105 protein-coding genes, 1 tRNA gene and 1 pseudogene (1 of these 107 only partly in view) are annotated in these 115,343 nt (G+C 56.5%); 44 read left to right on the forward strand and 63 right to left on the reverse strand.

The window, feature by feature from the left end; translation table 11 throughout:
• Positions 1–224, reverse strand: partial view of an efflux RND transporter periplasmic adaptor subunit gene (locus tag V6L81_RS19800; protein WP_095032092.1) — the 5' portion only. Its footprint begins 973 nt before the window's first position; 224 of the gene's 1,197 nt are visible here — the first part of the coding sequence; its start codon is at positions 222–224; its stop codon lies off the left edge, out of view.
• 138 nt (positions 225–362) lie between these two features.
• Between V6L81_RS19800 and V6L81_RS19805 the strand changes: the two genes are divergently transcribed.
• Positions 363–1,748 (forward strand): ATP-binding protein, encoded by a 1,386-nt coding sequence (locus V6L81_RS19805; protein WP_338660281.1) that lies wholly within the window; start codon positions 363–365, stop codon positions 1,746–1,748.
• A gap of 3 nt (positions 1,749–1,751) precedes the next feature.
• Positions 1,752–2,417: a response regulator gene (locus V6L81_RS19810; protein ID WP_095001750.1), complete on the forward strand. Its 666-nt coding sequence runs from the start codon at positions 1,752–1,754 to the stop codon at positions 2,415–2,417.
• Positions 2,418–2,449: 32 nt separating this feature from the next.
• Here the strand turns inward: V6L81_RS19810 and V6L81_RS19815 are convergent, their stop codons facing one another.
• The 3 genes from V6L81_RS19815 to V6L81_RS19825 all read right to left on the reverse strand — a co-directional run bounded on the left by V6L81_RS19815 (position 2,450) and on the right by V6L81_RS19825 (position 5,124).
• A complete protein-coding gene (locus tag V6L81_RS19815) occupies positions 2,450–2,599 on the reverse strand; it encodes a hypothetical protein (protein WP_296302722.1) in 150 nt (49 codons plus the stop codon).
• A gap of 264 nt (positions 2,600–2,863) precedes the next feature.
• Positions 2,864–4,183 carry an LLM class flavin-dependent oxidoreductase gene (locus tag V6L81_RS19820; protein ID WP_338660282.1) on the reverse strand — a complete coding sequence of 440 codons (1,320 nt, stop codon included), beginning with the start codon at positions 4,181–4,183 and terminating at the stop codon, positions 2,864–2,866.
• A gap of 17 nt (positions 4,184–4,200) precedes the next feature.
• Positions 4,201–5,124, reverse strand: a complete 924-nt coding sequence (locus V6L81_RS19825; RefSeq protein WP_218722837.1) for an ABC transporter substrate-binding protein — start codon at positions 5,122–5,124, stop codon at positions 4,201–4,203.
• A 313-nt stretch (positions 5,125–5,437) separates the two neighbouring features.
• On the opposite strand from V6L81_RS19825, the gene V6L81_RS19830 reads away from it, so the two are divergent.
• Entirely contained in the window at positions 5,438–6,676 is a 1,239-nt protein-coding gene (locus V6L81_RS19830) for an acyl-CoA dehydrogenase family protein (protein WP_138738467.1), read from the forward strand.
• 37 nt (positions 6,677–6,713) lie between these two features.
• Here the strand turns inward: V6L81_RS19830 and V6L81_RS19835 are convergent, their stop codons facing one another.
• Positions 6,714–6,893 carry a hypothetical protein gene (locus V6L81_RS19835; protein ID WP_143518471.1) on the reverse strand — a complete coding sequence of 60 codons (180 nt, stop codon included), beginning with the start codon at positions 6,891–6,893 and terminating at the stop codon, positions 6,714–6,716.
• 62 nt (positions 6,894–6,955) lie between these two features.
• On the opposite strand from V6L81_RS19835, the gene V6L81_RS19840 reads away from it, so the two are divergent.
• Both V6L81_RS19840 and V6L81_RS19845 read left to right on the forward strand, forming a co-directional pair.
• Positions 6,956–7,975, forward strand: a complete 1,020-nt coding sequence (locus tag V6L81_RS19840) for an alpha/beta hydrolase (RefSeq protein ID WP_095026557.1) — start codon at positions 6,956–6,958, stop codon at positions 7,973–7,975.
• Between the two features lie 176 nt (positions 7,976–8,151).
• Positions 8,152–8,667 (forward strand): cupin domain-containing protein, encoded by a 516-nt coding sequence (locus tag V6L81_RS19845; protein ID WP_338660283.1) that lies wholly within the window; start codon positions 8,152–8,154, stop codon positions 8,665–8,667.
• Between the two features lie 14 nt (positions 8,668–8,681).
• Here V6L81_RS19845 and V6L81_RS19850 read toward each other — a convergent pair whose 3' ends face one another.
• Entirely contained in the window at positions 8,682–9,503 is an 822-nt protein-coding gene (locus V6L81_RS19850) for a helix-turn-helix domain-containing protein (RefSeq protein ID WP_095001756.1), read from the reverse strand.
• A gap of 65 nt (positions 9,504–9,568) precedes the next feature.
• Here V6L81_RS19850 and V6L81_RS19855 point away from each other — a divergent pair, with 65 nt between their 5' ends.
• Positions 9,569–10,810: an MFS transporter gene (locus V6L81_RS19855; RefSeq protein ID WP_338660284.1), complete on the forward strand. Its 1,242-nt coding sequence runs from the start codon at positions 9,569–9,571 to the stop codon at positions 10,808–10,810.
• A gap of 360 nt (positions 10,811–11,170) precedes the next feature.
• Here V6L81_RS19855 and V6L81_RS19860 read toward each other — a convergent pair whose 3' ends face one another.
• The 4 genes from V6L81_RS19860 to V6L81_RS19875 form a co-directional block, all read right to left on the reverse strand.
• Positions 11,171–11,596, reverse strand: coding sequence for a hypothetical protein (locus tag V6L81_RS19860; RefSeq protein WP_143518580.1), 426 nt, complete (start codon positions 11,594–11,596; stop codon positions 11,171–11,173).
• Between the two features lie 8 nt (positions 11,597–11,604).
• Complete coding sequence (locus tag V6L81_RS19865; protein WP_338660285.1) at positions 11,605–21,780, reverse strand: DUF637 domain-containing protein; 10,176 nt, start codon at positions 21,778–21,780, stop codon at positions 11,605–11,607.
• A gap of 30 nt (positions 21,781–21,810) precedes the next feature.
• Positions 21,811–23,529, reverse strand: coding sequence for a ShlB/FhaC/HecB family hemolysin secretion/activation protein (locus tag V6L81_RS19870; RefSeq protein ID WP_338660286.1), 1,719 nt, complete (start codon positions 23,527–23,529; stop codon positions 21,811–21,813).
• Positions 23,530–24,087: 558 nt separating this feature from the next.
• A complete protein-coding gene (locus V6L81_RS19875) occupies positions 24,088–24,978 on the reverse strand; it encodes a LysR family transcriptional regulator (protein WP_095001759.1) in 891 nt (296 codons plus the stop codon).
• Between the two features lie 137 nt (positions 24,979–25,115).
• Here V6L81_RS19875 and V6L81_RS19880 point away from each other — a divergent pair, with 137 nt between their 5' ends.
• The 4 genes from V6L81_RS19880 (at position 25,116) to V6L81_RS19895 (ending at position 28,369) form a co-directional block, all read left to right on the forward strand.
• A complete protein-coding gene (locus tag V6L81_RS19880) occupies positions 25,116–25,856 on the forward strand; it encodes an SDR family oxidoreductase (protein ID WP_095001760.1) in 741 nt (246 codons plus the stop codon).
• A 118-nt stretch (positions 25,857–25,974) separates the two neighbouring features.
• Positions 25,975–26,871, forward strand: a complete 897-nt coding sequence (locus V6L81_RS19885) for an SDR family oxidoreductase (protein WP_153384143.1) — start codon at positions 25,975–25,977, stop codon at positions 26,869–26,871.
• 125 nt (positions 26,872–26,996) lie between these two features.
• Positions 26,997–27,608, forward strand: coding sequence for a hypothetical protein (locus V6L81_RS19890; RefSeq protein WP_232527640.1), 612 nt, complete (start codon positions 26,997–26,999; stop codon positions 27,606–27,608).
• 278 nt (positions 27,609–27,886) lie between these two features.
• Entirely contained in the window at positions 27,887–28,369 is a 483-nt protein-coding gene (locus V6L81_RS19895; protein WP_338660287.1) for a GNAT family N-acetyltransferase, read from the forward strand.
• Between the two features lie 154 nt (positions 28,370–28,523).
• On the opposite strand, the gene V6L81_RS19900 is transcribed toward V6L81_RS19895, so the two are convergent.
• Positions 28,524–28,781, reverse strand: coding sequence for a hypothetical protein (locus V6L81_RS19900; protein ID WP_271350592.1), 258 nt, complete (start codon positions 28,779–28,781; stop codon positions 28,524–28,526).
• A 162-nt stretch (positions 28,782–28,943) separates the two neighbouring features.
• On the opposite strand from V6L81_RS19900, the gene V6L81_RS19905 reads away from it, so the two are divergent.
• The 4 genes from V6L81_RS19905 (at position 28,944) to V6L81_RS19920 (ending at position 31,476) form a co-directional block, all read left to right on the forward strand.
• Entirely contained in the window at positions 28,944–29,270 is a 327-nt protein-coding gene (locus V6L81_RS19905) for an acyltransferase (protein ID WP_218722831.1), read from the forward strand.
• On the forward strand, positions 29,270–29,845 hold the full coding sequence (locus tag V6L81_RS19910; RefSeq protein ID WP_256937963.1) for an SGNH hydrolase domain-containing protein: 576 nt from the start codon (positions 29,270–29,272) through the stop codon (positions 29,843–29,845). Before V6L81_RS19905 ends, V6L81_RS19910 begins: the two co-directional genes overlap by 1 nt.
• 81 nt (positions 29,846–29,926) lie before the next feature.
• A complete protein-coding gene (locus V6L81_RS19915; protein WP_218722829.1) occupies positions 29,927–30,466 on the forward strand; it encodes a PBECR2 nuclease fold domain-containing protein in 540 nt (179 codons plus the stop codon).
• Between the two features lie 347 nt (positions 30,467–30,813).
• The gene (locus V6L81_RS19920) at positions 30,814–31,476 is read left to right on the forward strand and encodes a methyl-accepting chemotaxis protein (RefSeq protein WP_218722828.1); all 663 of its coding nucleotides are present in this window, start codon (positions 30,814–30,816) and stop codon (positions 31,474–31,476) included.
• Positions 31,477–31,881: 405 nt separating this feature from the next.
• Here the strand turns inward: V6L81_RS19920 and V6L81_RS19925 are convergent.
• From V6L81_RS19925 to V6L81_RS20005, 17 genes are all read right to left on the reverse strand, one after another.
• A tRNA-Lys gene (locus V6L81_RS19925) sits at positions 31,882–31,957 on the reverse strand.
• Positions 31,958–32,031: 74 nt separating this feature from the next.
• Positions 32,032–32,724: a 7-cyano-7-deazaguanine synthase QueC gene (gene queC / locus V6L81_RS19930; protein WP_095001772.1), complete on the reverse strand. Its 693-nt coding sequence runs from the start codon at positions 32,722–32,724 to the stop codon at positions 32,032–32,034.
• 1 nt (position 32,725) lies between these two features.
• Positions 32,726–33,373 (reverse strand): 7-carboxy-7-deazaguanine synthase QueE, encoded by a 648-nt coding sequence (gene queE / locus V6L81_RS19935; RefSeq protein ID WP_095001773.1) that lies wholly within the window; start codon positions 33,371–33,373, stop codon positions 32,726–32,728.
• 163 nt (positions 33,374–33,536) lie between these two features.
• Positions 33,537–34,355, reverse strand: coding sequence for a tol-pal system protein YbgF (gene ybgF / locus V6L81_RS19940; RefSeq protein ID WP_095001774.1), 819 nt, complete (start codon positions 34,353–34,355; stop codon positions 33,537–33,539).
• Positions 34,356–34,361: 6 nt separating this feature from the next.
• Entirely contained in the window at positions 34,362–34,862 is a 501-nt protein-coding gene (pal, locus tag V6L81_RS19945; protein ID WP_003441254.1) for a peptidoglycan-associated lipoprotein Pal, read from the reverse strand.
• A 55-nt stretch (positions 34,863–34,917) separates the two neighbouring features.
• Positions 34,918–36,168 carry a Tol-Pal system beta propeller repeat protein TolB gene (tolB, locus tag V6L81_RS19950; protein WP_016782234.1) on the reverse strand — a complete coding sequence of 417 codons (1,251 nt, stop codon included), beginning with the start codon at positions 36,166–36,168 and terminating at the stop codon, positions 34,918–34,920.
• A 47-nt stretch (positions 36,169–36,215) separates the two neighbouring features.
• Positions 36,216–37,310: a cell envelope integrity protein TolA gene (gene tolA / locus V6L81_RS19955; protein WP_095001775.1), complete on the reverse strand. Its 1,095-nt coding sequence runs from the start codon at positions 37,308–37,310 to the stop codon at positions 36,216–36,218.
• Positions 37,310–37,762: a protein TolR gene (gene tolR, locus V6L81_RS19960; RefSeq protein ID WP_162200692.1), complete on the reverse strand. Its 453-nt coding sequence runs from the start codon at positions 37,760–37,762 to the stop codon at positions 37,310–37,312. The genes tolA and tolR overlap by 1 nt, the downstream gene beginning before the upstream one ends.
• 23 nt (positions 37,763–37,785) lie before the next feature.
• Positions 37,786–38,481 carry a protein TolQ gene (tolQ, locus tag V6L81_RS19965; RefSeq protein ID WP_048363571.1) on the reverse strand — a complete coding sequence of 232 codons (696 nt, stop codon included), beginning with the start codon at positions 38,479–38,481 and terminating at the stop codon, positions 37,786–37,788.
• Positions 38,471–38,938, reverse strand: coding sequence for a tol-pal system-associated acyl-CoA thioesterase (gene ybgC, locus V6L81_RS19970; protein WP_016782230.1), 468 nt, complete (start codon positions 38,936–38,938; stop codon positions 38,471–38,473). Before ybgC ends, tolQ begins: the two co-directional genes overlap by 11 nt.
• Positions 38,939–39,075: 137 nt before the next feature.
• Positions 39,076–40,134: a Holliday junction branch migration DNA helicase RuvB gene (gene ruvB, locus V6L81_RS19975; RefSeq protein WP_095001776.1), complete on the reverse strand. Its 1,059-nt coding sequence runs from the start codon at positions 40,132–40,134 to the stop codon at positions 39,076–39,078.
• On the reverse strand, positions 40,135–40,743 hold the full coding sequence (ruvA, locus tag V6L81_RS19980) for a Holliday junction branch migration protein RuvA (RefSeq protein WP_095026565.1): 609 nt from the start codon (positions 40,741–40,743) through the stop codon (positions 40,135–40,137). It lies immediately after the preceding gene.
• A gap of 110 nt (positions 40,744–40,853) precedes the next feature.
• Positions 40,854–41,378 carry a crossover junction endodeoxyribonuclease RuvC gene (ruvC, locus tag V6L81_RS19985; protein WP_029611572.1) on the reverse strand — a complete coding sequence of 175 codons (525 nt, stop codon included), beginning with the start codon at positions 41,376–41,378 and terminating at the stop codon, positions 40,854–40,856.
• A gap of 128 nt (positions 41,379–41,506) precedes the next feature.
• Positions 41,507–42,253 (reverse strand): YebC/PmpR family DNA-binding transcriptional regulator, encoded by a 747-nt coding sequence (locus tag V6L81_RS19990; protein ID WP_016782226.1) that lies wholly within the window; start codon positions 42,251–42,253, stop codon positions 41,507–41,509.
• Between the two features lie 109 nt (positions 42,254–42,362).
• Entirely contained in the window at positions 42,363–44,138 is a 1,776-nt protein-coding gene (aspS, locus tag V6L81_RS19995; RefSeq protein WP_016782225.1) for an aspartate--tRNA ligase, read from the reverse strand.
• A gap of 109 nt (positions 44,139–44,247) precedes the next feature.
• On the reverse strand, positions 44,248–44,469 hold the full coding sequence (locus V6L81_RS20000) for an FmdB family zinc ribbon protein (RefSeq protein ID WP_029611571.1): 222 nt from the start codon (positions 44,467–44,469) through the stop codon (positions 44,248–44,250).
• 198 nt (positions 44,470–44,667) lie between these two features.
• Positions 44,668–45,012: a ribbon-helix-helix domain-containing protein gene (locus V6L81_RS20005; protein ID WP_095025871.1), complete on the reverse strand. Its 345-nt coding sequence runs from the start codon at positions 45,010–45,012 to the stop codon at positions 44,668–44,670.
• A gap of 473 nt (positions 45,013–45,485) precedes the next feature.
• Between V6L81_RS20005 and V6L81_RS20010 the strand changes: the two genes are divergently transcribed.
• On the forward strand, positions 45,486–46,088 hold the full coding sequence (locus tag V6L81_RS20010; protein WP_095001779.1) for a cold-shock protein: 603 nt from the start codon (positions 45,486–45,488) through the stop codon (positions 46,086–46,088).
• Positions 46,089–46,156: 68 nt separating this feature from the next.
• On the opposite strand, the gene V6L81_RS20015 is transcribed toward V6L81_RS20010, so the two are convergent.
• Positions 46,157–46,363: a SlyX family protein gene (locus V6L81_RS20015; protein WP_095019267.1), complete on the reverse strand. Its 207-nt coding sequence runs from the start codon at positions 46,361–46,363 to the stop codon at positions 46,157–46,159.
• Positions 46,364–46,365: 2 nt separating this feature from the next.
• A complete protein-coding gene (locus tag V6L81_RS20020; protein WP_095001781.1) occupies positions 46,366–46,791 on the reverse strand; it encodes an HIT domain-containing protein in 426 nt (141 codons plus the stop codon).
• Between the two features lie 781 nt (positions 46,792–47,572).
• Here V6L81_RS20020 and V6L81_RS20025 point away from each other — a divergent pair.
• A complete protein-coding gene (locus V6L81_RS20025) occupies positions 47,573–48,865 on the forward strand; it encodes an OprD family porin (protein ID WP_095019266.1) in 1,293 nt (430 codons plus the stop codon).
• Between the two features lie 268 nt (positions 48,866–49,133).
• On the opposite strand, the gene V6L81_RS20030 is transcribed toward V6L81_RS20025, so the two are convergent.
• Both V6L81_RS20030 and V6L81_RS20035 read right to left on the reverse strand, forming a co-directional pair.
• A complete protein-coding gene (locus tag V6L81_RS20030) occupies positions 49,134–49,976 on the reverse strand; it encodes a mechanosensitive ion channel family protein (protein ID WP_095019265.1) in 843 nt (280 codons plus the stop codon).
• A 136-nt stretch (positions 49,977–50,112) separates the two neighbouring features.
• Complete coding sequence (locus tag V6L81_RS20035; RefSeq protein ID WP_007906601.1) at positions 50,113–50,598, reverse strand: YajQ family cyclic di-GMP-binding protein; 486 nt, start codon at positions 50,596–50,598, stop codon at positions 50,113–50,115.
• Between the two features lie 205 nt (positions 50,599–50,803).
• Between V6L81_RS20035 and V6L81_RS20040 the strand changes: the two genes are divergently transcribed.
• From V6L81_RS20040 to V6L81_RS20050, 3 genes are read left to right on the forward strand one after another with little or no spacing between them, the layout of a single operon-like run.
• Positions 50,804–51,679 (forward strand): putative 2-dehydropantoate 2-reductase, encoded by an 876-nt coding sequence (locus V6L81_RS20040; RefSeq protein ID WP_404824677.1) that lies wholly within the window; start codon positions 50,804–50,806, stop codon positions 51,677–51,679.
• 47 nt (positions 51,680–51,726) lie between these two features.
• Positions 51,727–53,763, forward strand: a complete 2,037-nt coding sequence (locus V6L81_RS20045; RefSeq protein ID WP_095022949.1) for an ATP-binding protein — start codon at positions 51,727–51,729, stop codon at positions 53,761–53,763.
• Between the two features lie 2 nt (positions 53,764–53,765).
• Complete coding sequence (locus V6L81_RS20050; RefSeq protein WP_095001786.1) at positions 53,766–54,347, forward strand: cob(I)yrinic acid a,c-diamide adenosyltransferase; 582 nt, start codon at positions 53,766–53,768, stop codon at positions 54,345–54,347.
• Positions 54,348–54,506: 159 nt separating this feature from the next.
• Here the strand turns inward: V6L81_RS20050 and V6L81_RS20055 are convergent, their stop codons facing one another.
• The 4 genes from V6L81_RS20055 to secA form a co-directional block, all read right to left on the reverse strand.
• Positions 54,507–55,451 (reverse strand): Nudix family hydrolase, encoded by a 945-nt coding sequence (locus V6L81_RS20055; RefSeq protein WP_095019263.1) that lies wholly within the window; start codon positions 55,449–55,451, stop codon positions 54,507–54,509.
• A complete protein-coding gene (locus V6L81_RS20060; RefSeq protein ID WP_095001788.1) occupies positions 55,448–56,080 on the reverse strand; it encodes a glutathione S-transferase in 633 nt (210 codons plus the stop codon). The genes V6L81_RS20055 and V6L81_RS20060 overlap by 4 nt, the downstream gene beginning before the upstream one ends.
• Positions 56,081–56,181: 101 nt before the next feature.
• Positions 56,182–57,399, reverse strand: coding sequence for a bifunctional glutamate N-acetyltransferase/amino-acid acetyltransferase ArgJ (gene argJ, locus V6L81_RS20065; protein ID WP_095026570.1), 1,218 nt, complete (start codon positions 57,397–57,399; stop codon positions 56,182–56,184).
• Between the two features lie 115 nt (positions 57,400–57,514).
• Entirely contained in the window at positions 57,515–60,268 is a 2,754-nt protein-coding gene (gene secA, locus V6L81_RS20070) for a preprotein translocase subunit SecA (RefSeq protein WP_095001790.1), read from the reverse strand.
• A gap of 307 nt (positions 60,269–60,575) precedes the next feature.
• Here secA and V6L81_RS20075 point away from each other — a divergent pair, with 307 nt between their 5' ends.
• Positions 60,576–61,034 carry a DUF721 domain-containing protein gene (locus V6L81_RS20075; protein WP_095001791.1) on the forward strand — a complete coding sequence of 153 codons (459 nt, stop codon included), beginning with the start codon at positions 60,576–60,578 and terminating at the stop codon, positions 61,032–61,034.
• A gap of 64 nt (positions 61,035–61,098) precedes the next feature.
• Here the strand turns inward: V6L81_RS20075 and V6L81_RS20080 are convergent, their stop codons facing one another.
• On the reverse strand, positions 61,099–62,583 hold the full coding sequence (locus V6L81_RS20080; RefSeq protein ID WP_338660289.1) for a helicase HerA-like domain-containing protein: 1,485 nt from the start codon (positions 62,581–62,583) through the stop codon (positions 61,099–61,101).
• A 195-nt stretch (positions 62,584–62,778) separates the two neighbouring features.
• Here V6L81_RS20080 and V6L81_RS24265 point away from each other — a divergent pair.
• Together V6L81_RS24265 and V6L81_RS24270 are read left to right on the forward strand one after the other, a co-directional pair.
• Positions 62,779–63,813: pseudogene (locus V6L81_RS24265) on the forward strand (cache domain-containing protein); the annotation flags it as partial.
• Positions 63,814–63,903: 90 nt separating this feature from the next.
• Positions 63,904–64,668, forward strand: a complete 765-nt coding sequence (locus tag V6L81_RS24270) for a methyl-accepting chemotaxis protein (protein WP_370688598.1) — start codon at positions 63,904–63,906, stop codon at positions 64,666–64,668.
• On the opposite strand, the gene V6L81_RS20090 is transcribed toward V6L81_RS24270, so the two are convergent.
• Complete coding sequence (locus tag V6L81_RS20090) at positions 64,665–64,844, reverse strand: hypothetical protein (protein WP_095001794.1); 180 nt, start codon at positions 64,842–64,844, stop codon at positions 64,665–64,667. The genes V6L81_RS24270 and V6L81_RS20090 overlap by 4 nt on opposite strands.
• Before the next feature lie 63 nt (positions 64,845–64,907).
• Positions 64,908–65,756, reverse strand: coding sequence for a formyltetrahydrofolate deformylase (gene purU / locus V6L81_RS20095; RefSeq protein ID WP_095001795.1), 849 nt, complete (start codon positions 65,754–65,756; stop codon positions 64,908–64,910).
• Between the two features lie 349 nt (positions 65,757–66,105).
• On the opposite strand from purU, the gene mvaT reads away from it, so the two are divergent.
• Entirely contained in the window at positions 66,106–66,483 is a 378-nt protein-coding gene (gene mvaT / locus V6L81_RS20100) for a histone-like nucleoid-structuring protein MvaT (protein ID WP_048363549.1), read from the forward strand.
• Positions 66,484–66,559: 76 nt separating this feature from the next.
• On the opposite strand, the gene sbcB is transcribed toward mvaT, so the two are convergent.
• The 3 genes from sbcB to V6L81_RS20115 all read right to left on the reverse strand — a co-directional run bounded on the left by sbcB (position 66,560) and on the right by V6L81_RS20115 (position 69,058).
• The gene (gene sbcB / locus V6L81_RS20105) at positions 66,560–68,011 is read right to left on the reverse strand and encodes an exodeoxyribonuclease I (protein ID WP_095001796.1); all 1,452 of its coding nucleotides are present in this window, start codon (positions 68,009–68,011) and stop codon (positions 66,560–66,562) included.
• A 67-nt stretch (positions 68,012–68,078) separates the two neighbouring features.
• Positions 68,079–68,438, reverse strand: a complete 360-nt coding sequence (locus V6L81_RS20110; protein WP_095001797.1) for a PilZ domain-containing protein — start codon at positions 68,436–68,438, stop codon at positions 68,079–68,081.
• A gap of 239 nt (positions 68,439–68,677) precedes the next feature.
• Complete coding sequence (locus V6L81_RS20115) at positions 68,678–69,058, reverse strand: tol-pal system YbgF family protein (protein ID WP_095001798.1); 381 nt, start codon at positions 69,056–69,058, stop codon at positions 68,678–68,680.
• Positions 69,059–69,220: 162 nt separating this feature from the next.
• Here V6L81_RS20115 and pyk point away from each other — a divergent pair, with 162 nt between their 5' ends.
• Complete coding sequence (gene pyk, locus V6L81_RS20120) at positions 69,221–70,672, forward strand: pyruvate kinase (protein WP_088377893.1); 1,452 nt, start codon at positions 69,221–69,223, stop codon at positions 70,670–70,672.
• A 60-nt stretch (positions 70,673–70,732) separates the two neighbouring features.
• On the opposite strand, the gene V6L81_RS20125 is transcribed toward pyk, so the two are convergent.
• The gene (locus V6L81_RS20125; RefSeq protein WP_338660290.1) at positions 70,733–71,668 is read right to left on the reverse strand and encodes an iron-sulfur-binding ferredoxin reductase; all 936 of its coding nucleotides are present in this window, start codon (positions 71,666–71,668) and stop codon (positions 70,733–70,735) included.
• A gap of 350 nt (positions 71,669–72,018) precedes the next feature.
• Between V6L81_RS20125 and V6L81_RS20130 the strand changes: the two genes are divergently transcribed.
• Complete coding sequence (locus tag V6L81_RS20130) at positions 72,019–73,542, forward strand: fumarate hydratase (RefSeq protein WP_095001801.1); 1,524 nt, start codon at positions 72,019–72,021, stop codon at positions 73,540–73,542.
• Between the two features lie 173 nt (positions 73,543–73,715).
• Here the strand turns inward: V6L81_RS20130 and yiaY are convergent, their stop codons facing one another.
• Positions 73,716–74,864, reverse strand: a complete 1,149-nt coding sequence (gene yiaY, locus V6L81_RS20135; protein ID WP_095001802.1) for an L-threonine dehydrogenase — start codon at positions 74,862–74,864, stop codon at positions 73,716–73,718.
• A gap of 137 nt (positions 74,865–75,001) precedes the next feature.
• On the opposite strand from yiaY, the gene V6L81_RS20140 reads away from it, so the two are divergent.
• Positions 75,002–76,027, forward strand: a complete 1,026-nt coding sequence (locus tag V6L81_RS20140; RefSeq protein ID WP_095019258.1) for a DUF4917 family protein — start codon at positions 75,002–75,004, stop codon at positions 76,025–76,027.
• A gap of 154 nt (positions 76,028–76,181) precedes the next feature.
• Here the strand turns inward: V6L81_RS20140 and V6L81_RS20145 are convergent, their stop codons facing one another.
• The gene (locus tag V6L81_RS20145; protein ID WP_095001804.1) at positions 76,182–76,514 is read right to left on the reverse strand and encodes a YegP family protein; all 333 of its coding nucleotides are present in this window, start codon (positions 76,512–76,514) and stop codon (positions 76,182–76,184) included.
• Between the two features lie 172 nt (positions 76,515–76,686).
• On the opposite strand from V6L81_RS20145, the gene V6L81_RS20150 reads away from it, so the two are divergent.
• The 3 genes from V6L81_RS20150 to V6L81_RS20160 all read left to right on the forward strand — a co-directional run bounded on the left by V6L81_RS20150 (position 76,687) and on the right by V6L81_RS20160 (position 80,831).
• Complete coding sequence (locus tag V6L81_RS20150; protein ID WP_130872077.1) at positions 76,687–77,226, forward strand: RNA polymerase sigma factor; 540 nt, start codon at positions 76,687–76,689, stop codon at positions 77,224–77,226.
• Positions 77,223–78,164 (forward strand): FecR family protein, encoded by a 942-nt coding sequence (locus V6L81_RS20155; protein WP_240881765.1) that lies wholly within the window; start codon positions 77,223–77,225, stop codon positions 78,162–78,164. The genes V6L81_RS20150 and V6L81_RS20155 overlap by 4 nt, the downstream gene beginning before the upstream one ends.
• A 120-nt stretch (positions 78,165–78,284) precedes the next feature.
• Positions 78,285–80,831: a TonB-dependent hemoglobin/transferrin/lactoferrin family receptor gene (locus V6L81_RS20160; protein WP_338660291.1), complete on the forward strand. Its 2,547-nt coding sequence runs from the start codon at positions 78,285–78,287 to the stop codon at positions 80,829–80,831.
• 138 nt (positions 80,832–80,969) lie between these two features.
• Here V6L81_RS20160 and V6L81_RS20165 read toward each other — a convergent pair whose 3' ends face one another.
• From V6L81_RS20165 to V6L81_RS20210, 10 genes are all read right to left on the reverse strand, one after another.
• Positions 80,970–81,290 (reverse strand): ribbon-helix-helix domain-containing protein, encoded by a 321-nt coding sequence (locus V6L81_RS20165; RefSeq protein ID WP_095001808.1) that lies wholly within the window; start codon positions 81,288–81,290, stop codon positions 80,970–80,972.
• Between the two features lie 15 nt (positions 81,291–81,305).
• Positions 81,306–81,887: a DJ-1/PfpI family protein gene (locus V6L81_RS20170; RefSeq protein WP_095001809.1), complete on the reverse strand. Its 582-nt coding sequence runs from the start codon at positions 81,885–81,887 to the stop codon at positions 81,306–81,308.
• Positions 81,888–82,002: 115 nt separating this feature from the next.
• Positions 82,003–83,220: an SAM-dependent methyltransferase gene (locus V6L81_RS20175; protein ID WP_130872075.1), complete on the reverse strand. Its 1,218-nt coding sequence runs from the start codon at positions 83,218–83,220 to the stop codon at positions 82,003–82,005.
• A 295-nt stretch (positions 83,221–83,515) separates the two neighbouring features.
• Positions 83,516–84,340, reverse strand: a complete 825-nt coding sequence (locus V6L81_RS20180) for a hypothetical protein (protein ID WP_095019254.1) — start codon at positions 84,338–84,340, stop codon at positions 83,516–83,518.
• A 3-nt stretch (positions 84,341–84,343) separates the two neighbouring features.
• Entirely contained in the window at positions 84,344–84,928 is a 585-nt protein-coding gene (locus V6L81_RS20185) for a 2OG-Fe(II) oxygenase (protein ID WP_095019253.1), read from the reverse strand.
• Complete coding sequence (locus tag V6L81_RS20190; RefSeq protein ID WP_095019252.1) at positions 84,909–85,460, reverse strand: hypothetical protein; 552 nt, start codon at positions 85,458–85,460, stop codon at positions 84,909–84,911. Before V6L81_RS20190 ends, V6L81_RS20185 begins: the two co-directional genes overlap by 20 nt.
• A gap of 86 nt (positions 85,461–85,546) precedes the next feature.
• Positions 85,547–85,738, reverse strand: a complete 192-nt coding sequence (locus V6L81_RS20195; protein ID WP_095001812.1) for a LuxR C-terminal-related transcriptional regulator — start codon at positions 85,736–85,738, stop codon at positions 85,547–85,549.
• Between the two features lie 256 nt (positions 85,739–85,994).
• Complete coding sequence (locus tag V6L81_RS20200; RefSeq protein ID WP_095001813.1) at positions 85,995–86,609, reverse strand: TPM domain-containing protein; 615 nt, start codon at positions 86,607–86,609, stop codon at positions 85,995–85,997.
• A gap of 26 nt (positions 86,610–86,635) precedes the next feature.
• Positions 86,636–87,376, reverse strand: coding sequence for a TPM domain-containing protein (locus tag V6L81_RS20205; RefSeq protein ID WP_338660292.1), 741 nt, complete (start codon positions 87,374–87,376; stop codon positions 86,636–86,638).
• Between the two features lie 154 nt (positions 87,377–87,530).
• Positions 87,531–88,139 (reverse strand): LemA family protein, encoded by a 609-nt coding sequence (locus V6L81_RS20210; RefSeq protein WP_095001815.1) that lies wholly within the window; start codon positions 88,137–88,139, stop codon positions 87,531–87,533.
• Positions 88,140–88,382: 243 nt separating this feature from the next.
• Between V6L81_RS20210 and bglX the strand changes: the two genes are divergently transcribed.
• From bglX to V6L81_RS20225, 3 genes are all read left to right on the forward strand, one after another.
• Positions 88,383–90,674, forward strand: coding sequence for a beta-glucosidase BglX (gene bglX / locus V6L81_RS20215; RefSeq protein ID WP_338660293.1), 2,292 nt, complete (start codon positions 88,383–88,385; stop codon positions 90,672–90,674).
• A 694-nt stretch (positions 90,675–91,368) separates the two neighbouring features.
• Positions 91,369–94,242 carry a ribonucleoside-diphosphate reductase subunit alpha gene (locus V6L81_RS20220; protein ID WP_095001817.1) on the forward strand — a complete coding sequence of 958 codons (2,874 nt, stop codon included), beginning with the start codon at positions 91,369–91,371 and terminating at the stop codon, positions 94,240–94,242.
• A 330-nt stretch (positions 94,243–94,572) separates the two neighbouring features.
• Positions 94,573–95,277, forward strand: coding sequence for a LuxR C-terminal-related transcriptional regulator (locus tag V6L81_RS20225; protein WP_338660294.1), 705 nt, complete (start codon positions 94,573–94,575; stop codon positions 95,275–95,277).
• A 72-nt stretch (positions 95,278–95,349) separates the two neighbouring features.
• On the opposite strand, the gene V6L81_RS20230 is transcribed toward V6L81_RS20225, so the two are convergent.
• Positions 95,350–96,072 carry a polyphenol oxidase family protein gene (locus V6L81_RS20230; protein WP_095032399.1) on the reverse strand — a complete coding sequence of 241 codons (723 nt, stop codon included), beginning with the start codon at positions 96,070–96,072 and terminating at the stop codon, positions 95,350–95,352.
• 262 nt (positions 96,073–96,334) lie between these two features.
• Here V6L81_RS20230 and V6L81_RS20235 point away from each other — a divergent pair, with 262 nt between their 5' ends.
• From V6L81_RS20235 to V6L81_RS20250, 4 genes are read left to right on the forward strand one after another with little or no spacing between them, the layout of a single operon-like run.
• Positions 96,335–97,039 carry an alpha/beta hydrolase gene (locus V6L81_RS20235; protein ID WP_095021380.1) on the forward strand — a complete coding sequence of 235 codons (705 nt, stop codon included), beginning with the start codon at positions 96,335–96,337 and terminating at the stop codon, positions 97,037–97,039.
• Positions 97,040–97,059: 20 nt separating this feature from the next.
• On the forward strand, positions 97,060–97,779 hold the full coding sequence (locus V6L81_RS20240) for a methyltransferase domain-containing protein (protein ID WP_338660295.1): 720 nt from the start codon (positions 97,060–97,062) through the stop codon (positions 97,777–97,779).
• Between the two features lie 3 nt (positions 97,780–97,782).
• Positions 97,783–98,577, forward strand: a complete 795-nt coding sequence (locus V6L81_RS20245; RefSeq protein WP_095021379.1) for a hypothetical protein — start codon at positions 97,783–97,785, stop codon at positions 98,575–98,577.
• 21 nt (positions 98,578–98,598) lie between these two features.
• On the forward strand, positions 98,599–99,810 hold the full coding sequence (locus V6L81_RS20250; RefSeq protein WP_095019243.1) for an MFS transporter: 1,212 nt from the start codon (positions 98,599–98,601) through the stop codon (positions 99,808–99,810).
• 167 nt (positions 99,811–99,977) lie between these two features.
• Here V6L81_RS20250 and V6L81_RS20255 read toward each other — a convergent pair whose 3' ends face one another.
• Complete coding sequence (locus V6L81_RS20255) at positions 99,978–101,507, reverse strand: hypothetical protein (protein WP_095019242.1); 1,530 nt, start codon at positions 101,505–101,507, stop codon at positions 99,978–99,980.
• Between the two features lie 477 nt (positions 101,508–101,984).
• On the opposite strand from V6L81_RS20255, the gene V6L81_RS20260 reads away from it, so the two are divergent.
• From V6L81_RS20260 to codA, 4 genes are all read left to right on the forward strand, one after another.
• Positions 101,985–103,214 (forward strand): hypothetical protein, encoded by a 1,230-nt coding sequence (locus V6L81_RS20260; RefSeq protein ID WP_141232525.1) that lies wholly within the window; start codon positions 101,985–101,987, stop codon positions 103,212–103,214.
• A gap of 354 nt (positions 103,215–103,568) precedes the next feature.
• The gene (gene codB / locus V6L81_RS20265; RefSeq protein ID WP_130872060.1) at positions 103,569–104,834 is read left to right on the forward strand and encodes a cytosine permease; all 1,266 of its coding nucleotides are present in this window, start codon (positions 103,569–103,571) and stop codon (positions 104,832–104,834) included.
• The gene (locus V6L81_RS20270; protein WP_095001819.1) at positions 104,831–106,054 is read left to right on the forward strand and encodes a PucR family transcriptional regulator; all 1,224 of its coding nucleotides are present in this window, start codon (positions 104,831–104,833) and stop codon (positions 106,052–106,054) included. The genes codB and V6L81_RS20270 overlap by 4 nt, the downstream gene beginning before the upstream one ends.
• On the forward strand, positions 106,051–107,286 hold the full coding sequence (gene codA, locus V6L81_RS20275; RefSeq protein ID WP_095019237.1) for a cytosine deaminase: 1,236 nt from the start codon (positions 106,051–106,053) through the stop codon (positions 107,284–107,286). Before V6L81_RS20270 ends, codA begins: the two co-directional genes overlap by 4 nt.
• A gap of 156 nt (positions 107,287–107,442) precedes the next feature.
• Here codA and flgE read toward each other — a convergent pair whose 3' ends face one another.
• The 6 genes from flgE to V6L81_RS20305 all read right to left on the reverse strand — a co-directional run bounded on the left by flgE (position 107,443) and on the right by V6L81_RS20305 (position 112,651).
• A complete protein-coding gene (flgE, locus tag V6L81_RS20280; protein WP_095001821.1) occupies positions 107,443–108,771 on the reverse strand; it encodes a flagellar hook protein FlgE in 1,329 nt (442 codons plus the stop codon).
• Positions 108,772–108,800: 29 nt separating this feature from the next.
• On the reverse strand, positions 108,801–109,526 hold the full coding sequence (flgD, locus tag V6L81_RS20285) for a flagellar hook assembly protein FlgD (protein ID WP_095001822.1): 726 nt from the start codon (positions 109,524–109,526) through the stop codon (positions 108,801–108,803).
• Between the two features lie 15 nt (positions 109,527–109,541).
• Complete coding sequence (flgC, locus tag V6L81_RS20290; RefSeq protein WP_016782176.1) at positions 109,542–109,985, reverse strand: flagellar basal body rod protein FlgC; 444 nt, start codon at positions 109,983–109,985, stop codon at positions 109,542–109,544.
• Positions 109,986–109,988: 3 nt separating this feature from the next.
• On the reverse strand, positions 109,989–110,396 hold the full coding sequence (gene flgB, locus V6L81_RS20295; protein WP_016782175.1) for a flagellar basal body rod protein FlgB: 408 nt from the start codon (positions 110,394–110,396) through the stop codon (positions 109,989–109,991).
• A gap of 449 nt (positions 110,397–110,845) precedes the next feature.
• The gene (gene cheR / locus V6L81_RS20300) at positions 110,846–111,673 is read right to left on the reverse strand and encodes a protein-glutamate O-methyltransferase CheR (RefSeq protein ID WP_095001824.1); all 828 of its coding nucleotides are present in this window, start codon (positions 111,671–111,673) and stop codon (positions 110,846–110,848) included.
• Between the two features lie 45 nt (positions 111,674–111,718).
• Positions 111,719–112,651, reverse strand: coding sequence for a chemotaxis protein CheV (locus V6L81_RS20305; RefSeq protein ID WP_095001825.1), 933 nt, complete (start codon positions 112,649–112,651; stop codon positions 111,719–111,721).
• Between the two features lie 76 nt (positions 112,652–112,727).
• Here V6L81_RS20305 and flgA point away from each other — a divergent pair, with 76 nt between their 5' ends.
• The 4 genes from flgA to V6L81_RS20325 all read left to right on the forward strand — a co-directional run bounded on the left by flgA (position 112,728) and on the right by V6L81_RS20325 (position 115,330).
• Positions 112,728–113,498, forward strand: a complete 771-nt coding sequence (gene flgA / locus V6L81_RS20310) for a flagellar basal body P-ring formation chaperone FlgA (protein ID WP_095001826.1) — start codon at positions 112,728–112,730, stop codon at positions 113,496–113,498.
• Between the two features lie 151 nt (positions 113,499–113,649).
• On the forward strand, positions 113,650–113,976 hold the full coding sequence (gene flgM / locus V6L81_RS20315; protein WP_095026582.1) for a flagellar biosynthesis anti-sigma factor FlgM: 327 nt from the start codon (positions 113,650–113,652) through the stop codon (positions 113,974–113,976).
• Positions 113,977–114,025: 49 nt separating this feature from the next.
• On the forward strand, positions 114,026–114,493 hold the full coding sequence (locus V6L81_RS20320; RefSeq protein ID WP_095001828.1) for a flagella synthesis protein FlgN: 468 nt from the start codon (positions 114,026–114,028) through the stop codon (positions 114,491–114,493).
• A gap of 96 nt (positions 114,494–114,589) precedes the next feature.
• The gene (locus V6L81_RS20325) at positions 114,590–115,330 is read left to right on the forward strand and encodes a flagellar brake protein (protein WP_095001829.1); all 741 of its coding nucleotides are present in this window, start codon (positions 114,590–114,592) and stop codon (positions 115,328–115,330) included.
• Positions 115,331–115,343 lie beyond the last annotated feature (13 nt).

Raw genomic sequence — 115,343 nt, forward strand, 5'->3', positions numbered from 1 at the left:
CTGACCTGAGGACGGATCTGCGCAACCATAAATGCCTGGGTGCGACCGGCCAGCTCGGTGGTCAATGCCTGACGCTGCGGTTGCACAGTGAGCACCGAAACCTTGGGTTTTTCGGCAACGGGCGCGGAATCACCGGCCGAGCATCCGCTCAACACAACGAGAACCAGCAAAGACACAATAACAGCGGCGGTTACCAGGGATTTGGTAAACAGTTTGATCGACATGGCGGCCTCTACAAGACAGTTGGCTGATGTCATGGTGCGAGGCAAATGTGCAGGAAAATTGAAGATTGCCCGCAAGCCTTGAATCTTCCCCGGCGCAGGGCCTAAATGAGCAGGCCATTTCGCCAGTAAGCCGAGCCGATGAAACTGAGTATCTCCACCAAGCTGTTTATCGCCGTCCTGGCCAGCGTGCTGTTCGTGATTCTGAGCATGGGCCTGGCCACCAGCTGGAGTTTCACCCGGGGCTTTCTCGGCTACCTCAATGAACAGGCGCTGGAGCGCATGGAATCCGTGCAGCCGCGTATGGTTAGCGCCTGGCAGCGCGAAGGCAGTTGGGATTTTTTGCGACACAATCCAGAGCGCTGGTTTCAACTTATGCGGCCAGACGCAGGGGATGAACCCAAACGCGGCGACCTTAAAAACCCGTTGCCCTCGGACCTGACCGGCGCGCTGTTTCGCATTGCCCTGCTCGACCAGGATAAAAAGCGCGTCACCGGCTACCCCTCCATCGGCGACGATGCTCTGCTGCGGCCAATTGAAGTCAATGGCAAAACCGTCGGCTGGCTGGCCGTGACCCCGTTCCAGAGCGTGACCGAGGCCGGTGGCGAGCGTTTCCAGCAATACCAGTTGCAAACCAGTCTGGGCATGGGCGTGCTCTCGCTGCTGCTGGCCATGCTGATTGCCTGGTGGATCGTCCGCACCCTGCTCGACCCGGTCAAGCGCGTGGCTGCGGCCACCCACAAACTGGCCACCGGGGAATACAGCAACCGGGTAGCCGTATCGTCCAATGACGAAGTCGGCCAGTTGGCCCGCGACTTCAATCAACTGGCCTACACCCTTGAGCGCAACGAAAAAATGCGCCGCGAATTTATGGCCGATGTCTCCCACGAACTGCGCACGCCGCTGTCGATCCTGCGCGGCGAACTGGAGGCCATCGAGGACGGTGTGCGCACCCTTGATCACAGTTCGATGAAGTCACTGCAAGGCGAAGTCGGCATGCTCAGCAAACTGGTGGACGACCTGTATGAGCTGTCACTGGCCGATGTCGGTGCCCTGACCTACCGCAAAAGCCAATGCGACCTCAACGACCTGCTGCAGACCTCGGTGGCCATGTATCAGGAACGCTGCAAGGCGGCCGGCTTGCGGGTTGAGCTGCGCCTGCCATCCTGCGCCCTGCTGCTGGAAGCCGATGCCAAGCGCCTGCAACAGCTGTTTGGCAACCTGCTGGAAAACGCCGTGCGCTACACCGATGCCGGCGGCATGCTGCTGATCAGCGCCTCCATTGAAGATGAGCACATACTGGTCAGCTTTATGGACTCCGGCCCCGGCGTAGACCCGCAGCAACTGCCGCGGCTGTTCGAGCGCTTCTACCGCGGCGAAGCTTCGCGCAATCGCGCCAGTGGTGGCGCCGGCCTGGGACTGGCGATCTGTCACAGCATCGTACTGGCCCACGGCGGCAGCCTCACGGCCGACCACTCACCCCTGGGCGGCCTCTGGCTGAGCCTGCGCTTGCCACGCAAGGTGTAAAGCATGGACACGATTCTGATCGTTGAAGATGAGCCTAAACTGGCCGCATTGATGCATGACTACCTGACCCTCGCCGGGTACGCCGTGCATTGCCTGGACAACGGCCTGGACGTGGTGCCGTGGGTACGCAGCCATGCGCCACGGCTAATCCTGCTGGACCTGATGCTGCCCGGTCGCGACGGCCTGGAAATCTGCAAGGAGCTGCGGGATTTCAGCGCAATCCCGGTCATCATGATCACCGCTCGGGTAGAAGAAGTGGACCGCCTGCTGGGGCTGGATCTGGGCGCTGACGACTATATCTGCAAGCCGTTCAGCCCGCGTGAAGTGGTGGCCCGGGTCAAGGCCATCCTGCGCCGCAGCCCGCAGTTCGAGCAGGTGGCCCGGGCCCGCCTGCAGATCGACGAAGCGCAGTATCGCGCCTCGTTCGATGGCGTGGCGCTGGACCTGACCCCGGTTGAACTGCGCCTGCTCAACACCTTCGCCCGCGCCCCGGGGCGGGTATTTTCCCGCGACCAGTTGCTGGACAAACTCTACTCCGACCATCGCGTGGTCACTGACCGCACGGTGGACAGCCATATCCGCAACCTGCGGCGCAAACTGGCCCAGGCCAGCCCCGGGCAAGACCCGATCCAGTCGTTGTATGGCGTGGGCTACAAGCTGGAGTTGTAATGCCAGGGCCAACAATAAAGCGACTCAGCCGATCAGCGCTGACCACCGTGCTGACCACCGCCACCATGACCGCCACCACCGCCACCGCTACCGCCGCCTGGTGGCATAAACATCCAGCAGCCTGACAAGGCCGATACCGCCACCGCTACAACCATCGCTTTAACAACAGACTTCAATTTCATGACCGAACGCTCATTTTCAACAGGGAAAAAACGCCGCCCTTATACCAGTGCGAGCAAGGCTCGAAGCCAAGATTTACCCAACTTTACAGTCCTTGCACAACTGCCAAGCACCTGTAGCCGCTGATGAGCGGAGCGAGGCTGCGACGAGCATCGGGTGATTGTCAGCTACCCATTGAATATTCTGAAAAGGAACCGGCCTCAGGGGGCTATCGAGCAATCCGTCATTGCCGAGGGGTTCAGGAGTGAACCCTTCGCACTCCGGTTTCAATTGAAACTTTTCAACCCCAGATGCCCACGCAAGGTCGGATGCTCATAGGCGCTGCGCAGGTAACCGCGGCGTTGCAGGATCGGCACCACCGATTCGGTGAACTCGGTGAAAGTGCCGGGCAGGTAGGCAGGCGACACCACATAACCGTCGCAGGCACCCAACTCCAGCCAGTCGATCAATTGCTGCGCCACGCTCTCTGCGGTCCCCGCCAATTGCGGCACGCGGATACTGGCGGCCATGATCGCGCCGTATTCGCCCAGAGTAATGTCACGCTCCAGACGCAACTTTTGCGCGATCACGTCGGGGGTCGCCGAGTGCCGGGCGATATCCAGCAGGCGGGTGTCCAGCGGGAATTGGGTAAAGTCGAAATTGGACTGGGTCGACAGGGTGATAACCCCCAGTTCAGGGTTGGCCAATGCATTGTGCTCATCGCGCTTTTTGAGCGCTTCAGCTTCAGTGCCGCCAATAAATGGCATGACCGCCGTGAGGATTTTGCAATCAGCAGGATCACGGCCAATGGCGCGCATTTGCTGGTGGATATCCTGGCGGAATTCGAGCATGCGCTCTACCCGGCTGTTGATGCTGAAAATCACCTCGGCCCAGCGTGAACCAAACTGGCGACCCCGCCCCGAGGCTCCGGCCTGGATCAGCACCGGCTGGCCCTGTGGCACTCGCGGAATATTGAGCGGGCCTTCGCAGTCGAAGTAGGTGCCGCTGTGCTTGAAGGCATCGATCTTGCTCGGGTCGGCGAGGATGCCGCGCACCTTGTCCAGCACCAGCGCATCCGGCTGCCAGCTGTTCCACAGTTTGAGCACCAGTTCGACAAACTCATCGGCGCGGGCGTAGCGCTGATCGTGGGCCAGGTGCTGGGCATGGCCGAACAGACGCGCTTCGCTGTCGTTCATCGAGGTCACGATATTCCAGGCGCTGCGACCTCTGGAGATATGGTCCAGGGAGGCGATGGCCCGCGCCACATGGGGCGGTTGGTAGTAGGTGGTAGAGCGTGTCAGCCCCAGGCCAATATGCTTGGTGTGACCGGCCAGCAAGCTGAGAATCGGTAGCGGATCGAGCCGCGCCGCATCCTGCGCACCCAACTCGAAGGAACGCGCCCGGGATTGCCCGGCCTGATCGCCGACCGCCAGGCGATCAGCGAAAAACAACAGGTCAAAATAACCCTCTTCCAGGGTCTTGGCTATTTCGATGTAGTAGTCGGGGTCGAGAAAGTGGCTATGGGTTTGCGGGTGACGCCACACCGCGTGGCTATGTACCACGGGGCCCGAAAGCATAAACCCCGCCAGTGCCATTTGCTTGGCCATAAGATTTTCCTTGGTTGTCAGAGTGCGCGGTCAAACATGGGAGTGACGTCGTACGGCTTTTTCAGCAGTTTGGCGTCGTATAGAAAGTCAGAAGTGGCCTGGGCTTCGCTAACAATGGTGGGCGAGATCGGCAACACGATAATGGCGTCACGCTTGAACCAGGCCTTGGCGATTTCCGGGGAGGACTGGTTGGCCTTGGACCAGGCGGCAGCGTATTCATCAACATGGCTTTGGCTCCACTCCCGGGCGCGGGTCAGGCGCGCAACAAAGTCCTTGATGATCTCGCCCTTTTGCGCCAGCACCGGCTCATAGGCAACCACATAAGTCGGTGCGCTCATCAGCCCCTTGGCGTTGCGGATCAGGGTGCTGCCTTCTTTTTCCTGCAGCGACACATAGGGTTCCCACGTGCCGAAGGCATCGATATCGCCCTGGCTCAAGGCCATGCTGGCTTCCGCCGGCAACAGGAACTTGTAGTTCACGCTGTCACGTGGCACGCCTGCTTCATCCAGAGCCTTGAACATCATCTGCTGACTCCAGGAGCCGTTCCAGATCGCCACGGTCTTGCCTTTGAGGTCAGCCACCGAATGGATGCCCGGGCGGGCCACAATGCCGACACCGTTAAGGCTGGTCTGGGTGCTGGCCACGACTTTGACCGGGGCACCGTTGGCCGCCAGGCTGATCACCGGGGTATCGCCCACCACGCCAATATCCAGGGCGCCGCTGGCGACGGCCGAGGCTACCGGCGAACCGGTATTGAAGCGCTTGAAATCGATGGTATAGGGCAAATCTTTAAGCTCACCCGAGAGTTCGAGAACAATGCGGTTGGAGAAGAACTGATCGCCCACCACCAGGGTCTGCGGGGTAGCGGCGCAGGCGGGAGTGCCATGCAGCACCAGAGAGGCCAGACCCAACAGGCCGAGCAATTTTTGACGTGTTGTCATTAAGGATTCCTACAGAGTTAACAGCTGAATCAACCATCTGTAGGCATGCAGTCTGGCTTTGAGAAAAGAGGCTTTTTGAGTCGCCAAGCGTGGCGTTTTTAGAAGCTAGCGCAATAAAGACATAAGCAACCAATACTTTTAAGGCATATCCATAGAACCCTGTCCGGGTATTTGGTTAGCTGTTTTTGGTATTAAGCATTTGACCAATCTAGTATTAGGGTGGCTTCACCAGACCACTGGGCCTAACCGTATTTACTTCACTCATTTCAGCGCCAGCGCGCCTTTGAGCGCAGGCCCGGCAAGGTCAGACTGCATGCCTAATCCACAACTTGATATCTGGGGCAGCGCCCCAAGCGCCCGTTACGAACAACTGGCCGCTCCCTTTCGCCCGCTGTTTGCCCAAATCGGCGCACAAGCCGCCGAAGCTGATGGTTCGCGCAGCCACCTGGGCAAGGTGATCCAGCAACTGAACGCCCTGGGCTTGCCGCGCTGGCGTCTGCCGACCAGCTATGGCGGTCAGGACGCCACGCTGGTTGAGTTGCTCGCCCTGTTGACCGAATTGTCCGCAGCCGACTCCAACATCACCCAGGCCTTGCGCGGGCATTTTGGGTTCTGCGAAGAAGTGCTGGTGTCGAAAAATCTCGACTGGCAGGCCCGCTGGCTGGACACACTCAGCCAGGGCGTTTTACTGTCGCCGGGCAGTACCGAGGTGGGCACCCAGACCCGTGGCGAATTCGAAACCCGCATCCACCGGGCTGAAGACGGCTCGCTGCGTATCAGCGGGAAAAAGTTCTACACCACCGGCGCCCTTTACAGTGACCTGATCAACACCATCGGCACCGGTGACGATGGCACGTTGTACAGCGTAGTGGTCGATCTCAAGGCCCCCGGCGTACAAATCATTGATGACTGGAACGGCTTTGGTCAGCGCCTGACTGCCAGCGGCACCTGCATTTTCGACAACGTGCGAGTGAACGATGAACCCCGCGCCACCGACCAGCGTTTTGCCTATGGCCAATCGTTCTTCCAGATCTACCACCTGAGCACCCTGGCCGGCATCGCCCGCCGCGCCGCCTTGAGTGGTGCCGACGAACTGCACAGCCGCTCCAGAACCTTCTCTACGGGCAATGCCGACAGCGCCGCGCAGGACGTGCAATTGCTGCAAGTGATTGGCGAGGTGGCCAGCCAGGCCTATGCGGCACAGGCCATTGCCCGGTACGCGGCGCAGCGCCTGGAAAGCACCGCGCAATACACCATTGCCAGTGAGCAGCCGCTGACCCATGAAGACCCGCAGGTGGCACTGGCCGAACTGGAAGTGTGCCTGGCGGTCAACCCCGTGGTAGACGCCACCCTGGCCGCGACTACGGCGCTGTTCGATGCCCTGGGCGCCAGTGCCACCGCCAGCAACAAGGCACTGGACCGCCTGTGGCGCAACGCCCGCACCCTGGCCAACCACAATCCCCGGGTCTACAAGTCACGCATTGTCGGCAACTACCTGGTCAACGGCCTGGTGCCCCCTTCGCAGTGGCGGGTGGGGGTGGCCAAGGGCTGATTATTGCGCAGGCGCGGCTTTCAGCTCATTGCCACCCTTAACGGTAATGAGTTGGCTTGCGCTCGCCAGATAAAACCCGGGCAACTTGTAAACGCTCATCAAACAACTGTCGTGAAAAACAAATACAGAATGAGCCGCTGGTTTTTCCGACTACAAATCCTCTAACAGTCTGGAAGTTGACGCTTTCAGCCAGCTTGAGCATAACTTCGTCGCCCATTTAGGCAATTGCGATGTACACCCGTACGTGTACGCTCAACCCACTGCGATGAAGATAAAAACATGAGCACTCTTGTTAAAATCCTGGCGGGGTCAATCCTCGCTGTATCTATAGGCAGCGCGTTCGCAGCAACTGACACCGGTATTGAACACAACACCCGGAACTTCCTTAATGCATTGAATTCCAGTGGCGGCACACCCATCGAGAAGCTCTCGCCTGAAAATGCGCGTGCGGTGCTGGCGAGTGCCCAGTCGGGGGTAGAGCTGACTCTGCCCAAAGCCGATATCAGCCAAAAGACCATTTCCGTCGAGGGTCAGGATATCAACCTGACCATCGTGCGCCCGGCAGGCGTGAAAGGCATCTTGCCCGTGTTCATGTACTTCCACGGTGGCGGCTGGGTGCTGGGAGACTACCCGACCCACGAGCGCCTGATACGCGACCTGGTCGCGGGTTCCGGGGCAGTGGCGGTGTATGTTGACTACACCCCCTCCCCCGAAGCCAGGTACCCGACAGCCATCAACCAGGCCTACGCGGCAACCCAGTGGGTGGCCGAGCACGGCAGCGAAATCAATGTAGACGGCAAACGCCTGGCCGTTGCAGGCAACAGCGTGGGCGGCAATATGGCCGCTGTGGTCAGCCTGATGGCCAAAGACAAAGGCACACCGGCGATCAAATACCAGGTGCTGCTATGGCCAGTGACTGATGCCAACTTTGATACCGGATCCTACAAGCAATTTGCCGAGGGCCACTTTCTCACCCGCAACATGATGAAGTGGTTCTGGGACAACTACACCACCGACCCCAAGCAACGTGCCGACCTCTACGCCTCGCCACTTCGCGCATCGGTGGATCAGTTGAAGGGGCTGCCACCTGCACTGGTACAAACCGCCAGTGCCGATGTACTGCGTGACGAAGGCGAAGCCTACGCCCGCAAGCTGGATCAGGCAGGAGTACCGGTCACTGCGGTTCGCTATAACGGCATGATTCACGACTTTGGTCTTTTGAACGTGGTCAGCCAGGTACCTGCAGTACGCTCTGCCATGTTGCAAGCCTCGCAAGAACTCAAGGCACATTTGCAGTAACGCTGAATGCTGGCAATGGCATGAGCGGGCAACCAACCCCATCAGCGCTCACCAAAACTCCGTCTCGATCAGTCGGGCTTTTATAACCCATAAACAAATTGTTAATTGTCCAGAGCCGCTCCCCCGCAGAACATGACTGCCTGTCACGTCAATTCAGCACAAGGGAACCCTGCTCCATGCATAAGCACACTCGCGCACCGCAGCGCATTGCAATCCACCGCCTGGGCCTGCGCACGGCGGCGGCGGTAGCCATTACCCTGGCGACCCTGAGCGGTGCCCAGGCCGCCACCTCCACTACCGACACCATCAAGGCCTACAAATTGTGTACGGGTGCGGACAACGCCTCCCATGTTCTGCAAGGCCGTATCGACCAGAACATGCGCAACGACGTGACCGCCATCCATTTCAAGCAAAGCCCGGCGCATGCTTCCTATGACTGGCACAACGACCCGGAGCCGCAGTACGTCATCACGTTGTCGGGCACGCTGGCATTCGCGACCCGCAATGGCGAAAAATTCACCCTGCATCCGGGCGAAGTGCTGATCGCCGAAGACAACACCGGTACGGGGCATCGCTGGAGCATGGTCGATGACCAGCCTTGGCGCCGCGGCTACGTGGTGCTTAAACCCTCAGCCAAGGACTCGTTTATCCCCGACGACCCGGATGCTGCCAAGGTGTGTAGCGGTTCGTAGCAGCGAGCGAAAGGCTATTTGAAAAAATGGCTGGGGGTTTTGCCGAACTGCTTTTTGAACATGTTGGTGAACGCACTCGGACTTTCATACCCCAGTGAAAACGCCACATCGATAATCTTCTCCCCCACCGCCATGCGCTCAACCGCCAGCAGCAAACGCGCCTGCTGGCGCCACTGGCCGAAGGTCATGCCGGTCTCCTTGCGAAACAGGCGCTGGATGGTTTTTTCGTCGAGGCCCAGATGGGTACTCCAGTCAGCCAGCGTCGAACTGTCGGCGGGATTTTTTTGCAACCTGAGGCAAATATCGTTGATGCGATGATCGGCTGGCCGGGGCAGATGCAAGGGTAATGCGGGCAGTAGAGCCAACTCGTCCAGAATCAGCTGCATCACCCGACCTTCGCGGGTGTGCGCGGTATATGGCAGCTTCAGGCCCACGGCAACCTTGATCAACTCGCTCAACAGCGGCGAGATGCTCACGGCCCTTATCTCGGCAGGCAGGTCCACAAGTGCATCGGGTCGCACAAACACACTGCGCATTTTCAGCGGCCCCACACAGCGGATCGAATGAACCCTGCCGCTGGGCATCCACACCCCCCGATTGGAGGGAACGGTCCACTGGCTCGACTCGCTGTAAACCACCATGACACCTGCAATGGCATACAGCAGTTGATGCTTCTCATGAGTATGGGCCGGGATGATCCAGTCCTGAGGATAATCGGTCGCGCTGCCGATCACCGTCCAGTTGCTCCGATCGATCTCCAGCAAAAAATCATTGAGTGGTTTGATCGCGACGCCCCTTTTGCGATGGTTTGCTCCCTTATACAGCGAGACAGGCATGCAGGCGAATTCTAGGATAGCGTCGAGCATTGAGCTCGCACCCCTATCGCCCCGGAAGATTTGCCATGTCTACAACAACCGCATCCCCGGCCTCTGAGTCTGCGTCTGCGTCTGCGTCTGCGTCAGCCTCAGTTGCCCAACAAGCGAGCCCGCTGGTCATGAAGGTGATCGGCGCCTGCGCGCTGGCACATTTGATCAACGACCTGATCCAGGCCGTGCTTCCCTCGATCTATCCCATGCTCAAGGCCAACTATGGGCTCAGCTTTACCCAGGTGGGGCTGATTACCTTGACCTTCCAGCTGACAGCCTCCCTGCTGCAGCCCTGGGTGGGTTATCACACCGATCGCCACCCCAAACCCTGGCTGCTGCCGGCGGGCATGGTGTGCACCTTGATCGGCATCCTGCTGCTGGCCTTTGCCGCCAGCTTTGCGTCGATCCTGGTGGCCTCCGCCCTTGTCGGCATCGGCTCATCGACCTTCCACCCCGAGGCCTCCCGTGTAGCGCGACTGGCGTCAGGCGGGCGCTATGGCCTGGCCCAGTCAACCTTCCAGGTCGGCGGCAACGCCGGTAGCGCATTCGGCCCGCTGCTGGCTGCGGCCATCGTGATCCCTTATGGCCAGGGGCATGTCGCCTGGTTTGGCCTGTTTGCCGCCTTCGCCATCTTCGTGCTGTACGGCTTGAGCCGCTGGTATCGCAACCACCTGGCCCTGTTCAAGCTTAAACAGGGCAGCCAGGCGAGCCACGGCCTGTCCAAGGGACGAGTAACGTTTGCACTGGTAGTGCTCGCAATGCTGGTGTTCTCCAAATACTTCTACATGACCAGCTTTACCAGTTATTTCACGTTCTACCTTATCGAGAAATTTCACCTGTCAGTGGCCAGCTCTCAACTTTACCTGTTCTTGTTCCTCGGCTCAGTGGCAGCAGGTACCTTCTTTGGTGGCCCGATTGGCGACAGGATCGGGCGCAAAAAAGTCATCTGGTTCTCGATCCTGGGGGCAGCCCCTTTTACACTGGCCTTGCCTTATGTGGACCTGTTCTGGACAGGCGTATTGAGCATGGTTATTGGATTTATTCTGGCGTCGGCGTTCTCTGCCATCGTCGTCTATGCCCAGGAACTGGTACCCGGTAACGTCGGCATGATTGCCGGTGTGTTCTTCGGCTTGATGTTCGGTTTTGGCGGGATTGGCGCCGCGTTGCTGGGGCATCTGGCGGACATCCAGGGCATCGAGTATGTGTATGGACTCTGTTCCTACCTGCCGCTGCTGGGGGTATTGACCATCTTGCTGCCGAATACCAAAGGGGTTTAAGGGAGGGCCGCGCTGGGAAATCACTACCAGCCTGACGCAACGCATGCAATTAATGGGAGTCACGCAAGAGCTCGGGTTGGGCTCTTGGTGTTCCCTAAGTTAACTCTCAAAGGCTAAGAACCTGCCTTGGCTGAAAGCTTTGTGCTGGGTCTCGTAGTCAGCACTATTAAAATAGATAGTCTTGAATAGCTGTCGCACGAGAAAAAACGCCTTTCAATACCGCTCCGCTGAGGGCAGCACAAACGAAGTTAACAGTTATTAGATAGGCCCCAGTTACTTTCACACCATTTGAGTTTTAATCAGCACAAACTAGGAGGACATCTCCACCTCCCAAACCACCAATTATATGCTGACCATACCCTAACCCCATGGTTCTGCTATGCGCTCCACTTCTTCCAGGAATCGCAGTACTTCCACTGGGTCCCGTTCAACAACCCCTATATAATGCTCATACTCATTAACCAGTAGCGGATAGCCTATAACATGGCTAATTTTAAAAGCTTCAAAAAGACACTTATAATCAGGGCGCGTTTGCGTAATACAAAGCTGCCAGCCGGCTGGAATTCTAGCATCAACCAACTGAAACAGACTGCTCGGAGCCCAGAAAGGTGGTTGCTCAGGCACTCGAACTAAAAAATCCACTCGTTCAAAAACACACAGCAGACCATACACCACATAACTCCCACCAATACTTAAAGGGGAGTAGTCAGTTTGATCAACCTCACCCAAATAGCGCTCCTTGGCTGGAATAGCACTACCGAGATTAGCCTGACATAAGGCAAGCATAGTTTTACTCACTTAAATTTGAAATCATCAATGGCTCCAGTTATGGAGTTTCTTACATAGTGAATTTCGATTCCATTTATATTTTGGGCCGATTTCACCCAACCATCATTTGCCGGCCATCGGGGATCAGTCATTGGGACAGTCAGTGGGCGACCAGCAGCAGGGTTCGAAATAGCCTGCTCCATTGCAAGCTTTTCACTCAAGTTAGCAGGTGCAGACCTACCCGTCGAACCAAGACCTAAAGGTTTGTTCGCTAGCGTAGTTATTTCAGCGCCTTTTACCCCCCAAGACCCGAGGCGCCACAATATACCCGCGAGAGCCGCCCCTGTGAGCTCGCCGGCCATAAACATGCCCCAAGCCTCAACTAACTCACTAGCCGGTTGGACACCATCAAACCCTTGCCCTCGGGCCAACTCCAGTTGCGCCTGAGCTATTTCATCACCCGTAGCGCCCTTGCTTTGCATATCTGCTGCGAGGGTAGTTGCCGCTTGTCCATACTCAACCAAGCCAGGCGGCAGATGGTTAAGGAAGTTGTACTGCGTCAGGTTCTGCGCAATCCATTTGCCTTTCTCCAGCTTGCTGGCGTCCACATCATGTTGAGCGGCAGCCGCCAGCACACCAACGATCTGCGAACTCATGGTCAGCAGTTTTTCATCACCATTGACCAAGTCATTCAAGTGACCAACCAACACCTCGTTGGCACCTGCTGCCAAGGCACCGGTTTTAAAGTCTCCGCCCGTGGCTTCTGCCAGCAAACCTCCGACCATGGCCTGAATTGCGACCTTTGGCCCTGAGCCATCGGCAAACACACCCTGGGTGTAATCGCCAACAGCGTTGAAACTGGCCGCCGCCAAGGTGTTGAATAGCGCACTTTTCAAGGCATCGCTGACGTTGCCACCCTGCCCCAAGGCCTTGCTCAAGGCCAGGGAGGTGCCATTTTGCAGCGTCTGGTTGGCTGCAAATTGCCCAGCGCCTTTCCAGGTGTTGAGGGGGACATTGACCTTGCCTGTGCCCGTATTGGTTTTGCTTGCCGTCAAGTCGTCAAAATAGCCAGCCGTCACACCAGCGGTAACACCTGATATCGCATAGCCCTTCATCGCATCGGATGACGTGACGTCCTTGATCACCGCACCAAGATTTCCGCGATTATTGACGGTACTAACGGTGGCATTCGTTGCCGCGCCTGCGGTCACTGCTCCTGCAGCCGCTGACAGCCCAGCCGCGGTGCCCGCCGTCATTGTTCCGGCGGCAACCGCAGCCCCTGTCGCACCGGCCATGGCTCCCATCGCCATAGGCCCAATCACGGCCGCCATCACAATAGCGATAATGATCTGCGAAGCCGGACCCAGCCCCGAGTGGCTGTATTTGAAGCTGTCGTGGATTTCCTTGACCTGACGCCAATCCACATCGCCACGTTTTTCTGCATCCTTGAGCCAGGCCAGTTGAGGGTCAGCCTCGACCATCGCGTCGATGGACTGGCTGACCGATTGTTGGTCAACCTGTCTGATATCGATCTTCAGGCCATCAACAGCTTTGATCGCAATGCTGCCTTCGGCAATCATCTGGGTCTGACGTAAGGTTTCGTCGGTGTTGCCCTGGCCTTTGGATGAAACCCAAAATGCATTGTTGTTACTCTTTTCGTGACTCTCCTGATGCAAGTCTTTAACCGCCTCAAAAGTAACCGTCCCATCGCTATCGATCGCGATATCGTTACCGCTGTTGAGCCTGGCCCCTTGATAAAGCTGATCACCGCCACTGCTTAGGGTCAGGTCACCACCGGTCTTGATTTCGCTACCGATGTTTTTGATGTCGGTAACTTCATCTCGCTTGGTTTTCTTACTCCCCCAACCGCCCTTCTTTTTCATGTCATAAAACGAGTAGTTGCTGTCCTGCGCAGCCAACAGGCTCAACTCGTTATCAGCATGAAGATAGGCCTCGTTGCCTGCACTGATCTTGCTCGCCATCAGCGTCAGGTCTGTTCCCGCAATAGCTAGCAGGTCGCCACCGGCGCTCAGTTCGGCAGACTGCTGGGTCACCTGGTCCGACTGGGTGTTGGTCTTGGTTTTGCCTTTTTTCTCTTTGGCGTAATCATGGTTTTCGTTGGCAGCAGCGGCCAGGGTCAAGCTTTCCCCGGCTGTGACGCTCAAGTCTTTAGCAGCACTGACGGTGCTGGCGATTACGGCGATATCCCGCCGAGCATCGATGCTCAAGTCACCACCGATATCCACTGCCGAGGCGTGTTGTTGGATAGTTTGTTCGGTGCCGCTGCTGCGCCGGCGCTGGTAGTCGTAGCTGTCTTCTTCAGCCCTGCTGGCAATTACCACGTCGCGCCCGGCGACAATGGACGCATCGGCACCGGTTTTGAGGGTGCTGCCGATGCTCGCGATATCGCGCCCAGCGTTGAGTTTGAGGGTGTCCGTGGCTTCAAAGCGGGAGGCGTTGCTCACCACGTCATTGCGCAACTGATAGCCATCGCCTTCACGCTTGAAGGTGGTGACGGTGCGTTCGTTGAGAATGTCGCCGGTCAGCGCGGTTGCATCGATTTCGCGCCCCGCAATCACCCCGCCACGGCTGTTGCTGATGGAGTCGGTGGCGAGCATGTCCAGACGGTTGCCGGCCTGCATCAGGCCGCTGTTGTCGAGGGTGTTGGCCACCATGTTCAAGTTGTGCGTGGCCCGCAATGTGCCGCTGTTGTGCAGGTCAGTACCGGAGATCAGGCTGACATCCTGGCCCTGGATCAGCGCGCCGTTAGGGGCCAGGCGGTTGTTGGCCTGGGCCAGGTAAAGCACCGGGGTCAGGACTTTTTGGCCGTTAACCTGAGCCTCTTCCATCCACACAATATCGTGGGTCAGTGCCGCCACTTGTTCGGCGGTCAGGGAAACGCCAAGTTGAAGCTTCAGCGTGTCCTTGTATGAAATGGCGTTGTCCATCAGGTAGCGGAACAGCGCATCGTCGCTGGTAATCCCCTCGATGTAACGCTGACCGGTGCGGGCAACTACCGCTTCACGAATCAGCCGTTGCTCATAAAGCCCATCGCCCAGACGACGATGGGTTGCGTCCGGAGTCATACCCAGCTTGTCGAGCAGGTAGTCGGAACTCATGAACTGCTTGAGGTCGGTAAGTGCCGGGTTGGTTTCGATCAGATACTTGTGGCTATTATCCGCCGCAGGGGTTTCAGGCAGGCCTTGCACCCGAGTGACGCTGTGCGTATTGGTCTCCAGAACCAACGGCCCCTGACCATTCACCGTGGCTGTTACCGGCGGTGTATCGAGGGTAAAACCCCGTTCCTGGGCAGCGTTGTAGCCCAGTGTTTTTTCGCGGTCTTGCGCGGCAATTTGGCGGCCTGTGACGCTGAAATCGCCGCCACCTTTGGGAGCATTGTTCGCAGCGTCATCAGTGGCTTGCTGACCACTTAGCCGAAACAAGCCGTTTTGCCCGGTGGGGAGGCTAAATCCCGGCAAGGTCACCGGATTGACTTGCTGTTGTGCCAGATCGGGTGGCAGTTGCGCGGTGATCGCTGGCTTCACAGTCGAGGCAAATACATCGGAACTGGTGTTGTGGTTTCGCTCGGGATTGTTGATATCCGTGGCGTTCGGGCGGATGACGCTGTTGTTGAGTTGTTGCGCGGCATTGACCGCGACGGAGCCTGCCGCCTGGATAACCGCCTGGGCAATAACACTCCCCGAGGTCGGTACGACATAGGTGCTGGTCTCGATAAAGTTGCCGATACCGGCCATGACCTGAGCTACGGTCATGTCACCCGGGCGGTAGTTTGCCGAAGTTGGGTTGTTGTACTGGTTGAATTGGTCACGGCGGCTGATGAAGGTGTTGTAGAAACCACGATCACGGGTATACATCGCCGAATTCAGATGGCGTACCTCCCCTCCCGCAGCACCGGTGTTGTTCAGGACATCAGTGTTGATAAGGATGTTTTTTGCCGCCGATACCGAGCTGTAGAGGTTGTCGAAGGTTTGACTGCCCACTGTCAGATCCCCCCCTGCGTTAATAAACGCCGAGGCCGAACTGCCGGTTATCACATCTTCATAGCGCTCTACCGAGGTGAAACTGAGCGAGCAGCCTTTACCCTTGCAGAAATCGTTGGAGTAGACGTTGATGTTGCCCGATACCAGTTTCTTTTCTGTACTGAATTGATCGCGGCGGTTACTCAGGCTGCCCGCCAGCAGACGCATATCGCCGATGCTTTCCAGGGTGCCGGAAATATTTTCGATCAGGGCACTGCGGCCGTTCGCGTCATCACGTGCGATGTCCAGGCCACCCAGGCTGTAGACATCGCCGAAGCGGTTGCTGAAGTCATTGACCCGCACCGTCATGTCGTTGCCGCTGAAAATCAGGCCTTGGTCGTTGCCCAGGTGAACAGCGTTCAACCGCACCTTTTCGGCACCACCCAGGGTGCCGTAGTTGTTCAATTTACTGGCGTTGACCGTCAGGTCGCCTGCCGATGTCAGGCGGCCATGGTTGTTCAAGGTCGTGCTGTTGATGTGGGTAGTGGCGCCACTGGCAATGCGGGCGGTGTCGCCCAGGTTCATGCTGGAGCTGGCAAGGTGCATGTCGCCCAGACTGCTGATGCGACCGTTGCCGCTGTAGTCACCGGTAAGGGTCAGCTCAAGGCTACCGTCACTGGCCAGGAGACCTTCGTTGATCCAGGTGTCACCTTTGCCGCTCAAACGTTGCGAGCCCAGCAACTGACCGCTGGCTGTCTGAGTGAACTGACCGATATCAAGGTTCAGGCGACCGGCCTGGATGACACTGCTGTTGGTCCAGCTCGCCGCCTTGATATCCAGCTGGCCATTGGTCACGAAGCTGCCGCCCGCGCGGGTGACTTGATCTGAAGCCAGGTCAAATTTACCGCTGCCGCTGTGCAGGACGCGACCACCGTTGTTGTCCAGCGCTGATGCTTGCAGGTTGAGGTATGGGTTGGTGCTTTCGAGCACACCAAAACGATTATCCAGCTGGCCCGAAGCGCTGATGTACGAGGTGCCCGTGCGCCCCATGGCCCGCAAGGTGCCGTTTACGTTGCTGATATCACGCGCGGCTAGACGCAACGTTTCATCGCTTTCGATCAAGCCGAAACTATTGCTCAAAGATCCCGCAAGACTGAACTCGATGTCCTTCGCACCGACTTTTCCTCCGTTTCCTTCAGTTGTCCCTTGGTTGTCGAAGTGCTCAGCCGTGACTTTGAGCCGGGTATCGGCATAGATACCACCGCCCTGATTATTGAACGTACTGGTAACAATGCGGTTTTCGCCGCCCAGTGCAGATAAGTGCCCCATCTGATTGAGCAGTCCGCCTGTGGCGTCGATATCCAGGGATTGCGCCTGGGTGATCCCACCGCTGTTGTCGAACAAGCCGGTGACCAGTTTTATCCAGCCCTTGTTGCTGTTGAGCACACCGCCTGCATCGTTGGCGATACTGGCCGCTTCAAGGTTCACATTGGCGCTCAGGCTGTCGACCTTGCCGCCCTGGTTATTCAAGGCATCACCAAGGTGCAGACTATTATCGGCCTGGCTTTGCAGCGTGCCTTGCTGGTTGTTGAGGGCGCGGGCAGCCAGGTCGAGTCGACCTTTTTGACTGAAGATCAAACCGGCCTGCTGGTTGTGTACATCACCAGCCAACAGTTTGATAACCAGGTCTTTCTGGCTGGCCAGGGTGCCTTGGTCGCGGTTGTCCAGATCACCGTTGGTGAGAGTCAGATCAAGCTGATCCTGGCTGGCCAGTTGACCGCCACGGTTATCCAGACTGGCCGCATTGAGCAGCAGGGCCGCACCACTGGCCAAGCGCGCGTTATTGGCGTTGATCAATGCACCGCTCAAGGTGCCTTTGAGGGTTCCCTGGCTGATCAGTTGCCCAGCGCTGTTGTCCACGCTCCGACCTGTGAGGGTGATATTGGCAGCGTTGACTTTGCCGTTACGGTTGCTCAGTTCAGTCCGCACGTGGTTGAAATCCAGATCTCTTGCGGACGAAATCAAACCGTCATTACTGTTGTCCAGACCACCCGCGATGCTGAGCGTTAGGTCATCCTGGCCCGAAATAATGCCCTGGTTGATATTCAGGCTCGCGGCACTGACATGTTGCTTGCCCTGGCTGACCAGCGCGCCCGCGTCGTGGTTATCCAAAGCATCTGTGAGGACAACCTGCAGGGTGCCGTCCTTGCTCGACAGGGTGCCTTGGACGCTGTTGTCCAAGCTGTCGCCAATCACCTTCAGGCCATTCCAGCCGGAGATCAAGCCGTGGTCGGAGTTGACCACATGCCCAGCCTCAAGGCGCAATTGGTCGGTGCTGAGGATGACGCCGCGATCACCGTTATCGATGTGTTTGGCCCCCAGGGTGAATGCGTTCTGACTGGAGATTTCCCCGTGTTCACGGTTGGTCAGGGCGACCAGACGTGCAAAGGTCAGCGGGCCGTTGGCCCTGATCAAACCACCCCTGTTGTCCAGATCCCCGCCTTGCAGGTCAATGGCCACGGCACGCTCGCCGACCAGGCGACCCTGGCGCTGAATCAACTGTTGAACGGTGAGTTCCAGGTCGCCCTTGGCCGAGATTTCCCCGCCCTGGCTTGAGGTCACGTGTTGACCCGCTAAAGCAAGATCGCCTTGGCTGTTGATCAGGCCTGCGCTGTTTTCAAGGTCAGCGGTGGTCAGATTCAACGCCCGCTGGCTGCCGATTACCCCTTCACGGTTATCCACGTTGCCAGCCGTGACAATCATGGAGCCATCGCTGGCTAAACTGCCGCCCTGGCGATTGTCCAGCGCTCCCGTGTTGAGGGTCTGGTGGGCACCGGCGAAGAGTCGTCCCTTGTCGCTGTTGTTCAATGACCCGGAGGCCACTTCAAGTGTGGTCGCGGCCGTGATCAGGCCTTGGTTGCGATTGTCCAGAACCCCCTCAACCTTGAGGTTGAGGTCGCCATGACTGGCGAGCGCCCCACCGGACCGGTTGTCCAGGCTGGCGGTCGCCACTTGTAATACGTTCTGCGCCGACAGCACCCCTTTGACACTGTTATCCAGTACATGGGCCACGTGCAGTTGAAGGCTATCGGCACTGATGACCTTGCCGCCTCGGTTGTTCAGCGAATCTGCCGCCAGCACAAATGACTGCGTGCTGGAAATCTCGCCGCCCTGGCTGTTGTCGACCACGCCCAAGTTGCTTAGCAGCAACTGCCCTGGTGTCGCAATCAATCCTCGGTTGCGGTTGATCAAAACCCCATGATTGAGGTTCAGATTGATGCCCGTGTTGCTGACCAGTTCGCCCCGATCGTGTTGATCCAGTCCGGTCAGCGTTGCGTTAACCGTGGACTTGGCGAAGATCGAACCTTGCTGGCTGTTGTTCAGTTGACCGCCATCAAGGGTGATCCCGGCGTCACTTTTAATACTGCCTTGCTGACTGTTGTCCAGGTTCGCGCTGAGGATATCAATGCTGTTTCTGGCACTGATGACACCGCCCTGGCTGTTGTCAAGGTCGCCGCTGTACAGGCTGGCCGTACCATCCACCAGCAGTTTTCCGGCCTGATTATTCAGTAGGCCTTGAGTGGTGACCGATAACGCATTGGCGGCGGAGAGAATGCCGCCCTGGCTATTATCCAAATTGGCGGCGTTTACTGTCAGGGTTCCCTCACTAACAAGTTCGCCCTGGAAATGGTTAAGCAGATCCTCAGTCAAATTGACTTGAATATTTTTTTGGCTGGTGAGGCGTCCACCCGAGCTGTTATCCAGCTGGCCACCGTTCAATACCAGCCCTTCGCGACCTGCCAGCAGCCCTTTGTTCTGATTGAGAAGCCGTTGCACCGTCAGGTTCAGGCCGCTGTCGGCAATCACTTTACCGCCACTGTTATTCAGAAAATCAGCAGCCAGCAGTACCTTGGCCTGGCTGGAAATCTCGCCTCGCTGATTGAGCAGAGTTTGGCCGTGCAGGGCCACGCCTTTATCAGCGGCGATCAGGCCGCCGTTGCGGTTGTCCAGCGTGGTGGTTTTGAGTGCCAGTGCACCTTCGCTGACCAGCTCACCACCTTGTTGATTCAGGACACCAACCGTGAGCTGCAGACCGCCCTTGGCACTGATCCGCCCGGCGCCGTTTTCGATCTGGTTGGCATTGAGGGCCAAAAGACCCTCGCTGCTCAGTTTGCCGCCGGTGTTATCCAGACGGTCCAACTCAACACGGCCACCTGCCTTGCTGCTGATAACGCCTTTTTGGCTGTTATCAATGCGGCCACCCCTCAGGGTCAGTGCTCCATCAGCGATCACCAGGCCTGCGTGATTGACCAGGGCATCGCTGTGCAACGTCAGGCCTGTTTTGCTGGAGATCAGTCCTGCCTGGGAGTTGTACAACTGACCAGTCGTGATCTGTTGAGCCCCCTGACTGACCAGATTGCCTTTGTTGCGGTTGTCGAGCAGACCGGTGATGGATGCGGTCAAGCCGACCTGGCTGGACAAAGAACCTTGGCCACTGTTATCCAGGCTGGCGGCCTGAACTGTCAGCCAGTCAACAGCAGAAAAAATGCCGAGACGATTATCGATTGCGCCGCTGGCCGTCACGTTAAGGTTGCTGCCCAACAACGTGCCTGAGCGGTTGTCCAGGGTCGTGGTGGTGATACGGGTTTGGCTGGCCGATAGTTCACCCGACCGGTTGCTCAGGTGTCCGGCCGTCACGCTGGCCCGTCCGCTACTGGCGATCAGGCCCTTGTCGTTGGTCAGTTGACCAGCGTTGAGTTTCAAGTCGTTGAGGCCAATCACTCGGCCATTTTGGTTTTCCAGAGCCGTCAGTACCGTGACGTCTGCGCTGTTAGTGCTGTGCAGCAAGCCATCGGCTCGGTTGTCCAGGCGGGTAGCGTTGACGTTGAGTGTGTCAGTGCCGAGGATGCGGCCCCCACGGTTATCGAGGTGACCGGCAGTGACCGATGTTTTCGGGCCGCTTAACGTACCCGTTTGGTTGTCCAGCGTTTGTGTGGCGGCCACCGTCAAGGCACGACTGGCAACTATGCTATTGGTATTGCTTAGATTGGCTGCTGAAAGGCTGATATCACCTGTGGTATTGCGGGTGTTGTCTGCGTTGACCCCGGCTTCGATGATGCCGTTATTGGTCAACTGGCCACCACTGCTGAGGGTAATGCTGTCCCGTGCGGCGAGGCTTTTTTGGTTGTTCAGTGCCGTTGTGGTTTGTACATCAAGCCGAGTGCCAGCATCGACCGGGCCCTGGGCATCGAGGCTCGCCGCTTTGACATTGATAGCCCCACTTGCCGAGGCTTGGGCCATGCGCAAATGCCCATTGGCGTCGAGCACAATATCGCCACCACTGGCCGCCAGGGTGCCGTCCAGCTTCACGCCGACACCCGCTTGCGTACCTACCAGCTTGATAGCACCTGCATACATGCCGCCCAGTACAGATGAATCGATGGCCAATTCAGGTTTTGCACTGCCGTCGTCGACCCGAGCGGTGATGGCAAGAGTCTGGGCACTGACGTCATTACGCCCGGCAATGACGGTCAAATTGCGTGCATTGATCTGCGCATTGATTCTGGCTGTGCGGGTAATGATTTCGAAGCTGTCAACGTTGCTCGCGTTCAAGCCCTGACCGTCGATGGTCACGGCGCCGCCATCCACCTGATAACGATCCAGGTGGCCGTTATCCCGGACGGGCTTGCCGGTGCTCAGGGTGACGCTAGGGGTGTTGATAAAACCGCAGCCATTACAGGTAATGCCGTAGGGGTTGGCCACGATCACCTTGGCCGACTGCCCCGCCACTTCGGTATAGCCGCGCAGCTGGCTGGGGCTGCCGCCGCTGACTTCGTTGAGGATGATGTTGGCAGCATTGCCATGCAGGTTCGGGTTGCCGAGGATGATGCCGCCCAGTTGTGTCGACTGGGTGCGATCGGTGGCGTTGTTGAGGATCAGGCCATTGGCACCGACGTTGTAATCATTGAACTGGTTATGCGACAGCCCGCTGCCATTGGGTGCTGCAATATTGATGATCGGGACGCCATTACCCGCTGTTTGCAGACTGGTGCCTGGCCCGCTGACGACGATACCTTCGGCCTGCACCAGCAGTGGCTGCCAGAACATCGCGTTGGCCAGAATAAAGGCCAGGCCACGCTTGGGCATGCCCAGGAAGGATTCTCGGGGTTGCAGGGCCGCGGAGGGCTGGCGAGCCAAAAAGGCCAGGTGACGGTCGTCCATGTCAGTTTCTCGATACAACGAAGCGTTGAATTAAAGAAAGAAATCCATACGGAAGTAGATCGGCGCTTCACGCTCGGTGAGCACATCCGGTCGCTCCAGGGAATGAGCCAGGGTCACACTGGCGCTGAGGTTGCGGCCCCGGGCAAACAACTCCAGCGAATTGCTGGAGACCCGGCCATGTACCTCGCGGTTGTAACGCCCGTGGCGAATCACGCCCTGGTCGTAGCCAAGGCTGGTGCCGTAATCGGTGAAGACCGGGCGCAGCCAGCCCCACGTCACCGGACGCGACCAGCGCAGGTCATTGCGCCAATAACCGCCGCTGTCGCCGGCAAGTTGCTGGTCCTTGTAGCCCCGTACCGAGGCTGTACCGCCCAGGCTTAAGCGTTGTGGACTAAACAGCACATCCTCACTGCGTTGACCGGTGGCCATACTGGTAAAGCTGAAGGGCTCACCCCACAGCTTGAAAGGCTGTAAATAGCTGATGGTCGCGGTGTATTTGCGGTAGCGGGCCTCTGGCATGCCCCGCTCGGGGCTGTGCTCCCCCTGGGCATCGAAGGCGCCGATACCGTTTTGCATACCGACATCGAGGTTGACGAAGGAACTCGCGATACGTCGACCGTGGTTGATGCCAACCTGGAATTCGCTAAGACGGTGGCTGCTGTTGCGCAGTCGTGAATCGCTTACGTAGTTATTGGAACGCATATGCGCCAGACCGGTGTTGAGGGAGGTTTTACTCATCGCGTCGCGATGGACCACCCGCTCGGCACGCAGTTGATGGTTTGCACTGTCCCCGGTTTGTTTGAAATCAAACGTATTGGCCTGGCCGACCGAGCGATAATCGCTTTGGCTGTAGGTATAAGCGAAGTTCCACCAGCCCCACGGCAGGTTGTAGTAGAAGCTCGCATTTTTCGAAGTTTTCCGGTGGTCACTGATTGCATCGTGGCCCCCACGCAGCACCAATTGATCGGCCAGACCCAGCGGGCTGTCCCACTCAAGCCCCGTGCCCCACTGCTGTTCACCGGTACTTTTCTGACCGTCGTTAGTACGCGACAAGCCGACACGCCAGGGCTTTTGCGGCGCGTTTTTGACCACTACCGCACTCCCCCCCACCTCACTGCCCGGTGCCAGTTCCATTTGTGCCTGGTTGGATGGCAAGCGGTTGAGCTGATCAATCGCCTGCTCGATTTCCCGCAAATCCAGCTGATTACCAGGCTGACCGGGAAAGCTCATGGCCAATTCGCGGCTGGATAGCTTGCTGTTGTCGTCGCCCTTGAAACTTTCAAGCTTGCCTTCAACCACCAGGACTTGCAGATGCCCTTGGGAAAGGTCCTGCTGCGGCAAGTAAGCACGACTGGTCACCAAACCCCTGTCGATATATCGGTTGGTGATGACCTTGAGTAGTTCATTGAGCTGAGACACGCCCAGACACTGGCCGATATAGGACTGGAACACCGATTCGCGCTCACTGGCGGACAGGCTGTCGGCGCCCTTGAGCTCGATTTCTTCTATGGGGAAACAGCGACTGTCGGCTGGCTGAGCTGGAGCCGTAAGAGAAATCTGTTTGCCGGGAAGCTCCTGAAGCTCCTCAAGCCGGCGCCGTTGCTCTTCGAGCAGACGTTCTTGACGATCGCGAATCAGATCCTGATCACCCGGCGTCGGGCCCGATTCAGCCACAGCGGAACTCACCCCGGCCAAACCAACCAGCAGAGACGAAAAGTAAAACCTTACAGCGAGGTGACATGCCGACATGCTTGCTCCATCCGTGGTTCGCAAACCTTGCTGTGTGAGCCAAAGCCTTTTGACAGGGGCAACTCGTAGAAAAATGCCTAGGAGCGCCCGTGGATGGCGTAAGTTTTAAGTTTCTCAGAGGGAAATGATTTAGGACGTTTCCTATACCAACGACGAAACCTCTCGCTAGGGAACTAGATTTTTCGAAGCAGGTAGATCTGGTAGTTGAGGGGATCCGCTTGCCCCCATGTGCAAAGCCAGATTATCAGAGCGCCCAAGAGCAATGCGTTGGCCTTATCGATGAGTGCCGATCCGTGGTTGATATCAACGGCCAACGGGGTGAGCAGATTAAAAATCCGCCGCTCTTTGAATATTTACTGCCGATCGCATGCCGATAAACCACTCACGGACAGCATGATTAAAATCAGTCGTCCAATCATCTGCCGGATAAAAAAGAGACTGCCCCGCCTGACCTCTGTACTTGGTGAATGCTAAAAATGGGGGGGGTCACCCGCCCCTCTGAACGAACGTTGGTCGCTGATCCTGAAATAAGCACTCAGACGCGCCGTCGCAATGTCCTCACGATGCATCGGCGAATATCTCGCTCAACCAGTCGACAAATACCCGAACCCGTGGCGACATGTGCCGGTTCTGCGGGTAAAGCACAGAAACCGGCATCGGTGGCGGTGGCGTTTCGGCGAGAATTTTCTGCACCAGGCCTTGGGATATCTGCGTTTTCATCCGGTAATGCGGGCACTGGATGATGCCGAGCCCGGCAATTGCCGACGCCGCATAAATTTCTGCACCAAACACCGACAACGCCCCCTCAATGACCACTTCCTTGACTTGGCCATCGACCATGAACTCAAACGGAAACTGCCTGGCGGTGGTGCGCGAGACGTAATTCACGGCGCGGTGATGGCCCAGGTCGTCGAGGCTTTTCGGTACACCGTATTGGCGCAGATACCCCGGACTTGCACAGGTGATCTGTTCAAGGTTGGCCACACGCTTGCCAATCAATGCCGAATCACCAAGGGTTCCGGCACGCAGGACACAGTCCACACCTTCGGTAATCAGGTCGACAAAGCGATCGGCCTCGCTGATGGACAACTCTATCTCCGGATACCGGGCCATAAACTGCGGCAACGCCGGGATAACGAAGTGTTTGGCCAAAGTGCCATGCAAATCTACGCGCAACTGGCCTTTGGGGGCCACGCCGCGAAATGCCAGCTCGGCCTCCTCCAGTTCCGCCAATAACTGCACGCAACGCTGGTAGTACGCCTCGCCATCAAGCGTAGGGCGCACTTTTCGCGTACTGCGTTCCAGCAGACGCGTACCAAGCCAGGCCTCGAATTGATTCAGGGTATGGGTCAGCGTCGCCCGCGGCAGGTTCAAGTCATCGGCAGCTTTCGTGAAGCTGCTGCGCTCATAAATCCGCACAAAGGCTTTCATCGCCTTGACTTGATCCACGCTGAACGCCCTCTTTTTGATTGTTGGTATTTATTGAACAGTTAAGCCAACTTTCATGCATTTAACACCAAGAGTAAACATGTGAAATTAGCCTCGTCCCCAGCACACACCCCCCACTGACACAAGGAATGACAGCCATGACGACTCACAATTTGAAAGTTGCCATTATCACTGGCGCCTCCCGCGGCATCGGCGCTGTTATTGCCAAACAACTGGCCACCGAAGGTTTCGCAGTCGCAATCAATTATGCCAACAGCGCCAACGAAGCCACGGCTCTGGTTGCCCAATTGCGTCAGGCCGGACACCAGGCCATCGCGATAAAGGCAGATGTTGCCAGTGCCGAAGATGTACGCCGCCTGTTTGATGAAACCGAAGCGCAACTGGGTAAAGTCGACGTGCTGGTCAACAACGCGGGCATCCTCAAAGTCATGCCGCTGGCGCAACACAGCGACGAGCTGTTCGATCAGAATTTCAATATCCACGCCCGCGGCACCTTCAACACGCTGCGTGAAGCCGCTACCCGCCTGAACAATGGCGGCCGGATCATCAACTTTTCCAGCAGTACCGTCGGCATGAACCTGCCGGGTTACGCCGTGTACATCGCCAGCAAAGCAGCGGTGGAATCCCTGACCCAAGTGTTCGCCAAGGAAATGCGCGGTCGCAACATCACCGTCAACGCCGTGGCACCTGGCCCGGTCGCCACCGATCTGTTCTTGCATGGCAAGAGCGAAGAGCAAATCCAGACCTTCGCCAAAATGCCTCCGCTGGAGCGCCTGGCTCAGCCAGAAGATATCTCTCGCGTGGTGTCCTTCCTCGTCGGCCCTGATTCGGCCTGGGTGAACGGACAAATCCTGCGCGTCAACGGCGGCCTCGTCTGAACCGTCCTGCTTGAGACTCAGGGCAGGTGAACATGCTGCGAGCAATCGCAGCGGATGTTCACATTGCTCAGCGCAGTGACGGCAGGTTTTATCTGCTGATTTTGGAGAGGTCTTTATCTTGAAATCCGTCATTCTGATTACCGGTGCCTCCAGCGGGTTTGGCGCGCTCACCGCACGCGCCCTGGCCGACGCTGGCCATACCGTCTACGCCAGCATGCGTGAAACCCTGGGCCGCAACGCAGCGCAAGTACTCGAAGCACAGCGCTACGCGGACGAACACCGGGTTGACTTGCGCAGCGTTGAACTGGACGTCGCCTCAACCGAGTCGGTCCAGGCGGGCGTCGCGAAAATCATCGGCGATTGCGGCCAACTGGACGTGATCATCCACAATGCCGGGCACATGTCCTTTGGCCCCGCCGAAGCCTTTACGCCCGAGCAGTTCGCCCAGCTCTACGACATCAACGTATTGAGCACTCAACGCGTTAACCGAGCGGCCTTGCCGCAACTGCGCAAACAGGGACGGGGGCTGGTGCTGTGGGTTTCCTCCAGCAGTGCGCGCGGTGGCACCCCGCCGTATTTGGCTCCGTACTTTGCGGCCAAGGCGGCCATGGACTCGCTGGCAGTGTCCTACGCCAGCGAACTGACGCGTTGGGGGGTGGAGACGTCAATCATCGTGCCGGGTGCGTTCACCAAGGGCACCAACCACTTCACCCATTCCGGTTCCCCTGCAGATCAGGTTCGAGCCGCCGAATACAACGAAGGCCCTTACTCCGGTGTGCCGGATCAGGCACTCAAAGGTCTGGCAGCCCTGGAACCGGCTGACGCGGATGTCGGTGAAGTGGCCAAAGCCATCGTCGAAATCGTCGGAATGCCATTAGGTACCCGTCCATTTCGGTGTCATATCGATCCATCCCAGGACGGTGCCCAGGTCGTCAATGCCATGGCCGACCGGGTACGCGCTGAAATGTTTCGCCGCATAGGCCTGGAAGACCTGCTCAAGGTCGCTGCTCGCTGAGTCTGCCCTCGCGGCCCGAGGGGTACTTCGGCGACTAAGTGGAATACACACACTCCAGGTTTTACGCAAAGGCCAAAGCCCCCCGGCGACCTCCCACAAGACCGCCAATCACATAGGGCATGACAATGATGAACATCAACTTGAGCCACGGTACGGCGACCCTGCGCAGGCGCTTTCGAAATGCGGGCCTGACCGTTTTGACCACTATGGGGTTTGCAGCGTGCGGCGATCATCGTACGCCCGATGCAATGCAGGAAATGACCATGAAACCTTCAATCACGTATCTACATTTGCTACGCCACACGCCGTTTTTCACGTCGTTGACGACCGAACAACTGCGGTGGGTCATCGACCACTCAAACGAATGGGAAACCGAAGCCGGAGCGGTCATCGCCAAGAAGGACCAGGGGGGAGCATCGGCACCGGACACCTGGATTCTGCTCGATGGTGGATGGCAGGTTCATTACAACGGCCATACCTTCGCAAGCGGGCATGGTGATGCGGGCAAATGGTTCAATATGGGCGAAACACAAGGTGCGGACTGTGCGCTGATCACGACCGGGCACAGCTACATCATGCGCATTACCGAGGCCGACATGAACACAATGCTGGAACAAGGTTTTACGTTCGGGCCTCATCTTGAAGCCGGGCGAAGGTACTACCAGTCGATATTCACTACGACGCAAGGGCTGAACTGCCCCTGTGAAGTTGGGGATTTTGCAGCTGGTTTGGATTGAGGCTATGACTGAGGACGATGCTGGCAATCGAAGCTGCGGGTTGGCCCCACTCTTGAATGACCTGGGCTTTGAAAGATCTGGAATACGAACGTCATTTTGGCTGCATTAAATACCCGCTTAAAAGGCTAAAACTGCTGCCCACTTAAATCAAAGTGCACACCATGTCACAGCTTTGGGAGCTGGGTAGATGACGTGGATAGACGCACACGTTAAATTGAGTGTTGACGTATATTTTTACACCTTATATTCAGACTGATATATAAATCCGAACCAGTCATTTGAGCGTAGATCTTTTGAAGACTCCCCCCTTTATTTCGCTTGAATCCCCTGATCAACCGGAAGTGATTGCCCTCATTGAGGAGCTTGATGCTTACCAAGCCCCGCTTTACCCCGCAGAAAGTCATCACGGCATAAACATCGAAGCTCTTTCTTCGAAAAATGTGCTGTTCGCTGTTGGGCGTTCCAGTAACGGAGAGGCCGTGGCATGTGGAGCCTTGGTGGTGCACCCGACGCTCGGCGAGCTGAAGCGGATGTTTACAAAACCAACATTCCGGGGACAAGGGCTGGCCAGTCGGCTTCTTACAACCCTAGAAAACGAAGCTCGAAAGGAGGGCTGCTTTCATTTAATGCTTGAAACCGGCTATCGACAACTGGAAGCAATTTCATTTTATGAGCGCAACGGATATCAGCGTCGAGGGCCATTCGGCGGGTATGAATATGATCCCAATAGTATATTTTTGGAAAAGCATCTCGAATCATAGCGTCCATATGCAGCTGTGCTGGCCGGACGGATATTGCTCTAAGCGCAGCATTGAATTACTGCGATGAAACCCTCAGCAATCATCGCCTGGGTTCGCGGAGGTGTCTTTACACACTTTGTGCCGAAAGCAGACTCTCAAGCTATTTTTATTAGCTTCAACATGCACCTGGCGGCCCATTGGCCCTGGCGAACCAAACCACGGACAGACCGAGCAGCGCCAGTATCAGCCGTGTTGGGGAAAAAGAGCTCGGCCCCGCCTGTTCCAGCAACAAGTCACCAGCAATGCCACCTCCGGCCACTGCCCGATTGAAGATGGCGACCAGCATCGACTGCGCTACATCGGCCCCGTCACCGGCGGTATCGGCAATGGCCGTCTGTAGTAACGAGGGAGCGCCACCAAACGTCAGCCCCAAGATGCAACGCTGAGGAGCACAAGAACCAAACTACAGATTTTACTTAAAGTATTAACTGTTACATATACATACGAGCCTACCTCTTTGAAATAGGTTATTCCCTATAGTGCCCCGCGCAATGCGGTGCTCTCGCACTACTGACCTATTTCATGGATTACACAAATGCAGTTCCGAAAGAATATAAATTCGCTGCGAGCGCTCGCGGTCATTTCCGTTGTGTTGTTTCACTTCAAAATCGGAGGGTTCGGCGGGGGCTTTGCTGGAGTCGACATCTTCTTTGTTATCTCCGGTTTTCTGATGACCGGAATCATCGTCAACGGCCTCCACAATCAAAACTTCTCACTCTTGGGCTTTTACGCCTCCAGGGCACGGCGAATCATTCCGGCCTTGCTGACTCTGTGTGCAGCGTTGCTGATCTTCGGGTTTGTCTATTTTTCCCTCGATGACTACCGCGAGTTGATCAGGGCCATCAAGAGCAGCTTGTTGTAATGCATGACAAAGATCTGGAGAGCAAATGCCAAGGATTCAACAACGAAAAGTTTCTGGCATTGAAAAACTCACACCAGGGTGTACCCGTCGTTCTGTTCAGTAGAGCAGCCATGTACACCGATACGAGCAGAGGCAACAGCTACCGCGTGTACTTCCCGGGTAAGGAGCACCTCACGGGGCAGTCATTTGCCGATACATACGCCGCTGAGTACACCAAGGTTGTGTGTGCCATCGCAGAAAATCGTCCGGTGTATATCGTCAAACCGATCCCGGAAATGCTGTTCAACATCTACAAAGGTTTGAACCTGCATAAACGCATTTTCCAGTACTCATCGGACATCACCGTTTCACTGCAGGACTATGAGAGACGTACTCGCGTAGCCAACCACGCCATTGAAGTCGCGGCAAAGCAGTGCAATGCCAAGGTTATTGACCCAACCCCATACCTTTGCCCAAACGGACAATGCATGGGCTCAAGGGACGGTGTGCCGCTGTACTACGACGACAACCACCTGGTGGATGCTGGTAACGAGCAATTGAAAGGGTTGTTCAATGGAATCATTGAACAGATTTAACGCCCCCAATTCCATGGTTGCCCTACTGGTGGACAGCAACTCGCCTGGACGTTTCCGAGCATGCTTTTTTGGACATGGTAGATGCCCCCCATAAAAGAAATAAAAGGCCAGCCAACGTGGGTTGATTACGGGCTCCCTGATTTGAGAACCCTTGAGCGTGAGCTGCGGTCAGCTGCGGTAGATGAGGTGGAGGCAGCCGATAGCCATGAAGCAGCCATAGATCTGGTCGCTCAATATTTGGGTTTTGTTAACCCGGCCATTTTGTCCCTCACCATTGAGACACCCATGGGGTTAGTAATCGTCGACCGAAAAAGCTTCTATCACATAGTAGAAAAGCGTGCCGATGCTCGCGAACGCTATGTGAAAATGGCCATGGACACGCTTACTGGGCCTTTTGAGGTTTGGAAGGTCGAATACGATGATGGCTCGTACCGCTTGGCTTTTATAGGAGCCTACGAAGCAAAGCGCCAGATGCTGGTCATTGTCGCTGTGCGAGACGGGCTTTTGTTCTGGAATTTCATGCAAACGGACGCCAAGTCACTGAACAAGCATCGACATGGCGATCTGCAGCACCAGCGCTATAAGCCTTTAATCACGGACAAAGAAAAAGGGCAGTCCTGAGAACTGCCCTTTAGGGAGTGTGCTTGATATTCATATACACACCCTCAAGCAGGGGTGTGGAGGTCTCACCCTACGCTGATGTGCCAGCCATCGACGGGGTTCCTACGCCAGTTATAGCCGCTGGAGGCAACTGGTTTCGCGCTCCAAAACATTATTTATGATCCATCAAAAAAGATCAACCGCCTGCTCAGCATTAAGACCGCTGGCCTATAAGCCAAGGTGATATTGCTCGGTTGATGACCTCCACGACCTTTAAAACAACGGCGTGCGAAAAACCTATTTCCTGTTCCTGCTGCGCTCCACAAGCCGGATTGACAGGATGCCCTCGTTCACACGCGAGGCCGCCCATGAAACTTCCACGTCCCACCCGCACCACATTGATCTTCAGCCTCTGCCTGATCGCCCTGGCCAGTGTATTGGCCTACGAGAATCACCAGTTGTCCCTTGTGAGCAATAACTTGGCATCCACCGCTGACAAGGACTCGCTAAACGCGCTGCTAACACGACTGGCCAAGGTTGATGAGCGACTGGATGCCGTTGACGGCAAGCACCTGGTTACCAACGACGACTTCCGCTCGGGGCAACAGGCGCTTTCCAATCGCATCGATGCCATTCAGGCGTATGCCAAGCAAGCGTCTAAAAACACCCAAGACCTCTCCATGCGCGTAACAGCTGCCGAGGAGCAGGTGATGGTGCTCAAGGCCAGTATCGAGATGATCGATATCCGGCTGCAGGAACTGTGCAATCCTCAAGCTTCAGAGCCACCAATGGTTGCCCCTCCCCCAAAACCGGTTATTCGCAAGAAACCTCCACCTGCGCCCCAACCTCCTCCGTTCACCGTAATCGGCATCGAATATCGAGGTGGCGAGCGCTTTCTGTCCGTGGCGCCACCCGGTAGTACGCAACTGAGCCAGATCAACCTGATCCGGCCCGGCGACGGGGTCACGGGAACTGGACTGCCCCAGCCGCCATGGATGAAGGTACGGAGCCCTCTCTGCTGCTCACCTTGATGATCAGTCAGGTCGGTGGCATGAAGATCCACAATTGGGGTTAGGAAATGCGGAACCAGGATCGTAGCAATCGCACTGAAGGCAACAAACCCCGGAGAGATCCGAGCAGGCTTGTAAGCTCAAGGTAGCAATCATCTGAAACGCTTTGCAGATCAAAAAGAATGTTCCTGCAACAGCAAAATCCACCTTCCGACAGACATTGCTTAAATCGCTAAAAACAGCCAATAACTCGACCGCTCCATATTGACATCACCTGAAGTCGAAATTAGTGTTCGATTCAGACGGCTGCATGTCTACGAAGAAATCTGTGCAGTGCACACATTCAGACCCGCGCCCCACCAAATCCCGGACACAAAAAAGCCGGTTAATCCTGAGGACTAGACCGGCTGTTTTGGTGTAGCTATATGGTGGGTCGTGTGGGATTCGAACCTACGACCAATTGGTTAAAAGCCAACTGCTCTACCAACTGAGCTAACGACCCGCTTCGTTGTGGGGCGTATAATACTGATTTCTAACGAGAATTCAATACCCGCTCAGAAATAAATCGGAAATAATTCAAAAATAACGGGTTGGGTCGCTAATTCCGGCAGCTGCAAAGCCTTCTGCACGCAAACGGCAACTGTCGCATTTGCCACAGGCACGCCCTTGATTGTCAGCCTGGTAGCAGGAAACAGTCAGCGAATAGTCCACGCCCAGCTTTATACCTGCCTGTACGATTTGTGCCTTGCTCAGGTTTTGCAGAGGCGCCTTGATACTGAAGCCCTGCCCCTCTACCCCGGCCTTGGTCGCCAGGTTAGCCATGACTTCAAAGGCCTCGATAAACTCTGGACGGCAGTCCGGGTAACCCGAGTAGTCCACCGCATTGACACCGATAAAAATATCTCGCGCCTGCAGCACTTCTGCCCAACCCAGCGCCAAGGACAGGAACACGGTATTGCGTGCCGGAACATAAGTAACCGGAATGCCTTCACTCGGGGCCTCAGGCACGTCTATGGAGCTGTCGGTCAATGCCGAGCCACCCATGCCGTCCAGGTTCAGGCCGATAACTTTATGCTCAACAGCCCCCAGATCCCGTGCAACACGTGCAGCAGCGTCCAGTTCAGCACGATGGCGCTGACCGTAGTCAAAGCTCATGGTGTAGCAGCTGTAGCCCTCGGCACGAGCCATGGCCACGACGGTTGCCGAGTCGAGGCCGCCAGACAGCAGGATCACGGCCCGTTTTTCAGTGACAACAGTTTGTTCAGTCATTTCAGCGCCCCGGCTCGTCATTCCACAGATATTTGTGCAGCTGCATTTGCAAACGTACTGGCAGGTTATCCGCCACGATCCAGTCGGCCAGGTCACGGGCTGACAGGTCATGGTGGCTCGGCGAAAACAGTACTTCGCCTGCACGTCGCTCCAGCCCGTATTCAATCAACTTGGACACTGCCCAGTCATAGTCTTCCCGCGAGCAGATCACAAACTTGACCTGGTCGTTGGGCGTCAACAGGGCGATGTTTTCGTAGAGGTTGCGGTGGGACTCCTTGGAGCCCGGCGTTTTCAAATCCAGCACGCGACTGACGCGCGGATCTACCGCCGAGATATCCAGCGCACCACTGGTCTCGATCGAGACTTCATAGCCCGCATCGCAGAGCTGCTTAAGTAGAGGAATGGCATTGGGCTGGGCCAGCGGCTCGCCGCCTGTCACGCACACATAACGCGGGCGAAAGCCGGCAACCTGCTCAAGGATGTCGTCCAGAGGGCGCACAGTCCCGCCACTGAAGGCATAAGCGCTGTCACAGTAACCGCAGCGCAAAGGGCAGCCAGTCAGGCGCACAAAAACGGTGGGCAGGCCAGCCGTCCGCGTTTCACCCTGCAACGAGTAAAAAACTTCGGTAATTCTCAATGTGTCTTGCATATTCGCCACGGGCGTAACAGCTAAACAGGCTGTCCGCCTCCGTCAGGCACTCCAAAAAATCTGCTCGCGCAGGATCCAGAAGAGCGTATTTCATAAAAGGGCGTGGATTCTAACGAAAAAACCCGCGACAGGCGCGGGTTTCTCGATTAAAGCCGGTTATTGCTTACATACGCTGCAAGTCGCGTTGCGCCAACTGTGCAGCGGAAGTGCCTGGATACTGGGCTACAACCTGCTGCAGAATGCCTTTTACCTTGTCGGTATGGCCCAGGCGGCGCTCTACATCAGCAAGCTTGTAGAGCGAGTCCGGCACTTTGGCATGCTTGGGGTACAACTGGCTGACCTTGGCAAAGGCCTGGCCTGCCGCTTGCAAATCACCTTTGGCCAGGTTTACTTCTCCCAACCAGTACTGGGCGTTACCCGCGTACTGACTGTTGGGGTATTTGCGCAAAAAGGCAGTAAATGCCTGGCTGGCCTTGTCGAAGTCCTTGGCTTTGATCAGGTCGAAAGCAGCATCGTAATAGAGCTTCTCTTTCGCCGGATCGCCAGGCTCGGCACTGGCAGCGGCCTGGGAAGCAGGCGCTGCTGTATTACCGGCGGCATTAGCGCCACCAGCAGAAGAATTATCAGGGGCGGCAGCAGGAGCAATGCCAGCACCAATACGCCGATCAAGTTCCTGGTATCGCTCCAGGCTTTCTTGTTTCATGCGCGAAATGTCGTTCTGCAGAACTTCAATCACACCCTGTTGGCGTGCAATCTGTTCCTGCATTTGTTGCAGCTGGTTGAACAGCTCGCCCTGTGCCGAGACAGGGGTCGAAACCCCTCCCCCGGCATAGGCGCCGCTCGCACCATAACCCGGTGACGGATAACTCCCCCCGCTATTGTTATAGCCAGAGTTGTCATCGACCACAGGAACCGCAGCCCATGCCGATAGCGGCAGGAGGCTGAGAGTCAGAATAGTTACAGCACGGCGGCACGTTCGCATGACGAATTACTTACGCAGTTCGACGCGACGGTTTTGAGCCCACGACTGTTCGTCGTTGCCAGTAGCGATTGGACGCTCTTTACCGTAGGACACCAGCTCCAGCTGTGCTGGAGAAACGCCTTGCAGTACCAGGTAGCGTTGAACGGCTTTCGCACGACGCTCGCCCAGTGCCATGTTGTACTCACGAGTACCACGGGCGTCAGTGTTACCTTCCAGAACAACGCGAGCGCCGTTAGCTTTCAGGTCTTTGGCGTGAACGTCCAGAGCGCGCATTGCTTCTGGTTTCAGGTCCGAAGAATCGTATTCGAAGTAGAAAACAGTGATAGCGCGCAGAGCAGCTTCTTCGCTCAGGGAACCATCAACAGCGCCAGTGTTTGCGCCGTAACCAGCGTTTGGATCAACAGCAGCGCCTTCACCGGCATTGTCGCCGCCTTTGGACGAGCAACCTACAGCTACAGCCATGGCCAGTGCCAGCGCAGCAAATTTACCAAACTTCAGCATTTCCATCGTAAAACTCCTAATGAACCCCAAGTGTTATGTGCAACGTAAAGCTATCACCACGTCAGTTCAGGTAAGGGGACCAGGAAGGTTCTCTGACTTCGCCTTGAGCGGTAGGAAGAGGGAGCCTTACGCGTCCATTAATGGACACGAGCATCAAGACTCCCCGGCCCTGCTGGCGGGTGGCGTAGATTACCATGGTGCCGTTGGGCGCAACAGTAGCAGACTCATCAAGGTTGGTATCTGTGAGGATTTTCACGCTTCCACGCTGCAAATCTTGCGCCGCAACACGGAAATTGGTGAAGCCGTCCTGACGATGGATCATTACCAGGGTCTTTTCGTCAGCCGAAAGCTTAGGACTGGCGTTGTAGTTGCCGATAAAGGTCACGCGCTCTGCGTTACCGCTGCCAACGTTGGTCTTGTAGATCTGTGGTTTGCCGCCACGGTCGGAGGTGAAATAGATGGTAGAACCATCTTTACCCCAGAAAGGTTCTGTATCAATTGCAGGGTTGTTGGTAACACGAGTCAACCCTCGGGAAGCCAGATCCATCACATAGATCTCGGCATTACCGTCCTTGGACAATACGAACGCCAGTTTCGAGCCGTCCGGCGACCATGCTGGCGCACCGTTCAGACCTTCGAAATTGGTGATTTGCTCACGGCGGCCGGTATCAATGTTCTGCACGAAGATGCGAGGACGTTTCTGCTCGAACGACACATAAGCGATGCGTTTGCCATCGGGCGCAAAACGCGGCGACAGGATCGGCTCACGGGATTGCAGCAGGGTCACGGCACGGGCACCGTCGTAGTCCGAACGTTGCAGGGTGTAACGGGTGTTGGTGGCACTGGCACGCTCGGCCGTCACGTAAAGAAGACGGGTGGAGAATGCACCTTTGATACCGGTCAGTTTTTCAAACGACTGATCGGAGATGTAATGCGCCATGTCCCGCAGCTGTTCAGCCGTGCCCGACACACTGCCAGTCAGTACTGGCTGCTCGGTTGCAACGTTGAACAAGGCGTATTGCACCTGCAGGCGACCGCCTGCCGGCACGATATTGCCTACCATTACGTACTGGGCACCCAGGGCTTTCCAGTCGCGGAAAATGACTTCGCTGGCCTGGGTAGGCAAGCCGATCATGTTCTGCTTTGGAATCGGCGCGTAGTAACCCGAGTTGCGCAGGTCATTGCCGATAATTTCAGCCATGTCGTCCGGCAGCACTGTACCGCCCTGCCAACCAAAAGGGACTACGGCAATTGGCGTTGCCCGATCGCTGCCACTGGTGACCAGGATGTTCTTTTCATCTGCTACAGCCATCCCTGCCAGGCAGCAGACGACGACCAGCAGTCCTCGAAAAAGTTTAATCACAAGGCTAGATCCTCAGGTGTGAATGTCATCTTGAACGATCGATAAGGATTAAAATCGCTGGGTTTCATACCCTGCATTTCCGTTAAACGGCCAATATTCTTGACCGCTGCCACTGCGGAGCTGTCGAACGGTCCGTCACCGCTGGATTTGGCAACCGTCACAGAGGTTACCGTACCATCTGGCAACATGCCGATCTGCAGCACCACTGTCATGTTTTTGCGCGCCGATGGCGGACGGGCCCACCCTTCTGCTGCACGAGCACGAATCAAGTCATCGAAACTGCCGGCGACCTCATCACCTTGCTCATCTGCCAGCGCCTGCTGGCGTTGCGGCGTATCGGAAAGCAAATCAGCCAAGGCTTGCGCCTTTTTCTCTTCGGTCGATTTACGAGCTGCTTCCACGGCCTTTTTCTTGGCGGCATCGGCAGCGGCCTTTTTCTTCGCATCTTCGGCGGATTTCTTTTTCGCCTCGTCTGCTACGGCCTTTTTCTTGGCGTCTTCAGCTGCTTTTTTCTTCGCATCTTCAGCCGCTTTTTTCTTGGCGTCTTCCGCGGCCTTTTTCTTGGCCTCTTCTTCCGCAGCCTTCTTGGCCTCTTCCTCGGATTTTTTCTTGGCTATGTCAGCCAGTTTTTTCTCTTCGGCTTTTTTGGCTTCAGTGGCCTTTTTGGCATCATCGGCTTTCTTGGCTTCATCAGCCTTCTTCGCCTCGTCTGCCTTTTTGGCCTCGCTCGCTTTGGCTTCGTCAGCCTTCTTGGCTTCTGCAGCTTTTTCGGCAGCCTCTTCTTTCTTTTGTTCCGCAGCTTTTACAGCTTCCTGCTCAACCTTCTTTTGTTCCATCTGCTCGACTTCGGTCTGGCGCGCGGCGGATTTCTTCGCCTCACCCGCAATCTTTTGATTGGTCTGGGTGGTCGCCTGACTTTTGGACTTGAGCTGGTACAAGGTCGCCTGAACAATCGGTTTGGAAGGCGGCAGTTCCGGAGTCATGGCAAAGCTGACAAACAGCAGGCCAAAAATCAGGACGTGCAACCCTACCGCCCAGACTGCAGGCCAAAAATAGTTTTCAGAGGCGGACGGCTCCCGCTGTTCGCGCATCAGGGAGCCTCGGTTATCAAGCCAACGTTACCGACCCCGGCCTTCTGCAGACCACCCATAGCCCCCATTACCGCCCCGTAATCCACGGTCTTGTCACCGCGAATAAACACTTGGGTGTGCTTGCCGCCTTCATTGCCTGCGCGGATGATCTTGGTCACGGCGTCAGTCATCTGGGGCAAGGTCATTGCCTTGTCCATCTGCTTGTCGGTGTCGACTTCGCTGCCAAGGTTCCAGAAGTAGGTCTTGTCAGCCTTGATCGAAATGGTCAGAACCTGGGTATTGTTGTCCTGCGGCAAAGCCTCGCTGGAGACCTTGGGCAAATCAACCTTCACACCCTGGTTGAGCATCGGTGCGGTCACCATGAAAATGACCAGCAGCACCAGCATCACGTCGATGTAAGGCACTACGTTCATCTCGGCGACCGGCTTGCGCTTTTTACGCGCTCGAGCGATTAAAGCCATTGGAAATTACCTGCTTATTCTTCGCTGGTGTGCACTTTGCGGTGCAGGATCGCCTGGAATTCATCGGCGAAGGTGTAGTAGCGGCCGATCAGCGTTTCGCTACGGGCAGCAAAACGGTTGTAAGCAATAACTGCCGGGATGGCCGCGAACAAGCCGATGGCCGTTGCGATCAGTGCTTCGGCAATGCCTGGCGCTACAGTCGCCAGTGTCGCCTGCTGGGCAGTGGCCAGGCCACGGAAGGAGTTCATGATGCCCCATACGGTACCGAACAGGCCGATATACGGGCTTACGGAACCAACGGTGGCCAGGAACGGCAAGCTTTGCTCAAGCTTTTCTTCTTCACGGGAGATGGCCACGCGCATGGCACGCGCCACACCTTCCATAACCGCTTCAGGATCAACGCCCGGCTGCTGACGCAGACGCGAGAACTCTTTGAAACCGGCACGAAAGATTTGTTCCACGCCCGAGTCCGGATCCGGATTGCTACCTGCCTGACGATACAGTTTCGACAGGTCGATACCCGACCAAAAACGCTCTTCAAAGCTTTCAAGGGCACGTCGACCGGCGCGCAACATGGTGCTGCGCTGAAAAATCATGACCCACGAGGTAACCGATGCGGCCAGCAGGGTCAACATTACCAACTGCACAACAATGCTGGCATTGCTGACCAAGCTCCACATGGAGGAATGGTCGACGACGTTAGCTTCCACGCTTTATCTCCTGCTCTAAATGTTTACCCGCGCCGCTCACGTCGGCAAAGGCCGTACGTAGAGCTTCGGGAATGGCTCGGGGTTTAAAACTATCGGCGCGCACACAGGCCACCAAAAACTGCCCTTCACAGAGCAGCGTTGCATCTGCAGCCCGCCAGACCTGCTGCTTGAAACGCAGGCTGGCACGGTTGAGTTCCATCACTTGCGCACTTACCAACAGTTCGTCGTCCAGTCGCGCCGGTGCGTGGTAGCGCGCCTCGCTGGAATGCACGACAAATAACAGGTTCTCGCCTGCCAGCGCGGACTGGGCAAACCCCAATTCCCGCAGCCTTTCGGTTCGAGCCCGCTCCATAAACTTTAGATAATTTACGTAATACACGACGCCACCCGCATCGGTGTCCTCGTAATAAACGCGACAGCGATGTGCGAACGGCTCAAGCCTGTTTTGCGCGCGCATACTCTAGTGCTTACTCCTCAGGTTGCCAATCCGCCAAACCACTGTTTTTTACGCTTCTTGGCCTTTATGACCGAAGATTTTCAGCGCCAGTCCTTGAGACAGCAAAAACCTTAAAAAAATCGACCGCTAACGGCTTATTAATCATCCAAAGCATTCAGAAATTCGTCTACCACAGGCATATCGCCTAATCGTGACGGAATGTTTAAACCAAAGTGCAAATACGCATGCCGGGTCACAACGCGACCACGCGGCGTACGCATGATGTAACCCTGCTGAATCAGATACGGCTCCAGCACATCTTCAATCGTATGACGCTCTTCGCTGATTGCTGCGGCAAGGCTATCGACTCCCACAGGCCCGCCATCGAACTTCTCGATCATGGTCAGCAGCAATCGCCGGTCCTGATGATCAAAACCATGCTCATCTACGTCCAGCAGGTTCAACGCCAGGTCAGCGACCGGCTTGGTGATATGCCCCTTGGCACGCACCTCGGCAAAATCCCGCACACGACGCAGCAAACGGTTGGCGATACGCGGTGTCCCGCGAGCCCGCCGGGCAATTTCATACGCACCTTCAGGGTCGAGCGGCAAACCGAAGATACCCGCCGAGCGACTGACAATCGTCGCCAGGTCGTCAGTACTATAGAACTCCAGTCGCTGAACAATCCCGAAACGATCACGCAACGGGTTGGTCAGCATCCCGGCGCGCGTGGTCGCCCCCACCAGGGTAAAAGGCGGTAGATCGAGTTTGATGGAACGCGCAGCCGGCCCTTCGCCAATCATGATATCGAGCTGGAAGTCCTCCATGGCCGGGTAAAGCACTTCCTCGACAATGGGTGAAAGGCGATGGATTTCATCGATAAAGAGCACATCATGGGGCTCAAGGTTGGTCAGCAGCGCAGCCAGATCACCCGGGCGCTCCAGAACAGGCCCGGAAGTGCTCTTGATCGATACGCCCATTTCCTGGGCGATGATGTTGGCCAGCGTCGTCTTGCCCAGCCCGGGCGGCCCAAAGATCAATGTGTGATCCAGCGATTCGGCACGCCCGCGCGCAGCCTGGATAAACAGTTCCATCTGCTCGCGAACGGTGGGCTGGCCAATATAGTCGGCCAGGCTCAGAGGCCGAATCGCCCGATCCTGAACTTCTTCCCGGTCCCGCCCGCTTGAGGCTGTAATCAGTCGATCAGCTTCAATCACTTAAATCATCCCCTTGAGGGCTCGGCGAATCATGTCTTCACTGCTCAACGTTTTATCCTTGATCGCAGAAACCGCCTTGCTCGCTTCCTGAGGCTTATAGCCCAGGGAGATCAAGGCACTCATCGCATCACTTTCAGCGCTGGCGACCGGCACCGGAGCATCCGGCTGATTAGGGACCAGGGCGAACATGCTGGGTACTTGCTCCCACGCCTTGAAACGATCCTTCAACTCTACCAGCAGTCGTTCCGCGGTCTTTTTGCCCACCCCCGGAACCTTGGTCAAGGCCGATGTGTCCTGAGCCTGCACACAGCGCACAAGCTCATCGACTTCCAGACTGGACATCAACGCCAGCGCCAGCTTGGGGCCGACGCCGTTGAGCCGGATCAGCTCACGAAAAAAGTCACGCTCGCGCTTGCCTATGAAACCATAGAGCAACTGGGCGTCTTCGCGAACCACAAGATGGGTATGCAGGGTCAGTGGCTCGCCGACAGACGGTAATCGATAAAGCGTGGTCATCGGTACTTCCAGCTCATAACCCAAGCCGTTTACATCGAGAATCAGGTGCGGCGGCTGTTTTTCAGCCAGAGTGCCGCGCAAGCGTCCAATCACGTTTCAGATCCTTTCACTGGCCAGATCAATGGCTGACAAATACAAAGACAGAGCCGCATCATTACAGATGAAGCCCTGTCAGGAAGCCCAATCCAGTTAAAAATTGCGTTTCACAGCCGCAAACGCCCGCCACGGCTACGGGCCGCACCCAGCCCGTGGGGCAGCAAGCTGGAGCGAGTGTGGGCATGGCACAAGGCAATCGCAAGGGCATCCGACGCATCGATTTGCGGCTTGCTGGTCAGCTTGAGCAGGTGCATGACCATCATCATCACCTGTTCTTTATTGGCGCCACCTGTACCCGCCACCGCCTGCTTGACCTGGGTTGCCGAATACTCGGCGATCTCCAGGTTTTCTTCGGCTCCCGCAACAATGGCCGCGCCCCTGGCCTGCCCCAGCTTGAGAGCCGAATCGGCATTGCGGGCCATAAACACCTTTTCGATGCCCATGGTGACAGGACCGTACGTCTGAATAACCTCACGCACCCCACGATAGACGATCTGCAACCGCTCATGCAGTTCGCCGCTCCCCGTACGAATACATCCCGAAGCCACGTACACACAGCCACGCCCAGTGTCTCGCACGACGCCATAACCGGTGATTCGCGAACCCGGATCGATACCAAGAATAAGAGTCATAACGCCTACAGCTTATGAAGTGATGCCCACCGGCACATACCCGGACAGCTTAAAGGCAGAAGCCGGAGGTGCCCAGCGCCGCGATTGTCGCGACGGAGCACCTCCGGCCTCTTGATTGACGCAATCGCTCAGGCAAGCTGTTCCAGGACGGCGTCAGGGATTTCAGCATTGGAGTAGACGTTTTGGACGTCATCCAGGTCTTCAAGCATGTCGATCAACTTGAGAACCTTTTCTGCGCCCTCCAGATCAAGCTCGGCACTGGTGGTCGGCAACATGACGATTTCAGCATCCGTCGGCTTGAACCCTGCCGCTTCCAGGGCGTTACGCACGGCATAGAAGCTGGAGAACGACGTGAACACATCGATGGAGCCATCTTCGTTGGTCACCACGTCGTCGGCATCGGCCTCCATCGCGGCTTCCATCAAGGCATCCTCATCAACGCCGGCTGCATAGGAGATCTGGCCCTTGCGCTCGAACAGATAGGCAACAGAACCGTCAGTACCCAGGTTGCCGCCACACTTGCTGAACGCATGGCGTACAGCCGCAGCAGTACGGTTACGGTTGTCGGTCATGCACTCGACCATTACGGCTACGCCACCCGGGCCATAGCCTTCGTAGCTCAATTCGACCATGTCATCGGTATCAGCCGCACCGGCACCACGGGCCACGGCGCGATCAATGATATCGCGACTCATGTTCGCCCCAAGGGCCTTGTCCAGCGCCAGACGCAGGCGCGGATTGGAACTCGGATCGCCGCCACCTTGACGGGCAGCAACGGTCAGTTCACGGATCCACTTGGTGAAAATCTTGCCTTTTTTGGCATCCTGACGCTCTTTGCGGTGCTTGATGTTCGCCCACTTAGAATGACCTGCCATAACGCACTCCGAATCCCTTTAAAAACCTTGCCAGGCCAAGGCCTGTCAATAAAAATTCTCGACCCCAAATGCAAAGGCGCACCCGAAGATGCGCCTTTGAAGGTCAGACTTACTCTGCCTTGGCTTGTTCGCGCAAACGAATATGCAGCTCGCGCAACGCTTTGGCGTCAACCACGCCAGGTGCTTGTGTCATGACACAGGCAGCACTCTGGGTTTTCGGGAAGGCAATCACTTCACGAATCGATTGTGCACCGGTCATCAGCATGACCAGACGATCCAGACCGAAGGCCAGGCCACCATGGGGCGGCGCGCCGTACTTCAGGGCGTCCAGCAGGAAGCCGAATTTCTCTTCCTGCTCGGCTTCTTCGATACCCAGCAGGCGGAATACCGCTTGCTGCATTTCCTTGCGGTGGATACGGATCGAACCGCCACCCAGCTCGGTACCGTTCAGGACCATATCGTAGGCACGGGAGATCGCGGTTGCCGGGTTGGCTTCCAGCTCTTCAGGCGAGCACTTCGGTGCAGTGAACGGGTGGTGCAAGGCGCTGAAGCTGCCGTCGTCGTTCTCTTCGAACATCGGGAAGTCGACCACCCACATAGGGGCCCACTCGCAGGTCAGCAGGTTCAGATCGTTACCCACCTTGATACGCAGCGCGCCCAGGGCCTCGCTGACGATCTTGGCCTTGTCGGCACCGAAGAACACGATATCGCCATCGACGGCACCGACGCGATCCAGGATCACGTTCAGGTTGGCCTCAGGGATGTTTTTAACGATCGGCGACTGCAGACCTTCCACGCCTTTGGCGCGCTCGTTGACCTTGATGTACGCCAGGCCTTTGGCACCGTAGATGCCGACAAACTTGGTGTAGTCGTCGATCTGCTTGCGCGGCATGCTTGCAGCACCCGGAACCCGCAGGGCCGCAATACGGCATTTAGGGTCGTTGGCCGGGCCGCTGAACACCTTGAAATCCACGTCTTTGAGCTGATCGGCAACGTCAACCAGTTCCAGCGGGTTACGCAGGTCAGGCTTGTCGGAGCCGTAGCGGCGCATGGCTTCTTCGAAGGTCATGTGCGGGAATTCGCCGAATTCCAGATCCAGCACTTCCTTGAACAGGTTGCGGATCATGCCTTCGGTAAGGCCCATGATGTCTTTTTCATCGAGGAAGCTGGTTTCGATGTCGATCTGAGTGAACTCAGGCTGACGGTCGGCACGCAGGTCTTCGTCGCGGAAGCACTTGGCGATCTGGTAGTAACGGTCAAAACCGGCCACCATCAGCAACTGCTTGAACAGTTGCGGCGATTGCGGCAAAGCAAAGAACGAACCGGCGTGAGTACGGCTAGGCACCAGATAGTCACGGGCGCCTTCCGGGGTGGCACGGGTCAGGATCGGTGTTTCAACGTCCAGGAAGCCGTTTTCGTCCAGGTAACGACGAATGCTGGTAGTCATGCGCGAACGCAGGCGCAGCTTCTCGAGCATTTCCGGGCGACGCAAGTCGATAAAGCGGTAGCGCAAACGGGTTTCTTCGCCGACATCCGAGAATTCGTTAAGCGGGAATGGCGGGGTTTCTGCTTCGTTCAGCACTTCCAGCTCATAGCCCAGCACTTCGATCATGCCCGACGCCATGTTGGTATTGCCTGCACCGGCAGGACGCAGACGTACCTTGCCGGTGATCTTGACAACATACTCGCTGCGCACACGGTCGGCAGCGGCGAAGGTCTCAGCGCGATCCGGGTCGAAAACCACCTGGGCCAGACCATCACGATCACGGATATCGAGGAAAATCACCCCACCGTGGTCACGGCGACGGTGAACCCATCCGCAAAGGGTAATTTCCTGGCCGTCCAGGCTTTCGTTCAGTTGGCCGCAATAATGGCTGCGCATCATGGTAGTGGTTTCACTTCTCGTAATTCGAAATTCGGTGGAGGTCTTGCGCACCGTCGGTGCTGGTAACCTTGCAAGAGCCCGCTTGTGTTCTGACTGCTTTCGCTAGACCTCAGTCGGATTTATCGCCGCCTGCCAGATTCTTTTTCGAGCCTGTCTTGAAGTCTGTTTCATACCAGCCTGTACCGCTAAGGCGGAAACCCGGCATGGACAGCATTTTCTTCAGCTCGGGGGCCTGACAGGCTGGACAATCAACCAGCGGTGCAGCGCTGATCTTTTGAATGGCTTCCAGCTGATGACCACAGGAAGCGCACTGGTAATCGTACATGGGCATTGGCGTGTCTCGACAATCCGTTAGCGGCAACCCTTAAGCAGGGCCGCACAGCAAAGAGCGAGATTATATCTGGTAAATCGAGCCATTGCAGCCGCATGAACAGCCAGAAGCACCTAAATGCATCATAAATAGTGGGCGATTACAAGCCGTCGAGCATGCACCTCCAGCCGGCTGCTGCCTTCAACCCACAAACACCTGCTACTGTTTTACCTCCTGAAGGCCGCGACCCATTTTCAACAAGTGCATGACGCAGACGACCCGAATGAACCCACTGAAGTTCTTCACCCCGCCATGGCGCAAGTGAACCTCCAGGTCGATATAGGACAGCAGCGTATTTATTGAACACTTGTTGATACGTGATATATCGGACAACACCTCCCAATACACTTCCTCAAGCCGCAAACAGGTGGCAAAGCCATTCAACCGTACTGAACGTGATAATGGCCGGGCCAGCGTGATGCCAAAGTCCAGAATGGCAGGGTCAATCCTGACCCTCTGCATTGATCTGCACCCGGCATTTTCTTGCCGCATCAATCGCCCCATCGCAAAAGCACTCCATTGCGCATCATTGGATTTGATTACTCTTTTTTCAAAGAACTTGCCTCATAAAACGACATGTAAAAATTCTTATCCAGCGGATCAAACCCGCAAATCTGTAGGAGCGCTCTCGCTACGTGCGGCGAATATGGTCATGGACGGAGCAGGCAGCATCCCCATCAGATCACACCACCCCCCAACCCCCAGACCAGAGGCCTACATGCGTCTAAGACAAGGCTTTCGTAATAAGCTGATTTTGCCTAGGCCTCATCGAACAGTCTCACTCACAGATAGACCCATACGCTTAATTTGAGTAGACCCAAGCTTTGCTGTTAAATAGGCAGCGTGTTGCCCAATTTTCGCCTCCGGCGAGGGCGCATAGGCTGATGAACTCACGTGTCCAGCGCCTCCATTTTTTCTGAAGCGAACCGTGCGCAATCAGCTCTTCCTTGCGATCTATCTTAATGTGAGTCATTGAAATGTTGAAAATCGTCCACCTGATAACGGGTGCAGCGGCTTTGCTGCTGTCCTTTATTCCCAGCCTGCAATCTGAAGCTTTACCTTACCTACAACATCCTGATGCCCTTTACCTGGCGTTTTTTGGCCTGCTGAACCTGACACTGGCCCCAGTCATTCCATTCTGGAATAAAGGCCCGCGCCATCAACTGCAGAATCTGGTCAGTGCGCTGCTGGTACTGTCCGTTGTCCTGCAGACCCTGACCCTGTTCGGCCTGCTGCTGCCGATTGGTGATCAGCCCGCTGTTCTCCTGGGCCTGACACCTGCTGTTATTGCCGTACTGCTTCATCTTGCTGTCAGCTTCTATAAATCGTCACCTTCGTCGTCCTCGCAAAGCTATGACATGACCAACCGCGATACAGGGACTGTCAAATGGTTCAACACCTCAAAGGGTTTCGGCTTTATCTCCCGAGATTCCGGTGATGATATTTTTGTACACTTCCGCGCCATTCGTGGCGAGGGCCACCGTGTTTTGGTGGAAGGGCAACGTGTCGAGTTCTCGGTCATGAACCGCGACAAGGGCCTGCAGGCCGAAGACGTGATCGCAGCATTGCCGCGCCGCTGATTCAAGCCTGAAAAAAAACCGCGATCAGCCAGGCTGAATCGCGGTTTTTTTATGCCTGCACAAAACAATCAATAGTGCGGTGGCGGAGCCTCTTCTTCAAACGACTCGAACTGCCCGCCCATTTCCTCCTGGCGCTTGAGCAAGGCGGCCATCTGCATCTGCAGACGATCCACGGTGTTCTGCTGGGCCACCAGTACATCATTCAATGCCTGAATGGTGTCATCCTGAAAAGCCACGCGGCTTTCAAGGTCCATCACTCGCGCTTCAAGCGTCACGATCAACCCTCCGAAATAGTAAAACTTGCATCAAGAGCCGATGCCAGCCTGTCCCGGACAGCACGCACCTCTGCCGGCGCATAGGGTTTTGCAGGATGCTTGCCCCAGACAGGCCCTGGCCATGCCACATCAGCCCGGTAACGAACAATCACATGCATGTGCAACTGACTGACGACATTACCCAGGGTGGCAACATTGATTTTATCCGCACCGTACGACTCTTTCAGCACCCGCGCCAAAGCCGTGGTCTCAGCCCACATCCGCTGTTGGTCGGCGTCATCCAATTGAAACAGTTCAGTTATACCCTCGCGTCGCGGCACCAGGATAAACCAGGGGTAATTCGAATCATTGGAAAGCAGCAAGCGGCACAAGGGGAAGTCCCCTATCAGCCAGGTATCCTCTTGAAGACGTGTATCCAAAGCGAACACTGGGAGCTCTCCTGTTTGACCGTTCATTTCAGCACAACCCGGCACCCGGTGACATTCACCGCAGGCCAGACGACAGGAATCAAGGATACCCTTGATTGCGACTGGCATCACGCCTCCAGCCCTGCACGCACCGCAAATGCGACGCTGCACGCCCAAGCAACAGTGCTCGAACACTTATGCACCAAAACTGCACAAAGCGCATGTTTCAAGCGCGCCAAAACGTCACCTGCCACCCCAGCGGGTGTTAACCGGTAACGCTTAAGGCGTAAATCCGGGACAGGGACCACTCCTTGCAACAAAAAACAACACCCTGAAGGCAGCTTTATCGCCGTTTGACCCAAGCAAGATCAGGCCTCATAGCTCAAAAACGCAGAATATTATTTATTTTTCATCCAGGCAGGAATTTGAGCACGCTTGTTGCATAGATCATTGACACAACCGCCAGGCCTGAGCAGGAGCACAGCAACCCGACGATAAATAACAATAGCTAAACAGTAGGAATTTTGAGTTTTCATTGTAGGCAACATGAAATCAATCATATGCCCAACACTGGAAACAGTACTGAATAGATGCTCAAACAAGGCTCTAAGCGGCGCGCTTGCGACATGTGGGGTGCCATTTGCGACATGGCTGTAAAGAAGCTGAAAGGTTATGAGAGCAAGTATCGCCAATATTGCCGGCGTGATATAAGTTTGCGCCGACACAAAAAGAAAGAGCCGCCCAGATAATAATTCAGGTGGGACGGCAGTACTCTTCCTAAAAACCAAAGGAGCAAATCACGATGCGCGTGATGAAGTGGAGCATGATCGCCCTGGCTGTTTCAGCCGGCACTACTCAGTTCGCAATGGCTTCGTCCCAGGACGACGCAAAAGGTTTCGTTGAAGACAGCACGCTGACTTCCAAAACCCGCATGCTGTACATGAACCGCGACTTCCGTAACGGTGCTGGCAACAAGCAGCAGGCCGATGGTTCGTTCAAAAGCGGCTACCGCGAAGATTGGGGTCTGAGCGAATTGCTCAACTACCAGTCCGGTTTCACCCAAGGCACCATTGGTGTCGGTGTTGATGCTTTCGCCATGGGTACTGCACGCCTGGATGGCGGTGCCGGTCGCCAGGGCAACGGCCTGTTCGCCAGCAAAAGCGATGGCTCCCCTGAAGATACCCAAGGGAAAATCGGCGGCGCGGTCAAATTCCGCCTGTCCGACACCGAGCTGAAATACGGCAACCAGTTCGTCGCCAGCCCGGTTTTCTCCACTGACGACAGCCGCCTGCTGCCTGAGGTTGCTACCGGCACCCTGATCACCAGCAAGGAAATCAAAGGCCTGGAGCTGACCGCAGGTCGCTTCACCGCACTGAGCTCCCAGACTGGCATGGCCCGTGACAGCATCAACGGCAAAGGCGAGCCAGGCCTTACCGCCGCCAATATTGCCGGCGCAACCTACCAGTTCACTGACAACTTCGTCGGCGGCATTGCCGCATCCGATGTTGATGACTACTTCAAGAAGCAGTACATCAACCTGAACTACACCCTGCCAATCGCAGAGTCTCAAGCCCTGAACTTCGACTTCAACGGCTACAGAACCTCGAGCCAGGGTCAGGAACGCGCCGGCGACGTTGACAACAAAATCTGGAGCCTGGCAGCCGCCTATAGCCTGGGCGCCCACAAGTTCACCATCGCTCACCAGCGCTCCACCGGTGACAGCGCTTACTACTACGGCGTAGATGGCGGCGGTACTATTTTCCTCGCCAACTCCGTGCAATATTCCGACTTCAACCAGCGTGACGAACGCTCCTGGCAGGGTCGCTACGACCTGAACATGGCCAGCTACGGCGTGCCAGGCCTGAGCTTCATGGCTCGCTACGTGAAAGGTGACAACATCTCCACCAGCACGGGCGAAGGCAAAGAGCACGAGTTCGACTTCGAGACCAAATACGTATTGCAGGAAGGCCCGGCCAAAGACCTGTCCTTGCGTCTGCGTAGCGCGGTTTACCGCACCAACGGCAACAACAGCGTGAACGGCACAGACAACAACGACGTACGTATCATTGCCGAGTACCCACTGAACATCTTGTAACCGAGGCCTAAGGGCTCTAGTTGCAAACACACTGTTTAGTGAAAGCCACGCACCTGTCTCAGGGCGTGGCTTTTTATTGGCCGACATAAAACCAAGTTATATAGCAAGCTAACTAACAGAGCCGAATGCAACTAATTATCAGTTATACATATATGTCCGATCATGCATTCGCAGCGGCGACCACAAGCGACAAAAACAATTAAAGGGGCCTTAGCCCCTTTAATTGTTTATCCAGACCTGACTCAATAATCAGGTGCAGTTCCCGGCCTTATTGCGCCGCCACTTCCTGAACCACACGTACTACACGCTGCGGAAAAGGAATATCAATACCTTCAGCCTTTAAGCGGTCACGCGAATGCTCGTTGAGCATAAAGAGTACATCCCAGTAATCCGGGGTGTTGACCCAAACCCGCAGCGACATGGTGATAGCACTGTCGCCCAAGGCAGTCACCACAACGACCGGAGCAGGCTGCTTCAGCACGCGCGGGTCATCGGCCAGCGCCAACAACACTTCACGCACCTTCTGCAGGTCCGCCTCGTAGTCCACACCCACATCAAACACCACCTTGCGCGTCGGCTGACGGTTGTAGTTGGTGATGATGCCGTTGGACAGGTTACCGTTTGGCACGATGACGGTTTTGTTGTCACCGGTACGCAGCACCGTGTGGAAAATCTGAATGCTGTCGACAGTCCCGCTTACACCTTGAGCTTCGATCCAGTCACCGATCTTGAACGGGCGGAACAACAGAATCAGTACCCCACCTGCAAAGTTGGCCAAGCTGCCCTGCAATGCCAGGCCAATGGCCAGACCTGCCGCACCGATGGCTGCCACAAACGAGGTGGTCTGAATACCGATCATCGATGCAACACTGACAATCAGCAATATCTTGAGAATGATATTGGCCAGGCTGCTGATAAAGCCCTGCAGCGCAAGATCCGCCTTTCTCAACGCCAGCAACTGACCGATCTTGGTCGTCAGGCGGTTAATCAGCCACCAGCCGACAGCCAGGGTAACCAGTGCCAGCAGCACGCGACTGCCGTACTCCATGATCATCGGAACCCAGGCCTGGGAGGCCTTGATCAATTGATCAACTTCAGTGTTCAAATCCATTTTTATCTCCTCACGCCATTACCTGCCAGCGTCATTTATTCAGCAAAACGATCGAGCCACCCTGGCAGCTCAATCGTTTCTGCAGCGCCCAGGAAAATCGGACGTCAATGATCGCCAGAGGTTCCCCGGGTGGTGATCAGTCGCGGAAGTTGTTGAACTGCAGCGGCATGTCGAACGTCTTGGCACGCAACGCAGCGATGGCTTCTTGCAGGTCATCACGTTTTTTACCCGTGATACGCACTTGCTCGCCCTGAATGGCGGCCTGAACCTTGAGCTTGGCGTCCTTGACATGAGCGACGATCTTTTTCGCCAGCTCTTTATCAATGCCTTCCTTGAGCACCGCTTCCTGCTTCATCAACTTGCCCGAAGCGTAAGCGTCCTTGACCTCAAGGCACTGAACGTCGATCTTGCGCTTGACCAGTGCCAGCTTGAGGATCTCGATCATGGCTTCGAGCTGGAAGTCGGCTTCAGCGGTCAAGTTGACCGTCAAATCCTTTTCCTTGAACTCGAAAGTACCTTTACCCTTGAGGTCATAACGACGGTCCAGCTCCTTGACGGCGTTCTCGACGGCGTTGGTGACTTCGTGCTTGTCCAGTTCGGATACCACGTCGAACGACGGCATGTAATTTCTCCAATAATAAACGGCGCGCTCAACACAGATGGAGCACGCCTGACCTGACAGTTAAAATGCGCGGGCATTATAGCGGTTCTTCGACTTCATTCACTTGCGAGCTCACATGCCAGATTCGGCCATCCCACAAAATCCCCCAAACGCACCGGCACGGGCTAGCACCACCTGGCACATTCTCGGTGCAGGCAGCATGGGGATGCTGTGGGCAACACGACTGGCACGCGCCGACCTGCCCGTCACCCTCATTCTGCGCAACGACGACCGCCTGCAAGCCTATAAAGCCGTGCAAAAGTTGACCCTGATTGAAGGCGAAGATTCGCAACACTGGCCCATCAGCGCACAAACCCCTGAAACCGACGAGCCTATCCAGCGCTTGCTGGTCACCTGCAAGGCATACGACGCCGAGCAGGCGGTCAAGCAAATCGCCGGGCGCCTGAGCCCGGGTGCCGAACTGATCCTGTTGCAAAATGGCCTCGGCAGCCAGCAGGCCGTCGCTGCGCAGGTACCCCACGCGCGTTGCATCTTCGCCTCCAGCACTGAAGGCGCCTATCGCGATGGCGACTGGCGCGTAGTGTTTGCCGGGCGTGGCCATACCTGGCTGGGCGACCCACGTCATGGCCCTGCCCCTCAATGGCTGGAAGAGCTTCAACTCAGCGGCATTGCCCATGAATGGAGCCCGAATATTCTGAGCAGGTTGTGGCGCAAACTGGCACTAAACTCTGCGATTAACCCACTGACGGTGCTCCATGATTGCCGCAACGGCGGCTTGCAAGCCCATGATGCCGAAGTGAACACCCTGTGCGCCGAACTCAGCGCCTTGCTGGAACACTGCGGCCAGGCAGAAGCCGCCATCGACCTGGCCACCGAGGCGCACCGGGTCATCCAGGCGACAGCCAACAATTATTCATCGATGCACCAAGATGTCAGCCAGGGCCGGCGCACCGAAATCAGTTACTTGCTGGGCTACGCTTGCACTGCCGCCCGCAACCGACAATTCGCCGTCCCCTGTCTGCAAGGTCTGCACCAACGCTTGAGCGAACACCTGCGCCAGCGCGGATTGCCCTGCAACTGAGGGCCGCGCTACCCTGCCCTTCTGTTCTTTTATCAAATGGCCATCTCATGCCCTTGCGCCAGCGCCTTGAAAACCTCCCGGTAGGCCAGAAGCTGCTGACCGCCCTGCTCGCCTTGCTGGCCACCGTATTGCTGGTGGCCAACTTGACGTTTATCAGCGTCGCGTACTGGATCTCCCACGAGAGCACGGCTCCGCAAGCCCTGCAAACCCTGGGCAAGCTGACCGCAAACCCCGACCTGATCACCCACGCACTGGACTCGCCGCAAAGCGCCAAAGCCCTGCTCAACGAGATCGGCAGCTACGCCCCCCTGCGTGCTGCCGCCATTTATGACAGCGCGGGCAACCTGCTGGGACAACTGCAACACGGCGAACACCTGCCACTTCCGGAGCACTATCGTCAACTTGAGGCCTGGAGCCTCACCGAACTGCGCAGCCATCAAATCACCCGCCTGCATAACGGCGACCAGCCCCCCGGGCATTTGTTGCTGATCGCCAGCAGCGAACTGCCAATGGCGTTCTATACCGGCACGCTAACGGCCAGCCTGGGCATTCTGATCATCAGCGCTTTGCTCTGGTTCGTGGTGGCGCGGCAGATCAAGCGCCTGATTACCCAGCCTATTCACCGCCTTGAAGTACTGTCCCGCCAGGTCACTCGCGAGGAGAACTACGCATTGCGCGCGGCGCCCGGCAACAACGACGAAATCGGTAGCCTGGCTGAGGCATTCAACACCATGCTGTCGCGCATTGAAGTACGCGATCAAGCGCTCAAACGCGCAAGGGACGAGGCCCGCCAGGCGTACGATCAAGCGCAGTCGCTGGCCGAAGAAACCCGCAACACCAATCGCAAGCTGGAACTGGAAGTCCAGGTACGCAGCAAAATCGAGAAAAAACTTACCGGTTTTCAGAACTACCTCAACTGCATCATCGACTCCATGCCTTCGGCGCTGATTGCACTGGACGAACAGCTCTATGTCACCCAATGGAACCAGGAAGCCAGCGCCCTCTCCGGCACGCAGCTGGATGAAGCCCTGAACAAGCCCATCGAGCTGGCATTTGAACCTCTCAAGCCCTTCCTGCCGCAACTCAAAGACACCATTGAGCACCACCAGGTCGCAAAAATTGAACGCGTCACCTGGAATCAGGGCGAGGAAGCCCGCCACTATGCCCTGACCTTTTACCCCCTGATGGGCGGTGGTGGACGCGGCGTGGTGATCCGCATCGATGACATCACCCAGCGCCTGTCGCTGGAAGACATGATGGTGCAATCGGAAAAAATGCTTTCCGTAGGCGGGCTGGCTGCCGGTATGGCTCACGAAATCAACAATCCGCTGGGAGCGATCCTGCATAACGTACAGAACATTCGCAGGCGCCTGTCGAGCGAGTTGCCCAAGAACATCGAACAAGCCGAGCAGACCGGCATCGACCTGGAGGTGGTCAACCACTACCTGCAGGCCCGGGAAATCCCGCAACTACTGGATGGCATTCAACAGGCCGGTGCACGCGCGGCGAAAATTGTCACCCATATGCTCAGCTTCAGCCGCCGCAGCAACCGGCAGATGAGCCCCTGTGATCTGTCGGCCCTGATTGACCAGGCTCTGGACATCGCCAGCAATGATTTCGACCTGGCCATTGGTTTTGACTTTATGGGACAAGCCATCACTCGCCAGTTCGACCCGCAACTGGGACCGGTGCCCGGCATCCCCAACGAACTGGAGCAGGTGCTGCTCAATTTGCTGAAGAACGCCGCCCAGGCCATTCATCAACGTGCCGATCAGAGCGAGCCGGGACGCATAACCCTGCGCACCAGGCTCAACCCGCCCTGGGCGGAAATACAGGTCGAAGACAACGGTGCCGGTATGCCCGAGGCGGTGCGCAAACGAATTTTCGAGCCCTTCTTCACCACCAAGGAAGTTGGCCAGGGCACAGGGCTTGGCCTGTCCGTGTCGTACTTCATCATTACCAATAACCACAAGGGCCAAATGGAAGTGCACTCAACCCAGGGCCAAGGCACCTGTTTTACCCTGCGCCTGCCCTTGGCCGGCAACCAGCCGGCCTCCCCCGAACCAACCAACGTGGAAATGTAACCATGGGCTTTCGCTTATCGAAAATTTATACCCGCACCGGCGACAAGGGCGAAACAGGGCTTGGCGACGGTCGCCGTGTGCCCAAGGATCACCCGCGCATAGAAGCCATCGGCGAAGTCGATACGCTTAACAGCCAGGTCGGCCTGCTCCTGGCCGGGCTCATCGAGCACAGTGCCAGCCAGCCGGGGCTCAACGAGCTGATCGAGGTGCTTGAGCCGTGTCAGCACCGTTTGTTTGACCTGGGGGGTGAGTTGGCGATGCCGGAATATCAGGCACTTAACGCTGCCGAGATCGAACGGCTTGAAACTGCGATCGATCGCTGGAATGAGGAGCTGGGGCCACTGGAGAACTTCATTCTGCCCGGCGGCTCGAGCCTGATAGCCCAGGCCCATGTTTGCCGCAGCCTGGCACGTAGTGCCGAACGCCGCTGCCAGCAGCTCAATGCATTGGAGCCACTGGCAGGTGTGGGGCTGGCGTATATCAATCGCTTGTCTGACTTGCTGTTTGTCGCCGCGCGCCTGATTGCCAAGCGCCAGGGGGTTGCAGAGATCCTGTGGCAGGCGGCAGCCAAACCAAAGGCTTGATGTCGTTCATTTGTAGTCGCTCTACTCGTCAGCGACTACAGGAAAAACTGAATCTGTGGGAGCGAGCCTGCTCGCGAAGGTCGTTCGCGAGCAGGCTCGCTCCCACAACCAACAGAACGTGCATGCCGTCGCGGGACCCGCAACAGCCTACGAATCACATCAAACCTGCGGCCAGAACGCCCGAATACCCGCCACGCCCTGGGCACCGATCTGCCACGCCTGCTGGCGATCATCCGGGCCGAGCCCACCCAGCAAAAATACCGGCCTGCTGAAATTGGCGATCAATTGCTGCGCCTGCTCCCAGCCCAGTGGCTGTGCATCAGGGTGGGTCTGCGTCGCCAGCACCGGCGACAGGGTCACGAAGTCCACATCCATCTGTTCAGCCAGCGCCAGCTCCTCGGCGTTATGGCATGAAGCAGCCAGCCAGCGGTCTTTTGGCAATGGCCGACCCTTGGCGGCGTACTTGCGCAATTGCGCGGCCGTCAGATGCCAGCCGGCCGAAGGAAAATCCCCCAACCACTCCAACGGCCCCTTGAGCATCAACTGCGCCTTGCCGGCACACAAGCCGGTCGCGTCCACCGCCAGGTCGCGGTACTTGGGGTCGTACCCATTGGGGGCACGCAACGAAATCAGCCTGATCCCGCCTGCAATCGCCTTCTGGATACCGCGCAACAGCTCAGGGGTCTCCAGTTCATCCGGCGTAATCAGGTACTGATCGGGCAAGCGGGCAGCGCCCACAATGGGCTGATTGGCGTCAGGGAATCTGTAGTCCACCAACTCGCGCTGACTGACCCAAGCCAGTGGCTGACCTTCTACGCCATGAGGTTCGCCGGAAAACGCCGAAACTTCCCATACATCCAGCAGAACCTGCTTATCCGGATAGTCATGCTGAACCTTGATCAGAGGCCGGGCCACCTCGACCGTAATGCCCAACTCTTCTTTCAGCTCGCGCGCCAGTGCAGCTTCGACCGATTCCCCGGCCTCGACCTTGCCGCCGGGAAATTCCCACAGACCGCCCTGATGCTGAGTGTCAGCGCGACGAGCGATCAGAATGCTGCCGTCTGTGCCTCGGATAACGGCCGCAGCCACATGAACTCGTTTCACCCTTGTACTTCCTCTAATCCGGCCTGTTGCCAGGCTTTGAACGCAGGCCATTGATAAATGGCGTCGATATACGCTTGATCTTCTGCTGACAGCTCCACGCGATAAGTGCGAAGGCGCACAGCCACCGGCGCGAAAAACGCATCAGCCACACTCAACCGCCCGAACAGGTACGGCCCGCGTTCGCTGGCCACAGCACGGCACTCTGCCCACAAGGCAATGATGCGCTCGATGTCGGCCTGAGCCTCGGCCGGCATGGGTACCAGCGCCTGATCATGGCTCAAATCAAATGGCAGATTGCCCCGCAACGCAAAAAAGCCGCTGTGCATTTGCGCGCAAGCCGATCGGGCCTGGGCCCGTGCCTTGATATCTGCAGGCCATAACTGGGCCGCAGGGAAACGCTCATTCAGATATTCGGCAATCGCCAGCGAGTCAGCGATGGTGCCATGTTCGGTCTTGAGCAACGGTACTTTACCCGTTGCCGAGTGTTGCAGAATCAGTGCCCGGGTATCCGGCTGACCCAGTTTTATCAGTGTCTCGGTGTAGGCAGCACCCGCCAGATCCAGCGCCAGCGCGCCACGCAGGGACCACGAAGAGTGCAACTTGTCGCCAATGATCAGGTGGAAGCTCATACACAGACACCTTGAGAATTAGGGGGTAAATCTGATGCCCTCAAGGCATCACGGTGCTGCCCGCGCAGGATCGGCTGACAACCCCGTGATGTCGAGACGACTTAGGTACGGTACTCGGCGTTGATTTTCACGTATTCGTGGGACAGGTCAGTGGTCCAGATAGTCTCGCTGCAGGTACCACGACCCAATTCGATGCGGATGGTGATTTCTTCGCGAGCCATCACTGCCGAGCCCTGCTCTTCGGTGTAAGTGGCCGAACGGGCGCCGCCGCTGGCAATGCACACTTCACCCAGGAACACGTCAATCTTGCTGACGTCCAGATCCGGCACGCCTGCGCGGCCCACTGCAGCCAGAATGCGGCCCCAGTTCGGGTCCGAGGCAAACAGCGCGGTCTTGATCAGCGGCGAGTGTGCAACGGTGTACCCCACGTCCAGGCACTCCTGGTGATTGGCGCCGCCATTTACTTCAACGGTGACAAACTTGGTCGCACCCTCACCGTCACGCACGATGGCCTGCGCCACCTCCATGCAGACTTCCAGCACCGCCCGTTTCAACGCGGCAAACAGCGGGCCGCTGGCTTCTGTAATTTCAGGCAGGGCAGCCTTGCCGGTGGCAATCAGCATGCAGCAGTCGTTGGTCGAAGTATCGCCATCGATAGTGATGCGGTTGAACGACTTGTTCGCACCGTCGAGCAGCAGGTTTTGCAACACGTCGCGGGCAACTTTGGCGTCGGTGGCGATGTAGCCCAGCATGGTGGCCATATTTGGACGAATCATGCCCGCACCCTTGCTGATACCGGTCACGGTGATGGTTACGCCTTCATGCTCGAACTGACGGCTGGCACCCTTTGGCAGGGTGTCGGTGGTCATGATGCCGGTTGCAGCTTCGGCCCAGTTGTTCTCGGACAAATCGTCCAGCGCGGCTTGCAATGCGCCTTCGATCTTCTCGACAGGCAGCGGCTCGCCGATCACCCCGGTGGAATACGGCAGCACTGCACTGGCATCAACGCCGGTCAGTTCAGCCAGCCTGGCGCAGGTCCGGGTTGCAGCGATCAGCCCTGGCTCACCGGTACCGGCGTTGGCATTGCCCGTGTTGGTCAGCAAATAGCGAACCGGGCCTTGCACACGTTGTTTGGCCAGAATCACAGGGGCCGCGCAAAACGCATTCAGGGTGAAAACACCCGCCACGCTGGAGCCTTCGGCGCAGCGCATAATCACCACGTCCTTGCGCCCTGCGCGCTTGATACCGGCAGAAGCGATACCCAGTTCAAAACCGGCCACCGGGTGCAAAACAGGCAAAGGACCAAGACCAACAGCCATGACGCGCTCCTAAAAAGTTCTGTGCGCCGCCGCAAAAGGACGGGAATTCAATGGTAAAACGCCGCGACGGCTAATGCCGGTCGCGGCGCAGGTGTTTCAGCAGGTGAAGCGGGCTTTAGTTGATTTGCCCGTGACAGTGCTTGTATTTCTTGCCCGAGCCGCAGTGGCACAGCTCGTTGCGACCCAGCTTCTGCTCGCTACGAACAGGCTCGGTTGCCGCCACAACATCTTCGACGTCAGCACCTTGCAGCACCTGGGCCATTGCCTCCGGCTGGTCAAGGCCCGGCGCTTCAGCATGCTGGAACTGCATGCGCGAAGCCAGGTCTTCAGCTTCCTGGCGCAGGCGCGCCTCCTCTTCGACCGGGTCTTCACGACGAACCTGTACGTGGGACAACACACGGATCGAGTCGCGTTTGATCGAATCAAGCAGCTCGGAGAACAGGTTGAACGACTCGCGCTTGTACTCCTGCTTCGGGTTCTTCTGCGCATAACCGCGCAAGTGGATACCGTGGCGCAGGTGGTCCATGGTCGACAGGTGGTCTTTCCACAGGTCATCCAGAACGCGCAGCACAATCTGCTTCTCGAACGTGCGCAGTGCTTCAGCACCGGCCTGCTCTTCTTTCTCGTTGTAAGCTGCAATCAATTCAGCCAGCAGCTTCTCACGCAGGGTTTCTTCGTACAGGTGATCATCTTCGTCGAGCCATTGCTGGATCGGCAGTTTCACCCCGAAGCCGCTTTCGATGGCCGCTTCCAGACCTTTGACGTCCCACTGTTCCGGCAACGATTGTGGCGGAATATGAGCGCTTACGGTGCTGTCCAGTACATCCTTGCGGAAGTCGGCGATGGTCTCACCGATGTTGTCGGCTGCCAGCAACGTGTTACGCATGTGATAAATCACTTTACGCTGTTCGTTGTTGACGTCATCGAACTCCAGCAATTGCTTGCGGATATCGAAGTTGCGACCTTCAACCTTGCGCTGGGCCTTCTCGATCGCGTTGGTCACCATGCGGTGCTCAATCGCTTCGCCGGACTGCATGCCCAGGGCCTTCATGAAGTTCTTCACCCGATCAGAGGCGAAGATACGCATCAGGCTGTCTTCCAGCGACAGGTAGAAACGGCTGGAACCGGTGTCACCCTGACGGCCGGCACGGCCACGCAGCTGGTTGTCGATACGGCGCGATTCGTGACGCTCGGAAGCGATCACATGCAGGCCACCCGACTCCAGCACCTGCTGGTGACGTTTTTGCCAGTCGGCCTTGATCTGCGCGATCTGCTCAGGTGTCGGGTTTTCCAGGGAGGCTACTTCCACTTCCCAGTTGCCGCCCAACAGGATGTCGGTACCACGACCGGCCATGTTGGTTGCAATGGTCAACGCGCCCGGACGACCGGCCTGTGCAATGATTTCTGCTTCTTTTTCGTGGAACTTGGCGTTCAGAACCTTGTGCTCGATGCCTTCCTTCTTCAGAAGGTTGGACATGTGCTCGGAGGTTTCGATGGTTGCCGTACCCACCAGCACCGGACGACCCTTGGCCATGCAGTCCTTGATGTCGGCCACGATCGCCGCGTACTTCTCGTCCGCGGTGAGGAACACCAGGTCGTTGTAGTCTTTACGCGCCAGCGGCTTGTTCGGCGGGATGACCATTACCGACAGACCGTAGATCTGGTGGAATTCAAACGCTTCGGTGTCTGCTGTACCGGTCATGCCCGACAGCTTGTTGTACAGGCGGAAGTAGTTCTGGAAGGTGGTCGAGGCCAGGGTCTGGCTCTCTGCCTGGATATTCAGGCCTTCCTTCGCTTCGATCGCCTGGTGCAGGCCTTCGGACAGACGACGACCCGGCATGGTACGCCCAGTGTGTTCGTCGACCAGCAATACCTGACCGTCTTCAACGATGTATTCAACGTTGCGATGGAACAGCTTGTGGGCGCGCAGTGCAGCGTACACGTGGGTCAACAGGCCCAGGTTGTGCGCCGAGTACAGGCTTTCGCCTTCGGCGAGCAGGCCGATCTGGGTCAGCATGTCTTCAACGAACTGGTGACCGGCTTCGTTCAGCTCAACCTGGCGGGTCTTTTCATCGATGGTGAAATGGCCAGCCTTGGTGACTTCGCCTTCCACTTCCTCGATGTGTTGCTCAAGGCGAGGGATCAGCTTGTTGATTTCAATGTACAGCTTGGAGCTGTCTTCAGCCTGACCGGAGATGATCAGCGGAGTACGGGCTTCATCGATAAGGATGGAGTCGACTTCGTCGATTACGGCGAAATTAAGCTCGCGCTGGAATTTTTCTTCCATGCTGAAAGCCATGTTGTCACGCAGGTAATCGAAACCGAACTCGTTGTTGGTGCCGTAAGTGATATCGGCAGCATAGGCTTCGCGCTTTTCCTGAGGTGGCTGGAACGGTGTCACGACACCGACCGTAAGGCCCAGGAACTCGTAGAGCGGGCGCATCCAGTTGGCATCCCGGCGAGCCAGGTAGTCGTTCACGGTTACCACGTGAACGCCCTTGCCCGACAATGCGTTGAGGTAAACGCCCAGGGTTGCTACCAAGGTCTTGCCTTCACCCGTACGCATTTCTGCGATCATGCCTTCATGCAAGGTCATGCCGCCGATCAGCTGTACATCGAAGTGACGCATGCCCATGACACGCTTGCCGGCTTCACGGCAGACCGCAAAGGCTTCTGGCAGCAGTTGGTCGAGGGTCTCACCTTTGGCTATGCGGGCCTTGAACTCTTCGGTCTTGGCGCGCAATTGCTCATCGGTCAGGGCAACCATCTGCTCTTCGAAGGAATTGACGACCTGTACTGTCTTGAGCATGCGTTTAACTTCGCGCTCGTTCTTGCTTCCAAAAAGTTTCTTTAACAAAGGCGCAAACATATCGGCAGGATCTTCCACACATAGGGATGGAGGGCGGCCCCGAGAGTCGCCCGAGCAGCCCTGATGGCCGCATGCGAACGAGCATTCTACCCGGAAACGGCGGTGAGGAAAGTGGCGTTATTCCACGATACTGGTACTGCGTTGTGAAGGGGCCTCCCTAAAATAAGGGCTTTTTGCTGAACTTCAACCCGTTTGCACAAGAAGTTACTCATTGATTTCATAAATAAATTCAGATTTACCTTAGCCCGGACCAGTGAGAGGCAGGCATCTGCTAAGATTGCAGCTCTGTTTTATCAGGTGTTTGAACATGGCATTTCGCCCACATCCAGCACGGGCACCCTCCGTCCTGCTCCGCGAGGCCAAGCCCCTAAAAGCTATTTTCGGCCATGCCAAGCGCCTGGCACACCTGCAACGCCTGCTTGAAAGCCAGCTTCAGCCCGCCGCGAGGGAGCATTGTCACGTTGCCTCATGGCGTGAAGGGAGTTTGTTGCTGATCGTGACCGACGGCCATTGGGCCACTCGCCTGCGCTATCAGCAAAAGCGCCTGCTGCGCCAACTGCAGGCATTCGACGAGTTCGCCAGCCTGACCCGCATTTTGTTCAAGGTGCAGCCGCCCACGGTACAGGCCAAGGTCGCGGGGCATACGCTGGATTTGTCCGTCGATGCCGCCCAGACCATCCAGGCAACGGCCGATGGCATTACCGACCCGGCCTTGCGCGCGGCCCTTGAACGCCTGGCCAGCCACGCGCGGCCCAAACCCGACTGATCCTCCTGATCAAGCCCCATTGTGGGAGCGAGCCTGCTCGCTCCCACAGTTGCAGTCTTGTTATTTATTTGCGCTTGCTGTTACCCAGTAACGACCCCAACAGCCCGCGCACCAGCTGACGGCCCATCTGACCCGCCGCCTGACGCGCCATCGACTGCAAGGCCTTGCCTGCTGTCGTGCCCAAAAAGTCTCCCGCCTGATCAAGAAACCCCGGCTCGTGCTGTGCAGCCTGTGTCTGCGCCTGATCTTGCGGTGCCACGCCTTTGCGGGCCATGAGGATTTCATAAGCCGACTCTCGATCAACGGGCTTGTCATAACGCCCCTGCAGCGCTGAACGGCTGATCAATGCAGCCCTTTCGGCCTCCGTCAGCGGGCCTATACGCGATTGCGGTGGCGCAATCAGCACCCGCTGAACCATCGCCGGCGTGCCTTTTTCCTCAAGCATGCCCACCAGAGCCTCCCCCGTGCCCAGCTCCGTCAGTACGGCCAGCGCGCTGAATGCCGGATTGGGGCGAAAGCCGTCTGCCACAGCTTTCAGGGATTTCTGCTCTTTGGCCGTAAAGGCCCGCAGCCCGTGCTGGATACGCAACCCCAACTGTGCCAGCACCGTATCGGGCAAGTCCGCCGGTGATTGAGTGACGAAATACACCCCTACACCCTTGGAGCGAATCAACCTGACCACTTGTTCCAGCCGGTCCTGCAATGCTTTTGGCGTACCAGCAAACAACAGATGCGCTTCGTCGAAAAACAGCGCCAGAAAGGGCTTGTCTGCATCGCCGCGCTCGGGCAACTGTTCGAAAAGCTCCGCCAGCAACCACAACAGGAACGTTGCGTAGACCTTGGGCGCTTCATGCACCAGGCGGCTGGCATCGAGCAGATGGATCTGCCCGCGCCCGTCGCTGGCGGGCTGCAAAATATCGTCGAGCTGCAGTGCCGGCTCACCAAACAGGGCTTCTGCACCCTGCTGCTCAAGGGTTGCCAGACGGCGCAACAACGCCTGGCTGGAGCCCGTGGTCATCAGGGCCGCGTCATCGCCAAGCACTTGTGGGTTGTCACGCAGGTGATTGAGCAGTGCCTTGAGGTCTTTAAGGTCAAGCAGCAACAACCCTTCCCGATCCGCCACCTTGAAGGCGGCATAGAGGGCCGACTGCTGGCTGTCGGTCAGCTCCAGCAGGCTGCCCAGCAGCAACGGCCCCATGTCACTCAGGGTCGTGCGCAATGGGTGACCCGTCTTGCCCTGGATATCCCACAAAGTAACCGGATAGGCCTTGGGCTGGTAATTGAGCCAGGGCATTCCCGCGATCCGTTCGGCAATCTTGCCCTGGGGATTGCCGGCCGCACCCAGGCCGCACAAGTCACCCTTGATGTCGGCGGCGAAGACGGCCACCCCGGCATCACTGAACTGTTCAGCCAGCCGCTGAAGCGTAACGGTTTTACCCGTGCCCGTGGCTCCCGCCACTAAACCGTGGCGATTGGCCAGGCGCAAGGACTGCGCGATGGGCTGAGCCGAAAGGTCAGCGCCGATTACTAGAGCAGAAGAGTCAGGCATTTTGCCACCTTTGATTAATCTTTAGCGATCGCGGGTCGATACACACTGAATGCTAGACCACATAAAACCGGATTTAGCGTGGTAAAGCGGCTTGATCAACAGCCAACTTGCCCTGTTCAGGCAGTGCTGTGTAGAGCGCGCGTTTTACCAGAGTGTATGTCGCACACTTTTAGACCTTAGCGGACCCTTCAAGCCATGAATAAAAACCTGCGTTTCAGTCATAAAATCCTGCTTGCCGCGTCCCTGATCGTAATAGCCGCCTTTTCGCTATTTACGCTGTATAACGACTACTTGCAACGCAACGCCATCCGCAACAACCTGGACAACTACCTGCACGAGATGGGCAGTGTCACGGCCAATAACATTCAGACCTGGCTCGGTGGCCGGATCCTGCTGGCGCAAAACCTCGCTGAATCCATCGCCCTGACTCCAGAGCCCGCCCAGGTGGCCAGCCTGCTGGAACAAAAAACCCTGAGCAGTACCTTTATGTCGGTTTATTTTGGTGACAGCCAAGGCGGATTTACCATTCGCCCTGACAGCAAGATGCCTGACGGCTACGACCCGCGCACCCGGCCCTGGTACAAGGATGCGTTCAACAGCAGCAGCTCCAGCCTGACCAAACCCTATATAGATGCTGCCACCGGACAGATGGTCATTACCATCGCGGCCCCGGTAAAAAAGGGCTCTCAAACCCTGGGTGTGGTCGGCGCCGACATGACCCTGCAAGCCATCACCGACAGCATCAACGCGCTGAATTTCAACGGCATGGGTTACGCCTTTCTGATCAATGCCGACGGCGAAATCCTGGTGCACCCGGACAAGAGCCTGGCCACCAGGAACCTGAAGGACATCTATCCGCAGGACACTCCCGCGATCACCACTGCGTTCAGCGAGATCCAGGCCAATGGCAAAACCCGGATCGTAAGCTTCACCCCGATCAAAGGGCTGGGCTCAGCCAACTGGTACATCGGCCTGTCGGTTGACAAGCAGCAGGCTTTCGCAGCGCTCAGTGAGTTCCGTACTTCGGCAATCATTGCCACGGTTATCGCCGTGGTTTCGATCATCGCCCTGCTCGGCCTGTTGATTCGCCTGCTGATGCAACCGCTGCACGTGATGACCCGCGCCATGCAGAATATTGCCGAAGGCGAAGGTGACCTGACGCGCCGCCTGGTGGTGGAGTCCCAGGATGAATTCGGTACCCTGGGCAGCGCATTCAACCGTTTTGTCGAGCGCATTCACGCTTCCATCAGCGAAGTGGCCTCGGCCACCGGCCAGGTCAACGAGGTGGTCCTGCGGGTTGTCAGCGCTTCCAACTCATCGATGCTCAACTCTGACGAACAGGCCAGCCGCACCAGTAGCGTCGCCGCTGCTATCAACGAACTGGGCGCCGCCGCACAGGAGATCGCCCGCAACGCCGCCCAGGCCTCGCACCAGGCCAGCGATGCTCGCGGCCTTGCCGAGGAAGGCCAGGAAGTGGTCGAACGCAGCATCAGCTCGATGCAGAAGCTGTCGCAAATGCTTGGCACCTCCAGCGGTCATATCGAGTCGCTTAACGACAAGACGGTGAATATCGGTCAAATCCTGGAGGTGATCACCAGCATTTCCCAGCAAACCAACCTGCTGGCCCTTAACGCCGCCATTGAAGCAGCTCGTGCTGGCGAAGCCGGGCGTGGCTTTGCCGTGGTCGCCGATGAAGTGCGCAACCTGGCACACCGCACCCAGGAATCGGCGCAGCAAGTGCAGAAAATGATCGAAGAATTGCAGATCAGTGCCCGAGGCTCAGTGAGCACCATGGAAGAAAGCCAGCGTCACAGCCAGGACAGCGTGGAAATCGCCAACCGCGCGGGCGAGCGCCTGATCAGCGTGACCGAACGCATTGGTGAAATCGACGGCATGAACCAGTCTGTCGCCACGGCAACCGAGGAACAAACCTCGGTGGTCGAGTCGATCAATATGGACATTACCGAGATCAATACGCTGAATCAGGAAGGCGTCGAAAACCTTCAATCAACCCTTCGCGCGTGTTCCGATCTGGAACAGCAGGCTGCCCGCCTGAAGCATCTGGTGGGCAGTTTCAGGATTTAGGCTTCAGGCACACGCTGCATGCCTGCAGCGTCTAGCTCCTGCGCCCAAAGCTCGGCGGCACCGGGGAAGTCGGTGCCGTCCTCGGGGCTGAGGGCATCCGGGTCATAGCGACTCAGACAGCCCTCACCCAAGGTCGGTGGAGCACTGGATGTCGCCTTGTCGAGTGGATCGCTCATCACATCCTCCGCCGGCAATCCTTCGCGAGCAGGCTCGCTCCCACTGCGTTAATCAATAACCGATCAGAACACTACAGTCTTGTTGCCATGCACCAGCACGCGATCTTCAAGGTGATAACGCAAGCCACGGGCCAGTACCATTTTCTCGACATCACGGCCGAAACGCACCATATCCTCAATGCTGTCACTGTGGCTGACACGTACCACGTCCTGCTCGATGATAGGACCGGCATCCAGCTCTTCAGTCACATAATGGCAGGTTGCACCGATCAGCTTCACGCCCCGCATCGAGGCCTGGTGATAAGGCTTGGCGCCGACAAACGACGGCAGGAAGCTGTGGTGGATATTGATGACCTGGCCGGCATATTCGCTGCACAGGTCAGGTGGCAGGATTTGCATGTAACGGGCCAGTACCACCACTTCGGCAGCATGGTGCTTGACCAGACGCGAGACTTCGGCGAAAGCCGGCTCCTTGTTCTTCGGGTCAACCGGTACGTGATAGAACGGGATGCCATGCCACTCGACCATGCTGCGCAGGTCATCGTGATTGGAGATCACGCAGGAAATATCGCAGTCCAGTTCATCGCTGTGCCAGCGGTGCAGCAGATCTGCCAGGCAGTGGGATTCGCGGCTCGCCATCAATACCACGCGTTTTTTCTGCGCCGTATCGGTAATGCGCCACTCCATCGAGAACTCTTCGGCGATCGGGGCAAATGCCTCACGAAACGCCTCCAGCCCGAACGGCAGGGAATCGGCACGAATCTCGTGACGCATAAAGAACCAACCGCTCTGGTCGTCCGAGTGGTGGCTTGCTTCAGTGATCCAGCCATTGTGGGAGGCAAGGAAATTGCTGACCTTGGCGACAATGCCGACGCCGTCGGGGCACGCAATCACCAACCGAAAAGTGCGCATGAGGGGAAAACTCCAAAAACTTTACTAAGGCCGCCATTCTAGCGAGTGCGCAGCAAAACTGCAGTATTCGTTACAGCTCGGCACCTGCGCCATCGGGTCGCGCACCGAAGGTGCCACACCAGCATCGACGTGGCCTGCACTGCAATGGACGGACACTTGCCGATGTTATTGATCGTCCATATTAACCTCACTGTAGCGCGGTGTATTTAATAGCGCGCATATTCTCGAGGGCAAAGTTAATGAATAAAATTTTAAATTAAATAGCCCTTTCATGTTTACTTGCAGTAACTGTCTGACTACTATTGCGCCACTGTCTCCCTGACATCCTTTTCAACATAAGGTTATCCTCATGTCCTTGATCAACGAATATCGTGCAACCGAAGAAGCCATCAAAGAACTGCAAGCCCGCCTGAAGAACCTGTCCGAAGACGACAAACTTCAAACCGAGCTGGAATTTGAAGGCAAACTGCGCACGCTGATGGGCGAATACCAAAAATCGCTACGCGATATCATCGCTCTGCTGGATCCGGAATCCAAAGTTAGCAAAGCACCTCGCGGCGTTGTTAAAACCACCGGCACCAAACGTGCCCGTAAGGTTAAACAATACAAAAACCCACACAATGGTGAAGTGATTGAAACCAAAGGTGGCAACCACAAAACTCTGAAAGAGTGGAAAGCCAAGTGGGGCGGCGACGTGGTTGAAGGTTGGGCTACTTTGCTCGACTAAGTGACACCGGGCCCGCAACTATTTTGCGATGCCACTAAAAAACGCCAGCATGCTGGCGTTTTTTATTGCCTGTGTTTTAGTCCGCACTCTCGGCGGGCGGGCTCAGCCCGACACGCCGGCTCAATGCCTGGGCATAGCGCTGCCATTCGCCCAGAAGCTTTAGCTGGGCCGGCGTGGCACTGCGCGACAGCTCATCTGCTGCCTGCATAAAGCTGTCCAGGGTCAAAGGCGCACCCATGGCCGGATCCGACAAACGCTGCTGGCAGAAGATATGCCAACGCTGCTGTTCTTGTTCACTCAGGGTATGTGGAAAGTTTCGGGCGCGGTATCGAAACAATAATTCGGGCAAGCGCTCATCATCAAATGGCCATGTATCTTTGGCCAATTGCTCCGGGTCACTGTGCCTGACCTGCTCACACAGTCGACGGTCTCGATCGCCAATAAACCCGTCATACAATTGCTGCTCCGGATCTTCACTGGGGGTAAAGTCTTCGCGGGCATAAATGGCCGACAACTTTTCCTGCCAAACTTGCTGAGCCTCAACAAGGCTCCGGGCTCGCGCGTGATAGAGGTCCATGTCCAGTTGCAATCGCTGTTGGTCCTGGGCACGCACTACATTCAAGGGGGCGACCACCGGGCAACGATTAACTTGAATCAGCTTTAGCCCAATGGGTAATTGACCGTCGGGTAAATCTTCACGCCGGGTATAGAGCATCTTGCGCAACGCTGCGGCGTCCATCTCCAGTAAAGGCTGAGGGTCTAAGTGCAGGTCGTAGACAATCAGAGCATTACGATTCTTTGGGTGCCAACCCAGCGGCAAGACCACACCGGCATAATGTCTGGCCGCGGAAAAACGCCCCGAGATATGCAGCATGGGCTGCAATAGCCGAATTTGATCAAGCACACGTTGTTTGCTGCGCAACTGGAATAACCAGTCATATAACTTGGGTTGTTTGTCACGAATCAGCCGGGCCAGCGCAATGGTTGCCCGTACATCGGACAACGCATCGTGGGCCTGGCCATGATCAATCCCGTTAGCCGCCGTCAACCGTTCAAGCTTGAGCGTCACCCGCCCCTCTTCCTCTGGCCAGACGATGCCTTCAGGCCGCAGGGCATAGGCTGTTCGCACCACATCAATGAGGTCCCAGCGACTGTTGCCACCCTGCCATTCACGTGCATAAGGGTCGAAGAAGTTTCGGTAGAGACTGTAGCGCGTTACCTCATCATCAAAGCGCAACGAGTTGTAGCCCGCCCCGCAAGTGCCGGGCAGTGCCAGCTGGGCATGGGTGCGAGTCATGAACTCGGCTTCGCCCAGGCCCTTGTCTTCGAGACGAGCGGGCGTGATGCCGGTGATCAGGCAGGCCATGGGATGAGGGAGGATATCGTCGCTTGGCTGACAATAGAGGTTGACCGGCTGATCAATCTCGTTGAGTTCAAGGTCGGTGCGGATGCCGGCCACTTGCACCGCCCGGTCGCAGCGCGGGTTGATACCAGTGGTTTCGTAGTCGTACCAGAAGATAGAGGTCACGGGGTGTTCCTGAGCAGTAGACCCGGACAGTCTAGGCGCTCAAACCCGGGCAAGACCAGCCCCGGGGCTATGCAGAGGCTTGCAGGGGCTGGAAGCTGAAGTAGCGCTGCAAGGCACTGATCAAACCGCTGTACTCGGCGGGTGGCTGATACAGGATAAACCCGGAATCGTAATAATGCGGCGTTAGATCCTCACGGCACCACAGGCAACGCGCTGTCAGGTCGATAAACTGCACCTCCCCATCGGCACCGGGAAGCTTGATCCGAAACTCGAAATTGGCGTCGACCAACATCGGTAACTGGCTGATCAGCATCAACCCGCCATCAGACACATTGCCCAGATAGCCAATAGGCTTGTCCGTGAACCGATTGAACACTTTCAGGAAAAACGTCAGTTGGTGCCGCTGGATAAGCCGTTCGATAACCATGTTCAACTTCACTATAGAGAGGCCATTCAGCATGGCCGCGCTGGCGTCTCGAAACGCCCTGTCCCCCACATCCGGGCCAACAGTCACGTGTAGATCTGCCCGCCATCTTCACCTGAAGCTCGACATATCAAGCAGCGACAGAGCGAGTCATCCGTTTGTGTACCAAGAGAAACAAAAAACACTCGAACGAATTTGATATTAGCCAACCGGGCACAAATGACCAGTTTAAATTTCGCCCATCATGGAATGCTTACAGGCACTGCCTGGGCAGTAGTGCCGGGGCCCGGGATGAACCTGAGAATGCGCAATGTCTCGATCCGAGCCTTGGCCCGGTAGGCGTACTCGCTCTTGGGAAATTCGTTGATGATGTACTGGTAAGTCTGGGACGCATCCAAGTAAAACTTCGTACGCTCAAGACACAGTCCACGGAGCATAGCTGTTTGTGGCCAAATGTACGGGCGACTACGACTGTCGCGATCAACCTCGGACAACTCAAGCATTACCGTTTCACAATTGCCCCGGTCGTAAGCACGATAGGCATTGTTCAAATGATGGTTCATCGACCAACGGGTACAGCCGGTCGCACTGGCGACCAAGATTAAAACGAGCACGATTCGCATGGGGCATCTCCTGTTCATAACAGTGTATCGACCCCACGGCCAGATTCTTCAGACAACAGACCCGATGCACCACAACTTAAGCAGAAAGTAGTGCAGAGGAACAATGACTACAGCCAAAGACCATAGTAGCCTTTGGCAGCGCTTGAACTCAGGAGTCTTTGCATGTCTGTTCGTCGAACCAAAATTGTTGCCACACTTGGCCCTGCCAGCAATTCACCGGAAATGCTGGAACAGCTGATCCTCGCTGGCCTGGACGTTGCCCGTCTGAACTTTTCCCACGGCACCCCCGACGAGCACAAGGCTCGCGCCAAGCTGGTACGTGACATCGCTGCCAAGCACGGTCGTTTCGTAGCCCTGCTGGGTGACCTGCAAGGCCCGAAAATTCGTATCGCCAAATTTGCCAACAAAAAGATCGAGCTGAAGATCGGTGATCAATTCACCTTCTCCACCAGCCATCCGTTGACCGAAGGCAACCAGCAAGTGGTCGGCATCGACTACCCGGACCTGGTTAAAGACTGCGGCGTCGGCGACGAGCTGCTGCTCGATGACGGCCGTGTGGTGATGCGTGTAGACACTGCCACCGACGACGCCCTGCACTGCACCGTGCTGATCGGCGGCCCACTGTCCGACCACAAAGGCATCAACCGTCGCGGTGGTGGCCTGACCGCACCGGCCCTGACTGAAAAAGACAAGGCCGACATCAAGCTGGCTGCCGAAATGCAAGTCGACTACCTGGCCGTGTCGTTCCCGCGTGACGCTGCCGACATGGAATACGCCCGCCAACTGCGCGACGAAGCCGGCGGTACTGCCTGGCTGGTAGCGAAGATTGAACGCGCCGAAGCCGTAGCCGATGACGAAACCCTCGACGGCCTGATCAAGGCCAGCGACGCGGTGATGGTTGCCCGTGGCGACCTCGGTGTTGAAATCGGCGATGCCGAGCTGGTGGGCATCCAGAAGAAAATCATTCTGCACGCACGTCGCCACAATAAAGCGGTGATCGTGGCAACCCAGATGATGGAGTCGATGATCCAGAACCCGATGCCAACTCGTGCCGAAGTGTCCGACGTTGCCAACGCCGTTCTCGACTACACCGACGCCGTGATGCTCTCGGCTGAAAGTGCTGCCGGCGCCTACCCGCTGGAAGCCGTGCAGGCTATGGCGCGCATCTGTGTCGGCGCTGAAAAGCACCCGACCAGCAAAACGTCCAGCCACCGTATCGGTAAAACCTTCGAAAGCTGCGACCAGAGCATTGCGCTGGCGGCCATGTACACCGCCAACCACTTCCCGGGTGTCAAAGCGATCATCGCCCTGACTGAAAGCGGCTACACCCCGCTGATCATGTCGCGCATCCGCTCCTCGGTACCAATCTACGCCTACTCCCCGCACCGTGAAACCCAGGCGCGCGCGGCAATGTTCCGTGGCGTCTACACCGTACCGTTCGACCCGGCATCGCTGCCGCCAGAACAGGTCAGCCAGGCTGCCATCGACGAGCTGCTCAAGCGTGGCGTTGTGGAAAAAGGCGACTGGGTCATCCTGACCAAGGGCGACAGCTACCACACCATCGGCGGCACCAACGGCATGAAGATCCTGCATGTCGGCGACAAAATGGTTTAAGCCTGCAAGGTTTGAATCCCAAGCCCCGCCTGAGTGATCAGGCGGGGCTTTTTTGTGCGCCTAGCTGCGGGTCAAAAAGGCATCGGCCAACAGCTGATTACGCGGCAAGCCCGCCAGAAACAAACGTTTGGCAAAGGCATCGACCGTATCCGGGTGACCGCAGACCAAGGCACGGGTCTGGCGCGAGACAACCCCCATCTGTAACAGGTAGTCGGGCAACTGAGGGCGTTCAAGGTACTCGATCACAAACCCTGGACAAGCCGCCGACAGGGCCAGCAGTTCGCTCTGGAGGTAATGCTCAGCCTTGTCGCGGGCCACATGCACCAGCCGTATCGGGCCTTGATGATCCTGACGCAAGGCCTCGCGCAATACGCCATACAAAGGCCCCAGGCCGGTACCGGATGCCAGCAGCCAGAGCGGTTGCTCCTGCCAGTCCGGATCATAACGCAGTGCGCCGCCGCGCAACTCGCCCAGCCGTACAACGTCACCGACCTTGAACTGGCGGGCCGCGTCGACAAACTCACCGGGGTGCGCACAATCGAGGTGAAACTCCAGAAAGCGGTCTTCTTCGGGCAGGCTGGACAACGAATACGGCCGCGCCACATCGCCAGCCCACAGCACCAGATGCTGGCCTGCGCGATAACGCAAAGCCCGCTGCGGCGTGAGGCGCAAGCGCAACACCGTCGGACTGAGCCAGTCGAGCCCTGCCACTTGGGCCGGCACACCGTCGCGCAGCGGGTCAAAGGCTTCAATCTGCAGGTCTTCGACAATTTGACACTGACAGGCCAGGCGCCAGCCCTGCTCATGCTGGTCCCGACTCAATGCCTCGGGCTTGAGATCGGCGGGCTCACCACGCACGCAGCGCACCAGGCAGGCATGGCAACTGCCCGCCCGGCAACTGTAGGGCACCGACACGCCAACCTGATTCAAGGCATCGAGCAGGTTAGTGTTCGGGGCAACTGACCAGTGCTGGTCAGCGACGTGTAACTGGGGCACTGCTGGCCTCCGCAGGGTAAGCCTGTGGGAGCTGGATTGCTCTCGATGCAGGCGGCGCGGTTTTTTTGAATGACCGCGGTGATGCAATCGCGAGCAAGCCCGCTCCCACAGTTGATCTTCATATATTTCGTGGTTTTACAGTTTAACTTATCACCCCTCGTCCACCCCCTACTTTCGTTTGCACCTCTACGGGTGTATCAGTGAGAGTACCGGGTTATACTGCCGCGCCGTTTTTGTACCGGTCATGCGTGTCCGGTATGCCAAGCAAAGATGTTTTCGACAGACCGATGCACCAAGGTCGCAAACACCTTATTGATTGTATGTTCCCGTCTTATAGAGGAGCGCGACCCATGACCGTGATCAAGCAAGACGACCTGATTCAGAGCGTTGCTGACGCCCTGCAATTCATTTCCTACTACCACCCCGTGGACTTCATCCAGGCCATGCACGAAGCCTACCTGCGCGAAGAATCGCCAGCGGCCCGTGACTCGATGGCGCAAATCCTGATCAACTCGCGCATGTGTGCCACCGGCCACCGTCCGATCTGCCAGGACACCGGCATCGTCACCGTATTCGTACGCGTCGGCATGGACGTGCGCTGGGATGGTGCCACCATGGGCCTGGACGACATGATCAACGAAGGCGTGCGTCGCGCTTACAACCTGCCGGAAAACGTCCTGCGTGCTTCGATCCTGGCCGACCCGGCCGGTGCCCGTCGCAACACCAAGGACAACACCCCTGCAGTGATCCACTACTCCATCGTTCCGGGCAACACCGTGGAAGTGGACGTGGCAGCCAAGGGCGGCGGTTCCGAGAACAAGTCGAAAATGGCCATGCTCAACCCGTCCGACTCGATCGTTGACTGGGTGCTCAAGACCGTTCCGACCATGGGCGCGGGCTGGTGCCCACCGGGCATGCTGGGTATCGGCATCGGCGGCACCGCGGAAAAAGCCGCAGTGATGGCCAAGGAAGTGTTGATGGAATCCATCGACATTCACGACCTGATCAAGCGTGGCCCGAGCAACCGTATCGAAGAGATGCGCATCGAGCTGTTCGAGAAGGTCAACCAGCTGGGCATCGGCGCCCAGGGCCTGGGCGGCCTGACTACCGTGCTCGACGTAAAAATCATGGACTACCCGACCCACGCAGCGTCCCTGCCGGTGTGCATGATCCCGAACTGCGCGGCCACCCGTCACGCCCACTTCGTGCTGGACGGCTCCGGCCCGGCAGCCCTCGAAGCGCCACCGCTGGATGCCTACCCGGAAATCGTCTGGGAAGCCGGCCCGTCGGCCCGCCGTGTCAACCTTGACACCCTGACCCCGGAAGACGTGCAGAGCTGGAAGCCGGGCGAGACCGTCCTGCTCAACGGCAAAATGCTCACCGGTCGCGACGCGGCGCACAAGCGCATGGTCGAAATGCTGAACAAGGGTGAAACCTTGCCGGTAGACCTCAAGGGTCGCTTTATCTACTACGTTGGCCCGGTTGATCCGGTGCGTGACGAAGTGGTTGGCCCTGCAGGCCCGACCACCGCTACGCGAATGGACAAGTTCACTCGTCAGATCCTTGATCAGACCGGCTTGCTGGGCATGATCGGCAAGTCCGAGCGCGGCCCTACCGCCATTGAAGCGATCAAGGAACACAAAGCCGTGTATCTGATGGCTGTGGGCGGTGCTGCTTACCTGGTCGCCCAGGCGATCAAAAAGTCCCGTGTAGTGGCCTTTGCCGAACTGGGCATGGAAGCGATCTACGAGTTCGATGTCAAAGACATGCCGGTTACGGTGGCAGTCGACAGTAAAGGCGAGTCGGTGCACATCACCGGCCCGGCGATCTGGCAGAAGAAAATCAGCGACAGCCTGGCTGTAGAAGTGCAATAAGCGCTTTTTAGCCAGAAATAAAAAGGCCGGGTTATTAACCCGGCCTTTTTTATGCCTGTCCAAAAGCCCCCTCAGCCCTGGCCCTCTCCCGGAGGGAGAGGGGACTAAAGGCAGAAGACACCGCCGATCAGCCCCCTCTCCCTCCGGGAGAGGGTTGGGGTGAGGGCAAGCCGTTAAAACGCGTTACGGAAGATCTCTTCAATCTGCCCCTGATCGGCTTTGCGCGGGTTGGTAAAACCACAGGCATCTTTCAAGGCGTTGGTGGCCAGGATCGGGATGTCATCCAGCTTGGCGCCCAAATCCCGCAGCCCGGCAGGAATCTCGACATCCTTGGCCAGAGTACGAATCGCCGCAATGGCCGCTTGCGCGCCCTCTTCCGGGCTCAAGCCACGTACATCGGCACCCAGTGCATGGGCGACATCGGTCAGGCGGGCTGCACACACACTGGCATTGAACGTCTGCACATGGGGCAACAACACCGCGTTGCATACACCGTGGGGCAAATCATAGAAGCCGCCCAACTGGTGCGCCATCGCATGCACAAAGCCCAGCGAGGCATTGTTGAAGGCCATGCCCGCGAGGAACTGTGCGTAAGCCATATTCTCCCGCGCCGTCAGATTCTTGCCGTCGCTTACCGCCTGACGCAGGTTCTGGCTGATCAGTTCCATCGCCTTGATTGCACAGGCATCGGTAATGGGATTGGCCGCCGTGGACACATATGCCTCGATGGCGTGGGTCAACGCGTCCATGCCCGTGGCGGCAGTCAGGCCCTTGGGCATCGCCACCATCAACTCAGGGTCGTTAACCGACAGCAGCGGCGTCACGTTGCGGTCAACAATGGCCATTTTCACATGGCGCTCTTCGTCGGTGATGATACAAAACCGCGTCATCTCACTGGCCGTGCCGGCCGTGGTATTGATCGACACCAGCGGTAACTGCGGCTTGGCCGAGCGATCGACGCCTTCGTAATCACGGATATGCCCGCCATTGGTGGCACACAGCGCTATACCCTTGGCGCAGTCATGGGGCGAGCCGCCACCCAGCGACACAATAAAGTCGCACTGATGCTCCTTGAGCACCTTCAAGCCCGCCTCGACGTTGGCAATGCTCGGGTTCGGCTTGGCGCCGTCGAAAATCACCGAATCAATATCCTGCAACGCGAGCTTCTCGGCGATCAACGTCGCAACCCCCGCCTTGGCCAACCCCGCGTCGGTCACAATCAAGGCCTTGCGAAAACCATAATTGCGAATCGCAGTCATGGCTTCATCCAGGCAACCGTTACCCATAATGTTTACAGCAGGAATAAAGAAAGTGCTGGTCATGTCGAGTCCTCTTCGCGGGTCATTGGCTAATTCGGTCTCCACAGCTTCCTCCAATCACAAAGCAGCAATGTTGATCTGGCTCAACACTTGAGCGTGATAAAGTCCGCTACCGCCCACGCCTTGAGACGATATTTGCGATGACCCCCTTCCAGGAATTTGATGCCCAACTAGAAGACTGGAACCAGTTACGCACCAGCACCCCGTGCAGCGGACTGCTGATCGGCAACGGCGCCAGCATGGCCGTGTGGCATGATTTCTATTACGACTCGCTGTTTGAAAAAGCCAAAAGCGTGGCCGAAAAGCCGCTGAGCCAGACCGAACTCAGCGTGTTCGAGGCCCTCGGCACGCGCAATTTCGAACATGTACTCAGCGCCCTGAAAACCGCAAGTAAGGTCAACAAGGCACTGGCCATCAACTCGGCCTCGCCGCGCAAACGCTACTACGCAATCAAGGAAGCCCTGATCAACTGTACCCAGGACGTGCACATCCCCTGGCGCCTGATGCAGCCCGAAACCCTGGCCTGCTGGAACGAAGAACTGGCGCGCTACGCCACGGTGTACTGCGCCAACTATGACCTGCTGGCACCCTGGGCCGTGATGCACGCACCCAAAGGTTTCAACGACCTGTTCGGTACCCCGCAGGCCACCTTTGAGCCTGCCGCGGCACTGGCCAAAAGCAGGACTACACGTGTGCTGTACCTGCACGGCGCGCTGCACCTGGTGAAAAACCAGGAAGGCAAGGCGCGCAAGCTGGCAGCCAACCAACCCACATTGCTAAGCAACTTTGCAATCAACCACTCCATCAGCGCCCTGGACGACGTACCGCTGTTTGTCAGCGAAACCGGCAGCGAAGACAAGCGAAAATCCATTCGCCAGTCCGATTACCTGTCTTTTTGTCATGAGCAGTTGCTGACCCAGAAAGACGCGCTGTGCATCTTCGGCCACAGCCTGGGTGAGCAGGACCAGCACCTGATCGATGCCTTGCGCCAGGCACCGTTGAAAACCCTGTGCATCTCGATTTACCCGCGCAGCGAAGCCTTTATTCGCTTTCAGAAAAACCACTACACAGCGTTGTTTGCCGACAAGAAGCTTGAACTGCGCTTCTTTGATTCAAAAACCCATCCGTTGGGCGATACCAGGCACTCAGTACCTGTGGAACGGTAACCCTGTAGCCGCTGACGAGCAGCGGCAACAGGAAAAACTGCAACTGTGGGAGCGAGCCTGCTCGCGAAGGTCGTTCGCGAGCAGGCTCGCTCCCACAATAGGGTTTGATCTACAACAGAGTATCTACAGGGTTACAAGAGCACACATTCAGGTATCAAAATTTTTCTTTGATCACCGTGGTCGGGCCATTGTGCTTGACGCTGGCAATGCCCTTGTCCCGCGCGGCCTCCGAGGAGTACAGCTCGCTGGTGCCGATGATCTGGTGATTGGCCGCCTTCAGGTTGAAGTATGGCTTGCCGTCCTTGGCCACTTTCTTCTCGTAGCGCTCATCCAGCGGGCTGTTGACCTGCACCGAGGCGATCCCGCCCTTGGCCGCCGCCAGCGTGGTGTATTGCTCGCTGACCAGAATGGTTTCGGCATTCGCCGCCTTCAGTACAAAACGGAACTGCCCGCTGCTGGTCTTGCTCAACTCATACCAACCCGACATAGCCTTTCTCCCGAAATTAAAGGTTCCTGCACTTATTCAGTAAAGACCCCATGGGCTATTTATCCATTTATCGACCGGAATGAAGGAAACAGGAAATTTCAACGAGACAAATAGCAATGGTTATCGATACCATTCGCAGCTTATTTGCATCGCTGTGTCTATAAGGATCTTCATGTCTGGCCTTAAACCCGATCCGCCCGCGGCCGATCACTTTCGCGAGTTCTATACGCAAATTTTGCACTTTCTGCGCAAGCGTACCGACAACACCAGCGATGCAGCCGACATGACCCAGGATGTTTTCACCCAATGGCTGGGCTATCAGGACCGAGGCAAAATCGAACAGCCCCGGGCGTTTTTGTTCCAGATGGCGCGCAATCTGTTGCGCGATCACTGGCGTCGACAGCAAGTGCGACACGCCGCTCACGGCGAGCACAGTGAAAGTGAGGTCGAGCCCTTGAGCGATGACAGGGATGATCCGATGGTCGCAGCCCTGCGCCTGCAACGCCTTGAACAACTTAAAAGGGTAGTTGCAGAACTCTCGCCCAGGCGTCGAGAAGCCCTTATGCTGCACCGTTTTGAAGGCTTGAGTCAGGCACAGATTGCCGAACGCATGGGGATATCCGTGAGCATGGTTGAAAAGCACATTGCCCAGGCCTTGCTGCACTGCAAGCAACATCTACAGCGGGACAGCGGCAAGGAGCAGACACAATGAGCCCTTTTCACACGGCCGGTAACGACAGCATCGATGAACAGGCCGCCAATTGGTTTGCACGCAACCGCAATACCCGCAACCAAGGCAGCTGCGAACAATTCAACGCCTGGCATGCCAACCCGAGTCATGCCCGGGCCTATACCGAATTTGAATCGTTGTGGGCCGACCTGGGAGAACTTGAACAGATCAACTCGCCGGTCCCCCTCCCTGCCAAGCCCCGGCGCGCACACTTTGCGCTAGCCACTGCTGCCGCCGTGCTCTGCGCCGTCTTTGCACTGAACCTGGGCGCCCCGGTGGCGCTGCATCAACAGCAGGTCAGCACACTGGCCCAAGGCGCCCGCACGATATTGCTACCCGACGGCAGTACCCTGAACGTGAATGCCAACACGCGCCTGAGCCTGGACTTCAGCGCCCACCAGCGTGACATCTATCTGGACCAGGGCCAGCTTTACATCGAGGTCGCGGCCAACAAGGAGCAGCCGTTGGTGGTGCATGCCGGGGAGGCGCGCATACGGGTGGTCGGCACGGGGTTCGATGTACGCCGCAGTTCGCGCCAATTGGTGGTCAGCGTGGCCCACGGCGAGGTTGCGTTCATTCCAGACCCCAGGTCAGCAATGCTGCTGGGTGCACAACAACGCGCCACCTGGGACTACAACAGGGGAGCACTTATAGAACAGACGTTGAGTGCGGGCGAAGTGGCGGGCTGGCGCAGCGGCCATCTGTCCTTTCGCAATCGCGAACTGGCCAGCCTGGTGGATGAACTGGACCTCTACCGCCCGGGCCTGATTCAGTTGGCCGACGGCCCGCTGACTGGCTACAAGGTTTCAGGCAACCTGGATGTCAGCGATCCACTGGCACTGGTCAAAGCCCTGCCCGCCCTGATCCCGGTAAAAACCGTGCTGCTGGACAGCGGTAAAATCCGTATCGAACCACGCTAAAAAAACATATGCGAATATTTTCCATTCGCATATGTGGTTTTTTCATTTTGCTGCGTCTTCCTCCGGTCTGCGTTGCTAACGCATGTCTTTTTGGCCTTTGTTGCCACACCGGGGGATTTCATGTTTCGCGCACCACATTGCTTCTCGCATTTGTACACCCGCCCGACACTGCTGGCGGCTTGCCTGGCGATCAGCCTGCAAGCCCACGCGGAGTCGATCCAACTGCAACTGCCAGCACAATCGCTGGCCAGTTCGCTGAGCGAGGTGGCACAGCAGGCAAAAATCCAGCTGCTGTTCGACGAAGCCCTGTTACGCAACGTGAAAGCCCCGGCACTCAGTGGCACCTTCGAGCCACAGGAAGCCATCCAGCGCCTGCTCAAAGACACCGACTTCAGCCTTGTGCAGATCGATCGCACCTACGTCGTGCGGCCCCGGGAGTCCGGCACCACCACCAGCAACAGCCTGGAGCTGGGCGCAGTCAGTGTGGTGGGCAACGGTAGCGAGGTCGACTCCAGCAACGTCGGCAAGTCGACCATGACCCAGGAGCAAATCAACCGCTATCAGGCCAATAACATCCCCAGCCTGCTCGCCACCCTGCCAGGCATCAACCTCGGCGGCTCGCTCAAGCCCGGTGGCCAGACCATCAATATCTGGGGCATGGGAGAAGCCGAAGACGTACAAATGACCGTCGATGGCGCGACCAAAAGCGGCTTTGAACGCTACAAACAGGGCACGATTTTTATCGAACCCGAGCTGATCAAACGCCTGGAAGTCGAAAAAGGCCCCCACGATATCCACACCGGCAATGGCGGCTTCGCCGGTGTAGTGCACATGGAAACCAAGGACGCGACCGACTTGCTCGAAGAGGGCAGGAACACCGGCGCCATGCTCAAATACGGCTACAGCAGCAACGACCATCAACAGGTCTACAGCGGCGCTGTTTACGGTCGCACCGAAGATGGTCGCGCCGACGCTCTGTTTTACTACACCAAGCGCGACGGCGACGATATGAAGCTGGCCGGTAAAATGCCCAACCCCGGCAATGTCTACCCGGTTAACCCCCAGCGTCTGCCCAATACGGCCCAGGACCTGGACGGACAACTGCTCAAGCTCAACTTGCACCTCAATGACGAACACAGTGTGGGCATGTCTTACTCGCGCTCGAACAACTATTTGTGGGTGCCCTTCTCGGCCGTGAGTTACCCGGCGCCACCCAGCCAGGCCAACATCGACAAATTTGGTTACGACATTGCAGCGCGGCGCTACCTGTCCAACCGCTCGACAATCGACACCACCTGGTCGGCCAAATACAAGTACGAACCCCTGGACAACCCGCTGGTGGACCTGGAGGTCAAGTACTCGCACTCCAACACCGAGCAAACCGACAAGCGTGACGCCCAGGCTTACACCCAGCCCACCAGCGGCGGGCGCAAAATGGAGACCGGCTATACCGATGACATGCTCCAGGTCGAGAACATCAGCCTGTTTGCCAGCGGCCCGCTGGACCATGCAGTGACCACCGGCGTGCAATTTCGCAAGCACCAGCGTGATGTGAACATGTGGATGCCGGGCGGCATCTACGACGTCGAAAAGTACAACTACGGCCACTACCAGCCCAACTTCATGCCCCGGGGCAAGGTCGACACCAACAGCTTCTATATTCAGGACGCCATCACTTGGGGTGACTTCACCCTCACGCCGTCCATGCGCTACGACCACGTACGCAATCGCGGCCAGGAAAACGACGCGCCGTACTATAACCACCCGGAGTTGGGTCACGACTACAGCGACAAAACCTACACCGGCTGGTCGCCTCGCCTGTCGGCCTTCTGGAAAATCACCCCGAAAACCGCCCTGTTCCTGGACTACAGCAAAACCTGGCGTGCCCCGGTGATTGACGAGCAGTACGAAGTACAAGGCGTCGGCAGCCGCACCTCCAGCAGCCTGGGCCTTGATCCGGAGCGCATCACCGGCTGGCGCGGTGGCAACATCACCACCTTCGACCAGATTTTTGGCGACAACGACCACGCCCTGGTGCGTACCACCCTGTTCCGCAACACCGTCGACGACGAGATTTTCAAGGCCACGGGCGTCGGCTGCGCCGCGCAAACCCCTACGGTCAGCATGAGCGATGCGTGCGGGCCCAACATGCCCAATTACCGCAACATTGGCAGCGTGACCATCAAGGGCTTCGAAATTGAGAGCTTCTACGAATCCACCTACGTGTTCGGATCCCTGTCATACGCATGGATGACCGGCAAACACCAAGGCGCCTACACCAACCCTTGGGGTCCCAACGTCTGGGCGCGTGACATACCCGCGCCCAAGTGGATTGCCGTACTGGGTACCAAGATCCCGAGCCTGGATGCCCGGATTGGCTGGAAGGGAGAATTCGTACGCAAGACCGACCGCTTGCCGAGCGACAACTACTACAGCAGCCCGATCAGTGCGCTGGGCGACCGCTACTGGGACCAGTTCCCCAACGACAGCTACAACGTGCAGGGCCTGTTTGCCAACTGGAAGCCGCAGCAGCCGTACCTCAAGGGCACCGAAGTCAACTTCACCCTGGACAACATGTTCAATAAAAACTATCAGCCGATGCTCAGTGGCGAAAACGCCTACAGCCAGGGCCGCAATGCCAAGATCAGCGTGACGCGGTTCTTCTGAGTTGGCTGATCCGGCAAACCCTCTGTGGGAGCGGGCTTGCTCGCGATTCCGCCGGCACGGTGTATCTGGCCGACCGCGCCGATGCCATCGCGGGCAAGCCCGGCTCCCACAGGTGTGTACCGCTCACACCCGCAAGCGCTATTGCGGGAGAGCGCGGCTACTGTTACGTGCTACCACACTCAACTCCGGCGCCTGCACCCGGCGCTGGCTCAAGTAGCGGGTGCAGCTCACGCGCAGGAACGAGGCAAAGTTGACTACTTCGCCGCGATAATCCATCACCTCTTCATAGAGCTTGGCCACCAACTGGTTGGTGGTCATGCCATCTGTTTCGGCGATTTCGCTGAGGATGTCCCAGAACTGGTTTTCCAGGCGCAAAGTGGTGACCACGCCGCAAATACGCAATGAGCGCGAACGTGACTCGTAAAGAATCGGGTCGGCTTTTACATACAGTTCACACATGGTCACGCCCTCTGCCTACAAAGTGATTTTGGTACCCAGCAAACCCAGGAATGCCGCCAGCCACGCCGGATGTGCCGGCCACGCAGGGGCTGTGGCCAGGTTGCCTTGCACATGGGCCTTGGTCACATCGATATCGATATAAGTCCCCCCCGCCAGCCGCACTTCCGGTGCACACGCCGGGTAAGCACTGCACTCACGGCCTTCCAGCGTGCCCGCAGCGGCCAGCAGTTGCGCACCATGGCACACTGCTGCAATTGGCTTGGCCGCCTTGTCGAAGTCACGCACTAGCTCCAGCACCTTTTCGTTCAGACGCAGGTATTCCGGCGCACGACCGCCCGGCACCAGCAGTGCGTCGTAATCGCTGGCTTTCACCTTGTCAAAGTCGAAATTCAGGGCAAACAAGTGCCCGGGCTTTTCGCTGTAAGTCTGGTCGCCTTCGAAGTCGTGGATGGCAGTGCGTACGGTCTGGCCTGCGGTTTTTCCCGGGCATACCGCATGAACCTGATGGCCGACCATCAACAGTGCCTGAAACGGCACCATCACTTCATAGTCTTCGACGTAATCGCCAACCAGCATCAGAATTTTTTTCGCTGCCATGGTGCGTGCTCCTGTGGGGTAAGACCTTGGGCCAGTAAGAGTAGCCAAGGTAACCCCTGAGCGCGCGGGCGGGTAATAGCCATGTACTACGTTCCCGCCGGAGCTGCTTACAGGCTTACTTCAGCAAACCGTCTGCTTGAAGCAGGGTTTCGAGGCAGTGTTCCTGAATGTTGTAGAACGCCTTGAGTTCCTGGATTTTCACCAACAACTGCGCCGGATCGGAAGGTTCGGCACGTTTGACCGCGAGGATCATCTTGTTTTTATTGGTATGTTCCAGCGAGATAAACTCGAACACCTTGGTGTCATAGCCGCAGGCTTCGAGGTACAGCGCGCGCAGGCTGTCGGTGACCATTTCGGCCTGCTGGCCCAGGTGCAGGCCGTATTGCAGCATCGGCTTGAGCAGCGCCGGGCTCTGGATTTGCAGGCGGATCTGTTTGTGGCAGCACGGCGAGCACATGATGATTGCCGCCCCGGAGCGAATGCCCATATGAATCGCATAGTCGGTGGCAATATCACAGGCATGCAGGGCGATCATCACATCGATCGGGGTGGGTGCAAAACTGCGCACATCGCCGTGCTGGAAGGTCAGGCCCGGGTGCTCCAGACGCTGGGCGGCGTTATTGCACAGCGTGACCATGTCTTCACGCAGCTCAACCCCGGTCACCAGGCCTTCGGCTTGCAGGCTGTGACGCAGGTAATCGTGAATGGCAAACGTCAGGTAACCCTTGCCCGAACCGAAATCCACCACCTTGACCGGCTGATCGAGCTTGAGCGGTGAGCTGCTCAGGGCGTGGGAAAACACCTCGATAAACTTGTTGATCTGCTTCCACTTGCGCGACATTGCCGGGATCAGTTCTTGCTGCTTATTGGTCACACCCAGGTCCGCCAGAAACGGCCGGGTCAGATCCAGAAAGCGATTTTTCTCACGATTGTGCTCAGCCGACGGCACTTCGCGCTCTTGCTGGCTTTTGCCTTTGAACAGCGAGCTTTTACCCTTTTTGCTGTATTCAAGCTGCACTTCGTCGGTCAGGGTCAGCAGGTGGGCATTTTTGAACGCTTCGGGCAGCAGACCGGCAATGATCGCCACGCCTTCGTCCAGCGGGAAATTCTTGGTGATATCGCGGGTTTTATAGCGATATACAAAGGACAGGCAAGGCTGCTCCTTGACTGTTACCTGCTTGATGATCACCCGCTGCAATTCAGCCTCGGGGCCCACGTATTTGGCCAGCACCAGCTTGATAAAGGAATTCTGGGCCAGACCGGTTTCCAGCAGGTTCAAAAATTGCGCACGATGATCCGGCACAGACGCGGCGGTGGTAGCAGTCACTGACATTGAAAAAGGTGCCTCGGGGGTGCAGGAGGGAAAATCAGAAAACGAATGGCAGGTATTTTAGGCGTGTTGGGCGCTCAGGGCACGGGGTAATTTCATACGGGCACGGACAGTGGCGGGTATGCAGACCTTGCCAACAATTATAAATGGTTTGTGATGTGAAAAATAATTGCAGCTCATATGAGTAGAACAGTAAGAATGCCGGCCGACATGTGAAGATCATTAACTTACACAGCACAACATGAACATTTAATAATCTAACCTTTAAAAAACCAACCAAAGTTACCAGCCTAAAAAATCACTTATGATAACTATCCCCCAGATATTTATCCCCTCCCCCATAAATATCACCACCAAATTCAAGACTAATATCCACGCGTCCAGCACCATAACCAGACGACTCGGAAGCAGAAGATCCGAAGGGTATATATGTGCCACCGAGCACCATTTCTCCTCCTCCTCCTCCTCCTCCTCCTCCTATCACGACACTATTACTTTCATTGCTCACAACCACCGAAGAAGGCAACAACTCACCCGTCGTCGCCACCCAATTACAAGAAAAAATCTTATTGGCATAAGCCGTTCTTAGCGTGTTCCGATCTACGATGCGCATATCTGGCGCGCACATATAATCAAGATAACTATCACCTCTATTATTTCTAAAGAAATCGTCAGCAGCAGCCATCACATTCCCGAAAATATCTGAGTGGTAAATTGACAACAAACCTGTCGCAATAGCAGCTACAGCTAAAGACCCAACAAAAAAAGCCCCCGCACCGGACAAAACAACAAATGTTCCAACAACCCCAACTCCATTACCCAGTAGACTATACAGCTCACCCTTTTTAACTTCACGCCCAGCCTTCACATCCATCCCCACCTTCAGGAATGTAATAGTTCCCGCGATAATATTCCCTGGCAGACTAATTATTGGCACGTAGGGGCCCGCCAGTTTAGTCACCGAAGTAACACTCGCCACAACCGCACCTGTCTGGGCTGACTGAGTCAGTAGTGCTGCCCCCTCATTATTGGTTACAAGCTGATCTGATACGGCAACCGCTCCCGAGCCCACGATAACACCATCATCAATAACACCTATTATTATTTCAATTTTACCTGCCATCAGCTATTCCTCAATTATTGTTTTAAATGCCAGGGTCATCCTGACTTGATCACATGTATTTGAAGGTGATCGTGCGGCATGGGGGATTCGCCCGTCGAACACCACCATACGCCTTGGTTTCGGCAATACCGCCTTGATAATATGCTCTTTAGTGTCATTGTAAAAAACCAGTTCACCACCCCAAGAGGTCGGCCAGTGCTCATTACAAAATACAACAATCGTTAATCCGGGATGTACTTTATTGTCTCGATGAATGATCGTATCTTGACCAAACGTCTGTCCGTTCGCATAAACGCCTAACAAAGTAATTTTAAAATCATGCAATGCCAGAAATCGCTCCCACACATGGGTTAAAAAACTCCAAGGCTTATTCCCCCTCAACTCCTCAAGGCTTGACTGAACTAGCGGGCGACCCTTACCTGCAATAAACACGTGCCAGCAGGGCCTCACAGAGGACGAATTTTCATAGCTTGGCCAGTTATAGCGCCACACTTCACCCTTAAGCTGAATAGCGATCGCCTTCTCTTCAGCTTCAGTCAAGAAATCATCAACTACATAAATACCTCCCTCAACCTCCCCTATTGCCATCAACCATACTCCTGCAATAATACCGATTCCAAATACCACACCTGAACATGAAAAAACCGCAATAACTTAAAGCCAGGCACGACAACACAATCGCAAGGTAATTACCACCATTGTTATATCGCACCCACCACTCAATCTGCTTACGACTCACCATCAATCGAAGTTCATCATCATACACAGCCCATACAAATTCACTCTCACCACTAGCATCTACAGCCACCCACAACTTTTTATGCTTCTGAACATCCAACAACCTTGCATCCTCACTGGAGAACTCAACCCTGTACTTATAACCCCCTTCATCTTGCCCCACAGTAAAATACAAAAAAGCTGACGACTTCGACCGATCCAAAGGATGGGTAACATATGCGCTGCGCAGCACCAACTTTTTCGGTTCCGGCGGCACTTCCACCCTCGCATCCCACATCATCACACCAAGCCCCAGCATAAACAGGCAACTCAACGCCATCACAACCAAATCCACACGGGTCGCCACATAATCAAGCGGTATATATAAAGACAGCTTTTTCATCCTCACCTCTTGCGCACTTGATCTAAAAATAAACTTCAACACCTGACATAGCAACCCTACCGATGTAGGGGGCCCGCAAGCCCATATTAACCTTCACCCATACGGCCAATCTCCACTACTAACTCCATACGACTTCCGACACTGTACTTGCGCAGCAATGAAGACACATGATCCCGCACCGTAAAACCACTAATACGCAACTGTTGCGCTATCTTCTTGTTCGTGCGCCCCTGCAAAAGCAAATCAAGCACTTCTTTCTCCCTGTGCGTAAGCTTCAACCCTTTTCTCCCAAACCATTTAATTTCTCACGGAAAAGCACCCAACAAAAACGCTCAAACACAACCTAGCCATCATTCAAAAAAATGACAACACAGTTTTTCACAACAATGAAAATTATAATCAGAAGAAATTTATATCACGACCCAGCAAGAACTTACTTACGGACAGACAAGAATAAAACCATAAAGATAACTTTACAAAAGCCCGACACTTCTCATCAAAGTGTCGGAAATATCAAAGCCACTAAGAAAATGATTACAACATCACCAACCGATTCGGCAGTTGGTTGCGCGCTTGGGTTTTGGGTATGTGCTGTGCGAGCACTTCAGCGCAGGCATCGATGCAAGTGATAAAACCTTCTGCCGTATGCCCCAACGCCACGCGGCGTACGAAATCGCTGACGATAGTGCCCCAGTCACTGTCGTCCAGATGGCGGGATATCCCTTCATCCACCAGTATTTCGACATAACGTTCAGCTTCACTGACAAAAATCAGTACACCCGTGCGCCCAGCAGTGTGGTGCAGTTTTTGTTCGAGAAACTGGCGCCGGGCCAGGTTACTGGCACGCCAATGCCGCACGCGGGGCGGAATCAGGCGCGTGGTTATGGCCGGGATGCGAAAGATCAGGCTAAGAAAGACAAAGCTGGCCCATTGCAGCATCAGCAGAGTGTAAGTCGCCAGGCCGCTGTTCAAGAAGTGCACCACGGCGGGCAGCACCAAGGCAATCAGGCTGGCCCATAGCAAGGGGATGTAGCTGTAGTCATCGGCACGGGGAGCCAGCACGGTGACGATTTCGGCGTCGGTGTGCTGTTCGGCACGGGTGACCGCGTCTTCGACCTGCCGTTGTTGCTCGGGGGTTAATAAAGCCATAAGTCTCGTACTCGTTAAAAAGTGAATTACCAGCCACCAGAGGCTCCGCCGCCGCCGAAGCTGCCACCACCGCCGCGAAAACCGCCACCACCGCCTCCGCCGAACCCGCCACCGCCAAAACCACCGGAGCGCGAACCGCCACTGCCACCCGAATTGCAGATGCCATAGAACTGACAGGCGGCAACCACCAGTACAAACAGGATAAATAGCAGCATCACCCCCCCGGGGTGCTCGGCCATAAAGTCGCTGCCGTCACCCTGGCTGCTGGCGTAGGCCGGTTCGGCCAGGGGCGTGCCGCCCAATACTTGCAGGATGGCACCCACACCGTCGCTGATACCTTGGTTGTAGTCCCCGGTTTTAAAGGCCGGGGTGATGATCTGGTTGATAATCACCGAGGCCTGGGCATCGGTGAGGCGATCCTCAAGGCCATAGCCGACCTCGATGCGCAACTTGCGGTCGTCGCGGGCCACGATCAGCAAGGCGCCGTTATTTTTGTCCTTTTGCCCGATACCCCAGGCACGGCCCAGTTGGTAGCCGTAGTCTTCGATGGGCATGCCCTGCAGGTCAGGCACGGTGACCACCACCATTTGCTCGCCGGTGGCCTTTTCGTGAGCCTGCAGGCTTTGCGTCAATTGCTCGCGGGTGGCGGGCGTGAGCATTTGCCCCTCGTCCACTACCCGCCCGCTGAGCGCGGGAAAGGTCAGCGCCTGGGCCGTGGCTATAAATAGCCACAGCAACAGGCCCAACCCCAGTCTTGATACGCGCATCGCTACCTCGAACGTTTGTTATCCATTGTGGGAGCGGGCTTGCTCGCGATACATGCGGCGCGGTCTGTCAGGCAAATCGCGTTGATTCCATCGCGAGCAAGCCCGCTCCCACAACAAGCTCGCTCCCACAGGGGGGGGGAACGGTATAAGGCCGTTAAAACTTCACTTCCGGCGCTTTGTCGGCGTCCGGGGTGGTGGCTTCGAATGTGGAGCGCACCGGCAGGTCGCTGTACATCACCGCATGCCACAAACGCCCCGGGAAGGTACGGATCTCGGTGTTGTAGCGTTCAACCGCGAGGATAAAGTCGCGCCGCGCCACGCTGATGCGGTTTTCCGTGCCTTCCAGCTGTGATTGCAACGCCAGAAAGTTCTGGTTGGATTTAAGGTCAGGGTAGCGCTCGGACACCACCATCAACCGGCTCAATGCTCCGGTCAGCTGGTTCTGCGCGTCCTGGAACTGCTTGAGTTTTTCCGGGTTGTTCAGCGTGCTGGCATCAACCTGGATCGAGGTGGCCTTGGCCCGCGCTTCAATCACCGCGGTCAGGGTGGCCTGCTCCTGCTTGGCTGCACCCTTGACCGTTTCGACCAGATTGGGGATCAAGTCAGAACGACGCTGATACTGGTTCTGCACCTGGGACCAGGCCGCCTTGACCTGCTCGTCGAGGGTGGGAATGGTGTTGATCCCGCACCCCGCCAGCAGACTGCTCAAGGCCAGAAGGGCGAGGGCTTTCCAGCCCGCTGCTTTAAAACTTTGTATGCCCATGCTTGCAACGCTCCGAAATAACAACATTGGGTTTATTGACCACACACCACGCCTAATAACTCCCGGCAATACTGGATTGCTCGCGGCGAATCAGCTAAAAGACTGCCTGCCATGCAGGAATACTCCGTTCTAAAGGTAGGTCAAATCTTTGATTCGAGTACTCCTGATACCTCCCCAGAACAATATCGCTGCACGAGCGTGGGTCTCCCTCGCTTCAAGTGAGCGGCTGCGCAGAAGAATCCAATGAGAAATATGTGTTTGCTGGGCATCGTCATCAGCCTGGCCAGTCACACCGCCTGGGCTCAAACCCCGGCCGCCCCGCTCCCCCCCAAAGACGTGTTCGTCGCTGAGCTGCTGAAAAAGATGAGCGTCGATGAAAAGATCGGCCAACTGCGCCTCATCAGTATCGGCCCGGAAATGCCCCGCGAGATGATCCGCAAGGAAATCGCTGCGGGCCGCATCGGCGGTACGTTCAACTCCATCAGCCGCGACGAAAACCGCCCGATGCAAGACGCCGCCATGCGCAGTCGCTTGCAGATTCCGATGTTTTTCGCGTACGACGTGATCCACGGCCACCGAACGATTTTCCCGATCAGCCTGGCCCTGGCCTCCAGCTGGGACATGGACGCCATCGGCCTGAGCGGCCGCATCGCCGCCAGGGAGGCCAGCGCCGACAGTATCGACCTGACCTTCGCGCCGATGGTCGACATCGCCCGTGACCCGCGCTGGGGCCGTACCTCCGAGGGCTTTGGCGAAGACACCTACCTGGTCTCGCGCATCGCCAAGGTGATGGTGCAGGCCTATCAGGGCGCATCCCCGGCCCTGCCCGGCAATATCATGGCCAGCGTCAAGCACTTCGCCCTGTATGGCGCGGTGGAAGGCGGCCGGGACTACAACACTGTGGACATGAGCCCGACACGCATGTTTCAGGACTATCTGCCGCCTTACCACGCCGCTATTGAGGCAGGCGCGGGCAGCGTGATGGTGGCCCTTAACTCGATCAATGGCGTGCCGGCCACTTCGAACATGTGGCTGATGCAGGATTTGCTGCGCAAGGACTGGGGCTTCAAAGGCGTGGCAGTCAGCGACCACGGCGCGATTAACGAGCTGATCAAACACGGCGTGGCCAAGGACAGCCGCGAGGCCGCCAAGCTGGCGATCAAGGCCGGTATCGACATGAGCATGAACGACAAGGCCTACGGTGAAGAGCTGCCCGGCCTGCTCAAGTCCGGCGAAGTGCCGCAGAGCGATCTGGACAATGCCGTACGTGAAGTGCTCGGAGCCAAATACGACATGGGCCTGTTTGCCGACCCGTACCTGCGTATCGGCAAGGCCGAAGATGACCCGGCCGACACCAAGGCCGACAGCCGCCTGCATCGTGCCGAAGCCCGTGAAGTGGCACGCAAGAGCCTGGTATTGCTGAAAAACCAGAACGATACCCTGCCCCTCAACAAGCAGGCGCGCATTGCCCTGGTTGGCCCGCTGGCCAAAGCCCCGATTGATATTATGGGCAGCTGGGCCGCAGCCGGTCAGCCTGCGCAATCGGTGACCGTATTTGACGGCATGCGCAATGCCATCGCCCAACAGGACAACCTGATCTACGCCCGTGGTGCCAATATCACGGACGATCAAAGCGTCGTCGACTACCTCAACTTCCTCAATTTTGATGCACCCGAAGTGGTCAACGACCCGCGCGCGGCGCAGGTCATGATCGACGAAGCCGTCAAGGCTGCGCAGCAGGCCGACGTGGTGGTTGCTGTGGTAGGTGAGTCGCGGGGCATGTCCCACGAGTCGTCGAGCCGCACCAATCTGGACATTCCTGCCAGCCAGCGCGCCCTGATTACGGCCCTCAAAGCCACCGGCAAGCCGTTGGTGCTGGTATTGATGAACGGCCGCCCGTTGTCGATCGATGTGCAACAGCAGCAGGCCGATGCCGTGCTGGAAACCTGGTTCAGCGGCACCGAAGGCGGCAACGCCATTGCCGACGTGCTATTTGGCGACTACAACCCCTCCGGCAAGTTGCCGATCACTTTCCCACGCTCCGTTGGCCAGATCCCGACCTACTACAGCCATCTGAGCATTGGCCGTCCCTTCACGCCGGGCAAACCGGGCAACTACACCTCGCAGTACTTTGATGAGGGCAACAGCCCGCTGTACCCGTTTGGCTATGGTTTGAGCTACACCGACTTCAGCCTTTCAGATGTCCGCCTGTCGGCCAAAACCCTGAAGCCGGGCGCAACCCTGACGGCCAGCGTCACCGTAACAAACACCGGCAAGCGTGCTGGCGAAACGGTGGTTCAGCTGTATATCCAGGACGTTACTGCGTCCATGAGCCGAGCGGTTAAAGAGCTGAAGAACTTCGAGAAGGTCATGCTCAACCCCGGCGAGCAGAAAGTCGTGCAGTTCACCCTCAGCGAGAACGACCTGAAGTTCTACAACGCGCAGTTACAGCATGTCGCCGAACCTGGCGAATTCAACGTACAAATTGGCCTGGACTCGCAAAACGTCCAGCAAAACAGCTTCCAGTTGCAGTAATTTCGCGTAATTGCCGGGAAGGCTCCACGCCGCCTTCCCGGCCCTTCCCCGCAACAATCCGTGCTTGACCTTTCCTATCTTTGCACCCGCCTGAAAATGCGTTCGGACAGCGCTGTTTTTTGTGGTAGGGTTCGCGCCCTCAAAATCCGGCACACAGGATTTGTCCCGGCTAAATCCGGTGACAAACGGCTAAATGCCGGTGCAGTGCGGCCTACGTGGATCTCCAAGCTTTCACACACAATTTACACACAGGGTTATCCACAGGCAGTACGTTGCACAACCCCTATAAAACGCATATCTTGTATCAGCTTCGCCAAAAAACCCCATATGTAGGGTTTTAGGCCAAAAACCCAACACAACTCAGACGAGAATTTCAAGCCCTTTTCTCGCGCCTGTCGGGTTAAACCAAACGCAGCTTTCAAAGTCCAAACCGCTTATGCGGATGGCAACCGTTTTCCAGCCCAAAGGTCGGAAAGCGGCCCGGGTGTTGCAGTAAAAATACTGTCATCCAACAGGAATACGGTTTCACGCGGTCTGCGTGAATCAAGACTTCGGCACGGAAGCGGCTTAACCCCCCCTTCTGTACGTCCCGAAGTTGTTATGCCCGGTTCATTACCGGTTGTAGTGCTTCAGGACGGAACGGTGGGCACCCAAAAGGCGCCCAAACAAACATAGAGAATGTGGAGACACCCCCATGCAAACCGATACAACTCGCGAGAACTCGCAGGGTACCGATTCAAATCTGGATCTGTCTGCGACCGCGCCAGGCCAGCTGCGCGTGATCAAACGTAACGGGGCTGTGGTTCCTTACACCGATGACAAGATCACCGTTGCCATCACCAAGGCGTTTCTCGCAGTTGAAGGCGGCAATGCTGCCGCTTCGTCGCGCATTCACGACACCGTTGCGCGCCTGACCGAACAGGTCACCGCAACTTTCAAGCGTCGCATGCCATCGGGTGGCACCATCCACATCGAAGAAATCCAGGACCAGGTAGAACTGGCCCTGATGCGCGCCGGCGAGCAAAAAGTGGCCCGCGACTATGTGATCTACCGTGACGCACGCTCCAAGGAACGCGCCAACCGCGCACCGGCCGAAGACGCCGTGCAGGCTCACCCGTCGATCCGCATCACCCGTGCCGACGGCACCTTCGCCCCTCTGGACATGGGTCGCCTGAACACCATCGTTTCCGAGGCCTGCGAAGGTCTGGAAGAAGTGGACGGCGAGCTGATCCAGCGCGAAACCCTGAAAAACCTCTACGACGGCGTAGCGCTGAGCGACGTCAACACCGCCCTGGTGATGACCGCCCGCACCCTGGTAGAGCGTGAGCCGAACTACTCGTTCGTGACCGCCCGCCTGCTGATGGACACCCTGCGTGCCGAAGGCCTGAGCTTCCTGAAAGTAGCTGACAGCGCCACCCACCACGAGATGGCTGACCTGTACGCCAAGGCCCTGCCTGCCTACATCGCCAAGGGTATCGAGTTCGACCTGCTGAACCCGGTGCTGGCCACCTTCGACCTGGAAAAACTGGGCAAGGCGATCAACCACGAGCGCGATCAGCAGTTCACCTACCTGGGCCTGCAAACCCTGTACGACCGTTACTTCATCCACCACGATGGCGTGCGTTTCGAACTGCCGCAGATCTTCTTCATGCGCGTGGCCATGGGCCTGGCGATCGAAGAGAAGCAGAAAGAAGACCGTGCCATCGAGTTCTACAACCTGTTGTCGTCTTTCGACTACATGGCCTCGACACCGACCCTGTTCAACGCCGGTACCCAGCGTCCGCAGCTCTCCAGCTGCTACCTGACTACCGTGCCGGACGACCTGTCGGGCATCTACCACGCGATCCACGACAACGCCATGTTGTCCAAATTCGCCGGTGGCCTGGGCAACGACTGGACTCCGGTACGTGCATTGGGTTCGTGGATCAAGGGCACCAACGGCAAATCCCAGGGCGTTGTACCGTTCCTGAAAGTGGTGAACGACACCGCCGTAGCCGTTAACCAGGGTGGCAAGCGCAAAGGCGCTGTATGTGCCTACCTGGAAACCTGGCACATGGACATCGAAGAGTTCATCGAGCTGCGCAAGAACACCGGTGATGACCGTCGTCGTACCCACGACATGAACACCGCCAACTGGATCCCTGACCTGTTCATGAAGCGCGTCTTCGATGACGGCCCGTGGACCCTGTTCTCGCCGTCCGAAGTACCGGATCTGCACGACCTGACCGGCAAGGCCTTCGAAGAGCGCTACGAGTACTACGAAGCACTGTCCCAGTACCCGGGCAAGATCAAGCTGTTCAAGACCATCCAGGCCAAAGACCTGTGGCGCAAAATGCTGTCCATGCTGTTTGAAACCGGCCACCCTTGGCTGACGTTCAAAGACCCGTGCAACCTGCGCAGCCCGCAGCAGCACGTGGGCGTGGTTCACAGCTCGAACCTGTGCACCGAAATCACCTTGAACACCAACAAGGACGAAATCGCCGTTTGCAACCTGGGCTCGATCAACCTGCCGAACCACATCGTCAACGGCAAGCTGGATACCGACAAGCTCAAGCGCACCATCGACGTCGCCGTTCGCATGCTCGATAACGTGATCGACATCAACTACTACTCGGTACCGCAAGCGCGCAACTCGAACTTCAAGCACCGTCCGGTTGGTCTGGGGATCATGGGCTTCCAGGACGCCCTGTACCTGCAGCACATTCCTTACGCTTCGCAAGCCGCCGTGGAATTTGCCGACAAGTCGATGGAAGCGGTCAGCTACTACGCGATCCAGGCGTCCTGCGACCTGGCTGACGAGCGTGGCGCTTACGAGACATTCCAGGGTTCGCTGTGGTCCAAAGGCATCCTGCCGCTGGATTCGCAACAGATTCTGATCGAGCAGCGCGGCCAGAAGTACATTGACGTTGACCTGAACGAATCCCTGGACTGGGCACCGGTTCGCGCCCGTGTACAAAAAGGCATTCGCAACTCCAACATCATGGCCATCGCACCGACCGCCACCATCGCCAACATCACCGGCGTATCGCAGTCGATCGAACCGACCTACCAGAACCTGTATGTGAAATCGAACCTGTCGGGCGAATTCACCGTGATCAACCCGTACCTGGTTCGCGATCTCAAGGCCCGCGATCTGTGGGACTCGGTCATGATCAACGACCTGAAGTACTACGACGGTTCCGTGCAGCAGATCGAACGCATCCCGCAAGAGCTCAAAGAGCTGTATGCCACTGCGTTCGAAGTGGACACCAAGTGGATTGTTGACGCCGCCAGCCGTCGTCAGAAGTGGATCGACCAGGCGCAGTCGCTGAACCTGTACATCGCTGGCGCTTCGGGCAAGAAGCTGGACGTGACCTACCGCATGGCCTGGTACCGTGGTCTGAAAACCACCTACTACCTCCGTGCCCTGGCTGCGACCAGCACCGAGAAGTCCACCGTCAACACCGGCAAGCTCAACGCAGTATCGAGCGGCAAAAACAGTGAAGACGTTGCTGCGGCCCCAGCCGGCCCGGCACCGGTGCCAAAGGCTTGCGCCATTGACGAGCCGGATTGCGAAGCTTGCCAATAAGCTGAGCAGGCAGGCGGGTCAAACCGCCTGACCCAAAACCCCCGTTAAACCCTGGCAACAGTTGGGTTTGGCGGGGTTTTTTGTTTTTTGGGGGGAGCGAACCAACCCGACTGTGCCTTACCAGTCATTCAGCATGTGAAAACAAGCAGATTCATAAATAAATTTTATTCCGAAGCCTTTGTGTTGAACCAGACAAGTAATTTGTAGGATTTATCCTTCGCAACAAGCAGAACGTTGATAGACCTCGTGGGAAAACACCTATTAACTCCTCAAAGCAGATGGCAAATACTCACCTTATCGCGAAATAGTTAAAGCGCTAAGGGGATCGCCATGAACAATAAAGTGCAACTCAAGTCACTAACAAGCTACCTGAGCAAAACATTTTCTGCGTGCAAAACGCTCGATGATTTATGGACTGCCTGCATCAGCACAACAAAACAAGTTAACTTCGAACACTTTTCCTTCCGCATTCAATACCCAACACCTTTTACAAATCCAAAAAACCACACCTATGGAAATTACCCATTCAATCCAGCCCCGCTACTTAGCACAAAGCGTGCAAACATCACATCAGGTTTCTTTAGAATTTGTACAGAACACTTAGACACATTAAGTCATCTCGAGGCACACAACACTGCCCCCTTATTCAACTTGGATGACAATATTTATTACATAACGCAATCAATACCAAAGCAGGATGGCGTGTTCGAGCACTTACTACTGGCACGAGCCCATCAAAAAATCGAACATAGAGAGATGAAAATACTGCACTTTGTGATAGAACAAATGACAGCGGAAATTCATAACTGGATGAGTAAAATAAATAGCCCTACTTCTTTGGCTGTAACACTGTCGACACGAGAGAAAGAGATTTTACGTTGGGGCGCAGACGGGAAAACGTCTGAAGAAATCGCAATAATACTTGGGCTCTCGCAAGACGCCATAAACTTTCACTACAAAACAATACAAAATAAAATAGGCACTACCAATAGAGCACAAGCCATTGCCTATGCAATTATCAAAGACTATATATAACATATTAAATAATGCCAATTGGAATACGCCCACAAGGCAAAGCAACTACAATATTTGGACCCTCTATTGACTTCAGCATTCTCGCAGGCGTATCCATGAGTACTGAAAAGCCTTCGACTCACTTTGATGCTTTCGCCTCCTGTAACTACCCCATTCATCCCCACTACAATAAGTGCATATCCCCGCCACCTCAACTTGCATACGGCCCACCCCCAAATCCTCTAGCAAATAAAGGCCATAAAGAGTGAGATCAACCCACGCTTCGTTATGACTGACAGGTGCACGACGGAGAGTAACGCCAAACTCTGATTCTGTACGAACTCTAGACCATGGCGCCTGGCGCCCCCGCCAAAGATGTCCATGCGCCTGTTCAATTGTATCAACAAGCTCCTTTCCAACCTCATAGCAACATGAATGTATGGCAGGACCTATTGCAACTTGCAAATGTTCTAACGAGATATTTTCTCGTATGAACGCAAGAAAGGAATTTTCGATTATACCTGCCGCTAATCCTTGCCAGCCGCCATGAATGGCAGCAACGAACTTATCTTTTTTTGAACCTACAAGAATAGGTAGACAGTCTGCTGTCACGATTCCTATGGGACGGGTTGTACGTGTGAAAATCGCGTCCCCAGCGATGGCACCAGACTCATCTGCATCGCCCACTTGAATGACGTTTGCACCATGCTTCTGAGCACAACAAAATAAGTTTGTGGGTTTATGGAAATTGCTGGCCGAGCCGAATGCGTGTTCCAGCCCGGGTAGAGCATTCAAATTATCAGCAAAAAAAGACATTTGAACCTCACTTAAAAGTAATAGCACACACCTTTATGGCAACACAGGGTCTATGTATTCAATAGTAGGTGCATGGCTAGCTACCTAGACAAAGCAAAGTTAACAATTTGATTTAGTTGAGATTTCAACCTCAAGCACAACCCGTGCCACTCACAACTACCAAATCTTGTAGATGTAAATCTATCAGCCAACGTCTATAAAAACAAATATCGCCCCTACAAATCTCTACCGGGCCAATACTCGACGATGATTAGGATAGGATATGAAACGGCTAATCGAAGACTTTATGGTGCGCTGCGGAACGGCACACTTACGAGGACAACGCTGGCACTGCAACTCCCCTAAGAGAACAGTCTTGCTTATGCACGGTGCTGGCACATCCAGCAGCAAAGGTTTTTACAGTCTTCAAACATACTTAAACTCTCATAGCGTCGAAACGATTGCATTTGATTTTCTTGGGCATGGGCACACCGGCGGAAACTTGCAACATTCCAGCTTGGAAAGAAGAACCGAGCAAGCATTAGCTGTGATCCACAAACTCGACCTACAGGAAGGTCTTAATATAATGGGCTTCAGCATGGGGGCGCATAATGCACTCCATATAGCTTCACAGATCTCGGTTGCTCGCCTAGGGCTGGCGATACCCGCGATTTATTCAGAAAAGGCTGAAACCTTAAAATTTGGCCCCTCATTTTCATCCTGCATACGCCAATACCGAAGTTGGGAACACAGCAAATGCTTTTCCATCATCCAACACTTCAAGGGGAAACTGCTTATTATTTCTGCAGAAAAAGACATGATCATTCCCGCTGAAATCCCTTGCAAACTGATTGAATACGCACAAAATTGCCTCGCTGCTGAGCACCATTGTATTCGTCAAGCTGGCCACGATCTAGAAACACACTTCAGTGAATACCCACACAGTAGACATCTGGCTTTGAACAGCATTTTAAGATGGATTACATAAGACGTTGACTGGAATTCATAATGAAAAATACGTTTGATTATCTTTATATTTATTTTTCAGAAAATTATCTTACCCATGAGAGGACGAAGAAAGAATGCACTCTTATTGAACATCTTTGCAGCCTTGAAAAAGGTGACCACGTACTGGATATCGGCTGCGGCCATGGTCGAATTTCCAATGAGCTTGCTCACAGGGGCTATCGTGTAACGGGCATTGACTGGAGCCAGAACGCACTTGACTTGGCTATCCTTAACGCCCGTAAAAGCAACCTTGATATTTGCTACAAAAACAAAAACTTCCTTGACACGCTCTGGAGGGAAAAATTCGACTGTGCGCTTAGTTGGTACACATCTTTTGGATACTCTAATGACGAAATTTGCAAATTGCAATTAAGCAAAATTTACGATTCATTGAAGAAAGGAGGCCGTTTTTTGATTGATCATATTAATCGTGATCGCTGCCTTAAATACCTTCCCACCTCAAGTGTTCTAGAAAGAGAAGGGAACTTTATGATCGACCACTTCGACTACAACCCTGCTCAAGGAATACTTCATGTTAGACGCCAACTTATTAAAGATGGAGAACTGAGTGAAACACCTTACAATATCCGACTATTGACATTCACAGAAATCAAGGAGTGGATGCTACACGCAGGATTTAAAAATATAGAGGGCTATAATAATAAGGGACAACCTTTTAGCGTTGACAGCGAAAGAATGATCCTAACAGGCGTGAAATAACTTATGAGAATTATATTTTCGGAGTCAAACCCTGACTACAAAAACTATACATTTCCTTACGCTGTTTGGGCCATACCTGAATCACAGGAAGAAATCGTTGAACTCTATGACCGCGGCTTTTTACCTTCACGCAAACCGAGATTCTATTTAACCCGAAGCACAAGAATTACCCTGAAAAGATTTGAACTTACCTATAGAGCTCGACGAACGCTCAAAGCCTGTCAAGATATAGAAATGACGCTTATTAATATCAGCGATTTCGTTATCGACAAGAGCATCCGTGAATTATGCCTACAGTGTGCGGAACAGCGATTTGGGGAAGGAGTGATTAATGAACAGCGACTTAACCGAATCATCAATCCGGAAAATGCGACGCACATCATGCACTTCACCAGGAAAGAGAAAACTGTCGGCCTAGTAACAATTAACACAGCTCCTAAAATAGCACACTATAACTTTGCCTTCTATGACATTACCGAACCAAAAAAATCGCTAGGCACGTTCATGCTGACCGCAACAATTAATTACTTTCACAACCGTGACTGCAACTACCTTTACATGGGCACATGTTACGGGAAAAAATTCTTGTATAAAGCACACTTTGAAGGGTTCGAGTTTTTTAACGGCGCTCAATGGTCATCTGACATGAACGAACTGAGCTTTTTGATGGAGCGCCCTCACCAACCGAATCACTTATTTGAGTCATCCGATTATCTGAATACATTCCATCCAATAACGCTGGATATTGACGTACACGAGACAGGCTTCCGTTACATTACTCAGGCGCATAGCGCCTGACGATTAAAGGCGCACTGAGTAATGAGTCAAATATCAGTCCCCGCATATGCCACTGTTATATTTTTCTCGAGGGCTGGAACCGGTATATTTTTTTTTATAAATACTTGGATTGTGATTGACTTAACAGGGTACGCCACAAGTGCGGCAATAAGCTTGTTGATTGCAACACTGCCCAGCCTATTTCTTTCAATGATAATCGGAAGTATGGCTGACAAATATCCAGCTATAAAGCTTGTGCTATATTCTGAATGCACGCGCTGCCTGACACTACTGGTATATGCATCGTTATTTGTCATGGATCGAGCATCCCCTGCATTCGCTTACTCCGTCAGCTTCTTAATGTCCATTTGCGCAGAAATACAACTATTGTCTTGGCGTGTCATTTTGGCAACGTTCGCAACTCATGAAAAAAACTTCAAACTCAATGCACTTTCTGTTACCAGTGGGCAGGCAGGTGTCATAATTGGAGCAACAGGCTCCGGCATGTTATTCGTAACTCTTGGGCCGACCTTTACTATCGCTATCGCCAGTACTATTTTCTGGGCATCCAGCTGCTGCATTGCTTATATGGCAAAGGCGCTTCACTCGCCGTGTGCGAGTGCGATCACCAAGATAAGCACGCTAAACCATTTGGTCGCTCACCTGAGATCCATACTTGAAGGCTTTCAATATATCACCCAGCAACCCCGCCTCATCGGATACTATCTGCTGATACTGCTAAACACAAACATACTATATATGTCAAATGCATTACTTGCCCCCTTCGTAAAAGGACCTCTCAATCTGAATGCAAATGCATATGGACAGATTGACGCCGCCTATTCTATTGGAGCAATCATTGGCGGACTGATTATAGTAAAACTCACCCAACGACTCGGCACTTTGAAAATCACCCTATTGGGCCTGACCACCCTAGCGTTATCACTATTCATCTTCGCTCAATCTGAAGCTTTCCTTCTGGCCTTTTTTTCATATATTGGAATTGGCCTGGGATGCCAAACATCCATTGTAAGTCTCAGCCATGCACAAAGAATTACTGATCCGACACTACACGGGAGAGCCTACGCAACCTTAAACACTTTAACCGGATGTTTCGGCGTACTTATTTTCATATTAAGTACACAGTTCACTTCACATGAAGAGCTACGAAACATGTTCGAATACCAAGCTATTGCAGTGACGACTGTTCTATTAATTATCGGTGCTAGCAAAAAAATTAAAGACTCTCTATAAACCGGATACCACATATGAGTCCAAAAGCACGCGCCGGATTGCGAAGCTTGCCAATAAGCTGAGCTGGCAGGCGGGTCAAACCGCCTGACCCAAAACCCCCGTTAAACCCTGGCAACAGGTGGGTTTGACGGGGGTTTTGTTTTTTGGAGGGGTGGGGAGTTACGCGGTCATTTGCGCCAATCGGCTATCTGCTGCGCAGTGGCGTAGAAATCAACGCCAGCACCCAAGGCTTGCTGCCCATCCGGCTGATTGTGACGTAACCCCTCAAGCACTTGAGCATGACTGCGACGGAATTGCCCAAGCTGTTTTGCACCTTGCGGGCTGGCCGTTTGCGCTGCTGTCTCGATGCGTTGATACAAGTCCATCTGATTGGTAGCCGCCAGGTTGGTGGGGACATAGGGGCGATTAGCCGCAACGGCCTCTGCAATCGGGAATGTTTCGGCAAAGGTATGGTAGCCGCCAAAGTTCATGAAGGCGGCAATACCCAGCCCGGCCGCCAGCACCATGTGTTCATTGCCATAGATTCTATCCGGGTTCAACGTGTTGAGCGCCAGCAGCACGTCACAGGTACTGCCGGATTGCGCCCCCGCAGATGGCAGACCCTTGAGGTTGGACTCCATTGCGAATGTGCCAAAGGGCTGCCAGCGATTGATACCCACGCCATGCAGCATTGAAAAATGCTCCAGCATGCCGGTCAGGCCTTGCTGGGAATAGGCTGGCGGCACGTTCTCCATTTCAGCCTCTGACATGGTGAAAGGCCGGGTCAGGTCTGCAATCGGCGCACCTTGACGGGGAATTGCATTGAGATTCTGATTGCGATCACCCAGCGCTTTGCGCAAGGCGGCCTGCTCAGTGCTGTGCGGGTCGACCGTGTTCTGTACCACCAGCCCAAACCCCATCTTGAGCTTGGCCGCATCTTCATAAACTCCCTTCACCGGCCGCAACTCCCCGCCGACTTCCACCATAGGCATCCGTTCACTGCGGGCACGACTGAGCGGATTGTCAAAGGCCGGCGTACGCGTCTTGCTTGAAAACTCCTTGAAACGATCAGCGAACTGATCTGCCTGCGCATCAAGACCAGCCTCACGCAGCAAGGCCACGCAAGCCGCGGTATTGGCTTGTTTGTGCTGCGCATAGAGCCCGGGTTGACTCTCGTCTTCTACGGGGGCCATCAACTGGCACATCGTGCTGCCAAAAGCGCTCGACGCACGGATTTTAGTCAGCAGGTCAACATGGTTTTGCTTGTCGAACCCTTCTGTACATCCGGCCAGAGGAGTCTGCAGCGTGTTGATCAACCACGGTTGCAGCGCCTGCCCGGGTTTCATCTGCCGACCAATCTGGTCGGACTGTGCTGCCAAAGGCTCGATGGTGGCCTGCAGAACATCGCGCAACGGCTGCTCCCGTCCCTTGTAATGGACGGCAAGCCCACCCGCCACGCTTTGCTCGCTCAACCCCTGACGCAACACCGTTGCCAGTTGTGCGGCGTGCTGGTCGAACACTTCACCTATCCTGCCTGGCTGGTTCAACAAGGCCATGCTGGCGCCCGCTTCAAAAAACTTGCTGTTGGTGATCATCTGTCTTTGTACATCCGTCAGGGCAACACCATGGGGACTGCTTTGAGCAACGGCATCTGGCTTACCTTGACTGTCGATGCCATATACCGCATCGAGCGATGTACCTGACCTGGAAATAAACATGATGCTCACCTCATTAATAGTGCACTTGGATAGATGGGGCATGGAGAAGGCACGCACAGGCTCGCAAACCAGTAGCAAACCTGGCGACGCAACAGGCCATTGGGCCGCAAACTTTGCCCTTGAACTAAAAACAAAACAAATATCAAAGTGTAAGAAAATAACAAGGAAAGACGAACAGCCCTCTTAATTATTAGCGTACTGAACCGAATACATACTCACATCCAATAAACACTTTCACGGCAATAAAGACATGATGCCTTATCAATAACACTTGCGATCTTTGTACCTGTTAACCCCCGGTAACAGTTCGCTTGCACGTTGTGGAACCCGCCCTGCAGCCCGGGCCACAGACTGCGAGACATGTAATGGACTGCACGGTCGCCGATACCCTCCCTGCTCCCGGAGTGTGTTGCTTGACCGTTCACATGTTGTTTCCCACGAAGGATGACCACCATTCGATCGAACGAACGAAAACACATGAAAGATCTCAGCTCGATTTCACCCTTCAGGTTTACCCCCACGGACAGCGTTGCCCGGGGGACTTCACACATCAGCGCCGGCGCCATTCCCGCCGCCCCACCTTGCTGTACACCCAAAGAAATATACGATCGTGTCCACCAGGAAATATCCCGGCGCTATCTGTCATTCGATCAAGGTAAGGAAATGGGATTTGCCGGCAAGGCCGGAGTAACCGGTGATATCGACTTCATTACCAAAAAAGATTTGATTGGCATACTGCGACACTTGAAAGAGGATGAAAGCGCACTGCAGGAGAGCAAAAAAGACTCTGCTCGGACTCAACTTTTCGACAAGATTTATTTGATGTCCGGGGACAAGGAGACAGGCAGAAACTGGAATTTAAGACTCCACAATTACAGTGTGCGCGGCACAGGGCTTGGAGGCGAAGACATCCCCCACCGTCATCGCTGGACGCTGGCCAGCAATGTGCTTACTGGTGGTTACAACAACGTCAATTACGAAGAACGCAGTGTCTCGCAGCCCCATGACCCCAAAGACAAATTCAACAAATACGTGCTTGGCGCATCGAGTGCGCAAACAACCCAGGGCGCCAGGGGGGCAACGCTTGTAAACGAAGCCGTGATGGTTCCCTTCAAAAATGAAATTTATGCCAAGGGTGACATCAATCATTTCCCGATTGCCCTGCCGCACAGTGTTGATACAGCCCCTGCCTATATGGGGACTACATTGACCCTGGCCCACACGGGCGTGCCGACGACAGATACGTCCATTGCTTATTACAAAGAAGCGTTCACCAGCTTGCCTTCACTGCACTTTGAAAGTGTCGAGGCCTTCAAGGCGTCCATTGACCTGCGCATCGCGCAACTTCAGGTGCTGGACTTGCAGGACAACCTGAGTACGTTCCTCAACGCCAGGCAACAGAACAACCAGCCGTTAACCCCCGACGAAACCCGGCACCTGAGGGATACCCACGAGTACAACTATGTAGAAACATCGTTGCTGCCGGCCCTGGCCATTTACAACATGGAAAAAATCAATGGCATCGAGCACCGGGAGTTCTCGGCCGACACGGCGAAATTTCTCGATAGCCAACTTTCACAGATCAATCAACGTGTACTTAACACCCTGATCGAAGGTAACCAGACGGACCTGATGGACCAGCGCCTTTCCCTGGTACTGGAGCCCGGCGCTTTCGCCCAGGCCATGGCTGAAAGACAGGGGCAATAAACCTCGATTCGCGGATCCGCAGCGATAGCATTGCGTTCTAACTGTTGGGCACTGTGGGAGCGGGCTTGCCCGCGATTGTCCTGTTACACCGCAGCGATCCCGTCGCGAGCAAGCCCGCTCCCACAGAACGTGTAACCATCACCCCGAAACAGTGCGCCCGCGCCACAAAATGAATCACTCTGCACATTCTTCAGCCTGATATTCGCTCGCCAATAGGCACTCTGCACACCCGCCCATATGCCGTGTGCCCGCTTTTCTCCGGTTTACCCGCCCTGACAAAACAGGCCCGCTTATTGCTCTGGCTCCTGTGTGCTACCGATATCGGCGCACCCATTCGAGGCGGAGACCTGCACCATGAGTTCACCCGGCGATTTTCCTTTGAGCGAAGCCCCGCGTTCAGCCCGCAAGGGGCTGTTGTCGATTTCGATGGTGCTGTTCAGCTTTACCTTCTTTACCGGCACCATGTTCGCCGGTGGCAAGCTGGGCATGGCCTTCAACTTTGTCGATATGCTGTGGATTGCGGCCATCGGCAATACCCTGCTGGCGCTGTATGCTGCCGCCCTGGCCCTGATCGCTTCGCGCAGCGGCCTGAACACGGTGCTGATGGGACGCTTGTGCTTTGGTGAGGCCGGTAGCCGCCTCTCGGACTTCCTGCTCGGTTTTGCCGAACTCGGCTGGTACGCCTGGGGCACGGCAACCGTGGCCATCGTGCTGGTGAAGATGCTCGGCCTGGCCGAAGGCTTCACCCTGCCCTTGATGGTGTTTTTCGGCATGGGCTTCAGCATCACGGCGATCATCGGCTACAAAGGCCTGGATGTGCTGTCGCGGGTTTCGGTGCCGCTGATGTTTGTCCTGCTGATCGTCTCCATGTATATCGCCACGCAGCATGTCGGCGGGTTTTCCGGGCTGGCAGCGGTGATCCCGCAGCAGACCATGACCGTCTCGGCAGCCATTACCATGGTCTTTGGCACCTTCGCCAGCGGTGCCACCCAGGCCACCAACTGGACGCGGCTGTCGCGCAGCGGACGCATCGCCGTGACCGCCAGCGTGGTCAGCTTTCTGCTGGGCAATGGCCTGATGATCGTGGCCGGCGCCTGGTGCGCCATGGTTTATCAACAGGCCGACATCGTCGAAGTGATGATGCTGCAAGGCCTGTCGTTTGCCGCCGTAGTCATGCTGTGCCTGAACCTGTGGACGATCCAGGGCCCGACCATCTACAACGTGGCCGCTGCCACCTGCCATCTGGTGCGCAGCGAACGCCGGCGCACCATGACCCTGCTCGCCGCCGCCGTGGGCGTGCTGCTGGCGATGGGCGGCATGTATGAAATGCTGATTCCGTTTCTGGTGCTGCTGGGTTCGGTCATCCCGCCCATTGGCGGCGTGATCATGGCCGACTTCTGGTTTCGCCATCGCGGCAAATACCCGGCCCTGGCCAGCGTCCAGTTACCTCGCTACAACCTGGCAGGGCTGACCGCCTATGCCGTGGGCGCCTTGCTGGCCTATTTGTCGCCATGGATTGCGCCTCTGGTAGGCATTGGCGCATCGGCCATCGTCTATATCGTGCTGCTGAAACTCAGCCGTCAACCGGCGGTGCTGCCCACCGTCCAGGAGCCCCTTTGAGCCTGACCGTTGAAGAGATCCTGGCCCTGCCCGGCCTCGAAGAGATGACCCTGCGGGCCGGCGCACGCAACCGCCAGCGCAGCGTGCGCTGGTCCTATGTGGCCGAGAACGAAGGCATCGCCGGCTGGGTCATGGGCGGTGAGCTGGTGTTTGTCACCGGGATCAACCACCCCCGTGACGAGGCCAACTTGCTGCGCCTGATCGACGAAGGCAGTGACTGTGCGATTGCCGGACTGGTGGTCCTGACCGGCGAGACCTTCATCCACAGCATTCCCCCATCGGTGATTGCACTGGCCGAAGCCCGCGGCGTGCCCCTGATCGAGCAACCGTACTTGCTGAGAATGGTCATCGTCACCCATTTGATTGGTACTGCACTGGTACAAATGGCCCAGACCAAACGCTCGCGCCACGACATTCTGGCGCAACTGCTCAGTGGCGATTACCCCAGCCTGGCCACCCTCCGCCAGCGCGCAACGCACTTGCAGCTGGCGCTGGACCAACCGTGCCGCCTGGTTGCGCTACGCTTGTCAGCAGTCAGTGTACTGTTTGCCAGTCACGCACCCGAGGAGGCAGAACGCCTGTTGCAACACACCCGCCAGACCGTACAGGATCACCTCGACGTGTGGAGCCGTGCCCTGCCCCGCGCGTTGCCGGTGATCGTGCAGGGTGATCTGTTCATCCTGTTGCTCGCTGAAGACAACAACCTGCGCACAGAACTGGCGAGCCTGTATCGAGACTTGCAGGCCATCATCGGTAATCTGGCGCTGTTTATGGGGCTGGCAGGCAAGGTCGAGGATTGCGCCCATTATCACCGGGCCCTCAACGAGGCACGCCAGGCGCTGGATGTTGCAGAAAACCTGCGCCCGGCCACCGGCCTCTGCGATTTCAGCGAACTGGGCGTGTTGCGTCTGCTGCAGGCCGTGGGCGAACGCTCGGTGATCGAGGCTTTCGTACAGCAAACCCTGGGGCCGCTGATCGAACCCAACCGCAAGCAACCCCATACCTTGATCGATACCCTGGATGCCCTGCTCCAGGAGAACGGTAACGCACTCAAGGCCGCGCAACGCCTGAGCATCCATCGAAATACCATCAATCAACGCATGCAACGCATCGAGCAAAACAGCGCCCAGTCGCTCGATGATCCCTTATTCAGAATGAATGCTTCGGTGGCCCTGCTGGTGTGGCGCATGTCCGAAGCTCAACGACAGGAACGACCATGAAGATCATCAATGCCACACTGCGTAAAACCTCGGGTCTGCACACGGTCACCTGTGAAGGTGCGCTGATCAGTGCCATCACCCTGCAGGCAGGCAGCGTGCCGGCGCAAGCCGGCGATATCGACGCCCGCGGTCAGTTGCTGATTGCGCCTTTTGTAGAACCGCATATCCATCTGGACGCGGCCCTGACCGCCGGCCAGCCCGAGTGGAACCTCAGCGGCACCCTGTTCGAAGGCATCGAACGCTGGGCGCAGCGCAAGGAAACCATCACCCATGAAGACACCAAGCAGCGTGCCCACGCCACTGTCCGCATGCTGGCCGAACACGGCATCCAGCATGTGCGCACCCATGTCGACGTCACCGATCCAACCCTAGCTGCCTTGCGGGCGATGATTGAAGTGCGCGATGAAACCCGCCACCTGATCGACCTGCAAATCGTGGCATTCCCTCAGGAAGGCATCGAGTCCTATGCCGGTGGCCGTGAGCTGATGACCCTGGCCGTGGAGCTGGGCGCCGATGTGGTGGGTGGCATCCCGCACTTTGAAAACACCCGCGAGCAGGGAGTCAGTTCGATCAAGTTCCTGATGGATCTGGCCGAGCGCACGGGGTGCCTGGTGGACGTGCATTGCGACGAAACCGACGACCCCCACTCGCGTTTTCTTGAAGTGCTGGCCGAAGAGGCCCGGGTACGCGGCATGGGCAGCCGGGTGACCGCCAGTCACACCACAGCGATGGGTTCGTATGACAATGCCTACTGCTCCAAACTGTTCCGTTTGCTCAAGGCATCAAAGATCAACTTTGTCTCGTGCCCGACCGAAAGCATCCATTTGCAGGGTCGTTTTGATACCTTCCCGAAACGCCGTGGCGTGACCCGGGTGGCCGAAATCGACCGTGCCGGCATGAACGTGTGCTTTGGTCAGGACTCAATCAAGGACCCGTGGTATCCGCTGGGTAATGGCAATATTTTGCGGGTGCTGGATGCAGGGCTGCATATCTGCCACATGATGGGTTTTGAAGACCTGGCGCGCAGCCTGGACCTGGTCACCGACAACAGTGCACGGACGCTGAATCTGGGTGAGGGATACGGCATTGCAGTGGGTCGCCCGGCGAACCTGGTGGTGCTGGATGCCGACAGTGATTACGAAGCGGTGCGCCGCCAGGCCAAGGCGCGGGTATCGATCCGCGCTGGCAAGGTGCTGATGACGCGGGTACCGGAGCAGGTGGAGTTCAGCTGAGACCCGCGACGAACATGGTGGGAGCGGGCTTGCTCGCGATGGCATCAGCCCGGTTTGCCTGACATGCCGCAGCGTCTGCATCGCAGGCAAACCAGCTCCCGCAGGTTATATATTGTTCACGCACCCGATGCCCGCAGGATCATGATCGCAGCGCTATCACGTCATCTGAATGATGGTCTGCATGATGGTGCTTTGGGTCGAGATGGTTTTGGCGTTGGCCTGGTAGTTGCTCTGGGCCTTGATCAGGTCCACCAGCTCACTGGTCAGGTTTACGTTGGAGTCTTCCAGCGAGTTGGACTGGATGGCGCCCAGGCTGCCGACCTTGGGTGCGTCGTAGCCCGCCACGCCCGAGGCGTAGGTCTCCTTCCAGGCCGTGCCGCCCACTGGTTGCAGACCCTGCTCATTGGTAAAGCTGGCCAGGGAAATCTGGCCAATGGCACGGCTCTGGTTGTTGCTGAAGTTGGCGAACATCACACCCGAACCGTCGATGGTCAGGTTGTTGATCTGGCCGGTAGCGTAGCCGTCCTGGGTCGGCGGGTTACGCGAGGTGTCGGTGTTGTACTGAGTGGTTTTGGCCATGTCGATGGCAATCCCGGTGTCCTTGGCTGCCGCGCCGTTGGACGCCCACTTGCCATTGACCATGGCGCCCGGCATCCAGGTGCTGACGGTCAGGGTGTTGCTGACGATATCGGGTTCGCCGGCCACCGGGTTGGGCGTCGTCACACTGGTCAGCCCGCCGGCTGAGTCGAATTGCATGATCGAAGCCACCGGCGCCTTCGCGCCGTCTCCGCTCACTGCGCTGCCATCGGGGTTGCGACCGTCAATCAGGGTGTAGGCCTTCCAGGTATTGGCACCGGTCTTGACCATGTACTGGTCCATCGGGTGTGGATTGCCCTGGGTATCGTAGACCGTAGTACTGAAGCTTTTCGTATAGGATTCGGCTTTGCTCGGGTCGAACGGGTTGGCGGTCTGATCAATCACCGCAGCGTTGGAGTTGAGGTTGATCGTCGAGTCCACCGAGCCCGTCGCCTTGGGCGCCAGGTTGGAAGTATCGATGCGCAGGTCAGTCAATACGCCATTAACGATATTGCCATTGGCATCCACGCCATAGCCCTGCAAGCGCGCAGTGCCATCAGAGCTGGTGACAAAGCCGTCTTTGTCGGCCTTGAACGTACCGGCGCGGGTATAGCTCAGGGAGCCGTTGTCACTGAGCACGAAAAAGCCGCTGCCCTGGATGCCCATATCCAGCAGGTTGCCGGTGTTGTTAACCGCACCTTGACCAAAGTTTTGCGAGACCGCTGCCAGGTTCACGCCACTGCCGATGGTCTTGCTGCCGGTACCCAGCTTGCTGGCCGAGTAGATATCGGCGAATTCCGCACGCGAGGCCTTGAAGCCGGTGGTCGCAGAGTTGGCGATGTTGTTGCCGGTCACGTCCAGCTGCTTGTTCGCCGCATAGAGGCCGCTAAGGCCGATATTGAATGACATGTTTCTCTCCTTGAGGCGTATGAGTCGGCTTACAAGCCAATGGTCTGGACTTTGGACATGCCAATGCTGCCCAGGCCTGCGAGGTTGAGCATGATTTCACCGCCGGTCTTGCTCAGGGTCACGCTGTTGACCGTGGCGGGCAGATAGGTGGTGAGCGCCGTGGTACCGGCGTCGGTTTTGCTGGATGCGGTGAAGGTGTAGGAGCCCTTTTCCAGCAGCACACCCTCGTCGTCCTTGCCATCCCAGGTGAACTCCGCGTTGCCGGCTTTCTGGGTGCCCATGTCGATGGTGCGAACCACCTCACCGTCGGCATTGGTGATGGTGATAACGGGTTTGGAGTCAGCATCCTTGACCACCACGGTGCCGTTGAAAGGCTTGTCGCTGGCCGGATCCACATAGGCTTCGCCGGTCTGCACGATCACCGAACGCCCCACCAGCGACGAGGCCTGCAACGCCTGCGAAGACTGGAAGTTGCCGGAGATCGAATTGACCGTATCGTTGAGCGTGGTGATGCCTTCCAGGCTGCTGAACTGCGCCAGTTGCGCAACGAACGCCGTGTTGTCCTGCGGGTCCAGCGGGTTCTGGTTTTTCAGCTGGGTGACCAGCAGTTGCAGGAACGCATCCTTGCCCAGCGCCGTGTTGCCGGATACCGCCTTGGAGGCCGCCGCCAGGCTGGTGTCAGTGGTCTTGGCCTGGGCGGAGTTGGCGAGTACCTGGTTAAGGGTCAAGCCGCTGGTGGAATCGGTCACACTCATTTGCGTCGCCCCTTATCACTGACCGAGGGTCAGGACCTTCTGCATCATGGTTTTGGCGGTATTCATCAGCTCGGCGTTGGTCTGGAACGAACGACTGGCGGAAATCATGTCGGCCATTTCTTCAACCACGTTGACGTTGGGGTAATACACGTAGCCCTTGGCGTCGGCAGAAGGATGATTAGGTTCATAGCGGGCCTGCAACTCGCTCTGGTCTTCAACCACGCCCAGTACCTGCACGCCCTGGCCGGCGGCGTCCTGGTTCTGGAACAGCGAATCGCCGCTGCTGCCTTGCGCGCCTTGAAACATGGTGGCAAACACCGGGTGGCGGGCGCGGTAGGTCTGGTCGATGCTCGACGATACGGTGTCGGCGTTGGCGATGTTGCTGGCCACGGTGTTAAGGCGCGTGGTCTGGGCGCTCATGCCGCTACCGGCAATATTGAAGACACTGGATAGAGACATGGATCACTCCCCGCGCAGGGCCGACATCAGCCCTTTGAATTTGCTGTTGAGCAGGGTGAAGCTGGCCTGGAAGTTGACCGCATTCTCTGCATAGTTCGACTGCTCAAGCTGAGCGTCCACGGTGTTCTGATCGATCGACGGCTGCATCGGCGTGCGGTACAGCAGCGACTCGTCGCCGCTGCTCAGGCCCTGGGCTTCGATATGGCGGGTGTTGGTCTTGTTCAACGCAAATGTGCCGTTCTGGTTTTTGTCGTTCTGGGCGGCGAGCACAGAGGCGAAATCCAGATCCCGAGCCTTGTAGTTCGGGGTATCGGCGTTGGCGATGTTGTTGGCCAGTACTTCAGCGCGCTGGGCACGAAAGCCCAGGGCCTGTTCATGGATACCAAGCGCTTTATCGAAGCTGATGCTCATCTCGAAAAACCTTTGTGGGCTGACCTGAGAGTGTGGTTCAGGTTTTACATGACAGGGATAGAGCAAACCCCGTGCCAGTTTTTACAGCCCCGTAACACAAGGGTTTGCCGGGAGGTGGGAGATGGCAATGGCAAAAAAGCGGCAATGCTTGACCGCTGACTGCCGGTTTTCTGCCGCTTTGCTTTGGATTCGTCGTAGCAGTTGCCGAAGGAACCAGGCTGCGTTCGGCGACGAAGTCGTCGTAAAAACCCTGGTAGCCGGGTTTGACTGTTACACCGCAGCCCCTGATTTTGCGACTGCTTCGCAGCCGAACGCAGCCTCGTTCCTACGGCAGCTACAGGAACACTGCAACTGTGGGAGCGAGCCTGCTCGCGAAGGTCGTTCGCGAGCAGGCTCGCTCCCACAATAGGGCTTGACCGGCAACAGAGTATCTACGGGGTTTTCCCAGCCTATTTCGCCTGGTAAATGATCCCCGGACTGCATTGGACCATCTGGTAATGGTCCGGCAACCCGTTTAGCGCTTCAGAAGCGCCCAGGAACAAATAACCGCCCGGCTTCAAAGTGCTGTGAATGCGCAGCAGGATGTCTTTTTTCACTTCGGCCGAGAAGTAGATCAGCACGTTGCGGCAAAACACGATGTCGAACTTGCCGAAGCTGGCGTAGCTGTCCAGCAGGTTGAACGGGCGAAACTCCACGCGGTTTTTGATCGGCGCCTTGATCACCCAACGCCCCGGTCCCTTGGGATCGAAATAACGTTGCAGGCGCTCCGGTGACAGGCCCCGGCCAATGGCCAGGTTGTCGTATTCGCCGGTGCGGCAGGTGTTGAGCATCTGCGCTGACAGATCGGTGGCAAAAATCTGCACGCCGGCTTTGAGCTGCCCAAGGTTGCTGCGCTCGAATTCGTCAATCGCCATCGACAGCGAGAACGGCTCCTGCCCCGAAGAGCAGGCCGCCGACCAGATACGCAGGCGCTGGCCGGGGCTGGCCTTGATTTGCTCCGGCAACACCTTGTTTTTCAGCACTTCAAAGGGATAGGTATCGCGAAACCACAGGGTTTCGTTGGTGGTCATGGCATCGACCACCTGCTCGCGCAACCCGCTGCGCGGCTGAGCCTGGATGCGTTGAATCAGCTCGCCCAACGACTTGATGCCCTGCTGCTCCATCAATTTGTTGAGGCGGCTGGAGACGAGGTACTGCTTGTTCTCACCCAGCAAAATGCCACAGGCTTTTTCCAGGAATACCCGGAACTGTTCAAAATCCAAATTAGCCGTCGACAAATGATCCTGCCTCTTAAATCGTTTTGACCGCCAAGGGCTGCGCCCCTAGCTGTGGTCTGCTGCTTTGATCCGGTCAACTACCCGGGTTGCCAGGTCATCAGGGCGGAACTTGGCCAAAAAGTCATCGGCACCGACTTTTTTGACCATCGCCTGATTGAATACCCCGGACAACGAAGTATGCAGAATGATGTGCAAGTTTTGCATCCGCGGGTCGTTGCGGATTTCAGCTGTCAGGGTGTAGCCGTCCATTTCCGGCATCTCGATATCCGAGATCATCATCAGAAACTCTTCAGACGGGTTCTTGCCCTCGTCCACCAGCTTGCGCAGGTAGTCGAGCGCCTGGCGCCCGTCGTTCAACGACACCACTTCAACACCCACCGATTGCAGGCAACGGGCAACCTGCTTGCGCGCCACCGACGAATCGTCAACGGTCAGCACCCGCAATGACAGCGCCTTGCTTTGGGTTTCAACATCCACCACGCCCTGGCTGATGGTTTCAGACGATGGCGAGACTTCTGCCAGCACCTTTTCCACGTCGATGATTTCGACCAGTTGCTCGTCCATACGGGTCACGGCCGTCAGGTAATGGTCGTGACCGGTGCCCTTGGGCGGCGGATGAATGTCTTCCCAGTTCATATTGACGATACGTTCCACTGAACGCACCAGAAAGCCCTGGGTCTTGGTGTTGTACTCGGTGATGATCACAAACGGGTTACTTTGATCCTTCAAGGCTCCCGCGCCGGTGGCCATCGCCAGGTCGAGAATCGGTATGGTCGCGCCGCGAATGCTCGCCACACCGCATACCACGGGGTGGGACTTGGGGATCAGGGTCAGCTTGGGGCATTGCAGCACCTCGCGGACCTTGAACACATTGATCCCGTAAAGCTGTGGCCCATCCAGGCGAAACAGCAACAGCTCCAGGCGGTTTTGCCCCACCAGTTGAGTGCGCTGGTTAACCGCATCCATCACTCCGGCCATACTCAGCTCCTCTTAAAAACTTCAAGTTTCAACCCGCATATTCCGAAAACGGCACGGGGCTTGCTTTTTATCGGTCATGAACGCAAAAACGACAAAATCCTGCCACCGACCTTTCCTGCCGAGTCTGCGCCGCTGTGGTCTGAGCGCGCTGGCGGCGGGCACCTTGCTTGCACTCAGCACTTATAGCAGGGCTGACGCGTTTACATCGCCTGAACAGCTTATCGGCGTGACCCAGGGCTTTCTTGAATTCACGGTTGAAGACTACCTGGCCACCAGCCAGACCGAGGGTCGATATCAGATCCAGGTCAACAATCTTGACCCGCGCCTGCGCCTGGCCCAGTGCGACAAGGATTTGACAGCTTCCCTCGAAAGCCCGGCGCAACCCATGGGCCGGGTAATCGTGCGCGTACGCTGCGAAGGGCTGTCGCCGTGGACCATCTTTGTGCCGGCCCAGGTCAAACTGTTCCGCGACGTAGTCACCGTCAATCACCCGCTCAAGCGCGGCATGGTTATCGACTACCCCGACGTGACCCTGCGCGAGCGCGATGTCAGCCTGATCAGCCAGGGCTACCTGACCGCCACCGAGCTGGCCGTGGGGCAAAAATTGCTCAGGCCCATGGTCACCGACCAGGTGCTGACCCTCACCCACCTGGAGCAGGCCGCAGCCGTGCGCAAGGGCGATCATGTGGTGATCAGCGCCCGCAGCGGCACATTAAGTGTCAAGATGCCCGGCGAAGCCCTGTCAGACGGTGGCCTTAGCGAGCAAATACGGGTAAAAAACCTGAACTCCAAGCGTGTTATCCGCGCCAGGGTGACAGCACCCGGGCAAGTAGAAGTGGCATTATAGGAAAGTTGGCATCAGTCTCGCGACTTTCCTACACTGTCATTTGACGCAGATCAGTACAGCTCTGTGTGAAGCCATGATTAATCGAGCCTAAAGTTTTTCCGGGTATGGCCGAAAACATGGCAAGCGTCCAAATACCCCGAGGTTTAACGTTATGGTCATCGACTTCAGTCGTCTCAACAGCGCCCCGCCCCTGACCGGCAGTACACGCAGTAACGCCAACCAGGAAACCGGCAGCGCCACGCAAGCGGCCCCGGCAATAAACCCTGAGCAAAACGGCGTCAGCGCCCCAAGCGGGGAATCTGTTCACCTCAGCCAAGAGGCTCAACAGTTGCAGAAGATCAGCGACTCGTTGCGTGACCAACCTGTAGTCGACAAAAATCGGGTGGCAGAGCTTAAACAAGCCATCGCGGACGGCAGCTACAAAGTCGACAGCGACCGGATCGCCAGCAAACTGCTTGACATGGAAGCCCAGCGCTAGGCCAACGGCCAGTGCCGCGCTTTTGGACGCTTAACTCCCAGAGCCCGCCATGCACGACGAAAATTTACTGCAACTGATCAACGATGACCTCGCTCCTGCCGAGCAATTGCTCGGCCTGTTACAGGACGAATCCATCGCCCTCAAAGGCCGCGACATGCAGGTGCTGGAAAACATTCTGGCGCGCAAACAGTCGCTGATCATTTTGCTTGAGCAACATGGCCGCAGACGCAGCGAAATTCTCGCCAGCCTTGGCCTGGCCACCAACCGCAGCGGCCTCGAAAGCCTGGCCAGCCATTCCAGCGTGGGAACACAACTGCTCGCCCAGAGCGATGCACTGAACCAGCTGCTAGCGAAATGCCAGGCCGCCAACCTGCTCAATGGTCAGTCGATCCAGACCCAGCAGGCGATCACCGCCAACCAGTTGCGCATCCTCCATGGCGGCGAAGCCCCGTCTCTGTATGACGCACGCGGCACCACCTCGATGCTCAACAAGCACCGCGCCTACAGCCAGGCTTGAGCCCGCGCAACCACCGCATGTAGCGAGACACACAACATGATGGCAGAATGCCCATCTTTTGCGTGTCGCTGTATTTTGTCTGGAGATTGATCAAACGTGTTCGACGCCCAAGATGCTCCGCAACCGCCAAAGGTGCTCACCACGCCGTTGGAAATTGCCTCCAACTTGCGGATGCTGCAAGAGAGCCATGACCCGCTGATCATTACTTTCCAGGACCGCACCCAGCGCTTCCAGAGCTATGTGGTGGATGTTAATCGCGAGAGCAACACCATGGCCCTGGACGAAATGATCCCCCGTGACGGTGAGCGTTTTCTTGAAGCGGGGGTGCCGTTCAAGGTTGAGGGCTTCCATGATGGCGTGCGTATCGCCTGGGAGTGCACCACGGCGCTGACCATTGATGACCGTCATGAGCACCGCTGTTATCGCGGCGCGATGCCCCACGAAGTGGTGTACCACCAGCGCCGCAATGCGTTCCGTGCGGCCCTGCGGCTGGCCAATCTGGTCAATGTGCAAGTGGCGGGTGACAAGCTCAAGGCGCCGATCAAGGGCAAGTTGCTGGACGTTTCGGCAACCGGCTGCAAATTGCGTTTTGAGGGGGATATCAGCCAGGGCATGCAACTGGGCCAGGTGTATGAGCGCTTCAGCGCCGACCTGCCGTTTGGCCTGATGTCTACACCGGTGGAGTTGCGCTACCTGCATTTTGAAGAGCGGCTGAACATCACCTTTGCCGGGATGCGCTTTCACAACATCAGCGGCGCGGTGCAGCGCCAGGTCGAGCGGTTTGTCTATCAACTGCAGCGCGAGGCGCGCCAGTTTGATAAAGACGATGATTATTGAAACAGTGGTCGCT

It is taken from the genome of Pseudomonas bubulae (assembly GCF_037023725.1).
GTDB lineage: Bacteria > Pseudomonadota > Gammaproteobacteria > Pseudomonadales > Pseudomonadaceae > Aquipseudomonas > Aquipseudomonas bubulae.

Bases quoted from the DNA above. Each gene is read 5' to 3' on its own strand.
- V6L81_RS20320 (WP_095001828.1), top strand. From the start codon at position 114,026: ATGCACGACGAAAATTTACTGCAACTGATCAACGATGACCTCGCTCCT.
- V6L81_RS19840 (WP_095026557.1), top strand. From the start codon at position 6,956: ATGAGCACTCTTGTTAAAATCCTGGCGGGGTCAATCCTCGCTGTATCT.
- flgB (WP_016782175.1), bottom strand. From the start codon at position 110,396: ATGAGCATCAGCTTCGATAAAGCGCTTGGTATCCATGAACAGGCCCTG.
- V6L81_RS19905 (WP_218722831.1), top strand. From the start codon at position 28,944: ATGCAGTTCCGAAAGAATATAAATTCGCTGCGAGCGCTCGCGGTCATT.
- V6L81_RS20260 (WP_141232525.1), top strand. From the start codon at position 101,985: ATGAAAGATCTCAGCTCGATTTCACCCTTCAGGTTTACCCCCACGGAC.
- V6L81_RS20080 (WP_338660289.1), bottom strand. From the start codon at position 62,583: ATGCCTGACTCTTCTGCTCTAGTAATCGGCGCTGACCTTTCGGCTCAG.
- V6L81_RS20115 (WP_095001798.1), bottom strand. From the start codon at position 69,058: ATGCGAATCGTGCTCGTTTTAATCTTGGTCGCCAGTGCGACCGGCTGT.
- argJ (WP_095026570.1), bottom strand. From the start codon at position 57,399: ATGGCTGTTGGTCTTGGTCCTTTGCCTGTTTTGCACCCGGTGGCCGGT.
- pal (WP_003441254.1), bottom strand. From the start codon at position 34,862: ATGGAAATGCTGAAGTTTGGTAAATTTGCTGCGCTGGCACTGGCCATG.
- V6L81_RS20220 (WP_095001817.1), top strand. From the start codon at position 91,369: ATGCAAACCGATACAACTCGCGAGAACTCGCAGGGTACCGATTCAAAT.
- V6L81_RS20145 (WP_095001804.1), bottom strand. From the start codon at position 76,514: ATGTCGGGTTGGTATGAGTTGAGCAAGACCAGCAGCGGGCAGTTCCGT.
- V6L81_RS24270 (WP_370688598.1), top strand. From the start codon at position 63,904: ATGCTCAACTCTGACGAACAGGCCAGCCGCACCAGTAGCGTCGCCGCT.
- V6L81_RS19805 (WP_338660281.1), top strand. From the start codon at position 363: ATGAAACTGAGTATCTCCACCAAGCTGTTTATCGCCGTCCTGGCCAGC.
- V6L81_RS20205 (WP_338660292.1), bottom strand. From the start codon at position 87,376: ATGCGCGTATCAAGACTGGGGTTGGGCCTGTTGCTGTGGCTATTTATA.
- V6L81_RS20150 (WP_130872077.1), top strand. From the start codon at position 76,687: ATGTCTGGCCTTAAACCCGATCCGCCCGCGGCCGATCACTTTCGCGAG.
- V6L81_RS20200 (WP_095001813.1), bottom strand. From the start codon at position 86,609: ATGGCTTTATTAACCCCCGAGCAACAACGGCAGGTCGAAGACGCGGTC.
- ybgF (WP_095001774.1), bottom strand. From the start codon at position 34,355: ATGCGAACGTGCCGCCGTGCTGTAACTATTCTGACTCTCAGCCTCCTG.
- tolA (WP_095001775.1), bottom strand. From the start codon at position 37,310: ATGCGCGAACAGCGGGAGCCGTCCGCCTCTGAAAACTATTTTTGGCCT.
- V6L81_RS19920 (WP_218722828.1), top strand. From the start codon at position 30,814: ATGAAACTTCCACGTCCCACCCGCACCACATTGATCTTCAGCCTCTGC.
- V6L81_RS19990 (WP_016782226.1), bottom strand. From the start codon at position 42,253: ATGGCAGGTCATTCTAAGTGGGCGAACATCAAGCACCGCAAAGAGCGT.
- flgA (WP_095001826.1), top strand. From the start codon at position 112,728: ATGAACGCAAAAACGACAAAATCCTGCCACCGACCTTTCCTGCCGAGT.
- V6L81_RS20025 (WP_095019266.1), top strand. From the start codon at position 47,573: ATGCGCGTGATGAAGTGGAGCATGATCGCCCTGGCTGTTTCAGCCGGC.
- V6L81_RS19910 (WP_256937963.1), top strand. From the start codon at position 29,270: ATGCATGACAAAGATCTGGAGAGCAAATGCCAAGGATTCAACAACGAA.
- V6L81_RS19825 (WP_218722837.1), bottom strand. From the start codon at position 5,124: ATGACAACACGTCAAAAATTGCTCGGCCTGTTGGGTCTGGCCTCTCTG.
- flgM (WP_095026582.1), top strand. From the start codon at position 113,650: ATGGTCATCGACTTCAGTCGTCTCAACAGCGCCCCGCCCCTGACCGGC.
- V6L81_RS20180 (WP_095019254.1), bottom strand. From the start codon at position 84,340: ATGGCAGGTAAAATTGAAATAATAATAGGTGTTATTGATGATGGTGTT.
- ybgC (WP_016782230.1), bottom strand. From the start codon at position 38,938: ATGCGCGCGCAAAACAGGCTTGAGCCGTTCGCACATCGCTGTCGCGTT.
- V6L81_RS20160 (WP_338660291.1), top strand. From the start codon at position 78,285: ATGTTTCGCGCACCACATTGCTTCTCGCATTTGTACACCCGCCCGACA.
- V6L81_RS19870 (WP_338660286.1), bottom strand. From the start codon at position 23,529: ATGTCGGCATGTCACCTCGCTGTAAGGTTTTACTTTTCGTCTCTGCTG.
- queC (WP_095001772.1), bottom strand. From the start codon at position 32,724: ATGACTGAACAAACTGTTGTCACTGAAAAACGGGCCGTGATCCTGCTG.
- aspS (WP_016782225.1), bottom strand. From the start codon at position 44,138: ATGATGCGCAGCCATTATTGCGGCCAACTGAACGAAAGCCTGGACGGC.
- V6L81_RS19850 (WP_095001756.1), bottom strand. From the start codon at position 9,503: ATGCCTGTCTCGCTGTATAAGGGAGCAAACCATCGCAAAAGGGGCGTC.
- V6L81_RS19830 (WP_138738467.1), top strand. From the start codon at position 5,438: ATGCCTAATCCACAACTTGATATCTGGGGCAGCGCCCCAAGCGCCCGT.
- V6L81_RS19915 (WP_218722829.1), top strand. From the start codon at position 29,927: ATGCCCCCCATAAAAGAAATAAAAGGCCAGCCAACGTGGGTTGATTAC.
- V6L81_RS20030 (WP_095019265.1), bottom strand. From the start codon at position 49,976: ATGGATTTGAACACTGAAGTTGATCAATTGATCAAGGCCTCCCAGGCC.
- V6L81_RS20240 (WP_338660295.1), top strand. From the start codon at position 97,060: ATGAAAAATACGTTTGATTATCTTTATATTTATTTTTCAGAAAATTAT.
- V6L81_RS19820 (WP_338660282.1), bottom strand. From the start codon at position 4,183: ATGGCCAAGCAAATGGCACTGGCGGGGTTTATGCTTTCGGGCCCCGTG.
- purU (WP_095001795.1), bottom strand. From the start codon at position 65,756: ATGCGCACTTTTCGGTTGGTGATTGCGTGCCCCGACGGCGTCGGCATT.
- V6L81_RS20170 (WP_095001809.1), bottom strand. From the start codon at position 81,887: ATGGCAGCGAAAAAAATTCTGATGCTGGTTGGCGATTACGTCGAAGAC.
- V6L81_RS20165 (WP_095001808.1), bottom strand. From the start codon at position 81,290: ATGTGTGAACTGTATGTAAAAGCCGACCCGATTCTTTACGAGTCACGT.
- yiaY (WP_095001802.1), bottom strand. From the start codon at position 74,864: ATGACCAGCACTTTCTTTATTCCTGCTGTAAACATTATGGGTAACGGT.
- V6L81_RS20035 (WP_007906601.1), bottom strand. From the start codon at position 50,598: ATGCCGTCGTTCGACGTGGTATCCGAACTGGACAAGCACGAAGTCACC.
- V6L81_RS20090 (WP_095001794.1), bottom strand. From the start codon at position 64,844: ATGAGCGATCCACTCGACAAGGCGACATCCAGTGCTCCACCGACCTTG.
- V6L81_RS20175 (WP_130872075.1), bottom strand. From the start codon at position 83,220: ATGTCAGTGACTGCTACCACCGCCGCGTCTGTGCCGGATCATCGTGCG.
- flgC (WP_016782176.1), bottom strand. From the start codon at position 109,985: ATGTCTCTATCCAGTGTCTTCAATATTGCCGGTAGCGGCATGAGCGCC.
- V6L81_RS19855 (WP_338660284.1), top strand. From the start codon at position 9,569: ATGTCTACAACAACCGCATCCCCGGCCTCTGAGTCTGCGTCTGCGTCT.
- V6L81_RS20250 (WP_095019243.1), top strand. From the start codon at position 98,599: ATGAGTCAAATATCAGTCCCCGCATATGCCACTGTTATATTTTTCTCG.
- V6L81_RS20210 (WP_095001815.1), bottom strand. From the start codon at position 88,139: ATGGGCATACAAAGTTTTAAAGCAGCGGGCTGGAAAGCCCTCGCCCTT.
- ruvC (WP_029611572.1), bottom strand. From the start codon at position 41,378: ATGACTCTTATTCTTGGTATCGATCCGGGTTCGCGAATCACCGGTTAT.
- mvaT (WP_048363549.1), top strand. From the start codon at position 66,106: ATGTCCTTGATCAACGAATATCGTGCAACCGAAGAAGCCATCAAAGAA.
- V6L81_RS20130 (WP_095001801.1), top strand. From the start codon at position 72,019: ATGACCGTGATCAAGCAAGACGACCTGATTCAGAGCGTTGCTGACGCC.
- V6L81_RS19860 (WP_143518580.1), bottom strand. From the start codon at position 11,596: ATGCTTGCCTTATGTCAGGCTAATCTCGGTAGTGCTATTCCAGCCAAG.
- V6L81_RS19810 (WP_095001750.1), top strand. From the start codon at position 1,752: ATGGACACGATTCTGATCGTTGAAGATGAGCCTAAACTGGCCGCATTG.
- V6L81_RS20060 (WP_095001788.1), bottom strand. From the start codon at position 56,080: ATGAGCTTCCACCTGATCATTGGCGACAAGTTGCACTCTTCGTGGTCC.
- V6L81_RS20050 (WP_095001786.1), top strand. From the start codon at position 53,766: ATGGGCTTTCGCTTATCGAAAATTTATACCCGCACCGGCGACAAGGGC.
- flgD (WP_095001822.1), bottom strand. From the start codon at position 109,526: ATGAGTGTGACCGATTCCACCAGCGGCTTGACCCTTAACCAGGTACTC.
- V6L81_RS19815 (WP_296302722.1), bottom strand. From the start codon at position 2,599: ATGAAATTGAAGTCTGTTGTTAAAGCGATGGTTGTAGCGGTGGCGGTA.
- V6L81_RS20230 (WP_095032399.1), bottom strand. From the start codon at position 96,072: ATGTCTTTTTTTGCTGATAATTTGAATGCTCTACCCGGGCTGGAACAC.
- V6L81_RS20155 (WP_240881765.1), top strand. From the start codon at position 77,223: ATGAGCCCTTTTCACACGGCCGGTAACGACAGCATCGATGAACAGGCC.
- V6L81_RS19880 (WP_095001760.1), top strand. From the start codon at position 25,116: ATGACGACTCACAATTTGAAAGTTGCCATTATCACTGGCGCCTCCCGC.
- V6L81_RS19890 (WP_232527640.1), top strand. From the start codon at position 26,997: ATGATGAACATCAACTTGAGCCACGGTACGGCGACCCTGCGCAGGCGC.
- V6L81_RS20305 (WP_095001825.1), bottom strand. From the start codon at position 112,651: ATGGCCGGAGTGATGGATGCGGTTAACCAGCGCACTCAACTGGTGGGG.
- V6L81_RS20185 (WP_095019253.1), bottom strand. From the start codon at position 84,928: ATGGCAATAGGGGAGGTTGAGGGAGGTATTTATGTAGTTGATGATTTC.
- queE (WP_095001773.1), bottom strand. From the start codon at position 33,373: ATGCAAGACACATTGAGAATTACCGAAGTTTTTTACTCGTTGCAGGGT.
- V6L81_RS19865 (WP_338660285.1), bottom strand. From the start codon at position 21,780: ATGGACGACCGTCACCTGGCCTTTTTGGCTCGCCAGCCCTCCGCGGCC.
- secA (WP_095001790.1), bottom strand. From the start codon at position 60,268: ATGTTTGCGCCTTTGTTAAAGAAACTTTTTGGAAGCAAGAACGAGCGC.
- codA (WP_095019237.1), top strand. From the start codon at position 106,051: ATGAAGATCATCAATGCCACACTGCGTAAAACCTCGGGTCTGCACACG.
- V6L81_RS20005 (WP_095025871.1), bottom strand. From the start codon at position 45,012: ATGGGGCGATTGATGCGGCAAGAAAATGCCGGGTGCAGATCAATGCAG.
- V6L81_RS20225 (WP_338660294.1), top strand. From the start codon at position 94,573: ATGAACAATAAAGTGCAACTCAAGTCACTAACAAGCTACCTGAGCAAA.
- flgE (WP_095001821.1), bottom strand. From the start codon at position 108,771: ATGTCATTCAATATCGGCCTTAGCGGCCTCTATGCGGCGAACAAGCAG.
- V6L81_RS20075 (WP_095001791.1), top strand. From the start codon at position 60,576: ATGGCATTTCGCCCACATCCAGCACGGGCACCCTCCGTCCTGCTCCGC.
- V6L81_RS20000 (WP_029611571.1), bottom strand. From the start codon at position 44,469: ATGCCCATGTACGATTACCAGTGCGCTTCCTGTGGTCATCAGCTGGAA.
- V6L81_RS20190 (WP_095019252.1), bottom strand. From the start codon at position 85,460: ATGAAAAAGCTGTCTTTATATATACCGCTTGATTATGTGGCGACCCGT.
- V6L81_RS19835 (WP_143518471.1), bottom strand. From the start codon at position 6,893: ATGGGCGACGAAGTTATGCTCAAGCTGGCTGAAAGCGTCAACTTCCAG.
- V6L81_RS20040 (WP_404824677.1), top strand. From the start codon at position 50,804: ATGCTGTGGGCAACACGACTGGCACGCGCCGACCTGCCCGTCACCCTC.
- pyk (WP_088377893.1), top strand. From the start codon at position 69,221: ATGTCTGTTCGTCGAACCAAAATTGTTGCCACACTTGGCCCTGCCAGC.
- V6L81_RS20255 (WP_095019242.1), bottom strand. From the start codon at position 101,507: ATGTTTATTTCCAGGTCAGGTACATCGCTCGATGCGGTATATGGCATC.
- tolB (WP_016782234.1), bottom strand. From the start codon at position 36,168: ATGGCTGTAGCAGATGAAAAGAACATCCTGGTCACCAGTGGCAGCGAT.
- V6L81_RS20045 (WP_095022949.1), top strand. From the start codon at position 51,727: ATGCCCTTGCGCCAGCGCCTTGAAAACCTCCCGGTAGGCCAGAAGCTG.
- V6L81_RS19845 (WP_338660283.1), top strand. From the start codon at position 8,152: ATGCATAAGCACACTCGCGCACCGCAGCGCATTGCAATCCACCGCCTG.
- V6L81_RS20245 (WP_095021379.1), top strand. From the start codon at position 97,783: ATGAGAATTATATTTTCGGAGTCAAACCCTGACTACAAAAACTATACA.
- V6L81_RS20110 (WP_095001797.1), bottom strand. From the start codon at position 68,438: ATGGTTATCGAACGGCTTATCCAGCGGCACCAACTGACGTTTTTCCTG.
- V6L81_RS20010 (WP_095001779.1), top strand. From the start codon at position 45,486: ATGTTGAAAATCGTCCACCTGATAACGGGTGCAGCGGCTTTGCTGCTG.
- bglX (WP_338660293.1), top strand. From the start codon at position 88,383: ATGAGAAATATGTGTTTGCTGGGCATCGTCATCAGCCTGGCCAGTCAC.
- V6L81_RS20235 (WP_095021380.1), top strand. From the start codon at position 96,335: ATGAAACGGCTAATCGAAGACTTTATGGTGCGCTGCGGAACGGCACAC.
- V6L81_RS20140 (WP_095019258.1), top strand. From the start codon at position 75,002: ATGACCCCCTTCCAGGAATTTGATGCCCAACTAGAAGACTGGAACCAG.
- codB (WP_130872060.1), top strand. From the start codon at position 103,569: ATGAGTTCACCCGGCGATTTTCCTTTGAGCGAAGCCCCGCGTTCAGCC.